At 42.9% G+C, this 115,343-nt stretch carries 95 protein-coding genes, 1 pseudogene, 1 riboswitch and 1 other annotated feature (2 of these 98 cut by a window edge); of the genes and pseudogenes, 23 read left to right on the top strand and 73 right to left on the bottom strand.

The genetic code is table 11. The annotated features are described in order from the left end of the window. A protein-coding gene (gene hsdR / locus PAENI_RS15125; protein ID WP_149645860.1) for a type I restriction-modification system endonuclease crosses the window boundary here: on the bottom strand, positions 1 to 809 show its 5' portion. Its footprint begins 2,443 nt before the window's first position; 809 of the gene's 3,252 nt are visible here — the first part of the coding sequence; the start codon lies at positions 807 to 809; the stop codon falls past the left edge of the window. A gap of 213 nt (positions 810 to 1,022) precedes the next feature. Next, positions 1,023 to 5,207: an AAA domain-containing protein gene (locus PAENI_RS15120; RefSeq protein WP_149645859.1), complete on the bottom strand. Its 4,185-nt coding sequence runs from the start codon at positions 5,205 to 5,207 to the stop codon at positions 1,023 to 1,025. 181 nt (positions 5,208 to 5,388) lie between these two features. Between PAENI_RS15120 and PAENI_RS15115 the strand changes: the two genes are divergently transcribed. Beyond that, a complete protein-coding gene (locus PAENI_RS15115) occupies positions 5,389 to 5,691 on the top strand; it encodes a hypothetical protein (RefSeq protein WP_149645858.1) in 303 nt (100 codons plus the stop codon). Continuing rightward, entirely contained in the window at positions 5,681 to 6,004 is a 324-nt protein-coding gene (locus tag PAENI_RS15110) for a hypothetical protein (protein WP_149645857.1), read from the top strand. The genes PAENI_RS15115 and PAENI_RS15110 overlap by 11 nt, the downstream gene beginning before the upstream one ends. Before the next feature lie 404 nt (positions 6,005 to 6,408). On the opposite strand, the gene PAENI_RS15105 is transcribed toward PAENI_RS15110, so the two are convergent. The 4 genes from PAENI_RS15105 to PAENI_RS31855 form a co-directional block, all read right to left on the bottom strand. Then, positions 6,409 to 9,249 (bottom strand): DUF4116 domain-containing protein, encoded by a 2,841-nt coding sequence (locus tag PAENI_RS15105; RefSeq protein WP_149645856.1) that lies wholly within the window; start codon positions 9,247 to 9,249, stop codon positions 6,409 to 6,411. 173 nt (positions 9,250 to 9,422) lie between these two features. Beyond that, positions 9,423 to 9,728: a restriction endonuclease gene (locus PAENI_RS15100; RefSeq protein ID WP_262495627.1), complete on the bottom strand. Its 306-nt coding sequence runs from the start codon at positions 9,726 to 9,728 to the stop codon at positions 9,423 to 9,425. Positions 9,729 to 9,946: 218 nt separating this feature from the next. Next, positions 9,947 to 11,155: a phospholipase D family protein gene (locus PAENI_RS15095; protein WP_149645854.1), complete on the bottom strand. Its 1,209-nt coding sequence runs from the start codon at positions 11,153 to 11,155 to the stop codon at positions 9,947 to 9,949. Positions 11,156 to 11,455: 300 nt separating this feature from the next. After that, positions 11,456 to 11,602 (bottom strand): hypothetical protein, encoded by a 147-nt coding sequence (locus PAENI_RS31855; RefSeq protein ID WP_188114581.1) that lies wholly within the window; start codon positions 11,600 to 11,602, stop codon positions 11,456 to 11,458. Between the two features lie 190 nt (positions 11,603 to 11,792). On the opposite strand from PAENI_RS31855, the gene PAENI_RS15090 reads away from it, so the two are divergent. From PAENI_RS15090 to PAENI_RS15075, 4 genes are all read left to right on the top strand, one after another. Next, positions 11,793 to 12,548, top strand: coding sequence for a hypothetical protein (locus tag PAENI_RS15090; RefSeq protein ID WP_149645853.1), 756 nt, complete (start codon positions 11,793 to 11,795; stop codon positions 12,546 to 12,548). A gap of 188 nt (positions 12,549 to 12,736) precedes the next feature. Next, a complete protein-coding gene (locus PAENI_RS15085) occupies positions 12,737 to 12,937 on the top strand; it encodes a hypothetical protein (protein WP_149645852.1) in 201 nt (66 codons plus the stop codon). Next, complete coding sequence (locus tag PAENI_RS15080) at positions 12,934 to 14,427, top strand: recombinase family protein (RefSeq protein WP_149645851.1); 1,494 nt, start codon at positions 12,934 to 12,936, stop codon at positions 14,425 to 14,427. Before PAENI_RS15085 ends, PAENI_RS15080 begins: the two co-directional genes overlap by 4 nt. Further along, on the top strand, positions 14,414 to 15,979 hold the full coding sequence (locus PAENI_RS15075; RefSeq protein ID WP_149645850.1) for a recombinase family protein: 1,566 nt from the start codon (positions 14,414 to 14,416) through the stop codon (positions 15,977 to 15,979). The genes PAENI_RS15080 and PAENI_RS15075 overlap by 14 nt, the downstream gene beginning before the upstream one ends. A 534-nt stretch (positions 15,980 to 16,513) precedes the next feature. On the opposite strand, the gene PAENI_RS31850 is transcribed toward PAENI_RS15075, so the two are convergent. Further along, positions 16,514 to 16,669, bottom strand: coding sequence for a hypothetical protein (locus PAENI_RS31850; protein WP_188114580.1), 156 nt, complete (start codon positions 16,667 to 16,669; stop codon positions 16,514 to 16,516). A gap of 44 nt (positions 16,670 to 16,713) precedes the next feature. Between PAENI_RS31850 and PAENI_RS15070 the strand changes: the two genes are divergently transcribed. Then, positions 16,714 to 17,058 (top strand): helix-turn-helix domain-containing protein, encoded by a 345-nt coding sequence (locus tag PAENI_RS15070; RefSeq protein WP_149645849.1) that lies wholly within the window; start codon positions 16,714 to 16,716, stop codon positions 17,056 to 17,058. Positions 17,059 to 17,215: 157 nt separating this feature from the next. On the opposite strand, the gene PAENI_RS15065 is transcribed toward PAENI_RS15070, so the two are convergent. Next, entirely contained in the window at positions 17,216 to 17,458 is a 243-nt protein-coding gene (locus tag PAENI_RS15065; RefSeq protein ID WP_149645848.1) for a hypothetical protein, read from the bottom strand. A 115-nt stretch (positions 17,459 to 17,573) separates the two neighbouring features. Between PAENI_RS15065 and PAENI_RS15060 the strand changes: the two genes are divergently transcribed. After that, on the top strand, positions 17,574 to 19,034 hold the full coding sequence (locus tag PAENI_RS15060) for a recombinase family protein (protein ID WP_149645847.1): 1,461 nt from the start codon (positions 17,574 to 17,576) through the stop codon (positions 19,032 to 19,034). A 392-nt stretch (positions 19,035 to 19,426) separates the two neighbouring features. Here PAENI_RS15060 and PAENI_RS15055 read toward each other — a convergent pair whose 3' ends face one another. Together PAENI_RS15055 and PAENI_RS15050 are read right to left on the bottom strand one after the other, a co-directional pair. Beyond that, on the bottom strand, positions 19,427 to 20,320 hold the full coding sequence (locus tag PAENI_RS15055) for a hypothetical protein (protein WP_149645846.1): 894 nt from the start codon (positions 20,318 to 20,320) through the stop codon (positions 19,427 to 19,429). Beyond that, positions 20,321 to 21,370, bottom strand: a complete 1,050-nt coding sequence (locus tag PAENI_RS15050; protein ID WP_223178955.1) for a hypothetical protein — start codon at positions 21,368 to 21,370, stop codon at positions 20,321 to 20,323. Between the two features lie 203 nt (positions 21,371 to 21,573). On the opposite strand from PAENI_RS15050, the pseudogene PAENI_RS15045 reads away from it, so the two are divergent. Further along, positions 21,574 to 22,158: pseudogene (locus PAENI_RS15045) on the top strand (SpoVR family protein); the annotation flags it as partial. A 101-nt stretch (positions 22,159 to 22,259) separates the two neighbouring features. Here PAENI_RS15045 and PAENI_RS33050 read toward each other — a convergent pair. The 3 genes from PAENI_RS33050 to PAENI_RS15030 form a co-directional block, all read right to left on the bottom strand. Continuing rightward, positions 22,260 to 22,517 carry a GNAT family N-acetyltransferase gene (locus tag PAENI_RS33050; RefSeq protein WP_149645844.1) on the bottom strand — a complete coding sequence of 86 codons (258 nt, stop codon included), beginning with the start codon at positions 22,515 to 22,517 and terminating at the stop codon, positions 22,260 to 22,262. Positions 22,518 to 22,930: 413 nt separating this feature from the next. Next, on the bottom strand, positions 22,931 to 23,857 hold the full coding sequence (locus PAENI_RS15035) for an AraC family transcriptional regulator (protein WP_262495620.1): 927 nt from the start codon (positions 23,855 to 23,857) through the stop codon (positions 22,931 to 22,933). A gap of 443 nt (positions 23,858 to 24,300) precedes the next feature. After that, positions 24,301 to 26,196 (bottom strand): PrkA family serine protein kinase, encoded by a 1,896-nt coding sequence (locus PAENI_RS15030; RefSeq protein WP_042186251.1) that lies wholly within the window; start codon positions 26,194 to 26,196, stop codon positions 24,301 to 24,303. 180 nt (positions 26,197 to 26,376) lie between these two features. On the opposite strand from PAENI_RS15030, the gene PAENI_RS32635 reads away from it, so the two are divergent. After that, positions 26,377 to 27,315 (top strand): DUF2161 family putative PD-(D/E)XK-type phosphodiesterase, encoded by a 939-nt coding sequence (locus PAENI_RS32635; protein WP_262495619.1) that lies wholly within the window; start codon positions 26,377 to 26,379, stop codon positions 27,313 to 27,315. Between the two features lie 549 nt (positions 27,316 to 27,864). On the opposite strand, the gene PAENI_RS31845 is transcribed toward PAENI_RS32635, so the two are convergent. From PAENI_RS31845 to PAENI_RS15015, 3 genes are all read right to left on the bottom strand, one after another. Continuing rightward, the gene (locus PAENI_RS31845; RefSeq protein WP_188114579.1) at positions 27,865 to 28,026 is read right to left on the bottom strand and encodes a hypothetical protein; all 162 of its coding nucleotides are present in this window, start codon (positions 28,024 to 28,026) and stop codon (positions 27,865 to 27,867) included. A 4-nt stretch (positions 28,027 to 28,030) separates the two neighbouring features. After that, positions 28,031 to 29,248 (bottom strand): aminotransferase-like domain-containing protein, encoded by a 1,218-nt coding sequence (locus PAENI_RS15020; RefSeq protein WP_042186247.1) that lies wholly within the window; start codon positions 29,246 to 29,248, stop codon positions 28,031 to 28,033. 139 nt (positions 29,249 to 29,387) lie between these two features. Next, on the bottom strand, positions 29,388 to 30,044 hold the full coding sequence (locus PAENI_RS15015) for a DNA-binding response regulator (RefSeq protein ID WP_042186245.1): 657 nt from the start codon (positions 30,042 to 30,044) through the stop codon (positions 29,388 to 29,390). 283 nt (positions 30,045 to 30,327) lie between these two features. Here PAENI_RS15015 and PAENI_RS15010 point away from each other — a divergent pair, with 283 nt between their 5' ends. Together PAENI_RS15010 and PAENI_RS15005 are read left to right on the top strand one after the other, a co-directional pair. After that, positions 30,328 to 30,735 (top strand): hypothetical protein, encoded by a 408-nt coding sequence (locus PAENI_RS15010; RefSeq protein WP_149645843.1) that lies wholly within the window; start codon positions 30,328 to 30,330, stop codon positions 30,733 to 30,735. Beyond that, a complete protein-coding gene (locus PAENI_RS15005) occupies positions 30,732 to 31,799 on the top strand; it encodes a phosphodiester glycosidase family protein (protein ID WP_143759516.1) in 1,068 nt (355 codons plus the stop codon). The genes PAENI_RS15010 and PAENI_RS15005 overlap by 4 nt, the downstream gene beginning before the upstream one ends. A 366-nt stretch (positions 31,800 to 32,165) precedes the next feature. On the opposite strand, the gene PAENI_RS15000 is transcribed toward PAENI_RS15005, so the two are convergent. The 8 genes from PAENI_RS15000 to PAENI_RS14965 all read right to left on the bottom strand — a co-directional run bounded on the left by PAENI_RS15000 (position 32,166) and on the right by PAENI_RS14965 (position 41,356). Beyond that, entirely contained in the window at positions 32,166 to 32,420 is a 255-nt protein-coding gene (locus PAENI_RS15000; RefSeq protein WP_039871533.1) for an AbrB/MazE/SpoVT family DNA-binding domain-containing protein, read from the bottom strand. Positions 32,421 to 32,544: 124 nt separating this feature from the next. Beyond that, complete coding sequence (trmL, locus tag PAENI_RS14995) at positions 32,545 to 33,009, bottom strand: tRNA (uridine(34)/cytosine(34)/5-carboxymethylaminomethyluridine(34)-2'-O)-methyltransferase TrmL (protein ID WP_042125678.1); 465 nt, start codon at positions 33,007 to 33,009, stop codon at positions 32,545 to 32,547. A gap of 123 nt (positions 33,010 to 33,132) precedes the next feature. Beyond that, complete coding sequence (serC, locus tag PAENI_RS14990) at positions 33,133 to 34,221, bottom strand: 3-phosphoserine/phosphohydroxythreonine transaminase (protein WP_149645842.1); 1,089 nt, start codon at positions 34,219 to 34,221, stop codon at positions 33,133 to 33,135. Between the two features lie 110 nt (positions 34,222 to 34,331). Next, positions 34,332 to 35,219 (bottom strand): hypothetical protein, encoded by an 888-nt coding sequence (locus PAENI_RS14985; protein ID WP_149645841.1) that lies wholly within the window; start codon positions 35,217 to 35,219, stop codon positions 34,332 to 34,334. Between the two features lie 150 nt (positions 35,220 to 35,369). After that, positions 35,370 to 38,108, bottom strand: a complete 2,739-nt coding sequence (locus PAENI_RS14980; protein ID WP_149645840.1) for a GH36-type glycosyl hydrolase domain-containing protein — start codon at positions 38,106 to 38,108, stop codon at positions 35,370 to 35,372. Between the two features lie 29 nt (positions 38,109 to 38,137). Continuing rightward, on the bottom strand, positions 38,138 to 38,974 hold the full coding sequence (locus tag PAENI_RS14975; RefSeq protein WP_042186238.1) for a carbohydrate ABC transporter permease: 837 nt from the start codon (positions 38,972 to 38,974) through the stop codon (positions 38,138 to 38,140). Next, positions 38,974 to 39,867, bottom strand: a complete 894-nt coding sequence (locus PAENI_RS14970) for a carbohydrate ABC transporter permease (RefSeq protein WP_042186236.1) — start codon at positions 39,865 to 39,867, stop codon at positions 38,974 to 38,976. Before PAENI_RS14970 ends, PAENI_RS14975 begins: the two co-directional genes overlap by 1 nt. Before the next feature lie 121 nt (positions 39,868 to 39,988). After that, positions 39,989 to 41,356 (bottom strand): ABC transporter substrate-binding protein, encoded by a 1,368-nt coding sequence (locus PAENI_RS14965; RefSeq protein ID WP_042186235.1) that lies wholly within the window; start codon positions 41,354 to 41,356, stop codon positions 39,989 to 39,991. Positions 41,357 to 41,731: 375 nt separating this feature from the next. Here PAENI_RS14965 and PAENI_RS14960 point away from each other — a divergent pair, with 375 nt between their 5' ends. Continuing rightward, entirely contained in the window at positions 41,732 to 42,766 is a 1,035-nt protein-coding gene (locus PAENI_RS14960) for a LacI family DNA-binding transcriptional regulator (protein ID WP_149645839.1), read from the top strand. 207 nt (positions 42,767 to 42,973) lie between these two features. Here PAENI_RS14960 and glnA read toward each other — a convergent pair whose 3' ends face one another. The 17 genes from glnA to metA form a co-directional block, all read right to left on the bottom strand. Next, entirely contained in the window at positions 42,974 to 44,398 is a 1,425-nt protein-coding gene (glnA, locus tag PAENI_RS14955) for a type I glutamate--ammonia ligase (protein ID WP_042186233.1), read from the bottom strand. Positions 44,399 to 44,681: 283 nt separating this feature from the next. Beyond that, a complete protein-coding gene (aroF, locus tag PAENI_RS14950) occupies positions 44,682 to 45,728 on the bottom strand; it encodes a 3-deoxy-7-phosphoheptulonate synthase (protein WP_042186231.1) in 1,047 nt (348 codons plus the stop codon). Between the two features lie 263 nt (positions 45,729 to 45,991). Then, positions 45,992 to 46,948 (bottom strand): 4-hydroxy-3-methylbut-2-enyl diphosphate reductase, encoded by a 957-nt coding sequence (locus tag PAENI_RS14945; RefSeq protein WP_149645838.1) that lies wholly within the window; start codon positions 46,946 to 46,948, stop codon positions 45,992 to 45,994. Positions 46,949 to 47,008: 60 nt separating this feature from the next. Continuing rightward, complete coding sequence (locus tag PAENI_RS14940) at positions 47,009 to 48,454, bottom strand: sensor histidine kinase (protein WP_149645837.1); 1,446 nt, start codon at positions 48,452 to 48,454, stop codon at positions 47,009 to 47,011. Between the two features lies 1 nt (position 48,455). Then, complete coding sequence (locus tag PAENI_RS14935; protein ID WP_042125657.1) at positions 48,456 to 49,145, bottom strand: response regulator transcription factor; 690 nt, start codon at positions 49,143 to 49,145, stop codon at positions 48,456 to 48,458. Positions 49,146 to 49,252: 107 nt separating this feature from the next. Next, the gene (locus tag PAENI_RS14930; RefSeq protein WP_149645836.1) at positions 49,253 to 50,917 is read right to left on the bottom strand and encodes a S1C family serine protease; all 1,665 of its coding nucleotides are present in this window, start codon (positions 50,915 to 50,917) and stop codon (positions 49,253 to 49,255) included. A 600-nt stretch (positions 50,918 to 51,517) separates the two neighbouring features. After that, positions 51,518 to 52,171, bottom strand: a complete 654-nt coding sequence (locus PAENI_RS14925; RefSeq protein WP_042186223.1) for a response regulator — start codon at positions 52,169 to 52,171, stop codon at positions 51,518 to 51,520. A gap of 3 nt (positions 52,172 to 52,174) precedes the next feature. Next, entirely contained in the window at positions 52,175 to 53,251 is a 1,077-nt protein-coding gene (locus PAENI_RS14920; RefSeq protein ID WP_042186220.1) for a HAMP domain-containing sensor histidine kinase, read from the bottom strand. Beyond that, positions 53,252 to 54,331 carry a cell wall-active antibiotics response protein LiaF gene (liaF, locus tag PAENI_RS14915; RefSeq protein ID WP_149645835.1) on the bottom strand — a complete coding sequence of 360 codons (1,080 nt, stop codon included), beginning with the start codon at positions 54,329 to 54,331 and terminating at the stop codon, positions 53,252 to 53,254. Between the two features lie 246 nt (positions 54,332 to 54,577). Next, positions 54,578 to 54,721, bottom strand: a complete 144-nt coding sequence (locus tag PAENI_RS31840) for a hypothetical protein (RefSeq protein ID WP_156114753.1) — start codon at positions 54,719 to 54,721, stop codon at positions 54,578 to 54,580. Between the two features lie 176 nt (positions 54,722 to 54,897). Next, positions 54,898 to 55,464 carry a 3D domain-containing protein gene (locus PAENI_RS14910; RefSeq protein WP_410477471.1) on the bottom strand — a complete coding sequence of 189 codons (567 nt, stop codon included), beginning with the start codon at positions 55,462 to 55,464 and terminating at the stop codon, positions 54,898 to 54,900. Between the two features lie 415 nt (positions 55,465 to 55,879). Next, entirely contained in the window at positions 55,880 to 57,817 is a 1,938-nt protein-coding gene (thrS, locus tag PAENI_RS14905; RefSeq protein ID WP_149645834.1) for a threonine--tRNA ligase, read from the bottom strand. A gap of 498 nt (positions 57,818 to 58,315) precedes the next feature. Further along, positions 58,316 to 58,483 carry a type II toxin-antitoxin system antitoxin gene (locus PAENI_RS14900; protein ID WP_042186214.1) on the bottom strand — a complete coding sequence of 56 codons (168 nt, stop codon included), beginning with the start codon at positions 58,481 to 58,483 and terminating at the stop codon, positions 58,316 to 58,318. An 11-nt stretch (positions 58,484 to 58,494) separates the two neighbouring features. Beyond that, positions 58,495 to 59,337, bottom strand: a complete 843-nt coding sequence (locus tag PAENI_RS14895) for an SPFH domain-containing protein (RefSeq protein ID WP_042186213.1) — start codon at positions 59,335 to 59,337, stop codon at positions 58,495 to 58,497. 206 nt (positions 59,338 to 59,543) lie between these two features. Next, the gene (mqnC, locus tag PAENI_RS14890) at positions 59,544 to 60,680 is read right to left on the bottom strand and encodes a cyclic dehypoxanthinyl futalosine synthase (RefSeq protein ID WP_042125644.1); all 1,137 of its coding nucleotides are present in this window, start codon (positions 60,678 to 60,680) and stop codon (positions 59,544 to 59,546) included. Between the two features lie 267 nt (positions 60,681 to 60,947). Next, positions 60,948 to 62,120 (bottom strand): aminotransferase class I/II-fold pyridoxal phosphate-dependent enzyme, encoded by a 1,173-nt coding sequence (locus tag PAENI_RS14885; protein WP_076284218.1) that lies wholly within the window; start codon positions 62,118 to 62,120, stop codon positions 60,948 to 60,950. A gap of 36 nt (positions 62,121 to 62,156) precedes the next feature. Continuing rightward, positions 62,157 to 63,077, bottom strand: coding sequence for a homoserine O-acetyltransferase MetA (gene metA / locus PAENI_RS14880; protein WP_076284219.1), 921 nt, complete (start codon positions 63,075 to 63,077; stop codon positions 62,157 to 62,159). Between the two features lie 113 nt (positions 63,078 to 63,190). Beyond that, a riboswitch (SAM riboswitch) is annotated at positions 63,191 to 63,321 on the bottom strand. A 398-nt stretch (positions 63,322 to 63,719) separates the two neighbouring features. On the opposite strand from metA, the gene corA reads away from it, so the two are divergent. After that, positions 63,720 to 64,655: a magnesium/cobalt transporter CorA gene (gene corA / locus PAENI_RS14875; protein WP_042125638.1), complete on the top strand. Its 936-nt coding sequence runs from the start codon at positions 63,720 to 63,722 to the stop codon at positions 64,653 to 64,655. An 82-nt stretch (positions 64,656 to 64,737) separates the two neighbouring features. On the opposite strand, the gene PAENI_RS14870 is transcribed toward corA, so the two are convergent. The 11 genes from PAENI_RS14870 to PAENI_RS14820 all read right to left on the bottom strand — a co-directional run bounded on the left by PAENI_RS14870 (position 64,738) and on the right by PAENI_RS14820 (position 73,728). Then, positions 64,738 to 65,754, bottom strand: coding sequence for an HRDC domain-containing protein (locus PAENI_RS14870; protein WP_149645944.1), 1,017 nt, complete (start codon positions 65,752 to 65,754; stop codon positions 64,738 to 64,740). A gap of 211 nt (positions 65,755 to 65,965) precedes the next feature. Continuing rightward, positions 65,966 to 66,847 carry an ROK family protein gene (locus PAENI_RS14865; RefSeq protein WP_262495617.1) on the bottom strand — a complete coding sequence of 294 codons (882 nt, stop codon included), beginning with the start codon at positions 66,845 to 66,847 and terminating at the stop codon, positions 65,966 to 65,968. 262 nt (positions 66,848 to 67,109) lie between these two features. Then, positions 67,110 to 68,036 (bottom strand): 5'-3' exonuclease, encoded by a 927-nt coding sequence (locus tag PAENI_RS14860; RefSeq protein WP_149645832.1) that lies wholly within the window; start codon positions 68,034 to 68,036, stop codon positions 67,110 to 67,112. A gap of 308 nt (positions 68,037 to 68,344) precedes the next feature. Beyond that, a complete protein-coding gene (locus tag PAENI_RS14855) occupies positions 68,345 to 68,719 on the bottom strand; it encodes an arsenate reductase family protein (protein WP_042186196.1) in 375 nt (124 codons plus the stop codon). A gap of 180 nt (positions 68,720 to 68,899) precedes the next feature. Continuing rightward, on the bottom strand, positions 68,900 to 69,889 hold the full coding sequence (locus tag PAENI_RS14850; protein ID WP_149645831.1) for an RluA family pseudouridine synthase: 990 nt from the start codon (positions 69,887 to 69,889) through the stop codon (positions 68,900 to 68,902). Between the two features lies 1 nt (position 69,890). After that, positions 69,891 to 70,457 (bottom strand): cob(I)yrinic acid a,c-diamide adenosyltransferase, encoded by a 567-nt coding sequence (locus tag PAENI_RS14845; protein WP_042186191.1) that lies wholly within the window; start codon positions 70,455 to 70,457, stop codon positions 69,891 to 69,893. A gap of 183 nt (positions 70,458 to 70,640) precedes the next feature. Then, the gene (locus PAENI_RS14840; RefSeq protein ID WP_262495626.1) at positions 70,641 to 70,829 is read right to left on the bottom strand and encodes an aspartyl-phosphate phosphatase Spo0E family protein; all 189 of its coding nucleotides are present in this window, start codon (positions 70,827 to 70,829) and stop codon (positions 70,641 to 70,643) included. Between the two features lie 250 nt (positions 70,830 to 71,079). Further along, positions 71,080 to 72,300: an aminotransferase class I/II-fold pyridoxal phosphate-dependent enzyme gene (locus PAENI_RS14835; protein WP_042186187.1), complete on the bottom strand. Its 1,221-nt coding sequence runs from the start codon at positions 72,298 to 72,300 to the stop codon at positions 71,080 to 71,082. Positions 72,301 to 72,313: 13 nt separating this feature from the next. Further along, entirely contained in the window at positions 72,314 to 72,814 is a 501-nt protein-coding gene (locus tag PAENI_RS14830; RefSeq protein WP_042125589.1) for an Lrp/AsnC family transcriptional regulator, read from the bottom strand. Positions 72,815 to 73,073: 259 nt separating this feature from the next. Further along, positions 73,074 to 73,463: a spore coat protein gene (locus PAENI_RS14825; protein WP_149645830.1), complete on the bottom strand. Its 390-nt coding sequence runs from the start codon at positions 73,461 to 73,463 to the stop codon at positions 73,074 to 73,076. A gap of 31 nt (positions 73,464 to 73,494) precedes the next feature. Beyond that, positions 73,495 to 73,728, bottom strand: a complete 234-nt coding sequence (locus PAENI_RS14820; protein ID WP_149645829.1) for a hypothetical protein — start codon at positions 73,726 to 73,728, stop codon at positions 73,495 to 73,497. A gap of 177 nt (positions 73,729 to 73,905) precedes the next feature. On the opposite strand from PAENI_RS14820, the gene PAENI_RS14815 reads away from it, so the two are divergent. Then, positions 73,906 to 75,129, top strand: a complete 1,224-nt coding sequence (locus tag PAENI_RS14815; RefSeq protein WP_149645942.1) for an NAD(P)/FAD-dependent oxidoreductase — start codon at positions 73,906 to 73,908, stop codon at positions 75,127 to 75,129. A 93-nt stretch (positions 75,130 to 75,222) separates the two neighbouring features. Here PAENI_RS14815 and PAENI_RS14810 read toward each other — a convergent pair whose 3' ends face one another. From PAENI_RS14810 to PAENI_RS14800, 3 genes are all read right to left on the bottom strand, one after another. Further along, positions 75,223 to 75,765 (bottom strand): hypothetical protein, encoded by a 543-nt coding sequence (locus PAENI_RS14810; RefSeq protein ID WP_052404205.1) that lies wholly within the window; start codon positions 75,763 to 75,765, stop codon positions 75,223 to 75,225. 213 nt (positions 75,766 to 75,978) lie between these two features. Beyond that, the gene (locus PAENI_RS14805; RefSeq protein ID WP_042125581.1) at positions 75,979 to 76,398 is read right to left on the bottom strand and encodes a DUF350 domain-containing protein; all 420 of its coding nucleotides are present in this window, start codon (positions 76,396 to 76,398) and stop codon (positions 75,979 to 75,981) included. 31 nt (positions 76,399 to 76,429) lie between these two features. Beyond that, positions 76,430 to 78,796 carry an endonuclease MutS2 gene (locus PAENI_RS14800; RefSeq protein WP_149645828.1) on the bottom strand — a complete coding sequence of 789 codons (2,367 nt, stop codon included), beginning with the start codon at positions 78,794 to 78,796 and terminating at the stop codon, positions 76,430 to 76,432. Between the two features lie 150 nt (positions 78,797 to 78,946). Between PAENI_RS14800 and PAENI_RS14795 the strand changes: the two genes are divergently transcribed. Next, positions 78,947 to 79,294, top strand: a complete 348-nt coding sequence (locus PAENI_RS14795; RefSeq protein ID WP_042186173.1) for a phage holin family protein — start codon at positions 78,947 to 78,949, stop codon at positions 79,292 to 79,294. Positions 79,295 to 79,369: 75 nt separating this feature from the next. On the opposite strand, the gene PAENI_RS14790 is transcribed toward PAENI_RS14795, so the two are convergent. Continuing rightward, on the bottom strand, positions 79,370 to 80,431 hold the full coding sequence (locus tag PAENI_RS14790; protein WP_076284228.1) for a GGDEF domain-containing protein: 1,062 nt from the start codon (positions 80,429 to 80,431) through the stop codon (positions 79,370 to 79,372). Between the two features lie 319 nt (positions 80,432 to 80,750). Here PAENI_RS14790 and PAENI_RS14785 point away from each other — a divergent pair, with 319 nt between their 5' ends. After that, a complete protein-coding gene (locus tag PAENI_RS14785) occupies positions 80,751 to 81,101 on the top strand; it encodes a cupredoxin domain-containing protein (protein ID WP_262495616.1) in 351 nt (116 codons plus the stop codon). Between the two features lie 181 nt (positions 81,102 to 81,282). On the opposite strand, the gene PAENI_RS14780 is transcribed toward PAENI_RS14785, so the two are convergent. The 3 genes from PAENI_RS14780 to pheS all read right to left on the bottom strand — a co-directional run bounded on the left by PAENI_RS14780 (position 81,283) and on the right by pheS (position 87,362). Continuing rightward, on the bottom strand, positions 81,283 to 83,340 hold the full coding sequence (locus tag PAENI_RS14780) for a hypothetical protein (protein WP_149645826.1): 2,058 nt from the start codon (positions 83,338 to 83,340) through the stop codon (positions 81,283 to 81,285). A gap of 199 nt (positions 83,341 to 83,539) precedes the next feature. Beyond that, on the bottom strand, positions 83,540 to 85,984 hold the full coding sequence (gene pheT, locus PAENI_RS14775; protein ID WP_149645825.1) for a phenylalanine--tRNA ligase subunit beta: 2,445 nt from the start codon (positions 85,982 to 85,984) through the stop codon (positions 83,540 to 83,542). A 343-nt stretch (positions 85,985 to 86,327) separates the two neighbouring features. Continuing rightward, the gene (pheS, locus tag PAENI_RS14770; RefSeq protein WP_042186167.1) at positions 86,328 to 87,362 is read right to left on the bottom strand and encodes a phenylalanine--tRNA ligase subunit alpha; all 1,035 of its coding nucleotides are present in this window, start codon (positions 87,360 to 87,362) and stop codon (positions 86,328 to 86,330) included. Between the two features lie 60 nt (positions 87,363 to 87,422). Continuing rightward, positions 87,423 to 87,708, bottom strand: a binding site (T-box leader). Between the two features lie 269 nt (positions 87,709 to 87,977). Between pheS and PAENI_RS14765 the strand changes: the two genes are divergently transcribed. From PAENI_RS14765 to PAENI_RS14745, 5 genes are all read left to right on the top strand, one after another. Continuing rightward, the gene (locus PAENI_RS14765; RefSeq protein WP_188114578.1) at positions 87,978 to 90,539 is read left to right on the top strand and encodes a hypothetical protein; all 2,562 of its coding nucleotides are present in this window, start codon (positions 87,978 to 87,980) and stop codon (positions 90,537 to 90,539) included. A 58-nt stretch (positions 90,540 to 90,597) separates the two neighbouring features. After that, positions 90,598 to 91,974 carry an efflux RND transporter periplasmic adaptor subunit gene (locus PAENI_RS14760; protein ID WP_149645824.1) on the top strand — a complete coding sequence of 459 codons (1,377 nt, stop codon included), beginning with the start codon at positions 90,598 to 90,600 and terminating at the stop codon, positions 91,972 to 91,974. Further along, positions 91,971 to 92,669, top strand: a complete 699-nt coding sequence (locus PAENI_RS14755) for an ABC transporter ATP-binding protein (protein ID WP_042186162.1) — start codon at positions 91,971 to 91,973, stop codon at positions 92,667 to 92,669. The genes PAENI_RS14760 and PAENI_RS14755 overlap by 4 nt, the downstream gene beginning before the upstream one ends. Further along, complete coding sequence (locus tag PAENI_RS14750) at positions 92,666 to 93,838, top strand: ABC transporter permease (protein WP_143764050.1); 1,173 nt, start codon at positions 92,666 to 92,668, stop codon at positions 93,836 to 93,838. The genes PAENI_RS14755 and PAENI_RS14750 overlap by 4 nt, the downstream gene beginning before the upstream one ends. Before the next feature lie 438 nt (positions 93,839 to 94,276). Further along, positions 94,277 to 95,887, top strand: a complete 1,611-nt coding sequence (locus PAENI_RS14745; RefSeq protein WP_188114577.1) for a diguanylate cyclase domain-containing protein — start codon at positions 94,277 to 94,279, stop codon at positions 95,885 to 95,887. Between the two features lie 60 nt (positions 95,888 to 95,947). Here the strand turns inward: PAENI_RS14745 and pulA are convergent, their stop codons facing one another. The 13 genes from pulA to PAENI_RS14680 all read right to left on the bottom strand — a co-directional run bounded on the left by pulA (position 95,948) and on the right by PAENI_RS14680 (position 114,147). Beyond that, positions 95,948 to 98,287, bottom strand: a complete 2,340-nt coding sequence (pulA, locus tag PAENI_RS14740) for a type I pullulanase (protein WP_149645822.1) — start codon at positions 98,285 to 98,287, stop codon at positions 95,948 to 95,950. Positions 98,288 to 98,701: 414 nt separating this feature from the next. Next, positions 98,702 to 100,414 (bottom strand): phosphoenolpyruvate--protein phosphotransferase, encoded by a 1,713-nt coding sequence (gene ptsP / locus PAENI_RS14735; protein WP_149645821.1) that lies wholly within the window; start codon positions 100,412 to 100,414, stop codon positions 98,702 to 98,704. Next, the gene (locus tag PAENI_RS14730; protein ID WP_042131974.1) at positions 100,407 to 100,682 is read right to left on the bottom strand and encodes an HPr family phosphocarrier protein; all 276 of its coding nucleotides are present in this window, start codon (positions 100,680 to 100,682) and stop codon (positions 100,407 to 100,409) included. The genes ptsP and PAENI_RS14730 overlap by 8 nt, the downstream gene beginning before the upstream one ends. A 100-nt stretch (positions 100,683 to 100,782) precedes the next feature. Then, a complete protein-coding gene (gene ptsG, locus PAENI_RS14725) occupies positions 100,783 to 102,846 on the bottom strand; it encodes a glucose-specific PTS transporter subunit IIBC (protein WP_149645941.1) in 2,064 nt (687 codons plus the stop codon). Between the two features lie 279 nt (positions 102,847 to 103,125). Beyond that, positions 103,126 to 104,001, bottom strand: coding sequence for a glucose PTS transporter transcription antiterminator GlcT (gene glcT / locus PAENI_RS14720; protein ID WP_149645820.1), 876 nt, complete (start codon positions 103,999 to 104,001; stop codon positions 103,126 to 103,128). Positions 104,002 to 104,129: 128 nt separating this feature from the next. Continuing rightward, complete coding sequence (locus tag PAENI_RS14715) at positions 104,130 to 105,752, bottom strand: hypothetical protein (protein WP_223178954.1); 1,623 nt, start codon at positions 105,750 to 105,752, stop codon at positions 104,130 to 104,132. After that, entirely contained in the window at positions 105,736 to 106,443 is a 708-nt protein-coding gene (locus tag PAENI_RS14710; RefSeq protein WP_149645818.1) for an ABC transporter ATP-binding protein, read from the bottom strand. The genes PAENI_RS14715 and PAENI_RS14710 overlap by 17 nt, the downstream gene beginning before the upstream one ends. A 111-nt stretch (positions 106,444 to 106,554) precedes the next feature. Then, positions 106,555 to 108,129: a flotillin lipid rafts scaffold protein FloT gene (gene floT / locus PAENI_RS14705; RefSeq protein WP_316502822.1), complete on the bottom strand. Its 1,575-nt coding sequence runs from the start codon at positions 108,127 to 108,129 to the stop codon at positions 106,555 to 106,557. Continuing rightward, complete coding sequence (locus tag PAENI_RS14700; protein WP_149645817.1) at positions 108,129 to 108,665, bottom strand: NfeD family membrane protein; 537 nt, start codon at positions 108,663 to 108,665, stop codon at positions 108,129 to 108,131. The genes floT and PAENI_RS14700 overlap by 1 nt, the downstream gene beginning before the upstream one ends. Before the next feature lie 290 nt (positions 108,666 to 108,955). Continuing rightward, positions 108,956 to 110,119 carry an iron-containing alcohol dehydrogenase gene (locus tag PAENI_RS14695; protein ID WP_149645816.1) on the bottom strand — a complete coding sequence of 388 codons (1,164 nt, stop codon included), beginning with the start codon at positions 110,117 to 110,119 and terminating at the stop codon, positions 108,956 to 108,958. Between the two features lie 224 nt (positions 110,120 to 110,343). Then, complete coding sequence (locus tag PAENI_RS14690; RefSeq protein ID WP_149645815.1) at positions 110,344 to 111,924, bottom strand: UDP-glucose--hexose-1-phosphate uridylyltransferase; 1,581 nt, start codon at positions 111,922 to 111,924, stop codon at positions 110,344 to 110,346. 56 nt (positions 111,925 to 111,980) lie between these two features. Next, positions 111,981 to 112,967, bottom strand: coding sequence for a UDP-glucose 4-epimerase GalE (gene galE, locus PAENI_RS14685; RefSeq protein ID WP_042186143.1), 987 nt, complete (start codon positions 112,965 to 112,967; stop codon positions 111,981 to 111,983). 4 nt (positions 112,968 to 112,971) lie between these two features. Continuing rightward, complete coding sequence (locus PAENI_RS14680) at positions 112,972 to 114,147, bottom strand: galactokinase (protein ID WP_149645814.1); 1,176 nt, start codon at positions 114,145 to 114,147, stop codon at positions 112,972 to 112,974. A 188-nt stretch (positions 114,148 to 114,335) separates the two neighbouring features. Here PAENI_RS14680 and PAENI_RS14675 point away from each other — a divergent pair, with 188 nt between their 5' ends. Next, entirely contained in the window at positions 114,336 to 115,232 is an 897-nt protein-coding gene (locus tag PAENI_RS14675) for an AraC family transcriptional regulator (RefSeq protein WP_262495615.1), read from the top strand. 86 nt (positions 115,233 to 115,318) lie between these two features. On the opposite strand, the gene PAENI_RS14670 is transcribed toward PAENI_RS14675, so the two are convergent. Further along, positions 115,319 to 115,343 carry the end of an aminoglycoside phosphotransferase family protein gene (locus PAENI_RS14670; RefSeq protein ID WP_149645812.1) on the bottom strand. The gene runs 974 nt beyond the window's last position, so only the last 25 of its 999 coding nucleotides appear in the window; its start codon lies off the right edge, out of view — the gene reads right to left on this strand; its stop codon occupies positions 115,319 to 115,321.

Below are 115,343 nucleotides of genomic sequence, written 5' to 3'. Positions count from 1 at the left end.
CTCTGTCGTTTAGCTTCAACAATACCGATAAATTCCATACCATAAAACAAGGCATAATCGGCAAAACCGTTCTTCAGCGGCCATTCTGCTATAGCAAGGTATCTGCCTTTTTCAGGACGAGTCCCTGCGCTAAAACGCAATTGTAATGTATCTGCTTCCCAGCCAGCTTGACGAAGCTTATCATCTATAATGACTCTGGTCTCTGCCTCAGTAAACTTTAAGGCACTGCCCAGCTGTCTAGCCTTAGAATGACGTTTCTGTTTCTCATCTGGTGTTTTGGCATCCTGCTGCTGAGTAAGCTTCAACAATTCCTGTTCCAACTGCAGTACCTTGGCATCATAGGAAGCGGCGAGCATCTCAAGCTGCTCCTCATTCTGTGAATCCTCCACTTTAGAAGGTTCGACATACTCGGGAGCTACGAAGTCCCACTCCCCATACACCTGCATAAACCAGACGGATAAGCGAAAGGCCATGTTCAGCAAAGCTTTGGCTTCTTCCGTAGTTCCGTAAATTCCTTCTTCATGATTGGCTTTATTCCCTATTTTTCGAATGGCATGAAGAATATCCAGTAGTTCTTCCGTCAGAAGATCTTCTTGCTTCAAGAGCCTGAGCCTATCGTCTTGAGTCGCTCTGTCTAATAATTGTAGTTCTTCAATTGCACATATGTATTTCGTTATTGTCTCTCCAAACATACGGAGTTTTATCAAAGAGGTATTCGGGTCAATATAAACGTTCCGCTCCGCCATTTCTGCAAGATTGGATAGAATGTTCCAATGGTTCGACAAGAAAGTGAAATTACTGTTGTTCATTTCTTCACCTCTGGAGAATTATTCGTAAAGATGTTAGATGATTCATAGGAAAATATTCCTATCTCTATATTAACATGTATAAACTTAAGGGGAATATAAAAAAAATAAGGACTCAAGTTGAGTCCCCTTAATTTGCCATCTAAGCCATGCGGTAACCATCCTTTAGTTATATCTTTCCAACACTAGAAGATGATTTCCCAGTGTATTTTCAGTTCATTTCACTTCCTCTAAAAGTGCCTCAAGCACCTTTTGTATTTTCTCTATTTCCTTGTTTTTTGCTAACCACCAATTCCGACTCCAAATCCGATGTATTTTCCATCCCTTGCTCTCTAAGAATCTTTGTCTGTAAAAATCTCTCTCCCTGGCCACCTTTGAAGAATGGTAAGTTGCCCCGTCGCATTCTATACCTAAGATGTATCTTTCTTTTCCTACAGGATCTACGATTGCCAAATCAATGCGGTAACCAGAAAAACCAACTTGGGTGTGTACATCGTATCCACAAGCTCGTAGTGCATTACATACTTCTTCTTCAAATCCACTGTCAAAAATCAGTTGATTGTTTAGATCCTTCACATTGGTAGCATCGATTAAACCGTTTAAAATTGACTGGGCGAGCGAATAATCTCCGTCTGAGATCGCTTTACCATACTCCAAATATCGTTTTAAATACTTAACCCCCTGCGCGTAAGTCTCTGCTCTTGTCCATTCACTCGGTTCAAAAGAGCAAACTATAATTACTTTTCTCCGCGCACGAGATATAGCAACATTTAAGCGATTTCCGCCACCGTCCCTAGAAAGTGCGCTGAATTGGCTAACCATTTTACCTTCAGAGTTCTTCGCGTAAGCAACCGAGAAAAGAATAACATCTCTCTCATCACCCTGCACATTCTCAATATTTTTAACAAAAAGTCCTATATGTTCATCGCCATTCTTACGAGATCTAGCTTCGTCAATTAGCAATCTGAGTTCAGGGCTTTTTACCATTCTTTCTTCGAATACATCATTAATAAGATCTGCTTGATCTTTATTAAACGTGATAATTCCAAGTGTTGGTTGGGAATCATCATTTTGAAGAATATTAATGACACTGTCCACGATTTTTTCAGCTTCAACTCGGTTTGAGCTATTCTCCCAGTGGCCGTCAACTTTAATAAATTCTATTGGCCTAGAACCAGTGCCTTTCTTTACAGATGGAGCAATTTGTATTCTTTTATCATAAAAAGCGTAATTCGAAAAGTTGATTAACTCTTCATACTCTGAACGGTAATGCCAAGTTAGCCATTTATCAGGGAACTTTGGTTTAGCCCACTCTAATAAACTTTTTGCATGTTTATCTGTTTTGTCTACATAGATTGTATTATCATCTTCATCCTCGTCCTCATCCTCGATAGATGCTTGAAAGAATGAACTAGGTGGAAGTTGTTTTTCGTCTCCTGCTACTATGAGATGCTTAGCTCGATAAATGGACGGAATTGCATTTTCCACTGGACACTGGGAGGCTTCATCAAATATAACAAGATCAAACATATCCTGATGTAATGGGAAAATAGCGCTCACCGCCTCAGGTGTGCATAGCCAACAAGGTACCAATTTTAATAAATCATCGTAAAAATGCCCTACTACTTGGCGTAATGGCATTAACTTTCTTTTTTTATTAGATTCGTGCTTTAATTTTTGCCGTGTGCTCCCCACTACTTGAGTAGCTGAATTAGCAAGTAATGAATCTATAAGTATTGGGACTGCTTTTCGTTTATCATTCAATAACTTTTGAAAACGGTCTAGGTTGGATTTATAAATTTCAGTGGAGACGTCTTTTACATGCGGCTCGGCAGATTCAATCTGTAGAATCCAAGCGTGCAAAAAACTATTTCGAATAAGATTAATCCAGAAATCCACTAAATTCGGAGTGCTTTCGAGTGGTGCCTTTTGAGCGCAACGCTCAAGTAATGTCTTTTTCAAGTCACCCATTTCTTCTTTCATTTGATCTAATCTGCATAAGCTATCAAATTGGTCCAGTGTTCTAAACAATCCTTCATATTCTTGAATACTGTAGACCCCTTCGTTTAACTGTTTAACAAATTCATTAACGGTTTCTCGCTTCAAGTATGGCTCTAAGCTACATATTTGAACATTTAACTCTCTAGTTTGCTCTGCTAATTTTATTAATCCATTTATTTCATTACTGAAAGGCTCATTAAAGAATTCTCCTAAGTGATCATGTGTACTTGGATTGTTAATCCAGTTAGGAAAACAAGTTTGCGTTTCAACAAAAGCTTGAATAAAATCTTTGACATTCTCCTTTAACTTAATCCATACATTCCACTTATCCAGTTGATTTTCTATTGGTGCATCTGAATAGAAGTAAACAAGATTAGCTTCATTTCGGATTTCTTCAAAGAGTATATATGTTTCAACCTTTGCGTGATACTCGTGAAGGGATTGCATGTTAAACGATATTCCATTAGCCTTAAAATGATCTTGAATTTCTCTTTTTAACGAATACCAGCTATGATTAAAAAAACGAGTGAATTTCTTGTTAAGCTCTCCAAAGAGTTTTAGTTTCTCATTCCATTTCACTGCCTCTTCATACCGTAGACCAGTAACAGCCTCTGGACGCTCATTTAATATATTTATTTGTTTTTGAAATGACCCAAACTTTGATTTGATGATTTCAAGATGCTTATCGTTCTCAGTTACCTGGTGAGCATTTTCATCACTAAAAAACCTTAAGATGTGTTTGTGTAAATTTCTATTTTTAATAACAGTCTTCACTTTCTGCATCTCGTAAAGAACATGAATGTTCTCCAGATAATAAACAGGTTCAAATAATAAATGGAGTTCATTCTTAAGATTAGCTACTTGCTTAACATCCTTGACTATTGAACTCAGTATATTGCTCAAATCTAAATGTTGCTTAACTGAAAAGCCCGCGAAACTTTTACGATTATTCCATGGGTGATTTGAAGTATCATATTTCTGCTTCAATTCAATTACGGTCTTTAACTCAATTAAAGTCATTTCCAACTCATCAAAAGTAAGGTTCCCCAATAAATCTTCAACCTCGATAATCAACGTCTGATCCCATTTAGCTTTGCTATATAAATAGAATAAACTTTTACCAAAGGGACGCTCTTGATGTAAAGAGAATGCTGTTTTATTCAACTTCTGAGCCAGTGCAAACTTTTCATTTGAAATACGATCAATGTCCTGTCCCTTTATAGGAAGACTCCGATCAATTACAGAAGCAATTTTTCTATATACATCAATTTTGTTCTTATTAAAGTCATGGACAAGAGCAACATGATTTTGTAAATTGATTTGTCCCAGTCGGTTATACACAACATCCAGCGCCGCTGGTTTTTGACAGACCAACAGGACCTTTTGTCCTTTAGACATACGATCCACAATTAAATTCACGATAACTTGAGACTTACCTGTCCCAGGTGGCCCATGTACAATCAGTCCTTTTCTATTACGAGCAGCTACAACAACTGCTTCTTGGCTAGCATCGGTTTCTAGGACAAAGAAGTTTTCTGAAGGGTGTACTTGATTTAATTCTTCCTCTGAGATCTCCTCAAAATCACCTTCATTTTCTTCAGACCCATTAATTAATGCATCCAAAAAACCATCTTCAGGCAAATCATCTAACAGTAAATTGTAATCATTCAGTAATGTACTTGTTGATTGCTGGAATTTACCCATAACTGCATATGGATATAAAGTAAAGCCCTTTTTTCCTTCTGGTATGTTCTCTTTTTTTATATTTTTAAAAGGAGCAATACTTTGATCAGTCTCCAATGTTAAAGATATATCATGCTTCCGCAGAAGTTCGTAAATAAACGGCAAAATATCTTTTAAGTTCGAAGGTAAACCTGAGGAAATCTCATCCTGAATAGATAAACTTATGTCCCCACCTATGTATTTTTGAATTGCCATAATAAAGGTTTGATTGATGAAAGGGGTAGCCTCTTCTCCCACCCCAAGTACCCAATAAGGTTTGTTATTTACGGTTGCCTTGTTAAGCCTAGCTGGGATGAATAATATTGGACATCTAATAAAAAAATTAGGCACTAAAAACCCTTCCAGAAATCCATAGGCAACGTAAAAAGGATTGTTGCCCGTTTCTTGTTCAATTAGATCAACTTCTCTTTTAAGTTGAATCAGCCTATGGTTAACTAATACAGATTCTTCAACGAGGCTATTCTGTGGAATCAAACTGATTTCGTCTTCTAGAGCACAGACTTTTTCCAATATTGCAACATCAAGTCCTACTTCTATTTTTGAGAAAGAGTGAATATCAAAATGATTTTTATTATAAATTTTCATTAATTTCAAACTTTTATTTTTTGCAGTTAAATCCGTTAAACGATCTCTGTACATTGAAATCAGTTCTTGCATATTTCACACCTCATTATTTTTAAACGACTAGGAAATAATACCTAAAATTATAATACCACTATAATTAGTGTCATCATACAGTTGCAAATAAAACATACATTTTTTTATCATTATGTAAACATATATTAACTTTAGGAAGCTTCAACCCTTATGTTATAATGACGAAAAGGCGGTGAGCAGAATGTCCATTTCAAAAGAACAACTAGAGCAAAGTTTTAAGAATAAACCCTATGTAGAACTTAAAGATCTAGTCCAATTAATCGAAGAAAACTTTGGATTCAACGTTTCGCTACAAAGGAAAGATGAGCAGCTTACACTCACGGATGAGCAAAAGAAGAGAATGACCTCAGTTATTTTTAAAGATGAAGGCGTTCTGTACCAACTTCAACAGGCTCAGAAGGATCGAAAAGATGGAATTTCCACATACAGCGACAGCGAAGAGGAGTTTGCACAATTACTGAATGAGGTCGAAAATGAGAAATAATGGCTATACGGTGCTGTGGACTACTTATGCACGAGTAGCATTGGCTCGTATGAAAAAATTTAAAGTGGACCCGATGAATGTATTCAAGCGCTCAAAAGCTGTTTTAGCTGATGAACCGAAATTCAAAGCTGATGGGGTCTCTGATTTTCCTGGCTTTGAGTTTAATGGCTATTATTGGACTTTGATTGGTAATGTTGTCATCATCTACAGAATTGACGAGGATCTTCGTGAAGTGTATGTGGATGCTTGTTACTTTGCAAATACGGGATTGTCGCATTATATTTTTTGGGGAATAGATCCTGATGAAGAATAGCCCACAATGTAATTACGCATGGGTTAGGCTATCTTTTGTCGTATAGTTCTGCTATCTCAATAAGCCAGATGCGGATTTTCGGTTCGCTAATTTTTCTAATTCCGATAAATTTCCAAAAAAGAGGAAGGTTGTAAGCTTTCAGTTCAGTGAATAATTGAACCTGAATCTGTTTTTGGTGATATAAAGTGAAATCGAAATACCAGAAGATTTCCGCCTCACTCCTTACAAATAAGTAAGTATAGAGGTCGGGTGGCTTTCACTTACTCACAATCTTCTAAAGTAGGCAAGTCAATTCAAAGGTAAGTATGATCTTTTAAATATGACCTATTTTTGATTTTACAGAAAAAGAAGCTGTCCCTATGTAGATAAACTACAATTGAGACAGCACCTTGTTATGAGGAACACTAATTATTATGTTCTGGCAACGCTACATATGGTATGCTGGCTGAACTTTTTTCTAACTCGTGATCACCTTTTTCAAAAAATCCTATCACTTCATCGTTCCAATGCCGTATAACATTAACATCCATTAAATATTGCAGAGACCTCATTATTTTTGATGGTCCATACATTAAAGTCTCTGGCACATACTGCGATATTTCTATGCTTTTAACATTCAGATTCTCCCTCAACTGCAAAGCCGTTTCTGTACCAGCTTTTAGAAGTTTTTCGTATTTTCTATGCAAATCGGGCCGTTTTGCTTTCAATAGAGCTTTAATATTTTTAAATTCGTACTTATCAATCATGGACTCAGCATAATACGGCGTCAATGTTCCGTCTCCAGGGTTTAGATATACATGATTAAAGAAATCAATATCAACAATACAGCCATGTATATTACCTGACCCACCAAATGCCTTAATGCTATTCGATATTGAATTTAGTGCTTTGTAATAATCCGCAAATATTAACTTAACAGCATCAGAGTAATAGGTCATCCTTTCAAAATAATACTCTAAGTCATTATATTCTAATGATTTTGGTGCACCGCCACTCAATAAACTCAATTTTCTCTTCTTGCCATTTTCATATATGAAACAATAAATACCAGATCTTTTGAGCATATGGATATTACCGCTTGTTCTATTAAAGGTCATATTGATCCCTAAAACCCTATTAAAATCTATATATTGCTCCCGTGTAATAGTATGAATCCCATCTGGATAATACAGAAAAACATCGCATTTCCCAGAAAGTGTAAAATGCTTCAATCCAGCCTTTAGACCCTGATATCCAATTTGATTATCTGAATATACTGTACGATCTTCAGAACAACAATACTCATTTCGATGAGTATGACCATTTACATATATCCATTGAGAATTGTAGCCTTCTCTATTCCAGTTATCTTTTGGGGTATGGGTTAGAACAATAATTGGCTTGATACTTATAGCGTTATTTATTATCGTATAGATATTTTCAAAATGTTTGGTTTGCTCAATATCCTCTGCCAAAGATGTAATCGTATTTCTGTAAATTCCTTTCGTTGCATTAAAGCTTGAACTATATCCTGAAAAACCCAATCCACCGAAGATGTTAAGCGAACTTTTCAAACAGATTTCTTTCAGTGTTTCTGCTGGTAATGTTAATAATTCTTCTTCTTTAATGACTACCTGCTGCCCATCTTTCAGTATTAATAACTCGTTATGCAAAAAACAGATATTTAGCGTAGAGAATAGCTCCCGATATTTATTAACAATATCATCTAACCCCTTGCTATAATCATATGGTTTTCCATTTCGGTTAAAGTCCCATAATTCATGATTTCCAAGTATGACTACAATATGACTCGGATTCCATAACTTCGCCAATTCCTCATAAAAAATAACTGAGTTTTCGTAGTTAAAAGAAACATCCCCTGCTATTAACAAGTAATCAGCCGAGGATTTCTGCGTAGCTGTATCAACCATGTGACGAACTAAATCTCGAATAAACCATAGTATTTCCTGCTTTGTTGCACGCTCTGGGAATCTTTTAATAAGCTTGTGATTAATATGTATGTCGCTTACATAGTAAATCTTTCTTTTGTTATCATTAAAGGTAAAATCAATATCAGAATCATGCAGAACGACACAAGCTTCAACAACCTCATTTTCCGCAGATAGCATTAAACCAAAATCTTCACCATACTCTCTAACTGCGGCATGATAAAATGAGTCATCATAAAGCTGTTGAGCTAGCAAGACATCATTGCGAATTAAAGCGCCTTCTATATTAAAGTCGGACAGGTTGACATTCAAAAAATCACAATCACATAAATTCGCATTTTCTAAATCTCCGTCCACATAATCATAGAAATCTGCAAAAGAGTCAAACTCAACAGTTTCACTTTCTTCTCTATAGTGAATTTGTTCCTTTACAATAAATTTCCCACTTTCTTTTTCGTAAAATTTCAGTTTTAATGTTCTTACCCCTAATTGTCGTTCCAATTTAATTATTTGTGGATCGCTGTTAATTTCTTCTGGAAAACGTCTAACAATTGCTCTGATGTACGAACGATCACTAGAAGACATATCTGCACGATCAACAAATTTATGATTAAGGCTATCTAAAAAGAATAAGCACGCTTGTGGCGAATACATACTTTCCTGTATGTACAAATAAGATTGCCAATTACTATACACCGCCAATTCACAAAGCTCTTTTGATTTAAAACGTTCTGGTATAAAATTTAGGGCTAATGCATTGTTATCGACGGCTTGTGCACATAATTTTTTACTTCTACGATTTCCTGGTACAAACTCTAAAGCTAAACCATTCTGCTCAACAGCTTTCTCGCATATTTCTTTTGAAACAAATGTGTGCGGAACATATTTAAGTGCACTGCCATTTTGAAGAATAGCAGTTGTACAATGTTCCTCTGATCTTTCTTTTTCAGGGATGAAGCGAAGAGTTAGTCCGTTTTTCCTTACCGCTTCTAGATATAGTTCACTACTACGAAATTCCTTTGGTACAAAAACTATGGTTATTCCGTCACCGTCATTTTTAACAGCTTCCATACAGATTTCCTTATTCATTAGGTCTTGTGAAACGTATCTAATGGCCCCACCTGTCTGTTTCACAGCCTCTAAACATAGTTCAGGAGTGCGTTCAGTCTTAGGGATTGCCCGTAAGGCAAAGCCTGTCTGCTGAACCGCAAGGATACATCTTTCTGGCGTTTTTTCTACTCTCTCAATATAAAAACCATCTTTTCGAATCTCCGAGAGAATATCTTCTTCATTGTTTCTGACAACCAAATTTGACATTTTGTTTTACACTTCCTTGTTATGTATTATTTTACACTCATTTCAAGCATAATTTATACTATATTCAATGAAGCTTATCACTTATAGGTTAAGAGTTATCTTTCTACATACTGAGTGCTGAATCCTCTATACTCAGAGGAACACTCGTTCACCCCAAAAAGAGGTTCTTGAACTCAATGTTCAAGAACCTCTTTTTCAAATCCAACATATTGCTCGATTAAATTTAGTAGTTGTTCACCGTTAACGGTCTGAATTGATTTATTCTCTGTACATTCTAATGCCTGCTTAGTGAACTGGCCTGTTGTTATATAGAATCCTTCAACTGCATTGCAATCAATCATCGCGCTGTGGAACTTTTGAATATCTGGTCTACCCACTTCTGTCGTTGTGTATCTTTTGCACTCCACTAATCGTACTTCATTATCACTCCTTAAGATTATATCCTTCCCTCCATCACCCGAGCGTTCAAATCTATACAGCCGAATCGTATACCGCGTTTAACGCAACGGCATGGTGAAAAAAGGTCGCTTTCGTTATTAAAACGGGAAACGTTTAGCTCAATAAAATAGCGACAGTCTAGGACTTTATTTTCTTCGTCCTTGGCTATCGCTGTTTCATTTTATATGCTCAGTCTACTGCTTTATTTTCTACTGACATCAATTACTTTATATGTAAAGAGAACGAAACGTCATTTTGTCTAAAGCTCATCATAACCATGAATTTTAAACAATGACTCTAATCGTTCCATGATATAGTCATGTGCTCTTTCCGTAATTTGCAGATGAGATTTTTGTCTATGTGTATAAATAATTTCATTAAAGTTACTTTTCGGATTTGGATATAAAGCTCCCTGTAGTTCACGAGCTAATTCCCTTAGAGATATCCCTTCTTTGATAGGAGCTTTCAAGAAACGTCCCGTACTGAGTTCTACGTAATAAGGATACCTTTTTTTTGCTTGTAAAGGAGATGTATCTTTTATAATGTTATTCTCCTTAAAACCTAAGGTCTTTGTGTAACCCACAATAATTGGTGTCCCTTTATCCTTCTTATCCGTACTTACCATTGCCATAAACAATGTCTGACCATTTTCTATCCCTGAAGGCGACTTTGGAAAAAAAGTGCGATTATGCTCTTTTTTTCTCTCAAAATAGGTTAGATGATTTGGAATACGATTATCGCTAGTCCCCTCAAACTTCAGCCAAATGCCCGTATTTCTATTTCGAATCTGTTCTTCCTTCTCTTCGTTAAGTACTTCTTCCAAAATGTCCTTTTCCTCAGAATTAGTCAATTGATTAGATGTTTGGAAATTAAGTTTCGCTCCCCACTTCACTGTATTAGGAAGTATGGTGACTGGAGATTCGTTTTTTCTTGGTTTATTCTGCGAAGTTGCTCTACCTGTTACTGCATCATCACAATAAGGTTTTTCCTTCTCAATAAGTTGCAAAGTTATTTCCCAGTTTCCTGATTTTGTAATATCATTAAGCAAGCCATCAAAGTAATTATTACATTCAAAAGAAAACTGCGCTTCATTTTCCATAAACACACCAAATTCATGATTTTTATAAAAACCATTTAAGGTAAAGTTTGCGGACCCCATAATCACAGACTCACCATCAAAAATATAAAGTTTAGTATGAAGATCTTGGAGCGCATACATTTTCACTCCAACTTTAATAAGGCGCTCCAGTCCAGCAAGGCTACTGACTCCTTTAATAAAATCTTCTCTGTTGAAACGTGTTATAAATTCACACTCAATGTCTTCCCCTGTTTCCTCAATAAACTTAACCAATGCAACTGCCGTTTTATAACCTATGAAAGGAGAAATAATGCGAATTTGTTTTTTAGTTGAGTCTAATAATGAAAAGAAAGTTATCCCGAAATTCTTGTCTAGAAAGCTAATAGGCAAAATTAGCCCCTCCATTCTCTTATTTATAAACTATTTATTAAGAAATCTCAAAACCTTTGCATCTTCACTTCTGTTCCAAAAAATCAGGATAAAGTTCTACTTCTCCGTCTCCTTGTTCATTACAAATCCCCTCACACTTGGATTTTTTGCACATATTCCAATCATTATATCAAAGTCAATAATATTGGAAAGTATTATTTAAAGCATCCATTTACAAAAGATCCAAGAATAATGACTAAATATAAAAAGAGGCTTTTGAACTCAATGTTCAAGAACCTCTTTTTATAATCTAATATATAGTTATTCACCTTTCGAATTCCCCCTATTATAGCTAATATCAGAATACTTAGAGAGTACTACTCTTATGGTATCGTCCACCAATTCTCCAATAATTTCATCAAGTTTCTTTTCCTTTTCAGTGTACTTGAAGACGATGTTTAACTGCATACACACACCCCCTTAGTAATAAAAATTATTATATTCGCTTCCTATTCACACCTTAACTGTTGAATGTGATAATGCGTTCCACTGCTCCATATAATCGAATAAGGACGGGTCACCAGCTGCTTTAAAAATTAACTTTGTTAACCTGAATCACAAGGTAAACCAACGTTAACCATTATTAGAGGAGGTTAAGATGGCATCAGAAACATTTGGAGTTAAGGTAAACCCAGATATTAAAGAAAAAGTCTTCTCCATGATCTCTGCATCAGGATTATCCAGCAAAGAATGGTTTGAAAGCGTAGTGTCTCTATACGAATTCCAGAAGTACAAGCATCATGAGAGTGCAAAAAAATACTCAAGTGATTTGGAAGCACTACAAGATCATTCCTCACGTATCAATGAAATATTCTCATCCTTGATCAAAAAAGTCATTGATGATAATACCTACAACTCTTCGGAGATTGCAAGAATCGCTTTGGAAAAACAAAACCTTATAGATGATTTAGAACAACAAGTGAACACGCTAAAAGGAGAATTATCAGAAGTAAATCGTGAATTATTGGAGATCCAAAAATCGTGGAAGCAACTGGATGAACTGTCCAGATCTCAGAAAGAAAGGATACTACACGTACAGTCTGAACTCGAAAGACAGAATATTTTAGGCGCGAAGTTTAATCAAGTGGAATTTGAGCATTTATCCATAGAGCTTTTAGGAGTGAAACATACGTTAGAGCTCACAACGTTGCGCCATGAAAAAGAAGTTCAAAAATTAATTGCTCAACACAAACAAGAAATTATCGAGAAGTATATGAACAATCGCAAATCTTCTGTGGAAAGAAAAAAGGATAGCCCCCCAAAGAAGGTCGTTCAGGAGGAGTTCTCCTTCACACCAACTCAGAAAAACTTAAGTGTTGATAGCTCAAAGGATTTATCAAATACCAAAGATTGATGAAAACACAGAAACCAACCTACCACGGTTGGTTTTTGTGTTTTCATGCTGTTTTAACGATACGCCCTCAAAGTCTCGTTCACGTATATAAATTGTTATTCACATATGTGAATAAGGACTGTGATAAAAGACCATATTATGACTTGTGAAATTCTGTAATCACTTCCCACACTTAAAAGGAGTCTTTTATGAAGAGACCTATCATTGACAGTAAACTAAAAATCCGTTCCATAAGTTATGTTCATGATCCTGAAGCAGCTCAGAAATGGTTCGAAATGTACGTAGAAATTCTGACAGATGGGCTTATTCAAAAATCAGCAAAAATGTGTTCAGAAGATCATATAAATGATTATGATGAAAATCTCTTAAATAAGGATGAATCCATATGACCCAAACCGTTGCTTATTATCGCAGTTCAACTGATTTACAAGAAGACTCTGTTTCTACACAAGAGTTCTATGCAATGCAATATTGTTCTGAAAAGATGCTGCTAATTGACAAAGAAATCAGTGACGAATTTGTCTCAGCAAAACTTACGCCTCTTAAAAAGCGCAAATTCAACCAGATACTCGATGGCATAAAAAAAGGTGAATTTAATACTTTAATTATCTATAAACGTGATCGACTTGCTCGTGATGTAATAGAGTATATGGAAATTTTTTCGGTATTGAAAAAATATAACGTTGAGGTTCACTTCACAACCTCTCACGAGGCTCCCATGCGGTACGATGAAACAGGAGAGTTTTATGAACTGATTATGGCGGGTCTTTGTCAGCATGAAGGTGAGCAAATAAAACTTCGAATAAGTGAAGGTAGATCTGCCTCCTTTGAGCAAGGAAAACATAAAGGGATTCTACCGTATGGATATCTAGTGGATAAAGATTCGGGCAAAATCTATGTACATCCTGAAGCTAAGAAAGATATTTTATTTATTTATTCTGAATTGTTAAGTGAAAAGCACGCTACTCTAAACGAATTAAAACTGTACTTAAAAAAACATCATATTCAGCGACTACGTTTAAAAGAAAGCAAAAAATTCAACCCAGAATGGGAGGTGAAGGCAATCGAAGATATGATATCAAATACCATGTATATGGGCATTCGTCAAATGAATTTCAAGGGAAAGCTTCACACCTATACTAGTAAAGATTATGCACTACTATCCGTAGAAAAGTGGCACAGAGCACAAGAAGTTTTAAAAAATATAAATTCAAAAAAATCACGTTCTAAGAGACCGATGGGTTCTTTTTTACTTGAAAACTATATTAGTTGCCATGAATGCAAACAACCACTCACACCAATTATGCGTATGCGAAAAAAGGTTTGGATTGGAGTTTACGAATGTAAAGCACATAAAGTCAAATTGCTAAGTGATGAGGTTGAATCGGAAATTCTCGATAAATGTTGCTGTCATTTTTTCTCTCTTTTATCCGAATATGGTGAGGATTTCTATAATAAATTTTTAACTGGAAACGTAAATAAAATAAAAATGTTAACTAATAGACTCGAACAGATCATTGATCTATTCAATACTCAAATTATTCATAATGTAGCCAGATTAATTGGAACAAATAATGTTCTAGAAAAGACACGTTTAGAAAATAAACTAGTGACCCTAGAGCTTAAACTTAAACATGTTAAGGGTAAAAAGGAACAGTTGTATCTTACAATAGAACAACTTAAGAAGTTGCCTGAACAAATCAGCTCATTCAAAGATAAAACTAAATTTACCGATGCATTAAAGAATTCACCACATAATGAACGTCTAATATTACTAAACAATATCATTATGTCTGCCTATGCTACGCATGAAGGATTAAAACTATTTTTGAAACATCCCATTAAAGGATCGGAGGAAATTTTTATTGAATATTCATAATGTCCTACTGCCAGGAAAAAAAGGAGCATTTTATGGTCGCCATTCAACCGAAGAACAAACGATTGATACCCAACTTCACTGGGCCAATGAATTAGCGAAAGAATTCGGCTGTGAAATTATTAAAGAATTTGTAGATATAGGTGTTTCCGCTGTTAAGAAAAATATGTCAAAACGCAAAGGCCTTACAGCGCTGATGACCTACCTTGAAACTGCTGAAATTGACTTTGTTATAATTTATGATCACACTCGACTAGCAAGAAACGCTATGGAACATCAAAAAATCAGAGGATTCTTCAACAGCAAGAAAATCCCAGTAGTGATGTGTTCTACTAGAGATATGTATAACTCAGGTGATCTTCTTGGTGAACTATTGAAAGACGGTTATAGTAAATATGAAGCCGACGCCATTAGGCAGCGTACCGAAGATAACCACTATAAAAAAATTAAAGAAGGTATTTATCGTGGTGGTAAGCTTCCTTTTGGATATAAATTTTCACCTGATGATTATATCTTTAAGGTCTTACCAGATGAAAAGGAAATTGTAGATGATATATTTCAGAAGTATCAAGAAGGAGAAGGCTTTCACGCGATAGCTTTGTCTTTAAAAAAACAAAGTTTTCATGGTCGAGATTGGACTAAAGATGATGTGAAACTCATTATTACAAACCCATTTTATGCTGGATATCTAACAGCAAAGCGTTTTCATCCTAACAGCCACAGACAACTTACAGACAAAGAAGAGTGGATTATGGGATACTGTGAAAGAATAACACCCTTTATTCGATATGAAGTGTGGGAATATTGTTATGAAACATATCGTTCAAAAAGAAAAGGTAATGTATCTCCGAAAAATTTCAAGACCCCCTTCCTCCTGCGTGACATACTGTTTTGCAAAAATTGCAAAACACCTCTGAAATGCAAAAATCAGAAGAACAAGTACCACGGCAAACCAAATGGAAACTCAATTTACTATTGCGAGAATAAAGCATGCAGCCTTAGACTCGAAAAGAATAAGGTTCATGAAAAATTTATTGAGGAAGAAATGTCCGCAGTGTTAATAAAATACATCTCTACTCAACATAAGGACATACATGAGGAGATACTTATCAACCTAAAGCAAAAAGTTGATAAATTAAGTCAACAAATAATAGAACTTGAAATAATGATAGATGAATTTACGTTGCAGATCCGACGAACGGAAGCAGAATTACATTCTTTAGACCCCAACAAACCACAAGAATTAAAAAATAGTTTCCTAAGATATCGAATCTTACTTAAGGAGAAAATTAATAACACACAACAATTGATCAATGAGAAGAAACTAAAGATTTCTTATATTGAGAACGTTGAATCTGATTTTCTACTTATGAAAGGTCTGCTGGTGGATACAATCTTACTGGAGTATAATGGAGAAATTGACCCGCGCCTTCGAAGACTTCTATTATATTTGTTTGAACGAATTGAAATTGGTCCTGACCTTGTCTATGACGTTACAGCTCGGATTGATTTAGAGAATGACACGCCTGTAGTACTAAGCGGCTTTATAACCTAAAGCCGCTTTTTTGCGCGTGTTTACTGGGTTCTCGGTTTTTGGGACAAGTTTTCTATTTTTCTAGGTTTTAAGGGGAGGAAAGGGATCCCTTTCCTCCCCTTGAAACCTAGAATAAGTCTTCAATAGGCTTGTCTATTGGGGGAACTGAGGGTTGTCCAACTAAGGAAAACCATCATGAAAAGTCTTCTCGGTAATTAGGTTGTTACTTCCTAAAATAAATCAAGTTTCTCGGTAATTAGGAGACATTTGCAATCCTTACATGTTCACCAGCTTATGAGTTCCTAATTTGGAGGTTACTTGTACTCTTCGATCATATTCTTAATTCACCCAACTTCTCATCAATTATGAATTCAGAACCTAATGGTATTCTGACTTATTTCAATCTCGCTACAAAAAATCCCGTTACTTAAATCAAAAAAAGAGCTCGCTAACAGCAGCGAGCTCAATAATCTCCGCATTCATCACTTTAGCGTGCTAATATTTCAAAAACAAGCCCTCTCATCGATAAACTAGTTATATTAATAACCTTTAATGTTATAACTCCTGTCTATACTTATTCATTTCTTCATCAACAATCCGCTGAACTACCTCTAGAAACAAAGCGTGATATTTTTTAGCCGCTGCGGGATCATTAATGTATTTTACAGATTGAATTTGGGCATCCTTAATCTCTTGATACCTTTTTTTCATGGACTCAATTCCTTTCTAGTAATTGATTAATAGGAGGTTGTGTGATGCAGGAAATCGGTCGACAAATTCGTCAGATACGTAATCGGAAAGGCATCAGTCTCAATGCTTATGCTAATGAACTTGGCGTTTCTCCAGGTTACCTTTCTAATCTAGAAACAGGGAAAACCCAAAACATAACCCTTAAGGTTCTAGAGCAACTACAAAGTGATCTTTACCTAATTCCATTTCCGACGGACGATAACGATGAACTGCGGATGCGACTTGATCGGGTTTATGAGCTTCTTTCAGCCTTGCAAAACTGTAAGCCTGATGCCGTTGAATACTTGCTTCGATGTGTGGAAGAAGGGGCAGAAGTTTTTCTTACACATTACTCCACTAAATCTCTGTAGTTGGTAATATGTGCATGTTCATGAAAAAGTATTCATAAAAATGAACAAACATTTACTCCTGTGAATATAGATCAAACAAAAGGGGAGTCTAACCTGCATCAGGTTGGCTCCCCTTTCGCTGCATTAAAGATAAAATGCTTGCTCAGAAAAGGAGAGTCTATCCCACATCGGGTAGACTCTCTTCTTTATGAACAAAGCTTATTTTATATCCACTTGCTTGTTCCGAGCCAACGGTCTCTGTAAGAAGATGTTCGGCAGCGCGTTCTTTTAGCGTCTTCTCCCAAGTAGCGAAGTGTTCCGCTAACTTCTCTAATGTTTCCGAATGAGCGATATCCTTAAGATTTCCAAAGCAAATCTGCTCGTTAGGAGTGTTGACAATAAAACGGATCTTCAGGTCCATCGTGCCTCCCCCCTTAATACAACCTATGTAGAGGAAAGGCGTGGACAACCCTATAATCGTAAATCCAATTTTTGGCGCATAGAATAAAGGACCAGCCCCTCAGGAGGTATAGCCCATGAATGTCGAGAGCACCACAAGCCGTTTTGTAGCGATTTATTGCCGCGTATCGACCGATGAGCAGGCCCGTGAGGGTGTTTCTCTGGATGAGCAACAGGAGCGCCTTAAGGCCTATTGTAAGGCCATGGGATGGTCAGATGAAGTCCTCTTGTTCATTGATGATGGATACTCCGCAAAAAGTACAGACCGCCCTCAGCTCAAACGGTTGATGACATACATAGAGAACGGTGAAGTATCGAAAGTCATGGTCACCAAGTTAGATCGGATGAGCCGCCGACTACTGGACTTACTTACGCTTATTGATATGTTCCAGCAACATGAGGTCGCTTTTATTTCAATCAGTGAATCATTTGATACTAATACCCCTTCTGGTCGCCTGACGCTTCAAGTACTCGGTGCAGTCGCTGAATTTGAACGTGAGCGAATTCGTGAGCGTGTCCTGGACAATATGTTCCATGCAGCTAACCAAGGCAAGTGGTTGACCCAAAGTCCTTATGGATATCGCCTTGAAGACAAAGTACTTACCATCCACGAGCCCGAAGCAAAAACTGTGCTGCAAATATATGATCTATATCTCAAACAGGGTCTGGGATTCTTTGCGATTGCCAGACAACTAAACGTAGAAGGCATTCCTTCCAGGCACAACAAAGAATGGTCGATTCGTTCCGTTAAACTGCTACTTACCAATCCTGTATATAAAGGCACTTTTGTTTGGAATCGTGTGGATTCAAGCAAGAAAAAACGAACCAAAAAGGACGATAAAGATTGGATTGTCATTGACGATTGTCTACCTGCCATTATCGACAAGAACACTTGGGAAAGAGTACAGAACAAAATGAACAGACCAAATATAGCCCCCCGCGCGCAGACCAGCCCCCATCTTCTCGGCGGCATACTGAAATGTGGAAACTGCGGCTCAGGAATGAGCATTGGATGGTCAGGTTCACGAGACAGACGTTACCGCGTCTACCGCTGTTCTGCGAATAAGAACAAAGGAACATGCACAAGCAAGCAGTACAAGGCAGACGAAGTGGAGTCCTGGTTTTTGCAGGGGTTAGCAAGTTTGTCTGATTCATTTAGCCTTGAACTGGTTCCTCATCTCGTTGAGAAAGCCCGCAGCAGTCAAAGCAGCCGTGGGGATCAACAAATTATAGCAGCTAAAAATCGTTACAAAAGAAAGGTGGAAGCCTATACTGCTGGGTTGATTGAATTACAAGATCTTAACGAGGAGAAGCAGCGCATGGAACGGATCATTCAAGAGAATCAGAGTTCGGATGAAAAGCGAGAAAAGATACAGGTGGAAGAGTTGAAGGAAATATTTGAAAGCAAGATTAAGACGGTTCTGGATGCGATAAATGTGATGCCTGTTGAGGAGGCTAAGGCATTGCTTAGGACGTTGGTTTCGAAGGTGACGGTTTTGGGGGAGGGGGTGTTGGATATAGAGTTGGAATTAGGATAATAGTAATAAAAGTCACTTTTTACAACCAGGGACTTTTATTACTAGAAATGAAATTAAATAGCATCTTTACTTCAGTATTAATCTTACTTATTCGTTTTATTATTTTATCAGATTGGTGTTCATGAATTTTTGGAATCAACTCAAAACTAATTTCATGGTCTATTCAGGCTTGTCTCACATAAAATTTGGTAATAATGAAAAAAAAGGGTGGTGTTAAATATGGTCAAATTTTTTGGATTTATTGATGGAAAAGACTTAGAGAATCGAATAAACGAATGGAGCCGATCAGATCTCAGTATACGAATAACTTTAATTAACTATCAAACACAAATAATTGAACGAGAAGTATGGCACTTCGCTCTTGTTAGCTATCAGTATGACAAATATCCTAATCATTGAGAAACTCCATATTTACATATTTCAAAATATAAATATGCGATCCAATTTGCAATTTCTTCATTCACACATTTAAACAACAAGTCGGTATAAATATCTTTTGATTGAAGATTATTTCTCTCAGATCCGAGAAGCAAATGAAAAAAACGATTTCTCAAACGAATAATAAATGTAATAAGATCTTTATTATATATTTGAATCTGAGAACCATTTAAGGTAACATCTAACCCATTAGTTAGACTCATTAATGCATTAGCAATTTTAGTTGATTGATCTCCTGTTGATGCTAGAACATTAATTGAACAACGATCATTTTTCAGCACAGAATCTGCTATAAGTGTTTTTTGAAATTCTTGAAACATTTTTAATTCAGAGGAGTTACTATCATTCGAAAAGAATGATTGCATAGAATTAAAAGTGCCTTTATAGCTATTTGAATGTTTTGCGTACAACAATGGAAAAGCATATGATAAGTGCTCGATGGCTCTGTATAAGTGTACAAAAGCTGACATATATGCTTTTTTTGATTTTTGATAGAAATAATTACTGAATTCTGAGAGCAGATCTTCAAAAAAAGCAGTATTCACCCTATTTCGCATGAAATATGCATTAACTATATCAAAATCTCTCATCGGAACTTGACTATCAAGAACCGCTAAGTGATTTAATCTTGTAACACTTTTACAACCTAAGATTGAATAATTAGTTCTTTGTTTTATTGTTATATTATCGAAGTTATGAGAAACATTAATTGTACCTAATAACAATCTAAATAGTATGGCTTCCTTCGATGGTCTCGTCAAAGTTAATGAGGAAGGTAATCTTAGTACAAGACTATCTGATAATACCTCGTGGTAGGTGAAGACCGTGCCTTGGATACTCATTCTCATTTAAATCTCCCTAACTTGTGATAACTTATCAACAAGTTGATTTTCGTCCATTTCTTTGCATACATTAAAATTCTCTACAAAATATTGCACAGACCTACGTCTTGCCATACCCAGTTTAATTTTAGATACATCTAAAAATGAAAATGCCTCATCTAATTTTTGTATTTGGGATTTAAATCCCTCAATATCTTCATCAAAGATTTCAATATAACTTTTCTGAATACCCGCAGAAAAACCAATCAAATTATTAGGCAACGAAAACCATGAATAGAGTTCTTTATCCTCGCTCATTTTGCTTACAAAGTCAATTACCCCTGTAAATTCAATGGATCGCTCTGGTAAATTAGAGTCAATTATTTGATCAGTAATGAGCTCGTCTAATTTTGACTCGATAATCTTTTGATTATCAATATTTATTGTGTTACTAATAAATGCCAAATATGCTTTTATTATATCACCCTTTTTAAATTCACTCTTAAGTTCTTTCTTCATTTTATCTTTTTTAGTTCTCATCTGTTCTTTTTCAGTCTTTGTGTTTATATTCAAATTCATATCATCAAATTTATATATGTTTTGAGCTAGCATCTCAATTTGATGCCTTGCCGACATTGGTTTCTGTCCATTGTTTAGTGTAATCATCCGATATAACAACTTGTCCATTGAATCGCAGATCAATATATTCAGATACAATGGTCTTTCTAAATCAACATCCTCCCTAATACGGTTTAATGTATTCAGCCTTTGGATCCCGTCCAATACAAAAGCGTTTTCAATGTTCGATTGAACATATTCACCAGTATTATTTTTATAATCATCATCATTGGTGACAATTGCAATTGTTAGAGGAGGCATTATGCAACCTTTTACTATATCCTTCTCTAATTTTCTATAATATTTAGCGGGAAGGGTGTTCCTCTGGTGATCTAGCCTATCAATCAGCGGAACAAGGTTAGTTAGTGCAAAATCATAATTAACCTTTGAAGTTATAAAATAACTATTAATAACTTTATCAATTTGAGTATCAAGAATAAGAAATGACAAATCAATCAACCTTTCAGGTTTAATTTCATAATATTTATTTCATTTTTTTCAAATACAAATATTAGATTGAAGTCTAATACTTTCCAGCCAGTCCACCTTTGTTTATTCTAAGATCACCTAAAATATTACTTTATTCAGCATTGGATGACAATCTTTTGTTTATAGCCGAGACTACAATCCATCTCGTAAAAATTTAAGCACCTTAGCAATACGAAGGCTGGGCTTCGTACTGGCATCAGCGCATCGTCCGTGAACTGGATCTGACCGAAGAAGAAACCGTAGAATACGCTAAACTAAATTCCTCCGTCGTGCAGCCTTCACGGCAAAGCCTGAATCCATACTATCTTGGTCTAAAAATCTTCGAAGACATCGAACGCCGCTGGGACCGCGAGAAAATATTTGAGGTTCGCGAGTTGGAATCCGATACCTCTTTTATCCGCAGCTATCTGTCCAAAGAACTGGTGAACGACCTCGATCTTTATGTTTTTGAGAAAAAAGGTCCAGAATGGAAAATCACCGACAAAGCATGGGAAAATGTACGGGATCAACTGGTGCTCGCTCGAGTCAATGGCGGGTCACCTTACTTGGTCATAGAGGATGCCGACTTCGAGAAGAATGGCGAGTTATTTATCACCCACCGCTATGAAAGTATCGAGCTGGATCTGAAGTACCTGGAACGCACACTCCCGCATATCTACTCATTATGGGGGCGCACCGTTCATCTGCAGACCGTCGTGGAGGACAAAAAGGCGCGGTTCTCGTATGATGGCAAAAAGGTGCAGCGGAAGTTTATTTAAAAGAGGAATAAGTGAATAGTGCGCTATTGCTTGAAAAATAAAGCGGCAGAACTGGACGCGTAGTACGTCCCTGGTCTGCCGCTCTTTATTTGGTCTGTTGATTATTCGGATTCATTTAACATCTTTGAAAAATATTTCGGAGCCTCAGTAAATCCTTGTCGGGCATAAAATCTATGCGCATCAGTTCTTCTAGAGTGGCAATGAACTTGAATTCGGTCACAGTTTCTTTTTCTAGCTAAATCAGTGCAATATTCCTCAAGCATCCGTCCAATTCCCTTGCTCCTAATGGCATTACTTACCACAAGATAGCTTATAATTGCAGTATCCCCTGTGAGCCCTAATTGAGGTATGTAATGCATGGAAATGCAAGCGCTTCTCTAATCATCTGTTTCACTCCCCGAGATTATCAAGTTACACGTCTATTTAATCTATTAGACTACGGGAGGGGATAAACGTCAATCATGTCCTAATCAATTCATTTTAGCTACATTAAATGAGAAAGCCCGCAGCGTGTAACCCGCTGCGGACCTTCTTACGTCGACACCCCGTATCGACTGAATAATTAGAACATGGCAAATGCTGCAGAGGTGAAAGTAACGTAGGGAAGTTTGGAACTGTAGGAGCGTAGCGCTCGCCTTTGTCTTCGGATGTTATCCGCATAAGCGGTAAAAATCAAGAACATCTGGAGACAACAGCGACCGAAAGTCCAAACATTCCCGTAGTTACTGCATCACCGAGGAGCCTTTCCCTTTGCTTTATTATTTCGTTCAAATCATTCAGTCGATTTTTTCACAGGAACATAAATCTCCATCACCGTATCCGGCCGCGAGTGACAGCGTTCATCATAGAATTCGAAATCCAGTTTACTATCATCATAAACATAGCCACTATCCTTAAACCATTCTTCGAAGATGTACTTCCATGTGCTTTTTATAACCTGTGCAAACTGTATTTGCTCTGTATCCGTTGATGTATCCACTGGCGGCGTTGTGAACACAGCATATTCGGCTTCTGGCACATCCATCGTCAACATATCATCTTCCACCTTGGAGTAGTCCTCTACAATAACACCTAGAAGATAAGTCGCATTACCATTATCTGAGGAAGGAATACATAAGCCGACTTCTCCGTGTTTAGGCGGGTTTAGTATTTTATACATTTTGGACTCCAGATTCTCACCCTCATAATGACTCCAAAAAGATGCAATATCCTTGGTGTACATACTTCCAGCAACATTAGTTTGGATCCCATACCCAGCGACCTTAAATGCAGGCTTGCGAACAATAACAGGGTTCATTATAAAACCTCCGATTTCAATTAGTGTTTTTCCTTTAGTAAATCCGTCCATCCGTGCGGCATACTGTGTCGGGCTATAGCCAAAAGCCTTGCGAAAGGCCTTAGTGAAACCACTTTGTGTCTCAAAACCATAGTCCAGCGCGATATCAATGATTCTTCTACCGGCAAACAATTCAATGGACGCTAAAGATAATTTCCGGCTCCGCACATATTCCATCACGGACATTTCCTTGCATAAGCTGAACACTCGGCAAAAATGATACACCGAATATCCAACCTCAGCGGCTATTTCTTCCACTGTTATATTTTCTTTGATATGAGCTTCAATATATTCAACACATTTCTCTATATCTTTACTGTAATTCAAGTGCAGCACCAGCCTTCCCCCGTACGGTGATTTCATTATATCAACTGCAAGTGTGTAGGATTGTTCCTGTTTTGCTGAGCTGTATGATGCTGTATGATCTAACACTTTCTTTAGTTAGCTGTCATAGAAACCTGCAAATGTACAGCTTTTTACATTGATATCGTCCTCATCTAGCTCAAAAGCTGCAAAAATACAGGAATTTTCCCTACTTGGGGTTTGAAAGTGACTTACACCGCAAAAAAACTGCAGATTTGCAGGAATTACTAATTTAAAGAGCTTTGCCATATATAATAATGTACATTTGCAGTTTTTTCCTGTAAGGGCGGCTCCCCCTGCTACTTTTCATGGTTCATGCATTACTTTTCGGACGCGCGACCAAAGCCTAATTCCACACAATCTCACGTATTGATACACGTAAAAAATATCTATCACATAAAAAAAGACCACCAAATGGTGGTCCGCAATTTACTTGTATTCTTTTACCGATTAAGCAGACTGCCCACATACTTCAGCAGCTCATTAGCGCAAATTGGGCAATAGTGATGCCCATCAATAAGTCTAGCGCACACCTCATTGATCCGTTTAAGCTGACTTTCATCCGGCGTTTTGGACGAGGTGGTGATTTTGACGATATCTTTGAGATCTGTGAATAGCTTCTTCTCAATCGCTTCCCGTAGGCGGTCGTGGTTGTTGTACTCGAATTTCTTCCCTTTGCGTGAATACGCGGAAATCCGGATCAGGATCTCTTCCCGGAACGCTTTTTTCGCATTCTCAGAGATACCGATTTGCTCTTCAATCGAACGCATTAACCGCTCATCCGGCTCCATCTCCTCATCCGTCAGCGGATCGCGGATTTTGGACCAATTGCAGAAGGCTTCGATATTATCGAGATAATTCTCAAATAATGTCTTGGCGGACTCCTCAAAGGAGTAGACGAAGGCCTTTTGCACTTCGCTTTTAGCTAAAATGTCATATTCTTTGCGGGCAATGGAGATGAAGTTCAAATAACGCTCCCGCTCCTCTTTTGTAATCGATGGATGCTGATCCAGGCCGTCTTTAATTGCACGCAACACATCCAGTGCGTTCATGCACTGCAGATCACCTTTGATCAAAGCGCTGGAAATCCGGTTGATAACATACCGCGGATCTATTCCGGACATGCCTTCATCCAAATACTCCGTTTGCATCTCCTTGAGATCTGCTTCTTTGTAGCCTTCGACCTCTTCACCATCATACATGCGAAGCTTTTTTATCAGATCCATGCCTTGTTTTTTACTTTCTTTCAGACGGGTCAGGATCGAGAAAATAGCAGCGGCACGCAGCGCATGCGGCGCAATATGCACATGGTTCATATCACTCTGGGCGATCAACTTCGCGTAGATTTTTTCCTCTTCCGATACTCTGAGGTTATACGGAACAGGCATCACAATCATACGGGACTGGAGCGCTTCATTCTTTTTATTAGAAATAAACGACTTATACTCGGTTTCATTGGTGTGAGCTATGATCATTTCATCCGCACTGATTAGCGCGAACCGGCCAGCCTTGAAATTTCCTTCTTGCGTCAGTGACAGCAGATTCCATAGAAACTTTTCGTCGCATTTGAGCATTTCTTGAAATTCCATCAGCCCACGGTTAGCTTTGTTCAGCTCTCCGTCAAAACGGTAAGCGCGTGGATCGGATTCCGAACCAAATTCAGTAATGGTCGAAAAGTCGATACTTCCTGTCAAATCGGCGATATCTTGCGACTTCGGATCGGATGGACTAAAAGTACCAATCCCTACCCGCTCTTCTTCTGACAAAATGACACGAGCCACTTTAACCTGCTCAATATCTCCCGCATAATCATTTCTCAGCCGCATCTGGCAGGATGGGCACAAGTTGCCCTCAATACGCACACCGAGTTCTTTTTCAATCTCTGGACGAAGCTCCAGGGGGATCAAATGTAGTGGATCCTCATGCATCGGGCAGCCCTCAACCGCATATACCGCACCCGCATCCGTCCGCGAGTATTGTTCCAAACCTCTTTTTAACAGCGTGACTAGGGTCGATTTCCCCCCACTGACAGGTCCCATCAATAACAGGATCCGTTTACGAACATCTAGCCGGCGTGCTGCAGAGTGAAAATACTCCTCCACTAACTTTTCGACTGCACGATCAAGTCCAAAAATCTCTTGTTCAAAAAACTTATAACGTTTGCGTCCGTTTATGTCCTCTACGCCATGCGACTTGATCATGTCATAAACGCGGGAGTGAGCGGTTTTTGCGGGAGAGGGGTCTTTTTTCAAAAGTTCTATATATTGCTTGAAGGTCCCGCTCCACGCCAAACGGTCGTTCTCAGCCCGATACGAAGCTATTCGCTCAAAAATATCCATTGCTCGCTGCCTCCTCTTGCGCTCCTACTTGCTCTCCTATAGCGTTAAAAAGTGTATTACATACCTATGCGGCAAGCGCGGAATAGTTGACCTCTTTTTTGCTGTGCTATAATAGAGAATCATAAAATCGCAGTAAAACCTTAATGAGAACCCGAAAAAAAGAGCTACGGGAGTGACACTATGGCGGTACGACATGAAACGGAGCTGTATGCTCCTTTGAAGGTTTTTTTTGAAAAGCAAGGATACAGCATCAAGGGTGAGGTTCGGACTTGTGATTTGGTGGGTATTCGTGAGGATTTAGAGCAGCCTCTAATCGTAGAGATGAAAAAATCGTTCAACCTCGCCTTGCTCCTGCAAGGCGTGGAACGGCTAAAGCTCAGTCCTACGGTCTATCTCGCAGTAGAACGTGTCCGTGATAAAAAAGGAGCGGTAAACCAGCGCTGGGGCGAGCTTAGCGGACTGTGCCGCCGCCTTGGTCTCGGGCTGATCACCGTTGTTTTTTATAAGACCAAGGCCCCGCTGGTCGAGGTGCTCGTCGAGCCGGACGAGACGCCACCTGCGCAGCGCAGCAACAAGCGGCGGCGCGAGCGCCTGCTCTATGAGTTCCGCGAGCGCAGCGGAGACTACAACACCGGCGGCAGCACGCGCGTCAAGCTCGTGACGGCCTACCGTGAGAAAGCGCTGCGTGTCGCGCTTTCTCTGCAGGCAGCGGAGGCAGAGGCCGCCGTCGCTGCCGAGAAGGCCGCTGCGAAGGCTTCGCTTGCAGCGGGCAAACGTGCAGCGGCGAGCACCGCTGCACAGGCTCCGGCGCTGAGCTCAGCGCCGGAGGGGCGTGCTGCCGGGGACACGGCAGCACGGGAGGCAGCGGCGGCTGGCACGCGAAGCGGTGCCCCTAGCGCTGCCTCAAGCGCCCGCTCGGCCGGGATCTCTCCGGCCGAGCTGCGGAAGCGTAGCGGCGTACCGAACACCGCCGCTATGCTGCAGCACAACTACTACGGCTGGTTCCACCGTGTCAGCCGTGGGCGCTATACCCTGACCCCAGCCGGTCAGGCCGCGCTAGTAGAATACGCCGCTATAACTGGCGGCGTACCCCATGACAGCAATCATCACAGTAATTAGCTTGCCTATGCTAAGCAAAAAATTCTTTCAATTTCAAATTTTTGCTGGAGCCTTTATCTTTTTCTCTGCTTTTGATCTTTCACTCTGACTTTTATCATTATCCGATTTTGATCTTTCACTCTGACTTTTATCATTATCCGATTTTGATCTTTCACTTCGATTTTCGTCTTCGAATCAGGTTCTAATCATTTACTCGGACTTTAAACTTATTATTCTAATGCACACGTAACAATGTCTAGGTAACGCCAAAAAGCATCCCATCGACGGGATGCTTTTTGTGTTCCAATCCGTTAAGCCATAGAAACAGAACTTACCTTCGAAGCATTAATCTCAAGCTGACAAGTTGAATTAAGGGGAAATCATCCCTATAATTCCTCAATATACGCGCTAAAAACCGAGATATAGGGATTTCCTCCCTATAAATGCATAGATTGCTCCATAAAAGGGCTTTTTCCGAAATTTATAGGGAGAGATTCCTATAATCTCCATTCCAGAATATAAATCAGCCAGTTATAGGGAGAAATCCCCTATAATGACCTCCCCCGCACTCTACTCCTTGCCTAATGCACCACTCTGTCCTTTATGACTTCCTGGGTGTGTCATACATTGATCTGCCAGTTCATCTGCCCACACATCTACCTGCGCATATAACCGCTCATCAACCTGTGTGTTACTTTTATACGTCCGATCCATCAGATTCCTAATCAGCACTCACCTAACTCCGAGCCGTGAACTCCTTAACCGCCTCGCTCATTAGATTCATACCAAGTAGCAGCTCATCCCGGCCGGGATGGCTGAAGTTAAGACGAATGTGATTTCCGCTTCCATCTACGCTACATAACGGTCCTGGCAAAAATGCCACTCCCTTACCTAGCGCACATTTTAGCAGTGCCATAACATCCATTCCCTCCGGGGGAGATACCCACAGGAACATACCTCCTGACGGCAGGTCGTAGGAGCTTCCTTTCCAAGCTGGACGTTTTAGCAGTTCAACCATTAACTTCAGTCGGGTATTATATTCTCGGTTCAGCTGCGCAATATGCTCACGAAGATCAAAAGCAGTCACATCCAATAAATGATGCAAGAGCCGCTGATTTAATGCGCTCGATTGCCAGTCTGCCATCTGCTTGGCAGCAGCCATCATCCCGATCACTTCCCGGCTACCTGCAGCCCAGCCCGTCCGCAGCGCGGGCGCAACGGTCTTGCTGAACGAACCGATATATAATACGTGTCCGCCATCACTTATATTTTCCAGCGCATACAAGGATGGATATCTTGTGGCCCAATGTTCACCATACTTCTGGAAATGTAGATCACCATAAGAATCATCTTCTACAATCAGGATGTTATACGCGATGCAAAGATCCAACACCTCACGCCGTCTCTCTAAGCTCCATAGGATGCCACTTGGATTCGTAAAGCTTGGTGTTGCGAACAACATCTTAGGCTTATGCAGTTCAATTTGCCTCCGCAAATGATCTGGATGAAGCCCGTCCAAATCACCCTCTACAGGAATAATGATGGCACCCTGCATCCGAAGAGTTTGCAAAAATCCTGGAGATGTCGGATTTTCTACTAATACACGATCTCCCGGATCAATATACACCCGCGACAACAAATCAATCGCTTGCTGGCTCCCCGTTGTTAGCAGAACTCCACCCTCAGTAACAGTTACCCCTTTTTCTCTGAGCCAATCCCCGGCAAGCCACTCCCGAAGTGGACCATACCCTGCAGGATCACCATATTGAAGTGCTCCTGCATCTGCAGATATCACCGTAGAGGCTGCTTCGGCAAGCAGCGATAATGGGAACAGTTCTTCCGCTGGTAATTCTTCAGCAAGCGATATCATGGAGCTTCTCCGTGTTTGGGTGCGAATACTTAGAAGCGGTGACGATAGCAGTGTGTGCGCGCGAGCAGAAAATTGGTAAAGCATGCGAAATCCCCCTTCCCTAGTACCAAGTAGAAATGGCTAAGTTATCCTCTTTCGAGGACGATTATCCATTTAACGTGATATGCTTTCTTCTATTTCAAGAATATTCCGCCTTTCCCGTCATTATGTCGTATAGCTTGGGTTATGCGTAGATTTGCCTGTTTTGTCTTGAAAAGAGAGCAAATTTCTCAATGGCCTGCGCTCGCGTCGAAACATCAAGCTTCACATAAATTTTGCGCAAGTAATTGTCAATCGAACGACGACTTACTGCAATTTCAAGCGCTATTTTATCATAAGTAATCCCCTGAACGATTCGCTCCATAATAAACATCTCTGTCTGCGTCAATTGAAGAACATCATCCAGTCCTTTAGAAGTCGAAATCGGCCAGGATCCTTTTTCTATCCATTCTAGCGGCATTGAAAGAAAACCCACACGTAAACCCAGGATCAGCTGTAAAAGCTGATGAGGAGAAGCTCCTTTCGAGAATATCCCGCTGGCTCCCAGCTCTATGAGGGGCTGTAGCAGATCCCTGCCGTCTTCATCCGTCATCACGACAAAATGTGAGTTTGGTGAGCTTTTTTTCATATTTAACAGCACACTCTCAATATTACCTTCAGGCATATGATAATCTGCCAGCACTAGCTCGGGATTCTTTTCCCTTACGATGGAAGCGCCTTCGTCCCAAGTTGAATACATTCCTAGAACTTTAAGCTCTCCTCCCTCTTCCAAAATCAATTTTGTCCCCAGCATACTTGTAGGATGACACCCCACAATAACCACCTGCCAAACCTTCATCATTAATGCCCAGACCTCCTGCTTTATATAATCATCCAGAAAGGAAAGCGCCGCAGCGTTTCCGGTTTAAACGCAAGCAAGGAAGTATGATGACTTGTTCGTTTATTCTCTCGCTGGTTACCTTGAGTACGTCTATCAGAAATTCCAATCTATAGAAATTGTATCGCAGTAGTTTAATAGGATGCAATTACTTTTTCTAGTTTTCACACTCTCTTACATTTTTGCGAAACTAGTCAAAGTCTGATAGAATGGGGACTTGAAAAAAAGACCAACCCGAGGTGATCAAATGCAACCGCTAGCGGAAACGTCCCCGGTACACTCGCGCCGTGCTGCTGTGAGAAGCGGCCCTTCCGTAAAATGGTTTTTACTGTTCTGGATCGTGATGATTGGAATTGGTGTATATGCTGTATACACCTACACAAACCATTTGAAGCAGCAAGTGCTGAGCGAACTTAGCAATCAGAGCCAGCAGCAGCTAACCGTTCTTAAGACCGACTATGAGTCGAAAATTGCCGTTCTCACTGAAGAAGTGAAGGAATTGCAGAATACAGTGCAAAGTTTTAACGAACTATTAACCTTCACTAAAGATAATGCAAGTGCCAAGACAGACAATAGTAACAAGCTATATACGCAATTGAGCGAAGTTAGCAAACAGTTAGAAGCTTTGAAGAAAGAAATGGATCTGATCAAATGATGACGCCAGTCAAGAGAGTGAACCGTTTCTTTATGCTTCTGACCGCACCTTTTTTAGGTTTACTGATATGTATGTGGTGGTATCGACCACCGCTCGAGCTGGATCTTGATGTAGGACAATTCGCACCTATCTCAGGGCCTCTGAATGAAACAGCTGTCCTAAAAAAGGATTTAACCCTAGCCGAAGGCACTGCATCCTACACCATAGATGCAGTCAGCGCTAGCGCTAAGCTATATAAAGGAACCACTACTGCTATGAATAAGTTAGTCGAGACAGCGAAGACTCAAGCGAGCCGTCCTGAGCTTATCTATAACCGCCGGATATCCGCCAAGCTTGGAATACCTTCGGAGGTCCTTACTAGCGACCGGATTAGAATCGAGCTGTATAAGCTGAATCCAGGTAACTATAAGGCCTATGCTTTGAAGATCAAATTGAAGGATCCAACTGCGATGCAGATGAGTCTTGCGAAGGAAGCTACTGGTGGCGCAGAAACCACTATGCACGCTGTACAAAGTCATGGTGCTATTGCAGGTATTAATGCTGGAGGTTTTGCGGATAAAGCCGGAAAACGCTATCCCTTAAGCACTACTGTCGTTGATGGAAAGTATCTCAATGGTTTCGAGCCGACATTCAAGGATCTCAGCTTCGTAGGTCTGAACAAGTCCGGACAGTTAATCGGCGGGAAATTTTACAGTCGCGCACAGTTAGATCAACTCGAACCCGTATTTGGTGCAACCTTTGTGCCTGTTCTACTTAAGAATAACGTCAAAGTACCGATCCCGGAAAAGTGGAAAACATCCCCCAATCGGGCGCCACGTACAGTAATCGGTAATTATAAGGATGATCAGCTTCTCATCTTTGTAGCGGATGGCTATAATGAGCTTGGCAGTTCTGGTGCTCGGCTAGAGGAAATTCAGAACAAACTATATAACATGGGCGTCATGGATGCTTATAATCTGGATGGTGGAGGATCGTCATCGCTCATCTTCAATGGAAGAGTAGTCAACAAGCCATCAGACGGAAATCTTAGAGCTGTACCAACCAATTTCCTGTTTTTTAAATGATTATAGTAAAATGTCTATGCAACATATCACATTTGCGTTTATTTTTATTGATTTGCAGGGTATAATCTTGATAACGAATACATTTGCTAATGGAGGTGCCAGTATGTCGTTCTCATTAACCTTTTGGATCGTAACTATCGTATTTGTGTTATTTATGGTCGGCATCCTTACCTCATCTTACAACGACGACAAAACAAAAGGTCTATAAGCAAGAAATGTCTCAGCAGCCACTTGGCTCTGAGGCATTTTTTTATAAGCCTGAAACAAAAAAACTGCCACATAAGTAGAGAAATCTACGAATGGGACAGTTTCTTTATTTAGAAAACTATTGGCTGTCAGAATTCTAAATGTGTAAATATGTACTTCCTAGGCGTGTCTTGGCAATTGCGTCATTTCTGAGAGGCATGCAGCGCAAATATAACGATCTTTATATTCACTCACACCTTCCATTGATCCGCAGAAAACACATTTTGGACGGTAACGCTCCAAGATGATATGGTCACCCTGTACCAAAATTTCAACCGGGTCGCCTTCATTCATCTGATACCTTTTACGCAGGGACTTAGGCAGAACAATTCTACCCAGCTGATCCACTTTGCGAACTACACCAGCAGGTTTCATATCTAACGTACACCTCTCCTGTTCAACTAATAATTTGTAGCTACTATATATTTCGGCTCATTCATTATATTTCGTTATTAAAATGTCGAATCCTGCTGAAAAAAACAAAAAAGATGTCTTTTTTCTAAACAAGATTAGGAAAATCCAGCTGTCGAAGGGCTTCATATACAATAATAGCCGCAGAATTCGATAAATTCAGAGATCTCACGGCATCACTCATTGGCATGCGCATTTTTGTTTCTTTACCCGCTTCCAGAATTTCAGCAGAAAGCCCCTTCGTTTCTTTACCAAAGACAAAGAAGTCTCCATCTTGAAAATCAAAATCGCTATATCTCTTCTCCGCTTTTGTCGTTGCGTAAAAGAAACGTCCCTCACTGTACTTCTCAAGTACCTCAGCAAAAGAGTCGTGGTATTCAATGTTAACAGCGTGCCAGTAATCCAATCCTGCTCTTTTCAATGTAGCATCGTCTGTACGGAATCCGAGCGGGCGAACCAGGTGAAGATGAGTGCCTGTTGCTGCGCAGGTACGCGCAATGTTTCCAGTATTGGCCGGTATTTCCGGCTCAACTAATACGATATGGAGTGCCATTATATGGTTCCTTCCTCTCTAAAGGCTTAATAGCCAGATGTTTTACTCTAGTGCATAACCATAGCTTCTCCAAACAAACTGAAAACCTTCCACCCATAGGCGGAAGGTTTACGATAGAGTTCATTAACCTTGAGTTTGCCGGAAATGGTTCATGAAATCAGAAAGTGCTTTAACACTTTCGTAAGGAACTGCATTGTAAATGGAAGCGCGCAAGCCACCCACACTACGATGTCCCTTTAAGCCGACAAAACCTTCCAGTTCAGCAGCTTTAACAAACCGTTTTTCGAGTTCTTCCGATTGCATCCGGAAGGTAACGTTCATAATGGAGCGACTGCTCTTCTCAGCAACACCACTGTAGAAGCCGTCACTTCCATCGATGTGATCATATAATAGACCCGCTTTTTCAAGGTTCTTGGAATGGATACCAGCAAGACCACCTTGCTCCTCAATCCATTTTAATACTTCGTTAACCATATATACAGAGAAAGATGGAGGTGTATTGTAAAGAGAGTTATTTTTGTAATGAGTGCTGTAACGCATGATAGTTGGAATGTTAGAAGGTGATTCTGCGAGTAATTCCTCTTTAGCAATAACTACAGTCACACCGGAAGGACCAAGGTTCTTTTGTGCTCCAGCATAGATCATTCCGAATTGGTTGACATCGATTGGCCGGCAAAGGATATCACTGGACATATCTGCGATGAGCGGAATCGAGCCAGCATCCGGATATTCTGCATATTGCGTTCCTTCAATGGTCTCATTGGAAGTAACGTGAAGGTAGGCAGCATTTTCCGCAGCTTTAATCGAATTCAATTCAGGTATAGCTAAGAATTTCTTGTCTTCGGAAGAAGCAGCAACATGAGCGCCCCCTACCAATTTAGCTTCTTTATAAGCCTTATCTGCCCAGCTACCTGTCATCACATAGCTACCTACTTGGCCTTCGGAAATCAGGTTCATAGGGATCATAGCAAACTGTGTGCTTGCTCCACCTTGTACGAACAATACCTTATAGCCCTTCGGATTGCCGAGGAGCGAAAGCAGACGTTCCTGCGCTTCATTATGCACGGATTCGTAGATTGCTCCACGGTGCGACATCTCCATGATAGACATTCCACTTTCTCGGAAATCAACAAACTCCGCTTGTGCGCGTTCCAGTACCGTAAGCGGCAATGCTGCCGGTCCGGCATTAAAATTGTATGCTCTCTTATTCAAAACTACTCCCCACCCTTTCTCTCCTATCAATATGGATATCGCTTATGATAGCAATAATCTCACACACCAGCAAGTATAATTATTCACATAAAAGCTTTGATTACTGCTTATCATGATGTGAAAAAATGATAAGTTCGGCTCCAGGACTTGCTTTCATGCGGTAAAAGACTAATGTTCACAAAAACTTCAGGTGAGACCACATGGCGTTCTCCCCATAGCGCCATTCGTGCTACTGGGAAATCTCCGCTCTCGCGTACTCCTGTTCCACTAGGCTTATGAACCAACTCCCAATTGAACTCAGCCTCTGGACCTCCCCAGCCACTCAGCTTGCAGTAAAATGACCGGTCTGGTTCTTCTGACCAAGTAAGGGTATTACCAGATACCTCTAGCAAATTATTCGTGTATTGAGATTCTGGCTCTTCTACTTTGAGCCCATTCGAGAGGCGCAACTCAAAATCCGAACCTATATTCAAACCATCAATTCCTACGAAATTGTGGATGTACTCCTCGGTTTGGATTGGCTTATCCCCTTTGTTATGCAATTCATATGCAATTTTCAATTGGTCGTCCTTAATAGAGATCGTTTTGGTCAAAAGCATCGCGTATCCATTACTTTCCATCGGCTGGACAGTATATGTAATCGAATCATCGCTAACCTCCATATCAACAGCAAAGGGGGTTAGTGGATATTTATTATGAAAGCTATAGCTCTGCGAATCCAGCTTTTGTAACAATCCGATTCCGGGCTTTGGAAACCAGCCTCCGATCGGCGCTTCATCATACCCAATTGCCCGGGAAATGCCAAACTCGTTGCATAGTCCACTTCCGCCAGTACCTTCGCCTTCCTTCAAGCTCTCTGGCACACAAAACGTATGGTTACCCTTTTCTAACGTAACTTGTGTGATAAACCCCGTCCAGTCAAAACGAGTCCCTTTATAATCTTCTCCAATATCAGCGATATCCACAGATAATACGCCATTTGACAGCCTGTAACCCATCCTTCACAAACCCCTTTCAATCATTCAACAAATAAGTAAATTAGCCCCATTATATCATTTATGAAGAACCTTAGTTTTTATAATTTTCAAAAAAACGTCTGCAGCCGCTATTCATAACGGTGCAGACGTTTATAAAAAATCTAGTTAAGATTACGCCAGAGTCACTTCAATCACGTGAAGCTTCTCTGTCTGCAGAGCAAGTAGCTCCTCACGTGGAATAATCGCACTTCCTGAGCCGCGCTGCAGCGTGACCTCGCTGCCGTTCAACGTAACGGAGTGTATTTGGTACTCTCCGTAGTTAAAGCTTCCAGTGGCTTTATAGACCACTTCAAACTCACGATCTGCAAAGATCGTCTTAATTGATGCTTTACCCTCGGAATCAAATTGTTCTTTTACTAATTTAGGTTCTAGCAATAGATCGCCCAGCTTGCCCTTCACACCAAATACTTCAGTGACCATGGTTAGCAAGAGCCAGCTTGCGGAGCCTGTTAGATACGTGTACATCCCTCTGCCTTGCTCGTTAATATATTCAGGAATACCTGGGTAGATACGGGCTTTTTCGAAATCCGTACTCAAGCTGTAAAGAGATTCAAGGACCTTATGACCTTCTTTTACATAACCACGTTTGTACAATGCATTTCCATACATGATGGTCATGTGACTGAACATGGCCCCATTTTCTTTATGGCCAAAAGCAAAACCAAAAGCACGACCCAGATTTTGTTGAATTCCACCGAAACGGGAATTAAGCCTGTAACCTATCTTGTCATCAAACAGATTACGATCTACAGCTGCTATAATGTGTGAAATTTGCTCCGGAGCCGCTGCATGACCCATAAGCGGGAACACTTGACCCGTAAGCGTCATACGAACGCCTTCAGAAAATTCACCCTCTACCTGTTCACCATCGTTATTATAATAACCATTAAACCAGCCATCGCCATTCTCGCTCTGTACCCACTCGTTGCTACGCAAATGGTTAAATAACCATTCCGCTTTTTGCTCCAGATCGTCAGCTACTTTATCAATATCGAGAGATACACGAACTCCACTCACCTTATTTGGTGCGGCAGCATAATATCGATCCAATCTCTCATGCTTACCTGATACAGAACCATAATCCACAGACTCGTTAAGGGTATCCAGCAGTAGCTGCATTTCTTCGGCTAATTCAACAGTTTCCTGACCTTTAGAAGTCTTAAGGTTACGCAGCACCCGGGAAATATCCAATAGATTGCTAGCATAGAAAGATGTAAATGCTACACTCTCTCCGCTATCCGCCCCCATATCGAGGCCATCATTCCAGTCCGCGCCTTCGAGCAGGATATTATTATGTTCTCCTACATTAAAGAACGGAACTAGATTTTGCAGCAAAATATGTTCCAGAATTGTACCTTTGTAGATTTCCCCAGAAACTGTTCTAAGATCACTGCCTACAGAGGTATTCCATGAAGAATCACGTTCCTTACAACGACTCATAAACGTATCCCGGAAATAAGTCTGTTCTTGCAACAAGAAATCAAGATCACCACTCTGATCCAGATAGAGCATCGTTGTTAAAAATGGCCATGCCCCATGATCCATCCATACACGAGGGATATTGTTACGGTCAGCGATAAATTCACCTGGCTGTTGACCGATAATGGTTGCGTTACTGCCATCAATTCTCACACCAGCGTAATTGTTGAAGAGTAGGCTACGAACTTCGGCAGGCTCCATAATGAGCAGTGCCAGACAGTCTTGCCAAAGATCTCGCCAGCCACGTCCGCCTCTTCCATAATCATGATACGGTAAGAAGGAGTTACCATACAGTCTTCTAAGGACTGGTTGGATGGTTACCCATTTCATCCATTGATCTGCATCCGAGTCGCCGGTATGAAATTCAACCATATTCACTTTGTCTGCCCAGAACGTTTTAGTTTCCTCTAGCAGATGATCAAAAGCTTCAGATGTACCATATTTACTCATCAACGCTTCAACGTTAATTCTATCACTTTCAATTGCCATAACTACGACATAAGAATGGCTTGCACCAGAAGACAAGGTAATTGAAGCAAAACGAAGACCACCAACGGCTTCATAACCCTCTCTATCCACGCCGCCACCTTTACCAATCTCTGGCGTAGCATTCAGAATAACAGCTTCTGGCCAGTCAAGACTTCCACCTTCACCGATAAATTCTTCTTGAATCGGGAAGAAACCATCAGGCTGACTACCATCACCTTCTGCGCCAAATACACCGTAAGAAGTGTGATTGATGCGATGACCACGCTCATCGAAAGATAGTGCAGGTTGAACCTCAACACCATAAGCTGAAGTGTAAATCCGGTTCAGCAGGGAAGTTACATGTCTGTGATCGCGCAGATCATCTGCGGAACGGGCATACAAGGGGACTACAGCCGTTGGTGTAAGAGTAAGCTCCTCTGTTCCCGTATTCGTCAACGTAACTTTCATAAGTTCTACCTTATCATTACCGCTAGGTACGAAGCTGGTAATCTCAGCTTTGACACCCATCTCAGAGTTGCTGCGAGTCACACGATGCCATAGGAATCCAGCCTCAAGTACTGCATCATCAGCAGATGGGGTGTAGAACGTTGCATTTTGCTTAGCAGAGTTTCCAGCTGCAGACCAAGCACCCTTGCCTTCGACGTAAACCCAGAAATTACGTGAGGCGCGTGAATTATGCAAATCTTCAACAGATAATGGCGGTGTTAAAAATGTATTATGACCTGTCGTCGCCTGACCATGAAGCTTCGGGGTTACAGTCGACATCATCCCCCCCTCATTTACTAGAGGGAAGTATAAGAAACTACTATGATCCGGTTGCTGAAGCTTGAACTCCCCGTCCTTTCCGGTGAATTCAAAGCCTTGAATTTTTTTGCGGTCCATTGTCCCCATCCTCTCATTTACACATCTACTTAAGCTTTAACCGCACCTGCCAATGCTCCGTCAACAATATACTTTTGAATGAAGGTGTACAGGACGATAAGTGGTGCGGATACGATCATGATACCGCACGCCAACATAGGCCAGTTGTTTCCGTATTGACCGCGGAATTCTTTAAGCCCGAAGGTAATTGGATAATGTTCCGGACTTGGCAAATACATGATTGGACCTACAAAGTCATTCCAAATGGTAATCGCCGTCAGGATAACACCTGTTGCGATAACAGGTTTCATCAGTGGCATAATGATCTGGAATAAATACCGCATATACCCAGCACCATCCATACCTGCAGCTTCATCCATCTCACGGCTGATCCCTTTAATATAACCTACGAACATCATGAAGACGATCCCTGTTCCTCCTGTTTTTAGGAGAATATAACCCAGCTTCGTATCATAGCCCACAAATCCAAGCTCTTGTTTCAAGGTAAGCATCAATTTGAACTGTGCAACCATAGGGTTAGGCAAGAACTGTGACATCAAGAAGAACAAATAAATAAACCCGCTCCACTTCACATAATTTCTCGCCACCGGGAAAGCTCCGAATAACGACACGATTAGTGTTAGCACTGTTGCTACAACTGTGTACAGCAAACTGTTAATGAAATAATTAGAGAAATTACCTTTTAACCAAGCTTCCTTGTAATTATCCCATTGAATACTTTTCACAAGTCCGATCGGGTCTAGCAAATAGTCCGAAAAAGACTTGAATGAAATGTTTATTACAAACAATAGTGGCATGATATACAAAACAAGCAATACTGCAATCAGAATATAGGAGAGAGTTTTGGCGGTTTTGGAATCTTTCATTAATACTCCACCTCTCTCTTACGCATTTGTTTAACTGCAAATACAACGAAGACCAGAATCATAAGGAACTGCACCACAGAAAGCGCGGATGGAAGTCCCATCTGTAGAGAACCACGGAACGTCTCTTTATACACGTCATAAGCCATCGTTCTTGTGTTAAAGCGACCGTCCGTAGTTGCGAGAATAATATCAAAGGTCGACATCGCACCGATAATGGACAAAATAATATTAATGGTGAACGATGGAGCAATAAGTGGGAACGTAATGTTCTTAAAAGATTGCCACTTCGTGGTTCCATCAATATATCCAGCTTCATACAGATCTTTCGGAACGGATTGAAGACCTGCAAGGAAAATCAGCATGGAGTAACCCATGTACATCCAAATTTGCGTGAATATAATATAACCAAACGCATGGGTGAAGCTTCCAAAGAACATATCTTTATAACCGAACAATGAATCATACAGTTGATTTACGGGACCACTTAGCGGATCGAACATCAAGCCCCATACCAGTGCAACTACCGATACACCGAGCACAACCGGCAAAAAGAAAACTGCGCGATAAAAATAATCGCCTTTCAGCTTCTGATTAATCACTACGGCCATAAGGAGACCGACACCGTTTTGTACGATTGTAACAATGACCATGAAATAAACTGTTCGTATAATGGAATCCCATCGTTCGCCTGAATTTCCGGAGTTAAAAACACTGTAATAATTGTCAAGGCCTACGAAATTCAATTTGCTTCCTGGAACGTTAGTAATATCTGTAAATGAATAAATGACCGTCATCATAGAGGGTCCAAAATAAAAAATAACGTACAACGATAATGGAATCATAAGCAGCAGAAGCGGTAAATATCTTTTTATACCTTTTCCGAACGGATACATTTCTCTCACCTACCCAATCCTAATTCAATAAAATGATCGGGGTCTGTACGAACAGACCCCGATGTTGTAGTACATGATGGTGCACAGTATGTTGTAGATGTCTGTTTATTAGGATAACAGCTTATTTAGGAGCTGCTGCTTCCCATTCTTTTTGTTGTACATCCGCAAGTTCTTTAGCGGTTTTGAATTCGCCGCCTGGTGCCAGGTATTCAGTGTGAACGCCTTCAGCAGCAATGTGCTCGCCTACATTGTCGCGGTTAATCATTATGATTTCATAAGCAAGTTCAAAGTCTTCTGCCATGTATTGGGCAAGTTCGTTGTCAATGAAGTCACTGCCAGTTGCGATGTTATCTTGTGTTGGTACGAATCCGGCAGCCTTAACATATTCCGTGTAATTTTCTGGTTCAGAGAAGAATTCCAACCATTTCAAAGCGCCTTCTTTGTTCGGACCTTTTTCTGCTGCATACCAAGTTACATCGTATTTGCCGACAAGAGAAGCGTTCTTAGCAGCATCTTCAGTAGCTGGGATTGGGAAGTATCCGAATTTCACATCAGGATTTGCCGCAGCGATTGTAGGTGCATCCCAAGTTCCGTCAGCAATCATAGCTGCTTTACCTGTTGCAAAGTACGAAGGTGCTGTTGCATAGTCAATACCCAAGAAACCATCGATGATGTAGTTATCTTGAAGGGTCTTCATTTTATCCAATACTTCTACAGCCTCAGCATCGTTGAACGCCGAAGTGCCTTTCCAAACGCCTTCAATCCATTTTTGTTGGTCGCCGCCACCTAGAATCTTAGCTTGCAAACCGAACACTGGCAGTTTCAAAGGCCATACGTCTTTACCAGCCACTACGATTGGTACAATGCTCTTGGATTTCAAAGTATCTAGAACACTGATGAACTCTGTCCATGTTGTTGGAACAGTCAAACCGTTTTGTTCAAAAATTTCTTTATTATAGAAGAAACCTGACATTGCTACTTTACCGGTTGGGATCGCATACACTTTATCGTTGTAAGTACCCGCTTTGGCAATATCATTCGCATTGTAGTTTTTAACGAAAGCTTCGTTGCTCAGATCAGCAATCAAACCGGAATCAATCCATTGTTGCCAGTCTGGCACTTTCGCACCTGGTGTCCAATCTTTAGGAGACAATCTCATACCGGACAAATCGGCAAGGACGTCTACGTCACCAGCTGTAATTCTTGCTCTTTGTGCTTGTTTAAATTCATCGTCCGGACCTGTCGTCGTGTACTCAATCTTGTATTCTGGATATTTCTCTTCAAACTTCTTATTAATGTCTGTAATGACCTTGTTAATGTTTTCTTGTTTCCAGTGCAAGATTTTAATAACCTTTTTCTCACCATTTGCGGGCTTGCTTGTTCCGTTGCCCGAAGTAGCCTCACCATTTGTGTTGTTGCCGCTTCCACATGCTGCTAATGAGAGCACTAGCGCTGAGCTCAACAATACCGCAGAAAGCTTCTTTACCATTTTTGTTACCCCCCAGATGATTTGTATGATCTCTTAACGAAACACCATCTTAATTCCTGAAATTACGAAACTTTAGCGATTATAATACAGAAAGCGGTTTCGTTGTTTTTATTATTACATCGTTATTTATCTTTGTAAAGTCTTTTTTTATTCTCTATCTTTGAACTATTCTTGAACTAGAATCCTCCAAAACCCTTTAAAATGAAGGATATATCTGTTTGAACGCCAAAGATCCCATTGACTATCTACCTATATAATTATAAAATCATTTACGAAAACGTTTCGTAATTCATATTTGAAATCCATAAAAAGTTTAACTCAACTATACTTTTATCATAGATTACCGAGTATTTCGCATTATAAGGAGGACTAAAGTTGGCCTATAACATTAAAGACATAGCGAAAATAGCTGGAGTTTCTGTTTCGACAGTATCTAAAATCATAAATAACTACAGCGATATTTCGGAAGACACCAAGACTAGGGTTCAACAAATCATAAAGGAAACTGGATACACTCCCTCCAATTCAGCAAAAACATTAGCTACAAAATCATCGAATCTAATTGGTGTTATATTTGCAGGAATGCTGAACGTTGACTTTACCCACCCTTTTTTCATCGAAGTTCTAAATTCCTTCAAAAAACAAATGGGACTGTTAGGTTATGACCTGATCTTTTTCTCTAACGAAAAATTTCAAAGTGGCGATACTAATGATTATCTTGCCCGTTGTCTGCACTTTAATGTAGATGGCTGCCTACTTATTACCGGACAAGAGCTAGAAACCTCCATCAGCGAATTGGATAATAGTTCTATCCCATGCATCGGCGTAGATTTAAAGCTGTCAGGCGACAATTCGGGTTATATCATGTCTGATAATTTTAAATTGTCTACCAAGGTAGTCGAACACTTTTACTTATTAGGCTATCGAGAACTTGGTTATATCGGCAGCTCTTCTGAGTCAGAAATCTCCAATATTCGTGAAAGTGGTTTCCGCAAAGCACTTGAAGATTTAGGACTACCGATCAACGAAAACTGGTTCTTAAACGGCAGCAACTTCTTTGAAGCCAGCGGTTATGAGACCATGCGTAGAATGATTTCGAATGGAAACTTGCCCAGAGCGATCTTCGCGGCTTCTGATCAGCTAGCTATTGGAGCTATGCGTGCCCTAAAGGAATCTGCTATTGCTGTTCCTGGAACCGTCGCGATTATTGGCTGTGACGATATCGAAGCCTGCAATTACACAACACCACTCTTGACTACGATTAAGCAAAATAAAGATAAGATCGGTCGTCTAGCCGCGTTAATGCTGTATGATCTAATAAACAATCAATCAGGCACGAGCTCTTTCAGCGTCGAGCCAGAGCTCATCATAAGAGAATCCTGTGGAGCTCCTGAGCGGGGTATAGTATAGATCCCTAGTGATACCTCTACTTAATTAAAGCGGAACTACAGGGCAGAATATTAAACCATAAAAGCAAAAATGAGGATATCCTTAGCCATATCAATGGCCAAAGATATCCTCATTTTTGTTAGGATCAATACAAAAGGGTGTTCCTAAATCATTTCCATGACTTAGGAACACCTTTATTTGTTAAAGCTTTATATGATTTGAGTAATCTTACAGGTCGAAGTACAAAGAATATTCATGTGGATGAACACGAATCGCAACCTCTTGAGCCTCGGAACGTTTCAGAGCAATATAGTTATCAATGAAGTCCTTAGTAAATACGTCGCCTTCTGTAAGGAACTCGTAATCAGCTTCCAAAGAATCAAGCGCTTCGCTCAGGCTACCTGGAACGCTGCGGATCTTTTCTTTGTCTGCATCGGACAATTCGTAGATGTTCTTATCCAGAGGACCGTAACCCAGTTCTTGTGGGTTGATCTTGTTCTTAATTCCGTCCAGACCTGCCATCAGCATTGCGGAGAATGCCAGGTAAGGGTTAGCGGTGGAGTCCGGTGTACGGAACTCGATACGACAGCCCTTCGGTGTCACAGCCGCTACTGGAATACGAACTGCTGCAGAACGATTTCCTTTGGAGTATACCAAGTTAACCGGTGCTTCGTAACCAGGAACCAAACGTTTAAAGGAGTTGGTGCTTGGGTTAGTCAAAGCGATCAAGGCTGGTGCATGGTACAAAATACCGCCGATGTAGTGAAGCGCCATTTCGCTCAAGTTAGCATAAGCGCCTTTTTCGTAAAACAAAGGAGTGTCTCCGTCAAAGATCGATTGGTGTACGTGCATTCCGCTGCCATTATCGCCAAACAGTGGTTTTGGCATGAAGGTTGCTACTTTGCCGTACTGACGTGCAGTGTTTTGTACAATATATTTATAAGTCATGAGATTATCAGCAGTTTTCTTCAAGGTATCAAAACGGAAGTTAATTTCCGCTTGGCCTGCAGTTGCTACTTCGTGGTGATGACGCTCAATGCGCAGTCCCACTTCAGCAAGCAGACGACACATTTCACTACGGATATCCTGTTGGGAATCCACAGGTGCTACAGGTACATATCCACCTTTAACGCCAACTTTAAATGCAAGATTGCCGCCCTCTTCTTTACGACCCGTATTCCAAGCCGCTTCTTCAGAGTCTACGAAGAATGAGGAGCTGTTCATACCGCTCTCGTAACGAACATCATCAAAGATAAAGAATTCAGACTCAGGTGCGAAGAATGCTGATGTTCCAACTCCGCTCTTCTGAAGGAATTCTTCTGCTTTCACAGCAATACCGCGAGGATCGCGCTCATAGCGTTCACCATCAGGAGTGAAAATGTCGCACATAACGTTCAGCGTTGGATGAGCTGTAAACGGATCAATGAACACACTGTTCGGATCAGGCATCATAACCATGTCTGATTCTTCAATACCACGGAATCCTTTGATGGAAGAACCGTCGAATGCTACCCCATTTACAAAAGTTTCATCTTCCACTTCAGAAGCAGGCAGAGAAATGTGGTGAGCACGGCCACCTAAATCTACGAATCGAAAATCTACCCACTCGATATTGTTTTCTTTAATTGTTTGCAACACTTTTTCAACCGACATGAATTTTTCCTCCCCCAAGTTCCGAACATTAAGCCCCTCACAGTATGCAAATGTTCTTGTTTCATTTTTATTTGCTGTCGTCATTATAAATCTCATACCTAACATCGTCAATGCTTATGTCAGGTATTTCTTTCAGCAATGTAAGATATTCTAACGCTTTCGTGAAATCCATTATTTTCGCTAATATTCATAACATTTCTAACTTATCCAATAGCAAAGAAGCCCTACTATCCCGATGTACCGCGGGTTTAGAGGACTTCCAAGGTTGTTATATTCTTAAAAATTATAGCGCCGAAACGGTTTCTGGCGAAGTTGAAAACTTACGTCCAACAATCGGAGCAAGCTTTTCTAGATCCTTAAGCAGATTATCGAACTGCTCAGGGAATAACGATTGAACACCGTCACCTGTCATAGAATTGTCCGGATCTGTGTGCATTTCGATGATTAGACCATTTGCACCAGCTGCAACCGAAGCTTTAGCCATAGGTTCAACTAACTCACGACGTCCAGTGCCGTGACTTGGGTCAGAGATTACCGGAAGGTGGCTTAAGCTTTGTAGAACCGGAATAGCCGATAGATCCAGCGTATTGCGTGTGTAAGTCTCAAATGTACGAATACCACGCTCACAGAGCATTACATCCTTATTTCCGCCTGCCAAAATGTACTCCGCTGCATTGAGCAATTCATCATAGGTTGCACTGAAGCCGCGTTTCAGAAGGACAGGTCTTCCACAAGTACCCAGCTTGCGCAATAAATCAAAGTTCTGCATGTTCCGTGTACCGACCTGGAGGATGTCAGCATGCTCTGCACAAATATCCACATACTCTGGTGTCATAACCTCTGTAATGGTTAATAGGCCATGACGCTTTCCTGCTTCAGCCATCATAGTCAAACCTTCTACACCTACGCCTTGGAAGCTGTATGGACCTGTACGGGGCTTAAACGCGCCTCCACGCAGTACCTGAGCACCTGAAGCTTTAACCAGACGGGCAATCTCATCAATCTGCTCTGGAGACTCAACGGCGCATGGTCCGCCCATAATCACCAGATTCTCTCCACCAATCTTCACACCCTTGATATCGATAATGGTATCCTCTGGATGGAAATCACGGCTAGCTAGCTTATAAGACTTGGAGATCTTTACGACGTTCTCCACACCCTTCATTTGCCGCAAATGCTCTGCAAGCTTTGGAGTGACACTTCCTACTAAACCGATAACAGTGTGATCTGCACCTTTAGAGAGATGTACTTGGAGGCCCTCTTTTTCGATAACTGCAATAATATCTTTAACCTGCTCTTCTGGCGTTTGATTGGATGTAATGACGATCATTTTAATAACTTCCTCTCTACACTTAAAATTTATAATAATTTCGCTCAACACACTCGCACTACGACGCGTGTTAGCTTTTAAGCTTTTATGCTTTTATGCTTTTAACCGATAAAGCGATTTTACTCTAAAAATCCTTTACCGTCAATCCTATTTCCTGATTTATAAGATGAAACCGCTTTTTCTAAATAGAAAAGCGCGTAACCTCGATAGACGAGGTTACGCGCTTTTGTCCTAAAACAAATATATAAGTTCGCTTACAGCGCTTAAGTAGTACTTGCGCTCTTATTCTTAACCGGAGGAAGTAATTTCGCCATATTCACTGTACGTTTGATCTCCCATGTCTCGGGATTCTCGGAATCATACTGCTCCAAATAATTAATAACTTCTTTGGTAATTGGTGTAGGTGTAGACGCGCCAGAGGTAACCCCCACAATATTTACACCCTTCAGCCAGTCGGTGTTTAGTTCTGAGATATCAGAAATCCGATGAGCAGGAACACCTGCGATCTCTTCCGACACCTGTGCCAGACGATTAGAGTTGTTGCTTCGTGGATCGCCAACGACAATCACTAGATCGCATTGACCCGCCTGTTCCGCTACAGCCTCTTGACGCACCTGCGTAGCCATACATATCTCATTATGCACTTCAGCACCTGGGAAGGTCTCTAGTAGCTTTTTCATAATATTTTTAATGTCCCACTGGCTCATAGTGGTCTGATTCGTAATTACAATCCGTGAAGAAGGAATGGATAGAGTTGCAATCTCATCTTCTTTTTCAATTAAATGCACATGCTCTGGCGCAATGCCGACAGCACCTTCCGGTTCCGGATGGCCTTTCTTGCCGATATAAATAACCTCATAACCGTCATCGACTTTCTCCTGAATGAGATCATGCGTCTTTGTCACATCAGGACAGGTAGCATCGACCGTAGTCAATCCTTTATCCCTAGCCATCTTGCGTACCTCAGGTGAAACTCCGTGAGCAGTGAATATAACGGTTCCACTGTCTACTTTATCGAGAATATCCAGACGGTTATGACCGTCCAAGGTAATAATTCCATCGTCCTCAAACGAATTCGTAACATGACTATTATGAACAATCATGCCCAGTATATAAATCGGCCGGGGAAGATCGAGATTTTGCGCAGCCTGCCGTGCCATTACCATAGCATCGACTACTCCGTAACAATATCCCCGTGGAGAAATTTTAATGACTTCCATGACTTCACCAACTTTCTGCTTTCGTTGACTTCTGTAATAGGACACACTTTAAATTATACCCTATTCCAGCGGCGGAGCAAAGAGAAGCGGCAACCAGATCACAAAAGTAGTTCCTTCGCCTTGGCGTGTAACAACTTCCACAGACCCACCATGCTCGTCAATAATCCATTTAGCAATGGATAAACCAAGCCCAATTCCTTCTGTAATTCCACGTGATTCATCTGCACGATAGAAACGGTCGAAAATATATGGAACCTCATCTTTATCCATACCTATCCCCGTATCGGTGATCCGAATACCAACCTGATTCTGATAGAAAATCGTATCTAAACTTACCTCACCAGAAGGCGTGTATTTAAAAGCATTATCAATAAAAATAAATAACATTTGTTGTAAATAATCTTTATTACCCACAACATATTTTCCATTTAAGACGGACATATCCCCTGTAACCCACTCCGCTTGACGAGGCAGGAAGGATGCCCTACGCGCGATCTCAGTCATCATTGGTTCCAGTGCCACCGGCTCTATCTCGAAGGTTCGCCCTGTATCAGCACGAGCGAGCGAGAGCATATCTGCTACAAGTCGGCTCATTCGCTTAGACTCGTCCGCGATATCCTTCACCGATTCCATCGAGAGCTGGCGAATTTCAGCCTCGCTCATCTTCCCTTCGCCCGGCTCCAGCTCCCATACTTTTTGCAGCAGATCGATATTCCCACGAATGGTTGTGAGTGGTGTCCGAAGCTCATGTGAAGCATCCGATACGAAACGACGCTGAGCCGCATACGAATCCTCAAGCTCTGTGTAGAATCCTTCCATACGCCCAAGCATACTGTTAACGGTCTCAATAAGTCTTCCTATTTCGTCTGGAGGTCCATCATATTCAATACGGGAGCTTAGGTCATTCCCCGTCTGAATCCCATTTGCAGCTTCAATCACTTTTCCAATAGGACTCATCGCTTTACGTGCCAGGAATAAACCAAAGGTAAATGCCGCGATCAAGGTAGCAAAAGAACCGACAAGCAATATATTTTTCAAACGCTCCAAGAGCTTATTCTGCTCATTCACATAGGCAGCGACTTGTAATACAGCCACTGGATTATTATTATAATGCTCTATTTCGATAGGCATCTCGTAGATCAAAAACTGATTGCCGTCCACAACAACATTACGAAATCCTTTTGCAATTTTATCTTTAGCAGGATAATCAAATCGTAGGCCAAAGTTAATCATATTTGTCGATTGTGACAAGCTTTTGCTGCCATAAGTATAAATCTGCGTATATAAATTGGAGTTTTCAGGACCGACTCCGCCAAGTTTCAGCTCACCATTGTAGCGATCAACGCTAAATAAAAGTTTCGTTTGCTCAGATTGCACTTTCAGACGATCCTTCAAGTCCCCATACGTATTAAAATAGACAAAACCGTAAATTGCGGCTGATAAGGCCAGCAGCATAACGGCCAAAATCCCTGAATACCAAGCAGTCAGCCGCAATCTTATAGACATGTTAGTTGTCACCTCTTAGAATGTAACCGGCACCCCGGATCGTTTGAATGAGGCGTTTACCGCCATGCTCCTCCGTCTTTTGGCGTAGCATAGCTATGTATACCTCAAGTACATTAGATTCACCGCTGTAATCATAACCCCATATTTTATCCATGATCAGATCCCGCGAAAGCACCCGTTTCGGATTCTGCATAAAGAGATGTAGCAGCTCAAATTCCTTCGCTGTCAGCTCTAGTCTCTTGCCGGCGCGTGTCACTTCACGTGAATCCACATCCAAGGTAATATCCTCGTAAGTAACCGCTTGCTCACTGCCGCCACTTTGCTCACTCTTACGCCGAAGCAATGCTCGCACACGTGCAAGTAATTCTTCCAGCGCAAAAGGTTTAACTAGATAATCATCCGCACCTAGATCAAGCCCTTTCACACGATGCTCAATTTCATCCTTGGCCGTAAGCATTAGAACAGGCACATTACTGCCCCCTTCACGCAAACGACGACAGACTTCAAATCCGTCTACCTGAGGCATCATAACATCCAAAATCACCACATCCGGATCGCTGCTTAGGATTGCTCGTAAACCATCCGCTCCATTCACCGCTGTCTTTACATCGTAGCCTTCAAAAGCTAACCCCCGGCGCAGCATGGAGATAATTTTTTCATCATCATCAATAATAAGAATATTCGGTCGCATCAAGCAGCCCCCATTGTTCATTTCTATTTATTTATATTGTAGCAGTCACACCATGTTTAGACAAAAAACGGAAGGGTTGCCCCTTCCGCGTTATTCACCGTCCGGTGTTATTGCTGCTGACTTTGCCCAGTAGTCGTATCAAAATCATTTTTGTTGCCGATTGTTACGGAAAGATCCATGTTTTTACCATCGCGCACCACATTCAGCGTTACTTTGTCACCGACTTTTAACGTTTGAATGAAAGCGATCAGATCTTGATTTGTTGCATATTTTGTACCATTTGCACCTGTAATAATATCGTAAGGGCGCAAGTCAGCGGCATACGCTGGCGATTTAAAGATAATGTCTGCAACTACAGAACCTTCTTTAATATCCGTGCCCATTTGCTTAGCTACTTCATCTGTAATCGTCATAAGCGTTGCACCAATGAATGGTACGGGTTCTTTTGGAATCGCTTGGTTCGCTTCGAGTTTATCTACGACTTCTTTAATCGTATTCACAGCGATAGCGAAACCTATACCTTGGGAATCTGTGCTAACAGCTACGTTCATACCAATTACCTGTCCATTCATATTGAGCAACGGACCACCGGAGTTACCAGGGTTGATAGAAGCATCCGTTTGCAGCAGGTTTTTGTAGTTGCGTGTTCCACTACCGTCTTCTTCGTTGATATCGATGCTGCGTCCTTTTGCACTAAGAACACCAGAGGTTACTGTATGGTCGAAGCCTTGCGGGTTACCGATAGCAACCACTTCTGAGCCTACTTTCAAGCTATCCGAATCTCCCAGAGCAACTGTAGGGAAATCAGTATCTCCTTCAATCTTCAGTACTGCCAAATCCAGATCTTTGCTAGAACCTAGCAATTTTGCTTCGTAAGGTTTGGTCACGCCATCCACTGTAACTTGGATGACATCGGCATTTTCAATGACGTGCTGATTGGTCAAAATATATCCGGATTTCTCATAAATGAAGCCTGTTCCAATTCCATAAGGGATGAGCTGCGATGAAGAATTTGAACCTGACTTCGAGTCCTGCTCATTTTGTGAAGAACCACTTCCACCGTATTGATCCCCGAAGAAAAATTGAGAGAACGGATCACTCAAATTCGGACTGGATGAACTTCCATTACGTGAACCGGATTTCACTAGCGTCTCAATCTTGACGACTGCTGGTCCAACCGCATCAACTACGCCAGTCACATCACGAGACCCTTTCACCAATGATGTAGTGGTAGTATTAGGTGTAGTACTAGCACTCTCATTCGTCGTCTTCGCCGTTCCATTCGATCCTGAGCTTGCAATGGTTGTTGCATCCCCTGTGAACCAGTTGCCTCGATCTGCCATGAACATAGAACCTGAGAGAACGACCATACCCGCTAAGAAGGAAACAAATATAGTTTTCACTGAGCTTTTTGGCTTTTTATTAAACTGCCAGCCACCGCCACCTTCAGAACCACCTCCGCCGTTTCCTCCACGTCCACCGCCATTACCATCGAAGCCTGTACTGCGATATGAACTGTTATATGGGAGTTGTTTTACAGGCTGTGGAGGTGTAATCTCGACCCGCTCCGGCTCCATCCGGTTGTAATGCTGAGCACTTCCGTCTACGTTACTTTCATCTTTGTTCAATGATTTAAATGGTCCATAAGAATAGTAGTATGACGATCCGGATTCGGATGACTGATTATTATTGCTATTATGGTTATTATTGTCCCAATCCCGATCTGGTGCTGGTCCATTGTCTCGATTAAAGTTGTTTTTGTTATCGTCCATGTTTATTTACCTCCTGCATCCTGTCGCCTGACAAGGATTAATTTGTTTTCTTGTTTCTTATTTTGTACTTTAAACCTTAAGGTCACATTAAAAACAATTTAAGCGGAGATAAAAGATATAGGCAAATAGACGTTATTTGGTTCAAAAGGCGCACGCTGTTGGTCGGGACTGGTTTTCAGGCTACACCGCTGTTGAAATCATGTTCCTATGAATTGACCCTCCGGGTGGAACATAATTTCAAAGGCGGACGTAAACTTTTCGCTCTGATACCCAATCCCTAGGCAGGGAAGTAAAAAAGAAGCTCGGGCGCGGAAAACAACGCGGCCCGAACTTCCAACATACAACCTAGAACAAAATCCTAGAACGTCGTCCATGAACGAAGTCCAAGAACAAGGAACAAACAACGATCAATAATTATAGGGAAAAACTCCCTATAATTAACCAAAAACCACAAGAAATCAAGATTTAAAGGGAATACCTCCCTATAATTCTCAGCAACATAGCTATTTATGAGAAAAACAAGGAATTTATACGGAGGATTTCCCTATAACTTACTTTTAAGCACCCATAAACTACCCCAAATCATCTTGAACAACTAACCTAACCCTGAGCCCAACCCTTCCGATGAGCATAAATAGCCAACTGGGTTCGATCATCCAGCTCGCATTTCATCAGCAGGTTACTGACATGAGTCTTCACTGTCTTGATGCTGATATGTAGTTCCTCGCCGATATCCTTATTGGTCTTGCCCTCAGCAATAAGTAGTAGGACCTCCTTCTCACGCTCCGTCAAGCCGGAGGAATCACCTTGCACGGTACGCTGGCGAATGCCGCGTGTCAGCGCTTGCGATACATCACCAGTCATAACTGGCATACCGCGAAATGCGCCTTGCAGTGCGTAGATCAGTTCCTCTGCCGATACGGTTTTGAGCACATAGCTGACTGCTCCAGCTTCTATAGCGTCCACGACGAGGTCATCCTCTAAGAAGCTGGTCAAGATAACGATTTTGAGACCAGGAAATTCCGATAGCACTGCACGAGTAGTCTCCACACCATTCATCACAGGCATCATCAGATCCATTAGCACGAGATCGGGTAAACCTTCATGTCCGCCAGCACGCAGCATCTCCAGCGCTTCCTGTCCATTTGCTGCTTCTCCTATAACCTCAAACGTCGGCTCCAGCATCAGATATGTTTTAAGACCCATCCGCACCATATCATGATCATCCACGAGCAACACTCTTATGACGCTCATGCTCTATTCCTCCTCGTCCTCTGTATCTGTTCCTAATGCTCTTTTTTCCTCTAACTCAGAGTTCCCTTGCACAAACTTAGGGATATGTACGCGTATGGTCGTTCCCGCACCCTTACGGCTAATAATCTCCACTTGTCCACCCAGTTTCTCCGCACGTTCGCGCATGGTGGTAAGACCATACGAACCCTGTTTTTGCTGTATATGTTCAAAACCTTGACCATCGTCGCTAATACTCAGCACAACCTGTCTTGACCCTTCACGCAGTGATAAACTGACCAGTCTAGCTTCAGCATGCTTCACAATATTCGCCATAGCCTCCTGGATAATCAAGAATAGCTGATGTTCAATAGCCTCAGATAATTCTCCTTGCAGCTCAAGCTCCTTCATTCCTTTTAAGCCGTTCTGGCGGCAATAATCTGGGAACCATTTTTCCAGTGCTTCGAAAAGATTCCTGCCTTCCAGCTCCACCGGTCGTAACTGTGCAATAAGTGCTCTCATCTGCTTTTGTGCCATCTGTGACATTGCAATTAACTGATCCATTACCAATTGACCTTGAGCTTCATTAACCTTCAGCACTTTAGGCAGCGAAGAAGCCGACATATGGATGGCAAAAAGCTGTTGGCTCACCGTATCATGCAAATCCCGGGCCATACGCCTTCTTTCCTCCAACACCGCACTCTCCGCTGCCTGTTCCTTCTCAATAACCTCTTGTTCACCCAATCGCTGCAGAAGCTGCATCTTGTTCTCAACCGTATCCATCATGACATTAAATTCATGGTACACTCTCGCAAAAGACTGGTCATCACTCTCTGGCATACGTACGGACAGATTCCCTTTTGCCACCTGCAGCATATTTAGATCCAGATGATCAATCCGGCGCTGAATGCGCTGACCTGCCATATAGCCGATTACAACAGTGAACAACACGATCCCAAGACATAAGTACAGCCACATGCGATAATCCATTACTTCGATATACCCAAGGCAAGTGCCTGCATACATCAACCCCGCGCTTACGGCTCCAGTGAGCAAAAAGTAAAACAACAACAACCATTTGGTATTACTAAAGATTGTTCCCATCTAACCCACCGTTTTAACTTTAATGTCACCTATAAAAGCACTTACGTTAATGCGGACTTTTTTGCCCGCTTCTTTATAATAAGGCGTCTTGCATTGAACACTGCTCATAAATCCACTCCGAGACTGATCCAGAACTTCCATATCGCCGATAAATGAACTACTGTTCACTGAGATCCCAAGATCCATATCATTCGGAATGTACACCTTGATGTCGCCTATAAAAGCGGAGATATTAATTTTCGTTTCTCCATAAGCAATTTGCGCGTTCGTCAGATCCAGTACAGTATCACCTATAAACTGCGAGACATTTGTGTTCTTCAGTTGGAAATGCTCGCGACCCATGTGGACATCCCCAATAAAAGCAGAGCGATTGGTTGACTCCTTGTTGTTACTCTCTGTCTCATGGAACTCCTCATGCCATTCCCCATGTCTTCTAGCATGACGCTCATGACGTTCCTGACGTCTGCGCTCATGACGCTCCTGTTTCTCCTGCCAACGTGATTCAGCGGTGGACTTAAAAGCTCCAGTTCCGTCCTCATCTTCTTCTTCATCTTTTTGCAGATTAATATTCCAGTCTTGCCCACCAGAAGGTTTGCCGAATTTCTGCTCGAATTGTTCATCTAGCGTGGAATCCAGCGGCTTTGGCGGTTCTACATCCAGCGAGCTTTTTCCTGGAGGAAAGTAATCAGGTGGTGATGGTGGTGATGGTGGCACTGGTGGTACAGAACCTCGTGGTTTAAAAATCACATAAAGACCGCCGCCAATCAGCATGATTGGAATGAACATTTTGAAAAAATCCCCGGCTGAAATATCGAACCAGTCCAAATTTCGTCCAAGGAAAAACACTCCGATCGCCAGAAAGAAAAAACCGCCGATAGGTGAAGATCCGCCTTTTTGATGTTCGTCTCCCGTACCCAGGAGTCGCTTCATCCCCATGAGGATCAAGATAACAGGCCAATAATTTGAGATTAAATAACCTAAGCTGAAATCGGTGTAACCCAACTGTCTAAGTAGAAACATGGCTCCAATCCCTATCAGGATCAAGCCGCCAAAAATCTGACTTGTGAACCTTCTTTTCATATTCCATTTCCCCTTTAAATTAGTGGAACGCTCTCTTCTTCAATCTTATAGCCTTAGTCTACAGGAAGGAAGCGCTCATAAACAGCGGCGAGAGAAGGAACTTCCACTCAGTCTCTAGACGGAGACGAATGGGGTAATATTCCATTTACTTCATTATATATGAAATATAAAAAAAAGACCGCCCCTCAGTTATAAACTGATTTGGGACAGTCTCTTTATTCAGCAGTCTTCAGCTTCAGTAGCGCATTATTGTTGCGGTTTCTGAGCTGGTTTAGAAGTATTTCCACTTTGCTTAGTTGTGCCGTCATTCTCAACAGCAAACTCAGCATTGTATTTTTCATTCGGTGTTTTGTAGTTTTCTTGAACTTTAGATTTTTTATTATTAGCCACGGAATTCACCTCCCTTATCCCTTATGCAGCATAGATAATGCTTACTAAGAGAAAATCTCGGATGAGGCTAATGCTCTGCCCCAGTCCGTATTATGGCAAGGTGATGTCACTATTATGCATGACCAAGTGAAATTAAGTTCAATCCACCAAATTCATTGAAGTATAACCGCTATATCTTAAATGGATTCTTCCAGCAGGGATTGCGGTACAGCATTGTAAGTCTCAATCGCCTGAGTAAGCTTCTTCAGCATCACTTCTGTACATGTACCGTTTCCTCGCTTAATGAGCTGAACTACAACTGATTTTTTGCCCCATTCCTTATACACCTGTTTCGTAGTAGCAAAATACAAATCAATCTTCCGCCCTTTAATGGCAGATCCTGTATCAGCGACGATGCCGTATCCATAACCAGGTATATAAAGTATACTCCCTAACGGGATTACCTTAGGGTCAGCAGCAATAGTCGAGACTGTGTTCTTATCTCTACGTACTTTAACACCTGAATAGGTGACTCCGTATTCGGGATGTTTAGATGTTTTACCTGTTGATTCATAACCCGCAGTATAACCCGTCGCCATCACTTTCATTGAAGTAATAATCTGGTCAGGAGCTGGCGCAGCTACAGGAACCGAATTCGGCAATTTTGAAGAGCCTGTACCCCCACTCCCTTTGGTAGTTGGAGCTTTAGTGCTCTGTGGTGACTTTGTAGCTACTGGTTTATTTTTTGTTGTCGCAGGAACGATCGGTACGCTGGAATATGGCTCGTTTGATAACAAGGTAGCACGTCCAGTGGTGAGAATAGCTTGTTGATCTTTGGTTCTCATTGAACCTGAGATAGCCTGAGTATGTTGCAATTCGTTCGAAAGCGTTTTGCTAATATCTGTGTGCTGTAATGTGTCTCCTGTCCCATTGGCCACAACTGCTTGATGCTTGGATTCAGGAATGATACCTGCAGCAGTCAACAGTAGGACTAGTGTGACGAAAAGACACCAAAACCTCTGAAATATGCCCATTTTGTTCATGTGATAAACCTCCCCCTTATTAGCGAAGGTTTCCCGATTCACAAAATTTTATACATAAAGATCAATTTTCGATCCTTACGGGCATATGACAGAGGTCGTTATTAGACGTACTTTTGGTGTTGATTATTACAAGTAATTAGGAGATTACACGATCTGCAATTTCCTGAGCCAGCAGCTCAATAACTTCTTGAAGCGGCTTAGCTCCCATATCGCCTTCTCCACGCTTACGGATGGAAACTGTCTCGGCATTCATCTCATTCTCGCCAACTACGAACATGTATGGTAGCTTCTCCAGCTGAGCTTCACGGATCTTATAGCCAAGCTTCTCATTACGCAAATCTGCCTCTGCAGAGATACCACGGCGACGCAGCTTGTCTGTAACTTCCTTAGCATAATCGTCGAAGGCAGTCGAAACAGGAATAACTTTAACCTGCTGTGGAGATAGCCAAAGCGGCAGTGATCCTGCAAAGTTCTCTAACAAGAAAGCAACAAAGCGCTCCATAGTACCTAAAATACCGCGGTGTAGAACGACTGGACGGTGTTTCTGACCATCGTCACCGATATATTCCAATTCAAAGCGTTCAGGCAGCAAGAAGTCGATCTGTACAGTGGAGAGAGTTTCTTCTTTGCCTAGTACAGTCTTGATCTGCACATCCAGCTTAGGACCGTAGAAGGCAGCTTCGCCTTCTGCTTCGTAGAATGGCAGACCAGCTTCTTCTACAACTTCACGCAACATACGCTGTGCAGTTTCCCACATTTCGTCATTAGCGTAATATTTCTCAGTATCCTTAGGATCACGATAAGACAACCGGAAACGGTAGTCATTAATACCAAAGTCACTGTATACCTGTTTAATCAACTCGATTACACGAATGAACTCGCCTTTAATTTGATCCAGACGGCAGAAAATATGGGAGTCATTAAGAGTCATCGAACGCACACGGTGCAAGCCAGTCAATGCTCCTGACATTTCATAACGGTGCTGGATACCCAGTTCAGCAATACGGATCGGCAGATCACGATAGCTGTGCATGGAGCTCTTATAAATCATCATGTGATGCGGGCAGTTCATTGGGCGGAGAACAAACTCTTCATTATCAATAGTCATTTTAGGGAACATGTCCTCTTGATAGTGCTCCCAGTGTCCAGATGTTTTATATAGTTCAACATTACCAAGAACCGGAGTATATACATGCTGGTATCCTAGACTTGCTTCCAGATCCACAATGTAACGTTCCAGAATACTGCGCAGTTTAGCACCCTTAGGCAGCCAGATCGGCAAGCCTTGGCCTACCAATTGATTAAATGTGAAGATTTCAAGCTCTTTACCCAGCTTACGGTGGTCGCGTTTCTTCGCTTCTTCAAGCAGACGAAGATGCTCATCGAGCTGCGCTTTTTTAATCCAAGCTGTACCGTATACGCGTTGAAGCATTTTATTCTTGCTATCGCCGCGCCAGTAAGCACCAGCTACATTCATCAATTTAAAGACTTTGATCTTAGAAGTCGACGGTAAGTGTGGTCCCCGGCACAAGTCGAAGAATTCGCCTTGTTCATAGATCGAAATCACACTATCTTCAGGCAATGCTTCAATTAGTTCAAGTTTGTAAGGATCGCCTAGCTCACCGAATATTTCCAACGCTTCCTTACGGCTAACTTCCTTACGTACGATTGGAAGGTTCTCAGAGACAATGCGATCCATTTCCTTTTCAATCTTTAGCAGATCCTCAGGATTAAGCGGATGTTCCAAATCCATATCGTAGTAGAAGCCATCTTCGATAACAGGACCTACACCAAGCTTAACTTCCTTTGTTCCATATAAACGTCTTACAGCTTGCGCCATCAAGTGGGCAGTACTGTGACGCATAACTTCCAAGCCTTCAGGTGAATCCAAAGTTACGATTTCTATCAATGCGCCTTCCTCTAGCGGAGTGGACAGATCCACGACAATACCATTCAATTTCCCTGCCACCGCGTTCTTGCGAAGTCCACTACTAATAGAAGCCGCTACATCTTCAATATTGCTACCTTCTGCGTATTCCCGAACGGAGCCGTCCGGAAGTTTAATACTTACCATTTTAATTTCCTCCTTCATTTCCTTAAGCCAAACAATAATTTTAATTTTTTCGAAACGGAAATATCCACGCATACAAAAAACGCCCGTCCCGCAAAGGGACGAGCGATTACACCCGTGGTTCCACCCAAATTCGATTCTCTCAATCTGCTCTTAAAGCAGAGTCGAGTCAGAATCCTTCGTAAGCATGGAATAACGACCATGAACCGGCGGTTCTTACTATCCCATTTCAGGGAATTCATAACCGCAGCTACAAAGGGGTAAATCGATAGTAGGATACCGGAGGAAATTACAGCCTATGTTCCCTCTCTCTGATACGGTCCAGAACAATCCATTCATATCTTTGTCAAAGCTGTTAACGTGAATTATGGAGTAATTATAAATCTGTCCTCTCTGACAGTCAAGTCTGTAGAGGGGGCAAAATTTTGTAAACCGCGGAAACAGTCACCTACACGGACAGGTCTGCAGTCAGGAAATAGCGCTAGAACTGTCCTTAACAGGTTACTCTTCTCGGCGTTTCCCAGGTAAGCGGCCTGCACGTTTCAAAGACTCACGCAGCAAGTATTCGATATGTCCGTTTACACTGCGAAATTCCTCTCCCGCCCAACGTTCCAACGCCTCATGCAGATCCGGATCGATCCGCAATGGAAAGCTTTTCTTGGCCGCCATGATGCACCGCCTTAATACAACGAGCCGGCGTTAATGACCGGACTCGCTCCGCGCTCCGACACGATCGCCACCATCAGATTATTAATCATGGCCGCTTTACGTTCTTCGTCAAGCTCCACTACACCGCTCTCTTTAAGCTGTTTAATCGCCATATCGACCATGCCAACTGCACCTTCAACAATGATTTGACGAGCAGACAGAATGGCAGAAGCTTGCTGCCGCTGCAACATGGTGCTGGCGATTTCTGTTGAATAAGCCAAATGTGTAAGCCGGGCTTCAATGACTTCTACACCAGATAAGGACAATCGCTCTTGAAGCTCAGTCGCTAACTCTTTAGCAATTTCATCTGCATTAGCACGCAGGGACATCCCAGATTCATTGAAGTTATCATAAGGGTATTTGCTGGCCACATGACGCAGCGCCGTTTCACTCTGAATCTCTACGAAAGCCATATATTTATCTACATCAAAGAGGGCTTTAGCGGAGTTAATCACCTTAAAGACGATAACTGCAGCAATTTCAATCGGATTACCTTCAACATCATTGACCTTGAGCTTCACACTGTTAAAGTTACGAACGCGTAGGGAAACCGTCTTACGTACGCTGAACGGAATAACTGCGAACAGTCCACTCGTTGCAATAGTCCCTACATATTTGCCGAAAAAGGTGACTACAACCGACTTATTAGGTTGTACAACCGTAATACTCGTACATAGTATTGCTGATACAACGAACAGAATGACTGGTACTGCAATATACTCCTGAACAGCACCATAGATTCCACCAGCCAAACAAACTGCAATTAATGCGATAACCCAAAATCCGCTGACAGGACGAAGCGTCTTCTCCTTCATAAAAAAGCACCCCCATAAGATATTTTTTTGATATGATTATGATATCACTTTTGGATAATAATGTGTATACAGAAATGTAATAAAATAATGAATTTATGTTCACAGGTAAAATAAACCTTCGAAATCTTAACCATACAAAAAACGCTTGCTGCTCAATCATCCACTAAACGGATTAACGAGCAACAAGCGTTGATTTAATTTATATATTAGTTCTGCATAATGAAATCATTATCAATCTTAGCATTAGCATCATCGAACACGCGCAGAATATCGTAGCGTGTATTCCGCTGTGCCGGGATTTTGCCTGCTTCGCGGATCAACTGAGTAATCGATTCGATATTGACCTTGTAGGTCGCGCCCGCAGAAGATACTACGTTTTCTTCAATCATCGTACTGCCGAAATCGTTGCAGCCATATTGAAGGGAAAGCTTGCCGACCTCTGGTCCCATTGTTACCCAAGAGGACTGGAAGTTCTTAATGTTGTCTAGAACAAGGCGACTTATGGCTACCGTCTTCAGATATTCTTCAGGCGTTTGTCTATCCAGCTTCAGGTTAGTATTGTCCGGTTGGAAGGTCCAAGAGATAAAGGCCAAGAAACCCTCTGAATCGTATTTGTTGGCAATACACTCGTCCTGAGCCTCACGCACACGAAGTAAGTGCAATGCCCGTTCTTCCATACTTTCACCAAGTCCAATGACCATCGTTGCTGTCGTATTCATACCGATCTTATGCGCTGTCTGCATTACGTCCATCCACTCGCGCCATGAGCCTTTAAGTCGGCTGATCTTGCGGCGTGTGCGATCATCGAGAATTTCCGCTCCCCCACCTGGTAATGAATCCAGGCCAGCAGCATGGATTTCACGTACAACTTCCTCGAGCGATAATCCAGACACTTCTTTCATCTTCATAATCTCAGCAGGAGAGAAGGAATGCATTGTAATCTCAGGAAAACGTTGCTTAATTCCGCGAAGTATATCGGTATAATAGCTGAAAGGAAGATTTGGGTTCGTACCGCCTTGCATCAGTATTTCTGTACCATTTACAGCGATAGTCTCAGCGATTTTTTGGTAAATCGTCTCATCCGGCAATACATAACCCTCATCAGAGCCCGGTCTGCGATAAAATGCGCAGAAACGGCAGTAGACATCACATACATTCGTATAGTTAATATTACGACCAATTACAAACGTGGCCATCGGGTCTGGATGCCAGCGTTCCATTATGGTGTTTGCAGCTGCACCCATTTTCTCAATTTCGTTGCTCTCGAACAGTCGGATGGTATCTTCCAATTGGAGACGTTCACCCCGTAGGGCTTTGTCCAAAATAAGATCTATCGCACTCATCGTTCGCATCCTCCTTCTAAACCCTTAGGGGTATGGTAGAATCACAAAATTACAGGAAGAAAAAACGTTGTCTCTTTTTCAAGGTGACAACCCTTTCTCATACAATTGAACAGTTCATTTCCTCATCGTATCACAATCTGAACAGCTTGAAAAATGCTTTTACATTCTTCGCAAATTCCTATCCAGAAGAAAAGCAGCATCGCACTAAGCGATACTGCTAGTTATACTCTATTTCTCCACTAACACTCGATTGAACATTTCTTCCTGTTACTTGGACTCAATTTCTGCCCTAGCGGCTTCTAGTGCTTGGCCAAGATCAGCAATCAAATCCTCTGCATGTTCAATACCGACGGAGAAGCGCAGCAAACGATCATCTACACCCACAGCATTTCGAATCTCCACAGGAATATCAGCATGTGTTTGTACAGCCGGATAAGTCATAAGTGACTCTACGCCGCCCAAGCTTTCTGCGAATGCAATAAGACGAATATGACGAAGAAGTGGCTCTACGTATCTGGCATCTTTTAATTTGAAAGAAAAAATACCGGTATTGCCTGAAGATTGGCGATTCTGGATTTCATGTCCTGGATGATCAGGCAATCCTGGATGGAACACTTCCGCAATCGCTGGATGCTCTAATAAGTAGTGAGCGATCGCTAGTGCATTGCTTTCGTGACGCTCCATACGCAGCGCCAATGTCTTCAAGCCTCTCATCAACTGATAACTGTCTGTTGGTCCGAGCACGGCGCCAATAGAGTTATGTAGAATAGCTAGTTCAGCTGATAATTCTACACCCTTGGATACAATCAGGCCTGCCAGTACATCATTATGACCACCCAAATACTTAGTAGCGCTATGAACTACAATATCCGCACCTAATTCTATAGGCCGTTGGAAGAATGGTGTCAGCAGCGTATTATCTACAATGCTAAGTAATCCATGGTGACGTGCCCAAGTACACACGGCTTCAATATCCGTGATCATCATAAGTGGGTTCGTTGGCGTTTCAATAAATACAGCTTTCGTATTTGGACGACGCGAAGCTTCCAGTGCATCCAAATCATTCGTGTCTACATAAGAAGCAGTGATTCCAAACTTGGACATAATCCGTTCCAACAAACGATAGGTACCGCCGTAAAGATCCAGCGAAACGATCAGATGATCGCCTTGAGCGAACAAGGTGAGCACCGTTTGTATCGCTGCCATCCCTGAGCTACAAGCAAATCCTGCATCTCCAGATTCCAGTTCCGCAGCTGCATTCTCAAGCACTGAACGGGTCGGACTCTTGGTGCGGCTATAATCAAACCCTGTGCTCTGACCGAGTTTTGGATGACGAAATGCCGTTGCATTATAAATCGGAAAATTAATTGCTCCTGTGGCAGGATCTTCTTGAGAACCTATTTGAGCCAGTCTACTTTCAATCCTAAGTTTGTCATCCATGATTAATGCCTCCTAATTTATATTGTAGCGCTATTATTAATAAACAATCGGGTCGATATCATAAGGCGTTTCTTGATATACATAGTAATTGAGCCAGTTAGAGAATAATAAATTGGCATGCGCACGCCACACTGCTGGAGGTGTACGTTCTGGATCATCTTTAGGGAAGTAATGTTTCGGCAAAGCCATCTCCATCCCTCTAGACACATCACGGTCATATTCCCATTTCAAGGATAGGGGATCGTATTCGGAATGTCCGGTCACAAATATTTGTTTACCGTCGTTTGTAGCCACTAGATACATACCAGCTTCTTCGGATTCCGCCAGAATCTGCAGATCTGGGTTATTCTCAATATCTTCACGGGAGACATCGGTATGACGAGAGTGTGGTACATGGAATACCTCGTCAAAGCCGCGCAACAGTTTAATGTTATTTTGATTAATCGTATGAGCGAAGACGCCAAAACATTTCTCAGGCAATGCCACTTTACGAACACCAAAATGATGATATAAGCCTGCCTGTGCCGCCCAACAAATATGCATGGTTGAAGTCACATTGTCCTTGCTCCATTCAAAAATCTCTTTCAGTTCTTCCCAATACGATACTTCCTCGAACTCCATTTGTTCTACAGGAGCACCTGTAACGATTAAACCATCCAAACGGCGGTGGCTGATCTCGTCAAAGGTTTTGTAAAAGCTCTTCAAATGTTCAGCAGAAGTATTCTTGGAAATATGGGAACGCGGATGCAATAAAGTAACATCAACTTGTAGTGGCGAATTTCCAATTAAACGCAGCAATTGAGTCTCTGTCGTCTCTTTAGTCGGCATGAGGTTCAGAATAGCAATCCGTAGTGGACGGATATCCTGATGGAAAGCCTGACTTTCGTCCATCACAAAAATATTTTCTCCGGATAGTACTTCTTTCGCCGGTAAACTGTCGGGAATTTTAATTGGCATTGTCTTTCCACTCCTTAGCTGAATTTAGTTGTTTTGCCGCACTGCGGCTTGCTGAACATAAAAAGACCTTCCTCGGAAATCGAGAAAGGTCATATCTACAGTCATATGCGCCTCTCTCATCTGCCAGAATGTTCCTGAAAACGATTAGACGTCTGCAGAAATTCCGCAAGAATTAGCACCGTGCGTTTACACGCCGGTTGCCGGGTTTCATAGGGCTAGTCCCTCCACCTGCTCTTGATAAGATTTAGCTGTATTCAATTAAATTACTTTAAAATTCACTTTAAATCATGAACCTCCTTTTCGTCAAGTCCATACAATGCTGAAGAAGCCTCAAAATCACAATAAATTTGCTTGAAAGAGGCATACTCCGTTGTTATACTAGACAAGTATTTCATACCTGAACGAAAAGAAGAGGTGAGAAGAAGGATGGAAGGCGACCCGAGCTCGCAAATATGTGTACAGAATGAGCAACCACACAGGATAATCATCAGCTTGCCGGCGGCGGGAGCAGTTCTTCTTCATGCCCTCGAAACGTCATTTGGCCCTATGTATTGATTGTACCGCCGGCCAAGCTGATTTTTTTCTCTGTGCTTAATTTAGCAGTCCCTAGTGAAGACCTGGGGATAGGAGGAGTGAAATCAGATGAAAATCCGGCTGGTAAATGCAGGGGTTTTTACACCTATTGATGAAATTGATGAAACACTAACACCCCCAACGGAAGGGTTCTATTGGATTGACGCCGATGTTGAGGATTTGGAGCTGCTTCAGCCCTTGTTCAACCTACATGATCTTGCTGTTGAGGATTGCCTTAGCGAAGAGGATCAGCGTCCAAAGATCGAAATATACGAAAGTCACTACTTTATAGTTGTAAATAGCATCCGCTTTGACGATGAAGAAATTTTCCTACGGGCACTCAATGTATTCCTTGGAAGACATTACATCATCACTGTCACGAAACAAAAGATCAATGAACTACGAATCCTGAAGCCTATGCTCTGGGAGCAAGAAGTAAGTGAACCGGATATGTTCCTTTACTTGCTAATTGACCTTGTCGTTGATAACTATTTCTCCGTCGGCGACCGAATTGAAGCTCGGATTGAGAAGCTGGAAGAAGATATCCTCATGCATACCAAAAAGTCACATCTTAGTGAAATTATCGGTCTGCGAAGTGAAATTCTATGGTTGAAGAAAATGCTGGGGCCACAAAAAGAAGTGATTAATACCCTAAATAAAAAAGACCTCCGTCTGATTGATGATCAGCTTCAGAAATATTTTAGCGACATTTATGAAAATGCGGTTAAAATATCTGAAACCTTTGAGACGTATCGCGATCTCATGGGCAACTTACGAGAGGCATACCAATCCAGTATCGCCAACCGCGCGAATGAAATTATGAGAGTATTTACTGCGATCACAACAATATTCATGCCCCTGACCGTAATTACCGGAATCTACGGTATGAACTTTGATCATATGCCCGAGCTTCATACGAAATATGGCTATTATGGCGTTATAGGCGTTATGTTGACGTTAGGCTGTGGGATGCTGTATGTTTTCCGCAAGAAGGAATGGCTATGAAACGAACCGGACGAATAAGCAAGACGAAGGCCCTGTAACCGTAAGGTATAAGGAAGCCTTCGTCTTTTTGGTATGCGCAAATTTAAAAGCTGGTCGCCATGCCCACTTTATGCGTTTGCTCTCGACGGAAACGGATGCGTATCAATCGCAGACGCTCATAATAAATATCCAATCCTTCAGCAGCAGAAAAATCGTCACCATACACCTTATGTAACACCGGTTTTAGGAAAAGATCCCCGAGCTCCACATAGGCATTCCATATCGCATCCTGCTCATTCTGCGGCATATTGCCAAGCTCTACATGGATCAGCTTCTCGACAGAATAACCTTCTCTTTCTAGCTCCTCTACCGCTTCAATCAGTTCACGCCGGTTCACTCCACTATTCACCTTAAGCTGTTCCAAGCCCAACCCATTCTCGATCCCCTGTAGCAAAATCCTCCGCAAGCGCAGTCGTTCTAGCTGCTTCTTATATTTGACTTCTTTCTGTTTATAAAGCCAAGATACGAAAGACTCCTCTTCAATTACTTCATTCACCCAATTTAGAGGGAAGGCATGTTCCCTTGCCACCGCAGTAGTTATAGCCAGCCAATCAGCCCCAAACTGTGCTATCTTGCCTTCTCCCACACCCGGAATTTGCATCAGTTCCTCTGGCGTATGCGGTAGAAATGTACTTAACAAGCGCAACAGACGATTACTGGCGAGAATATAGGGCGCCTTCCGTTCACTCGAAGCCTTACCACGGCGCCAAGCACATAACTCTTCATAAATGGCTTCATTCCCATAATGTTCGCTGTAATATTGAAGCTTCAGCTGCTCCTGATTACGTCCAGTAAGACTATCCTCCTCGTGGAATATCCCATCGATTAAGGGTCGATAGCCATCTCCCATCTTCACTGCTAGCTCATGCCTGTATACACAGAGCATCTCATTCCATGAACCACCTTCATACCACAAATTCTCAATGTAATTCTCCCCACCTGAAAAATCACGCCAGCCCAAACTCCAGATCCCCTCTTCCTCTCCAATCCACAACTGGGCGTACACCTCTTGATCCACTCCAGATATTCTGGATAAACGGTTCATAAACACAATTTGCATATTCATCCCTACCTTTCTCAACATTACAGCAAGCACAATAACCTTCCGGGAAGAGCCTCCTTCGGAGCGAACAAATCCTTTCTCAATCAGACCCCGAACGCAAAAAAGCACCTCTCTCACGATAAACGCGAAAGAGGTGCTCCCTCATTAAATGCTATACTGTTAGATCCTAGAATACCATATATTACCGAACAGTCAATGTCTTTTTATACTAGTTTCTAGCTAGAGCTAATGTAGCCAATCCAATCGCTCCAGCAAGCCCTGCATTGTCTCCAAGACCTGGTGAGACAACATAATTATCGATGTCGACATTAAGCGATGAATGTTGAACATATCCGCTCAATAACTCTTGCAGCTTAGTGCGAATCAACGGGAATAGGTGGCTTTGCTTCATAACACCACCGCCCATTACGATTTTTTGAGGAGACAGAATCAGCACATAGTTCATGAGTGCATGTGCAAGATAGTGAGCTTCCATTTCCCATGCCGGATGGTCCACTGGTAGCTCTCCTGCCGGTTGTCCCCAGCGTTTGCCGATCCCCGGACCTGCGGCTAATCCTTCAAGACAATCGCCATGATAAGGACAGTAACCCTCAAACGTATCCTCTGGATGTCTACGAACTAGAATATGTCCCATCTCAGGATGTGACAATCCATGGACCATCTGGCCGCCAACAACCGCTCCTGCTCCAATGCCTGTCCCAACCGTAATATAAAGACAGCTGTCTAGACCTTTAGCTGCTCCCCATTTACTCTCCGCAAGCGCTGCACCATTCACATCCGTGTCAAAGCCGATCGGAACGTTAAATTGCTCAACCATTGTGCCTACCAGATTATATTGTCCCCAGTGAGGTTTTGGTGTCGTTGTTATGTAACCATAAGTAGGGCTGTCCAGTACGGGATCAATTGGTCCAAAAGATCCGATTCCGAATGCTTCTACATTTTTCTCTTTAAAATAGTCTATTACTAGTCCCATCGTTTCTTCCGGTGTTGTTGTCGGAAAGCTAACTCGGTCAACAATGGTACCGTCCTCATAACCAATCCCACATACAAATTTTGTTCCGCCTGCTTCAATCGCTCCCAATAGCTTCACAGCAATTATCTCCCTTTCTCTAGTTAGAAGTTGAAACGCTACCCATACACAAATAAATAATATCATTAAAAAAAGCAATCACCAGCCCTAATTATACGTCGAATGAAGCGCTATCACAACATGTATAAATGCCTTTGGCGTCCTTTTAAGGACGGTAGCGTTTAAGAGAGAAAGATAAGGATAATGTATAGTGTGAAACTTATACGTTCTTATAGTTTAACAAAACACCCTCCATGCATCTTTGCATGAAGGGTGTCTGATCTTAACCCAAATCGCCTAACTCAATCTGTACAATTCCCCGTTCGTCCTGCACCTCAGCAATCAAATGCATCAAGCTGCCGAACTCTAGCTCCTGAAATTTGCGCGCAGCTGTTTCCCGCTGTAGTTGCCACAAGGCTTCCGTCAGCTCACAGACCACTGGTACATCGCAACGGATTTCCGCTAACTCTCGCGATAAATGCAGCATATCCAGATCTGCTTCGATTTTGGTACGCACACCTTTAGGGAGCAGATGCAGATTCTCAATTACACCTTCAACTGTTCTGTATTCGGTCAGCAGTTTCAGCGCAGTCTTCTCACCAATCCCTTTTACGCCGGGATAATTATCACTGGTATCGCCCATAAAGCCTTTCAGGTCAATCACTTGTCTAGGGGTTAGACCCTTTTCCTCCAGCAATTCTGCAAGGTCATACACTTTATAGTTAGAGCGTCCCTTTTTCATAATGACGACCTTAACATTCTCATCAATGAGCTGAAGCATATCATGGTCACCCGTCAAAATATATACCTCAGAGTTTTCACTGTAACAAGAAGCCAGCGTACCAATGCAATCATCCGCTTCATAGCCTGCAAGTCCAATGTTCGGCACCCCAAGCTCAGCTACTACATCTTTTACTAGATCGAACTGTGGAATCAGCTCTAACGGGGCTTCAATCCGATTCGATTTGTATCCATCGTATTTCTCGGTGCGGAACGTTCCTTTGCCCATATCCCAGCAGCATACGACGTGAGAAGGCTCAAATGTGCTTACTGCATCGAAAAAATACTGCAAAAAACCATACACCGCATTCGTCGGCAATCCAGCTTTTGTCTTGCGAATATATCCTCCATAAGAGGTCGCATAAAAGGCCCGGAACAGCAGAGCCATTCCATCTACAAGCATTACACGGCCCGTTGTTTCTGCTCTCATGTATAAACCTCTCCCTTAATCGTTCATTGTATTGTTATTAAGCGCTTGTCCATGTTATTGCACAAAGAGTATTCTATCAGAAAATACTTGATCTGATAAGGGATCATATAGTTACACATATGGGAGCTTATTCTTATCCTTTGAAATTAACAAGTAAAAACACCATCGGTGCCCTTGCAAGGGCGGTAAGCTTAAGCGAGAAATATAAGTATATTATAGAATCTTGGTCTTTTGTGATTTTCCTAGATATCCAAAAAGGGATGCCACAACAGCCATGAAATGACTGTTGGGACATCCCCTTTACGGATTTATACTTTGGAAGTATTGGTCCAAGCTTCAGCATATTGATCTTCTTTAAAGCCTACCGTAACTTTAACACCATCAGTGACAATCGGACGTTTATTTAGCATACCATGGCTCGCGAGCAGCTCAAGCTTCTCCTGCTCACTAAGCTGTGCCATTTTGTCCTTAAGACCCAATGCTTTATAGACTTCACCACTTGTATTAAAAAACTTTTTCAGTTCAAGTCCGCTATTGGCCAGCAATTCACGCAGCTCCTCAACGGTAGGTGGCTGTTCTGCGATGTTTTGAAGCTCTAGCTCATGACCTTGAGCTTGTAGCCATTTTACTGCACTGCGGCAGGTGCTGCATTTTGGATATTGATATACTTTTAGTTTGCTCATGTTGTTCTCCTTTAATGGTAGTGATGAGTGCGCTACGCTGGCAAATTATTCTTCCGATCGCTGTTATCCTCGGATTTCTTGATTTAGTCCGCTTGTTGCGGATGAAATCCGAGGATAAAGGCGAACACTCCGTTTCTCCAGAACCAATTCGCCCTCTGGCTAACATCACTAAGATAATTTTTACCTCAAATTCGCTTTCGGGCCTTGCTCCAATACGTTCTCCAAGGCCGCCATATCAGGCGGCAAAGGAGCTTCAAAGATCATTTCCTGCAGCAACACCGGATGCTTGAACGTCAGACGCACCGCGTGCAGTGCTTGACGCGGTATGGAGGCATCTAGTGCTGTAACGGACTCCAACTGTTCACTTTGAGTTAAAGTCAATTCCGGTAGATTATACAGCTCATGACGATACATGCTGTCACCAATCAAAGGACAGCCGATAGAGGTCATGTGGACCCGAATCTGATGAGTACGACCACTCTCCAGCTTCAGTTCAACTTTTGAACCTTGTGCGTATACGGTTTTAACCTCATACCGAGTCAGAGAAGGATAACCATCCGGTGTCACGATACGCCGATGCGGCTCCTCAGGATCACGGTCAATAGGTCCGTCGATATCGCCGAAAGGCTCCACAGGAGCCCCATGAACAAATGCAGCATAACGTTTGTCCACTGTACCCGCAATCATCTGCTCAGAAATATGCTGATGGCTATACGAATTCTTGGCGATGACTAACACACCGGAGGTTTCCTGGTCCAGACGATGGACGGGTCGAAAGCGGAAACGTTCATTTTTTTGCGCCCAATAATGAACTACTCCGTTAGCCAGCGTGTCAGTGTAATGTCCGTGTGTGGGATGCACGATGATCCCTGCTGCCTTGTTTACTACGAGCAGATGCTCATCTTCAAATAGAATTTCAAAGGGAATCGGCTGCGGTAAAATATCATCCGAAGTCTCTGTTTCCATGCGAATCTGTACAATATCGCCTGCCTTAACATGTACGCTGATATAAACACGCTCTCCATTTAATGTAATCCCTTGTTCTGTTTGCTTAAGGCGTGACAACAATTTACGTGAGACATCCATCCGTTTATGCAGGATCGTCTTCAGCAACCAGTCATCCTCTTCTGGCGGTATAATGTAAGTAATTGGTGAATAATAGCTAGTCATATTAGTCTCGGAACACCTTTTTACTGCGAATGTATTCTACATCAGTAATCCCTGCCCGTGTATTAGCCGTCCTAGCCAGCGCAAAGAAATAATCGGATAACCGGTTCAAATAAATAACCGCTTCCGGGTTAATGTCTGCATTTCTTCCAAGTGTAACTGCCCGGCGTTCCGCCCGGCGGCAAACCGTACGGCACACATGTAGAACCGAAGCCAACGGACTGCCCCCAGGGAGGATGAATTTTTCTAGTGGTGGATTCTCTGCTTGAAGCTCATCAATCCAGCCCTCCAACCGTTTAGCCATCTCACTTGTTACCATATATTGACCACCATCACCTAGCTTAATAAAAGCCAGATCGGTTCCGCAATCGAATAGCTCATGCTGAATTTCCAGCAGCTGCTCGCGTACATCATCAAACTGATCGTCCTCCATCAGGCTCCTTGCCTGACCTACAAAGCAATTCAGTTCATCGATCGTTCCGTAAGCTTCAACTCGGACATCGTCCTTACCAACCCGGCCGCCAATCACTGAAGTTTGACCCGCATCACCCGTGCGTGTATAGATCACCATGGCTTACTCCTCCTATCCATTCTTCAAATCACATAATGCTAGTTTAAGCTTTCTTATATAAAAATGGCAAATGAAGAGTATAGGCATATTCTCTCCAAGTGTGACTGCAATGTTGCGATATGTGAGCTTAAAGGAACAACAAAAAGAGGACCCTAGGGTCCTCTTCAACAGCATGTAGCGACGTTATTTTCCAACTGGACGCCCCTTCATGTATTCATTTATCTTGAGATCCAGTAAACTGCTAATTTCAATCACATTATCTGAAGTGAATGATTTTTCCTGCAAAAAAAGCTGCTCCATTTTGCTACGGAGTATTCTAATTTCATCTTCCAGAGAGAGCATGCGAGCAGAAGCATCACCCTTGGGGGACAGTTTCCCACTTCCAGAAAAACACTGCCCTCCATAGGAAGGTAAGTAATAATCGGCACTAAGCACAATCATCCCTCCTAAAAGTATTATTGAGCGCGTGCCACAAAATGTCATTAAAGTAATAAAAGCAACTTCAAAGCAACGCTTAATTCCAGAGTAAAATACGTCCTTGTTAGTTCTATTATAGGGGTTAATTACTCTCAAAGTAAAATAATACCATAGGATTATAGGATAGGCTATAGTCCAATTTTCTCTATTCCATTCTCTCTCGTTCCAGTTGTGTGACAAAAGCACCAATGCGTTCTATAGCTTCATTCAGTTGAGCTACTGATGTAGCATAGGAGCAGCGTAAGTAACCTTCACCACCTAAACCAAAGACACTTCCAGGTACAGCTGCCACCTTATATTCAAGTAATAATCGTTGTGCAAACTGATCAGAAGTCAGTCCCGTTTTGCGCACGCTTGGAAAAGCATAAAATGCACCTTGTGGTTCATGGCACTCCAGTCCCGCATCACGCAAACCCTTAACAATCAGCCTCCGCCGTTGGTTATAAGAATCGACCATTCGATCCTTCTCTTCCATCCCATTGGTCAGTGCCTCAAGTGCAGCCACCTGGCCCATAGAAGGAGCGCACATCACAGTGTACTGGTGAATCTTAAGCATAGCGGAGATCAAATCAGGGTGACCACAAGCATAACCCATTCTCCATCCAGTCATGGCAAAAGCCTTGGAGAAACCGCTGACCAAAATCGTACGGTCCATCATACCTGGCAATGAGGCAAAGCTGACATGATTAATTCCATACGTTAATTCCGCATAGATCTCATCTGAAATTACAATAAGATCATGCTTCTCTACAACCTTGGCGATCGGCTCCCAATCCTCTCGGGTCATAACACTTCCCGTTGGGTTGCTCGGGTAGCACAGAATTAGAACTTTGGAGCGTGGAGTAATCTTCGCTTCCAAACTCTCTGCAGTAAGTTTAAAGTCATTCTCTCCGATGGTTTCGATACCTACAGGAATACCTCCACCAATAGCCGTTATCGGCGAATAAGAAATATAGCAAGGTTCTGGTATGAGGATCTCATCGCCCGGCGTGATCAAAGCGCGCAGAGCCAGATCGATAGCCTCACTTCCGCCGACCGTTGCTATAATTTGATTGGCAGGATCATACTCCACTGCAAAACGGGTGTGCAAATAGTTCGCAATACCCTCCCTTAGCTCAGGCATACCTGCGTTGGATGTATAGCCTGTAAATCCTCTTTCCAGCGAATAGACACAAGCTTCTCTGACATGCCACGGGGTCTTGAAATCAGGTTCCCCGACTCCGAGTGATATGATATCCTTGCTGCCTGCTGCCAGATCAAAAAACTTACGAATACCCGAAGGCTGAATTTGCTGTACCAGCGGGGCCAAATAAGAATTCATTGATTTGCTGTCTTCTCCAGTTAGCTGCGTTTTGTTCGTGATCATATGATTACTTCCTTTATGGAGAGATCATCAGACGGTTGTCTTCCTCATGCTCCTCGAAGATGATCCCATCCTGTTTGTATTTTTTAAGGGTAAAATTCGTTTTAGTTGAGAGTACTGAATCAATTGGAGACAGCTTCTCGGATACAAAATTGGCCACTTCACGTAAGTTTCGGCCTTCCACTTCTACCAGAAGATCGTAAGCACCTGACATCAGATAAACGGATTTCACTTGTGGATACAGGTAGATTCTCTCGGCAATGCCTTCAAATCCGCGACCCCGTTCGGGTGTAATCTGTACCTCAATCAGCGCTGTCACTTTCTCGTCATCGACTTTATCCCAGTTTACAACGGCTGCATACTTAACAATTACATGGTCCTTCTCTAATTGCCCAATCGCCGTCTTTACGTCTTCTTCTTCCTCGCCAAGCAGCGTAGCTAAGAGTGCAGTAGATCTTCTCGCGTCCTCTTTAAGCAGTTCCAGCACTTTCCTCTTTAGTTCGTTCATTTCCTTCATGCCTTCCCTCCGGATAGTTCGCAAATGACGTTGCGCTATTCATGCGTCGCCCCGCGAAAAGAGTTTAATACTAATATGACATGAATTGAGCATCTCTGCAAACAAAATAACCCCATATGATATCCGCATAGAAGACTAGGTTTACTCAGCTAAATGGATTTTTATACAAAAAACGCCCGTTTATACCGGAGCTCTCGGTATAAACGGGCGTCAGCCTTAAGGTTATGTGGCAGGATGCTTCATCCGCTAACCATCTTGGTTACATTAAATGAGACGGTTGATGTTGTCCATTCGAATGAAGGTGGCTGTTCGCATTGTGAGCAATAGATCCAGCTTGTCCGGTTTTTTGCTGAACAAATTGTCCGGCTTTTTGCTGCAATTGCTGTGCAGTTTGGAGTTGCTTGTCCACATCTTGGCGCAATGCTTTTGCAGGTGCAGGATACATATTCAGTTGGGACATCTGCGTATAATGCTCGCCCTGAAGTCGAAGCGTGTTCATGGTCATGTCGTTAAACACCCGACGAACCGCTGGACATGCCGATTCTGTAGCAGCAGTCGCATATTCACGGACCGTCCGCTTCAAATCACACAAAATGGTGTTCATCAAATCCTCATCTGGCATAAATGCTGCTGAATTTTGTGCGTTCATAAAATAACCTCCTTAAAGTTTAATAATACATTTATTGTGGGCTTGTAGGCGCATATTGCTGATGTTGCTGGATTAACTGAGTAAGTGTAGTCATGTGCTGTGTATGGTTCTGCATGTGCTCCATACAAATTCGACGAACTTGCTCATTCTGTGTTGTCGCAGCTGTGGCCACGCATTGCTTGAGGAGCAAATCCTCGTTGGAAATGGAGTCGGCAATATATTCCAATTCTTTTCCGCTTAATGCCTGCATTTGATTTGATTGCATGTGTTGTAGTCCCTCCTTGTAGTTGATCCAAACAGGCTTTAGTATACCTCCAATGCACATCATTTATTTGCCCGAAAGCATTAGAGAGTTATGACAAAAATAAGAACATGCTGCGAATGAGGCGGTAATATGCCGCCCATACTTAATTATGGAACGAATGAAGGAGCGATCAATTTCATGAGACTAAACAGCGGCAACCCCCCTTGGAGAAACACTTTACAAGACCCTCCAACTTATCCATCGCTAGAGGATACCGTTCACTGTGATTGCCTGGTTGTAGGCGCTGGAATGGGTGGAGCAATGGCGTCCTATCGCCTGTCGTTAAGCGGAGCTGAGGCTGTTCTGATCGAAAAAAGACGCGTCGGAAGCGGAAGCTCACATGCCAATACTGGTTTACTTCAGATATCTAACGACAAATCGTTAACCTCATGCATGAACACTTTTGGAGAAAAGAGCGGCTTACTCTTTTATCAGCTATGCCAAGCAGGGGTTAGAAATATTTTAGATCTGCCTGCCAAGCTCGATATCGATCCCCAGATCATTCCTCGCAGCAGTCTTCTATATGCCAGTACACCAGAGGATGTACCTGCTCTGCGAGAAGAATATGAGAATCTCGTTGCTCACGGATTCGATTCTGATTTCTGGGAAGAGGATAAAATTGCTTCGGTGTATTCTTTTTCTAAACCTGCTGCACTTTATTCACGCAGTGATGCAGAAGCGAACCCTTTCCGGACAGTTCACAGCCTGATTGCCAATGCAGCAATGAATGGTGTACACGTTTATGAGCAGACCGAGGCTAAACACTATGAGTTTACTGAAGATGGAGTAATTTGCCACACAGAGAAAGGACGTATTATTGCGAAGAAGGTTATTTTTGCAATGGGTTATGAAACGCAGGAGTTTAAAAAAGACCGAGGCGCTGAGCTGATCAATACGTATGCAGTGATGACCAAACCTCTGAAGGAATTCCCCAAGTGGCATGAGCGGAGCCTCCTCTGGGAAACCGCCCGTCCGTATTTGTATTTTCGGACAACACCGGAGGGACGTATTATTGCAGGAGGAAAAGATGAACCGTTGACGGATCCAGAGCGCCGTGATATCAGAGTGATTTCACAAAGTCAAAGGTTATTGGAAGAGCTGGAAGCTTTATTTCCTGAGATCAAAGGCATTGAGATAGAATACTCCTGGGGTGCTGTATTCGGCTCTACACGTGATGGGCTTCCTTATATCGGCCCTCATCCCAAGTACCCTCATTGTTACTTCATCGAGGGTTATGGGGGCAATGGGACGGTGTACAGCATGATTGCTGCAGAGTTATTAACAGATACGATTGCGGGTAAACATCGGCCGGAGCTTGATCTATTCTCATTGACACGATCAGCCAAACCTTCTCCTTCTTAGAAAACGGACGTGAATAAGCAATATTGAGGTTTTTTTAAAAAAAGCTTAGTCCCCTTATGTTCATTAAGAGGACTAAGCTTTTTATGAGGATGCTTATGCTTTATCGGTACTCAGATTACGTACGAGCTGAATACGGTCTTCCTGCGCTAGACTGTGCTGTACATGGAAACAAGACGGGCACACATACACATTAAGGGAGAATGGAGATGTTAGTACAGGTCCACCTAGTGTAGCCGGTGCAGACGGCTCGAAGCTGCTAACAAGCTGTTTACCAGCAAGGATAGTTAACTCATGGCATTGTGTACATTCCGGAGCTTCTTCCTGAATCGCTAAGATGCCCGATACACGCTCTTCATACTTATTCAAATCATAATCGTCACCGAATTGGTTGAGCGTGTTGTAAATAGGAACTACACTGTCTTTGTCGACGTCTCCCCAAAGATCATCATCATTAATAACCTCTTGTTTAGGTTCTTCTACAACTTCTTCTTCCTCTTCTTCAATGCCGTCTATCCCTACAGTAACTGTACGATATCCGTTAAGTTCATTGTTGCAGTGAGGGCAATTTTCCTCGGGTCCGAATTCCTCGTCCCATACGATTTCGGTATGACACCAAGGGCATACAGTTGTTTCCATCTTAATAATCTCCTTCATACTCCACGTTTAAATTTAGTTCATCATTAAATAAATAATACCGGCTGCTATAAAAGCAATAGCTGACACAAACAGAACTCGGGTAAGAATCTTCATGATATCCTCCTAATACTCCACAAAGTGGAGCTGCTCATTTCAAAGCTTGTCCAGCTTCATCTGGAATCCTTTGTAGGGAGGTGCAAAACTTTCTATTTTTTAAAATATAGCTGCACCGATCACATAAGACAACGAAACCGAGATCAGCATCGCTATTAGCCCAACAGCACGGTTATCTGCAGCGATCTCCTCATCAATAGAGAACACTGGGGTTAGGAATTCAAATAAAAAATAGGCAAGCAGCAGCAGCAAAAAACCGACGACCGACCACTTCATCGTCTCATAAATCGAAACACCTGATTCAATGCTGAAACGCAGTACGTTGCAAATTCCGAAGATTTTGCCACCAGTAGCCATGGCTACTGCCAAGTTCCCCTTGCGAATTTCTTCCCAGCAATTATATTTCGTTACCATTTCAAAAATAGACAGAAATACAACAAGCCCAAGAATTGCTACTGCAAAGTAACCAAGCAAGGCACCTAGCGGATGACCCAGCAAAAGATCAATATCTCCTTGCACACTTTTCCCTTCTTTCTGCCGGGCAATCCCGCTATTGCAGCTCAGCCACGGTTACGCCTGCGCCGCCTTCATTATAATTTCCAAGCCTATAGCTCTTAACATGTCTGTGCTTACGCAAATATTCTTGAATTCCTGTGCGGAGCACACCTGTGCCTTTACCATGAATAATAGAAATTTGGCCCAGATTTCCTAAGAAGGCTTCGTCAATAAAACGATCCGTCTCCATAATCGCTTCTTCCAAATTCGTACCTCGCAAATCCAGTTCTCTACGAATGTTCTCATCACGGGAGCGTTTAACGGTTGTCGCCTGCCGAAGGGGCGTTGGTACAGAGGCTGCTTTCGAAGAGAGCAGTTCCAAATCATCCAGGCTTACCTTCATCTTCATGATCCCAAACTGTACTAAAGCCTCTTTAGAGCCGCTTAATTCCACTACAAAACCTTTTTGGTTTAAGCTATCTACTTTCACTTCGTCACCAGGACCAATCGTCCGCGGAGTCTTAGCAGGCTTACGAGTAGCGGCTTTCTTACGCGGTGAAGGTTCGGCTTCGTCTAGACGTCTCCGTGCTTCAATTAGCTTATGCTCTTTGACTGAAGCGCCTTCTTCCATAGCTAAGCGTCGTAAATCACTGATAATTTCCTCAGCTTCTTTACGCGCTTTCTCCAAGATTGCGCTGGCATCTTTCTCCGCTTTCTCCAGTCGTTTATCTCGCTGACTTTCCAGCTTCTCCAGCTCTTGCTGCTGTCTGCTGCGTAATTCCTCTACTTCGCGGCGGATACTCTCTGCTCGCTCATGTTCCTGTTCCGCTCCAAGACGATTCTCTTCGAGAGAGGCAATCATATGCTCTACACGTAGATCCTCTTCCTTCACTTCGCCGCGTGCATGCTCCAGAATTGCACCTGGCAGACCTAACCGCTCTGCAATTGCAAAGGCGTTGCTTCGTCCAGGAACACCAATCAGCAAACGATAGGTAGGACTGAGACTTTGGACATCGAATTCCATGCTGGCATTGATGACCCCTTTACGCTCATAAGCGTAAGCTTTCAATTCGCTATAATGCGTGGTAGCGACCATACGGCATTCAGTCCGGTGAATATGTTCCAGAATGGCAATCGCCAGCGCGGACCCTTCTGCCGGATCCGTTCCTGCACCCACTTCATCAAGCAGAATAAGACTCTTGGGAGTCATTCTCCGCAGAATGGAAATAATATTCGTCATATGGCTAGAGAATGTACTCAGACTCTGCTCAATGCTTTGTTCATCCCCAATATCTGCATAAATGCCATCAAACACACACATTTGACTGCCTTCTTCTGCAGGGATGAATAACCCAGACATCGACATGAGACTCAACAGTCCAATGGTCTTGAGTGTAACGGTTTTACCACCCGTATTCGGTCCGGTTACAATAATGGAGCTATATTGGTTGCCGAGCTCCACATCCAGAGGAACCACATGCTCCGCGGGAATAAGTGGATGGCGTCCTTTGCGCAGCTTCAAATACCCGCGATCGTTCATACGAGGCTGTGTAGCCTTCATATCTCGGGCAAGACGCGCCTTGGAGAAGATAAAGTCAAGCTCGCCAAGAATATCGATATCATAAGTCATTTCTTCGGCTATATCAGCTACAAGCGCTGTCAACCTATGCAATATGATCTCAATCTCCCGTTCTTCACGCAGCCGTGTTTCACGCAGCTTATTATTCATGGCCACAATGGACTCAGGCTCGATAAATAAAGTGGCTCCTGATCCGGACTGATCATGTACAATGCCACCGAAATGCGCACGATACTCCGCTTTTACAGGAATAACAAACCGATCTCCACGAATGGTTACCAGCTGATCCTGCAGCATTTTAGCAACGGAAGAAGAACGAATCATGGAATCCAGCTTCTCACGAATTCGGGTCTCTCCTCCGCGCAATTCACGGCGAATCGTAGCTAATTCAGAGCTAGCTGTGTCAAGTACATCTGCGTTCTCGTCTATACATAAACGGATAGCATCTTCTACATGTTTTTGCTCCGATAAAACATCGCTGAGTGAAAATAGGAATTCAATTTTTTCCTCCTCATGCATAGCTGCCAGGAATCGTTTGACTCTTCGTGCGCCGCCAATGGTAGTTCCCACTGCCAACAGTTCAGTTGTTCCCAACATTCCACCTATAGAGGCACGTTTTAGTGCTGCTCGAATATCGCTTATCCCGCCGAATGAAGGAATACCCTTCAGACGATCTACATTAGCCGCTTCGTCCGTGGCTTGAAGTAGCTTCTTCACACCTTCAAAATCACCGGACGGTCTTAGTTGCTCCGCAGTCATTCGCCCCATTGAGGTTTGCGTATATTGCATTAATTTATTTAAAATCTTGCGATATTCAAGCGTATGCAAAATTTTGTCGTCCAATTACAGTCACAGCTCCCTTCATAGATGTTTCCATTATACAGAATTCAAGCCAATTTCGCTATTTGGTATCGGTTAAAGCATAAAAACAAGTATTAAGGTCACAATAAGAACTGCACATATCCTTAGCTTGGGCCAAAGGAGGTTAGTACAGTGAATTTCTTGAGTCATGTGGGTCGTTTTATTGTAGCAGCGCTTGTTCTGATGGTCGTTAGTTGGATTGTTCCACAGTTCTCGGTTGGTGGCTTCTGGAGCGCTCTAATCCTTGCACTGGTGATTGCGTTACTCGGCTGGGTTGTCGAAGGAATCTTCGGCAAAAAAGCAACGCCCTTCGGGCGTGGTATCGTCGGTTTCATCGTTAGTGCATTAGTCATCTGGGTCGCTCAATTCGTAGTGAGTGGGGTCAGCGTTTCCATTCTAGGAGCTATCCTGGCGGCGTTGGTCATCGGTATTGTCGATTTATTTTTGCCGGTATCCACGCCGTTTGAGGCAGCAAAGTAACGAAAGCTATTCACAACACAGAACCCCTATTTCCGGTTCTTTTCCGGTAATAAGGGTTCTGTGTTGTTTTTATCCTTATGACACAATCTCCGCTTCATGACTCTCAGCACAATTGACCACTCTGTTCTTACCTTGCTTTTTAGCGGTATAGAGCGCTTTGTCCGTTTTACGAAAAAGAAGCTCTTTCCCATCCCCAAGCTGATAATCACAAATTCCAATGCTGACAGTGATCGGCTTATTTCCAGCCTGCAAATGCTCGATTTGAGCAATATTGATCCGTAATTTTTCTACAGCCTCATAAGACTCTGAAAAACTTTTGTCTGTAAAAATCACAGCGAATTCTTCACCGCCATACCTAGCCGCAAAATCATTTAACTCAATCATACCGCCCACCTTGTCCGCAATTACCTTAAGAACAAGGTCCCCAACCCTATGTCCGTAGGTATCATTAACTTGCTTGAAATTATCTATATCGAAGAGCGCGAGCTGTAGTTGAAGGTTGTTGCTTTCACATTGCTCCAATAATGAATCCAAATATTCATGAAAGGTTTTATGATTATATAGTCCAGTGAGTGCATCTATCTTCAGCAGCTTATCCGAAATAGCCCTCTCCACCATTAGATCTTGGCCTTCCTTCGTTAATCTCTCCAGATTTACACGCGCTTCCCGCGCACGAATAATTACAGCAAGAGCCATCCCTACAAATATTATAAACACACACTCTACTATTAAGAATTCAAGCAGCGGTTTATGTAGGAATGGCCGTTCCAACCCGAAATATACTCCCGCATAAAACACAATACTAAATAGTCCCATTAGATACAGGAGCTTACGATCAAAATAAATAAGAGCGACCATAATCGGCATCATGAGCGTCATCTGAGCACCATCGACAAAAGGCTCTAATACAAAATACATAAGGTAGGACACTAAAAACCCACAACTAACCACCCCATATTTAGGGGATTGTTTACTATAACGAAGCCACAGCTCCGCAGTAATCATAAGGACCACAATTAGTAAATTACAAGCAATAAATAAGTGCCATAGATTCGTGTCCATGGTTGTTTTTATTTGAAGTCGGTCAATATTCGACAAAAACAGCAACTGTGAGAACAATAAAAGAATAACTACCATCCAATAACCTTTTAAGATTCTACGGTGCCAAACCTCCGTATTTAGCGTATCGTTAGTGCTTGAAATATGTATCCCCTACTTTTGTACGTTAATGTAATAGCTTTCATTATAATAAATTTTAGTTATATTTTCATCATTTATTTGCAATTTACGACAAAGTTTGAACAGTCTCCCTTGTTCACGGATTTTTCACATTTAATCAAAGCGCTTACTTAAATTTTAAGTTATGATGTCTACATAATTGTCACATTTTCACTATGCTTGGACTTCTTAGGAGGAGGTTTGGATCATTAAAAAATTTGCAATTCTACTTTCAATTGTGTTCGTTATAGCACTTACAGCCTGTGGAAACAGCAATGATAGTGCTGCTGGCAATGCTAACACATCGGAGCCGGAGATCGAGGCAGAAACAGAACTTATAATTACAGCTACCAATTACAGCTTTGATCAGGAAGAATATCATCTAAAAAAAGGTGTACCCGTCAAAATTATTTTTAAAAATGATAGCGGCAATCACGGTATCCTTATCCCTGAATTCGAACTCCAGCTTAATAGCAAAAAGTCCTCGAAAGTAATTGTTCCAGAGGAAGCCGGCACATTCGAAATGACCTGTTCGATTATGTGTGGATCTGGACATAGCGGCATGAACGCAAAAATCATTGTGGAATAGATGAATCATTAAAAAGCCGATCGTAGGGAATTGCCCTGACGATCGGCTTTTTATTTAAGTGAGAAATATAAGACATGGTGTGAAACTTATTCTTTCGAATAAATTAAACTAAACAAAGAGGGCTGACCTGAAATAGATCTCTCTACACATCAGGTACAGCCCTCTTTCTTGCATCCGACATTCAACTGTCCTGTTCGATCAGTTGAATCCATTCATTATATTCATTCTGAAGCTTGGCATATTCCTCTTGAAGATTATGATGCTCATCCGTCATCTTCTGTAGCTCATTCTGATGCATCTCAAACTGGACCTGTAGCAGACGAAGTTGTCCTTGGGCCAATTCATAGTTCTCGCCGACTTCACCAAGCTGCTGAAGCACCTCACTGCGTTCACGTTCAATAGATTTTTGCTTAGCCTCAGCCTCACCGGCCTCCTGCTGCCAAATATCTATCTCTTCACGCAGCTTCGCTTCCAAATCACTCCACTGCTGCTGTCGCTCGAATAATTCCTCGTACTTTTGCTTCCATGAAGCGCCGTACGCCTCTGCTTCCCTCAGAACATCCTGCTGCTCTGCAACCGTAGCAGCGGCCTCAAGGCTAGCTTCAGACAATTCCTCTAAGCGTCGAGCTGTCTCTTCGCCTTCTTCTTGCAGCAGTTGATATCTTTCCTGTAGACGTTCTCCATCTTGCAGCACTTCATCATATTGAGAGATCAGTTCCTCATAGCGTTCACGAAGTGCAGACAGTTCCTTCTGAACCTGTCCACCTTGTTCACGGAGTGCTGCAGTTTCGTGTTCTGCATCTGTACGAAGCTGAGCTTCCCGATCTAACTGTTGTACTAAACCATCCGCTTGACCACGAAGGATCTCAATCTCCTTTTGAAGCGCCAAAGATTTCTCTTCGGTCTCCAGTAGGTTCATTTCAAGCTCACTAATATCTTCCATCCGTTTATCCGAGAGCTCCTGCCAATTTGCTGCCTCCGCCATAGATCCAGCGAGTTCTTCCTGAACACGGTGCAGATTGTCATTCGTTTCCTGTAGTGACTTCCGCAGCTCTGATGCTTCATTCTGAGACTGCTGATAACGCTGGCGCAATTCTTCCAGATCTTCATTCAACAGCGTGCCTAGCTCAGTAGCAGTACGCAGCTCCTCACTGAGCTGTTCTTCACGTTTAACCACCGCTTCATATTGTCCGAGCAGCGTCTGACGAGCATCTCGTTCACTCTTAAGACTGGCTTCAGCCGAACGGAGTCTAGACTGAAGTTGTCCTGTTCCACCACGAAGCTCAGCCAGCTGTTTCTCGAGCTCTTGAATGTTTTGCTTATGTCTATGTTCCTGAGTACCTTGTGACTGACGAAGTTCCTTATTCTTAGCAAGCTCCCGTTGTAAAGCTTCCCGTTCTTCAGCCAATTCCTTGCTTAGCTTCGTTGTCGTGCTCTCAAGCTCCTTACCCAGTGTCAACTTCGTCTTCTCGAGTTCCTTACCTAATGTTGATTTGGTTTCCTCAAGCTGTTTCTCTAAGGTTGACCTGGTCTCGGTTAACTCAAGCTCCAGGGCAGACAAGGAGTCTGAATTCTCCTTAGTCAGCGTCTCCCGGATGTTCTCCAGCTCTTGCAAATGCGCTGCCTCCTGCTCTTCCAACTGCTGTAGACGGATGGCTTCTGCACTCGCTAGTTCCTCTCGATGATTCTCACGCATAGCAGACTGTTCAGCCTCATAACTTGCCCGCAGTTCCTGCAACTCCAGCTCACGCGCAAGCAGCTCCTCTTCCAGCTTCTCTCGTGCGGCTTCAGCCGCTTGGGTTGCCTCTTGCAGCTGGTTAGCATGTACTTTACGCTCATTCTCCTGAATTTCCAGATGACGCTTGCGCTCTTCTTCAACCGCAGCAATCAGTCGTGTAGCTTCTTCTTTTGCCGCCGCTTCAAGGCGTTCATATTCTTCTTGTCGCTCCCGCTGAACCTCCAGCAGGCGAGATACTTCCAATCGCAGTTCACTGCGTTCACCTGTCATCATGTTGAGTTCATTTTTAAAATCCTGAACCTGAATAGCCTGCTCCGCCATATGTACTGCTGCAAGCACCGCTATGCGCGGCGTATCCAGTCTGTTGTGTGATTTAGAAATCGTGCGCATATGTTCGTCAACATAACGGGCCACTTGTTTCATATATTCAGTGCTGCTTCCGACGAGTTTATAGGAAGTTCCGTATATCTCCACGGCGACACGTGTCCGGTCCATAGCCACAGTTGTGCCCTCCTTTGTATGTGTGCGGATTCTAAGTTAGTCTTACTGTTTCTATTGTAGCTTTTTTCTTAAGCATTTGGCAAAATCCCTTGTAATCAATAGATTCTCGCTGATATCCTCCGCATTTCACTCTACCCAGAAAAAGCCGCAGCGAATCTCAGTTTCTAAATGGATTCGCTGCGGCTTTACACAATTCCTGCTATTTTCTTAATTCTGCACCAAAAGTTTGTTGAAGGACTGATAATAGCTTATCATGCACCTCTCCAACCTCTTCATCTGTCAATGTATGTTCACCGTGACGATACAGCAGTGAGATCGCAATACTCTTCTTTCCACTCTCTAACTTGCCACCAGTGTACACGTCGAATACCTGTACGGATTGCAGCAAAGTTCCTCCATTTGCACGGATGGAAGCTAGCAGATCACCTGCTGGTACAGTTGAATCTACAACCACTGCAATATCCCGTTCCATACCTGGGAAACGTGGAAGCTCATTATATTGCAGACGGCTTTGCGTGTTATCATACAGCGGCTGCAATAGAATCTCAGCTACATAAGTATCCACTAGATCAAGCTCTCTTTGCAGTTCCGGATGAAGCTGGCCCATAGTTCCAATCTTCACACGACCCTCGTCTCCGACTAAATATACCGACGCGGAACGTCCAGGATGATACCCTTCTGGACTATCTCCCTCGTAGATAATTCTGTCTGTAAGACCCAAATAAGCAAATACTGATTCCAGCGCACCTTTCAAATCAAAGAAATCTACAGGCTGTGCAGAAACGTTCCATTGCTTCACGGTTAGGCTACCGCTAAGTAACAACCCCAGCACCGGCAGTTCACGCGGCTGACGAGTCAACTGTTCCTCATCTGTGAAGAAGACATTGCCGATTTCAAACAACGCTAGGTCGCTTTGACGACGGTTGGTATTATAGCTAGCAATATCCAATAGTTGTGGCAGAAGGCTAGTACGCAGTACACTGCGTTCTTCACTCATTGGCATAGCCAATTTAACCGCTTGTGAGCCTTCTGATAACTCAGGGAACATTTTGCTTTGTTTCGGCTGGATGAAGGAGTAACCCATCACTTCCTGATAACCGCCATGCGACAACAGGCGACGCAGTTCACGGCGGAGTGATTGCTTATGCGTCAATGCGCCTGGCGTTGTAACACCTTCAATCAGAGTCGTTGGAATATTGTCATACCCGTACAGACGAGCAATTTCTTCGATAAGGTCAACATCATAGCTGATATCGCCACGTCTAGTTGGCACCTGAACTTCGATCAATCCTTGTGCGGTATCCCCGCATTTGAAATGTAGACGACCAAACAATGTCTTCACTTCTAGCAAGGACAGATCTGTTCCGAGATAACGGTTCAGCTTCTCCAAGGACAAAGTAAGTACCTTCTCTTCTCCTGCGACTGTTCCTGCTTGCACAATTCCTTCATGCACAGATCCGCCAGCATAACGTGCAATAAGTACTGCAGCGCGATTCAATGCAGGGATCACTGCATTTGGATCCACTTCTTTCTCGAAACGAAGCGATGCTTCCGAGCGAAGTCCCAGTTGACGCGAGGTTTTACGAACGGTTCCTCCGTCAAACTTAGCGGATTCCAGAACGAGATTTACCGTCTCAGCAGTAACTTCCGTATCCTGACCTCCCATTACTCCAGCCAGAGCTACAGCCTTAGCTCCATCAGCGATAACGAGCATATGTGGCTCAAGCTTCCGTTCTTGGCCATCAAGTGTAGTCAGGACTTCACCTTCATGAGCAAGACGAACGCCGAGTTCTCCGCCTTCTATTTTATCTGCATCAAAAGCATGAAGCGGCTGTCCGTATTCGAGCATCACATAGTTAGTGATGTCAACGATGTTGTTAATTGGACGAATCCCTGCCGCCATCAGACGATTCTGAATCCACAGCGGGGATGCTGCAGGTTTAACACCTGAGATATAACGAACTGCGTAATGACTGCAATGTTTTTCATTCTCAATCTTAACGGAAATAGATTGAGCAGCTGCTCCGCTGATCTCAATCATTTCACTCGCAGGATCAGGTAATTTGATGTCACGTCCAAGAATCGCGCTCACTTCATAAGCAGCACCAATCATACTTAGACAGTCTGAACGGTTCGGAGTCAGATCGAATTCCAGAATTTCATCATCTAGACCCAGCAACTTTGAAATATCTTGACCGATCTCTGTACCTTCAGGAAGTACAAGAATTCCTTCTTGCTGCTCTTTAGGAAGCAATTTATCATTGAGTCCCAATTCTTTAGCCGAGCAGATCATCCCTTGTGATAATACCCCGCGCAGCTTCGCTTTTTTGATATCCAGCCCTGGCAGCTTAGCGCCAACAAGAGCTACAGGAACGGTTTGTCCCGCAGCTACATTCTTTGCGCCACAGACGATTTGCAGATCTTCACCTTGACCTGCATCCACGATACATACGTTCAGTTTATCCGCATCAGGATGCTTTTCTTTCGATTTCACATAGCCGGTTACGATGCCTGAAATCCCTTTATTGCGGCGCTCTACTCCGTCAATTTCAATGCCGGCAGCGGTAATCTTCTCCGCTAGCTTTTCGGCGGTTACTCCTTCAATCGATGTATAATCAGCCAACCATCCGGTTGATACTTTCATGTCCGCTCACTTCCTTTATGTTTCAGATGTATTTATCTACTTGCCGTTCGATCTGCTTCCTGTGGGAGTAGTACAATTTAGGATTACTCGATCAAAGCTTCATAACCGTCCTATTTAGAGCAGTCACTACGAAAAATATTGGACTCCCGATCGCTGTTATCCTCAGATTTCCTGATTAAAACCGCTTCTCGCGGTAGAAATCCGAGGATAAAGGCGAACGCTGGCGCTTCTACAGTTCCAAAATTTCTCTCCGTTCCTTCTATTAATAGTCTTTTATTAAGCAAGATCAGTAACCCAATTGCTACTTACTCCTAACCCGTCAGCCAGCTCGCCCACCAAAAATCTAAACGCCCTTGAACTGCTTTACAAAACTCATATCGTTGTTATAGAAATGACGGATGTCATCGATGCCGTATTTAAGCATAGCAATCCGCTCAACACCCATACCAAATGCGAAGCCGCTATACTTAGCAGGATCATAGCCACCCATTTTCAGAACATTTGGATGCACCATACCCGCACCAAGGATTTCTAACCATCCGCTTTGCTTGCACAGTCTGCAGCCATCGCCGCCACATTTGAAGCAGCTTACATCCACTTCAACGCTTGGCTCGGTGAATGGGAAGAAGCTCGGACGAAGACGAATGTCTGTATTCGGGCCGAACATCTCTTGTACAAATTGCTGCAAGGTGCCTTTCAGATCACTCATCCGAATGTTGCTTCCAATAACCAAACCTTCTATTTGATGGAACTGGAAGGAATGCGTTGCATCGTCATCATCGCGGCGGAATACTTTACCCGGGCAAATGATTTTAACTGGAACTTCACCGTTCATAGCCTGCATAGTACGAATCTGTACCGGAGACGTTTGAGTACGCATAAGCAGGTCATCCGTTAAATAAAAGGAATCCTGCATATCGCGTGCCGGGTGATTTTTAGGCAGATTTAGGGCTTCAAAGTTATAATAATCGGTCTCCACTTCCGGACCTTCAGCCACACGGTAGCCCATACCAATGAAAATATCCTCAATTTCCTGAACCACTCTGCTAAGCGGGTGAACGCCCCCTTGCTGCATGCGGCGACCCGGCAGGGTTACGTCTACTTTTTCAGCCTGCAGACGTTGCTGAGTCTCTTGCTGTTGAAAAGCCTCTTGCTTCGCTCCAATAATCTCCTCAATGGCACTACGCACCTGATTCGCTACTTGCCCGATAACCGGACGCTCCTCAGCACTAAGTCCTCCCATACCACGTAGAACTTCTGTAAGCTCGCCTTTTTTACCGAGATATTTCACTCTTAGGTCATTCAAAACCTGTGGATCCATAACCTCCTGCAACTTAGCCAGCGCCTCAACCTTCAATGCTTCCAACTTCTCTTTCATGGCCGTGTACAGCCCCCTTCAATCATTGTCTAGTTCAACAAAAAAAGGCCTTTCCTCCCGGTAAGGGACGAAAAGACCGTGGTACCACCCTTGTTAGATAAGCTGATCTGCTCCCTTAAGAGCTTCATTCCCTCTTTTGGCTGGACAGATACCTATCTCACTTTATACAGAAATAACGGTCTGTGACCGGTTTCCCCTACGCTTCCTTACAAGGCAATCTTAAGGAATTCAAGGAACTGCTCCGGAGTGAACTTCGACAGCTCTGTATCCTAGAAACGCTCTCAATCACCGGCGTCTCCTCCCTGTAAGTCAGGCACTGTGTACTCTTCTCCATCACTGCATTTCACAATTCAATCTAATTGTCAGGTATCTCTTTTATGCAAGAGATATGTCTGTTTATTATATGCAAAATCTGTCGTTTTGACAAGTTCAAGCATAATTAGGGCAATTTTTATCTGGCTTTAAGCTGGCTTTAAGGTTCAGAGCCATTTTGGGGACTTTTTTTCAGCTAACGTTCAGCGGAACTTGATAATTTCCATTATTAAGAAGGCATGGTTGTACTCAATCATAAATCACCTTCATAATACAAGGACTTTCATACCGGGAGGGAATTACATGCATGCACGAAGAACAAAAGTAGCTGTGATCATACTTAGCGCAGCAGTTCTGAGTCAAGCTTCAGCGTATGGAGCATACGCGGCATCAACGACTACTTCATCCACCAAAACAGCAACTGCCACTACTGTATCCACTCTGGATAAACTCGGCTCGATAGCTTTAAAGAGTAACTTTAGTGTGAAGCTGACCGATGTTGGCTTTTTGACTCAGGATGGCGGCAATATTCTTACATACACCCTCAGCTATAACAACGGGAGCGGAAGCAGCATCAATCTTGTGGACTATTTCTCTAAAGTAACTACTGCCGGAGGAACCGTTATCCAAGGAAGCCCAGTAACCAGCAGTGCAACCATCAAATCTATCCCCTCCAAAAGCAGTCAATCCATAACCTATTACGCAAACGTCGGTAAATCCACATCTTTAAATGGAGTGAAGATTTCAGTATTCGGTTGGGATTTCAGCAGTACCGATTATAAAAAAAAGCTGGGGACCTTCACCTTGCCTGTGGCTTTTTCACAAGCGGTCGCTAGAGGCCAAAGTAAAAAGATAGCCTTGAATAATCAGCCCGTAACAACCAAAACGGAAAGTCTGCAAATTTACAAATATAACGGTAAGGTATACGCCAAAGTAGGTGTGAGCTTAACCAATCAAGGAACCAAAGTGCTAAGTGATCCTGGACTTAAGGGATACCTCGCATCTGCAGGAGGATCTGTATTTGAATTAACGCTTGATGATGCGAGCAGTAACTACAAAGTACAGCCACAGGAAAAAAAGACGATCTACTACATGACGGAAATTCCCTCTTATATGAAGACAGACAATATGACTCTGCAGTTTACTGGAGAAGATACCTCATTAAAAATAGCTTTGCCCATCGTCACCTATAACCTTCCCGCTGCTACCACACCAGATCTTGTCGTAGCCAGCAATGTCATCAAGAAGCTTACGATCAACAATAATACTGTCGAGACGCAGTTAAAAAGCGCCAATGTTTATGCCGACAACGGCACCGCGAAGTGGACGCTGCAATTCCGAGTAAAATATAGCGGCAACAAGGCGATTACTTTGCCTGCTTATGAGTTTACCGTTAAAGCCGCTGAAGGATATAGCTTTCCGGTGGACACGAAGGCTTTCGCTAACCTTACACTCAAACCCCTTGAAGAAAAAATAATTGAGCTCAGTGCAGAAGTTCCGCTAACAATAGCTCAAGGAACGCTACAGCTGCAAATGACTGAACCCGCTGTAGAGGGTAAGATCATTTTTCCTACAGCCTATTATCAGATTCCTTACACACTCAAAACTAACAATTGGCAGGATACAGAATACGCGGTGGAGAACAGTCACGGCACATTTGCTGTCAAGCTTGAGAACATCCAGCGGCTACCTTGGGCAGACAAAGATCAGCTTGTAGCTAAAATCAATATTCGCAACACGAAATCGACCTCTGTGCAGCTTCCTGCATTTACAAGTGTCATTAAAGCTGGTGAGAGTGATATTAGCAGCACTTCCCAAGTTGTCACAGAAAGCACGCAAACCATACTCGGGCCAAATGAATCCGCAGACGTTTATGTCGTGGCCAATGTTCCTTACACCTACCAATTCAATCAATTAAAAATAACGCTGCAAGAAACCTCCGGCGAAAGCAAAAATAATTTTCTTTCTTTAAATACAAATCAGTTGGACAGCCGTGTTCAGGAAGTTGTAGCACTAAGTTCCTTCCAAATTGACCTTGAAAGTAAAAAAGCAGAAGTGTTAGAGCGCCGGACAACGGTTTATCAGGGTGCGAGCTCCAATATCATGTACACAGAACTGGAAATGAACAGTGAGGAAACACGTAAATCGGAGCAGGCTCAACTCGTAGCTTATTACAAAACGCCTGACAATCAATATTACGAAGCCGAGGTCAACCAGTCTACCACTTCCACGAGCCCTAACGGAAAAAATCTGGTTACCGTCTGGACTAAGCTTCCACTTGGAGTAGATCCTTCTCAGCTTGTTCTTTATGTCGGTGAAGGGGTATCCGAAGGAAAACTTACGGCTCCTGGCGGGAAATCAACGGGTTATATCAATACGGTGTCACTGGGTCTAAATAATGTTGCGGTGGAGTCAAAAAGTAATCTTTTGGATGTAGAATTGTTCCCTTATACCCTATCCGTTACAAATGCAGTCGCCACCGTCACTGGTGGAAAAGATACGCTAAGCGCTGTCCTAACCTACAACCTGTCGAGCAGCACGCTTTACGAATCGGGTACCTATGAGCACAAGCTTGTACTAGAGCTGATCGACCCCTTCGGACAAACGATGGAGAAGACATTAACACTGGGCACAGATCTACCATTAGGGAACTTCAAGTCATACACCACAACATTCACAAGCAATCTTTACAAAACTGTAGGTGGCGGCGCGATCCGATTGAATGTATACGACGAATTCCAAGGTCATCGAAATTTGCTGGGAACTGGGACCTATGTTGTCACTTATCAGGCAGCGTCAACGACTTCAAACAACAATTCCACTTCAAACACCGATTCTAGTGCTAACAATCCATCCGACACTTAGTAAGAGTACGAGGGGTGGCCTAAGTTAAAAGAAATTTGATGATCTATGGAGGAAAGAAATGAAGAAGAAAAAAGTGTTGCTCTGGACCATCGGAGTAGTAGCTGTAGTAACAGCCGGATTGTTGGTGTATACATTTTTACCTGATAAGAGCAGTCAGGCTGCTGAAGTGCCCGTTAATACAGCCACGGTTACGAAGGGCGATATCGTAGTAAATGTATCTGGAGCAGGCTCCGTCACGGCCACTGAAACAGGAAAAGTGAAAACGAAGGACGCTGGAACCGTAGCTGAGGTGCTTGTCAAAGAAGGCGACAATGTGAAAAAAGGTCAGATATTAATTACCTTCGAAGGCGATGATTTGAGCGACAATCTCAAGCAGGAACAAACCTCTCTTACCTCCCTTGAAGAGGATCTTCAGGACAAACAGGAGCAGTATAAGAAGCTTGCCGTGGCAGGTGCCTCCGAGGATGAATTAGCCAGTGCCAAACGTTCGATTGAAAAAGCGAAAACGGATATCGCTTCTCAAATCGAAAAAATTGCAGCTGTACAAGAGGATATGATCCCTCCAGATCCCCTAACCGCCCCTATTGACGGAACTGTTACAGCAGTTAACATAGCCAGCGGTGAAAAAGCGATGGATGGCTCTGAACTCATCGATATCACCGATTATGCTAATTTAAGCGTCATAGTGCAGGTGGATGAGCTTGATATTCCTACAGTGAAAATAGGGATGCCTGCTACCATTTCATTGGATGCCCTGCCCGACACTGAATTCAAGGGGAGTGTTACTAAGATTGCCAAGGAAGGCACCGTCTCGAACGGAGTCTCCCTCTTCGATGTTACCGTTGGCTTAACCACCTCCGAAGGTGCCCTTGTAGGGATGTCGGCAGAAGTTTCAGTTACAACAGCTGAGAAAAAAGATGTATTAACCGTACCTATTGAAGCTGTTCAAGAAAGAAATGGCAAGTACACAGTTTCTCTCCCTTTAACAGCGGGTTCAGCGGGTTCAACCGATTCCTCAAAAGCCTCTAGCGAGGGCCAAGCACCGATGCCTAGCGGGGCTCCTGATGCTCGCGATGGCGCTATGCCTAGTGGAGCGCCTGATGCTCGCGGCGGTACTATGCCTAACGGAGCAGCTGGCACAAGAAACCGTGGAAATAGTAATCAGCGAACAGTTTCCGTCGAAGTGGGCATCCATGATGAGAGCAGTATTGAAATTGTCAGTGGGCTTAATGAAGGAGACAAAGTGATCATCCCTACTGTCATCTCTACCAAAACAGGTACAACTAGTACTGAGATGCAAATGCAAGGTGGCATGGGCGGTATGGGTGGCGCCGGTTTCGGCGGCGGCGGCTTTAGTGGCGGTGGTGGCTTCAGTGGAGGTGGTACTGGTGGCACGGGCGGAGCACCTGGTGGTGGCGGAGGTGGCAGTAGATGAGTGCTTTAACACCACTGATCCAAGTCCAGAATATGACCCATGGCTATACTATGGCCGGAGAAACTATGACGGTTCTAAAAAATCTTTCCTTTACAATCGACTTCGGAGAGTTCGTAGCGATTATAGGTCCTTCCGGTTCTGGTAAATCAACACTAATGAACATGCTCGGGTGCCTGGATGTATCGGATGAGGGAAGCTATCTTCTAGACGGACAAGAGGTTCGCAAGTTATCCGACAACAAGCTGGCAGTTATCCGGAATGAGAAGATCGGCTTTATCTTTCAAAACTTCAATCTCCTCCCCAAGTTATCTGCTGTCGAGAATGTGGAGCTTCCGCTAATATACCGCGGCCTCTCACATCGAGAACGCAGAGAAACAGCGCAGCAAGCACTCCTTAAAGTTGGTTTGGAGGAGAGAATGCATCACCGACCTTCTGAGCTTTCAGGAGGACAGCAACAGCGTGTAGCGATTGCGCGAGCCATGGCTGGATCTCCCCCGATTCTACTTGCAGATGAACCTACCGGGGCGCTTGATACGCGAACTGGACAAGAGGTCATGCAGATGATACGAGAATTAAATGAGCAGGGTCATACAATCATCCTAATCACACATGACCTCGAAATTGCAAAGCAAGCAAAGCGGATCATTCGTATTCAGGATGGCAACCTCGTAGAAGATCGGAGGAATGCGAGGTGAAATTATTTCAAAGTATGCGGATGGCTCTAAAAAGTATTTACAGCAGTAAAGTAAGAGCTTTTTTAACGATGCTGGGTATTATTATTGGTGTATCATCCGTTATCATCCTCGTTTCTGTGGGGCAGGGAACTACTTCTCAGATTACGGAGCAGCTTAATGGACTCGGAACAAATCAACTGACGGTAAACATCACTGGCCGTGGGGCTACCACCTCCCTCACCTATGAAGAAGCTTTGGCACTTGGAGATATTGAGGGGATAGAAAATGTAGCTCCTGTGATCAGTGGCAACGTTACAGCCAAGCATAATACTGAGAATGTTAGCGTTACTGTTGAGGGCATTACACCTTCTTATGAGGACGTTAAGGATTTTCATGTACAGTCAGGACGTTTCCTGCTTGATATTGATACGGAGTACCGGCAGAAGGTAGCGCTAATCGGCACAGGTACGGCTGAGGATTTATTCGGCACAGATGATCCAGTAGGCCAAAAGGTACAGCTAAACGGGATCAGCTATAAAATCGTCGGTCTTTTGGAAGCGAAAGGCTCTAGTCTAAGTGGCTCCAACGATGATATCTTATTGATCCCTATAGCTACTGCAGAACGTCAGTTAAAAAGCAAAGGCGTACGTTCCATCACAATTGCGACGACTTCAGCAGACACTGTAGCTACCGTAAAAGATAAACTAGAGAGTACACTGGATGCTAAATTTAATTATGCGGATAATGCTTTTAGTGTATTTGACTCTCAAGAGATGCTGGAAACTGTAAATTCTACGACAGCTACGCTTTCAATGGCACTTGCGGGAATTGCCGGCATTTCTCTGTTTGTCGGGGGGATCGGCATTATGAATATTATGATCGTATCCGTCAATGAAAGAACAAGAGAAATTGGTATCCGCAAAGCAATCGGCGCCAAAAAACTCGATATTCTCGCTCAATTCATGATCGAATCCATTGTGCTTAGCGGATTGGGTGGGGTGATCGGTGTTGGCATTGGAGTCGCAGGTAGTTGGTTACTAGGAAAGTACACTTCACTTACAGTATCCATTGCTTGGGATATGGTACTGATATCTTTTGTTTTCTCCTTGCTTATCGGCGTGATTTTCGGAATGATGCCTGCGAACAAAGCCGCACGGCTTCGCCCCATTCATGCACTACGTAACGAATAGTAACTTCAAGTCAGCTGCCACAGTCATTATTATGACTAGGCAGCTTTTTTAACATAACAGAACTCATATTTTTGGGGCTGAGCTGGGTATCATTTACGAAGGCGTTGGGTAATAGGATTTATGGATTTGAATATAGATAAGGCAATAGGCCCATACCATAATCATTTAAATTTTTTATTATTGATATTTATTTGAGGAAGCGATTGCTCTATAAGTAGGACGTCCTATATACTTGTTGTACTACAAACTGCGATCCACACACAATTTATCTTTCCCATGCCTCATTTCCCACTATGTTACAACACCTCTTTTTTTACATAATCACTCTCAACATCTTTGCCTGAAAATAAAACACGCCTGCCACAAATGGAAGTTCCGCAGGTTATAGGTTAGCAGCAATAAGATTTGTTAAACATCTTATGCGGGGAGAAGATGACCGTGGCTGGATTTTTCGATATCAAAGTAACACGCAAACTAATCTTTATTTTCGCTGCGATCTCCATTCTACTGGTTGGAATTAGTGTAGCTTCTTTACTCTATCTAAATCACACCATTAACAGAATGTCAGATTCTTTATATGAAGATGTATTTGAGAACTCCGAGCTCATACTGAGCGCTGATCGTGATCTGCATCAAGCCGCAATCGCTCTCCACTCCTCCATGAGCTCGAACCTCACTGACGCTGAACGTGATCAGTTCATTCAGGAATTTAAGGACAATAATCAACAAGCACAAGAACGGGTAGGCCTAGCAAGTACAGACATCAAATCTATCAACAAACCCTACAGTGATTTGAAACAGGCAAATATACTTACTGAATTAGAGAACGAGCTCCATGCCTTCGAAACATCCCTAGTCCTATGGAAGAGTACAGGGAGTAAATTGATAGCTGAACGGATGCAAATCGGATGGGACCCTGCTTCATATCATGCTGTAAGTCTGAACATGCAGTTAAATGAAGTCAGAACTCATCTAGATCAATCAGAAGACCTGATAGACACCTACGCTTTACAAGTAACAGATGGGTTCCAAGATAAAAAGAGTGCACTCTTTGCGCTATACTCATTGGTCTTCTTTATTCTGCTTCTAGTTATTATTTATCTGGGTCGCAAAATCATTTGGCTCAAAAATGAAATGCTGGAGGAACAAACACTCTATCAGCTAATCGGTGAAACCATGTCTGACTTTATTATTTTGACTGATCCTAACGGGTTGATACTATATAGCTCCCCTTCACATTCAAGTATTCTCGGCTATGTTCCTAAAAAGGGTGACCCACTCTCCAACTACATTCGTGAACCGGAAATTGCTTGGGCTAAACTAAAGAGTGTCGTTCAAGGAACCCCTCGTATCTCAGAGCTACGAATGCGTGGAGCTGAAGGGCAATGGGTATGGCTGGAAACGAAGGTGTCGCCTGTTCGGGGAAGCAATAATTTCCCAGCACAATTTATGTTAGTTTCCCGTGAAATTACACAACGGAAGCAATACGAAGAACGATTACATAAGCTAGCCTTCTATGATCATTTAACCGCGATTCCCAACCGTGCTCATTTCAAAATGTACATGGAGAATCTCATCAACCAACCCGAGGAACGAAGAAAGAATATTGCACTCGCATTGCTGGATTGTGACAGATTCAAGCAGTTAAACGATACCTTAGGACATCTGGCTGGAGACGAATTTCTCCAACTGCTCTCTCGAGAGCTTTTGCAAACGGTTAAAGGTGTAGGCCAGGCGTTCCGGATTGGCGGTGATGAATTCGCGGTGGTACTGCACCGATTTACCTCTCCAGAAATGTTAGATGAAATGCTACAACGGTTGCTTAAGTTATTCAACAAATCTTGGTCTATTGACAATGGATCTAGCTTCCACACCTCCGCAAGTATTGGTGTAGCCCTATTTCCTGAGCATGGAGGCAGTATTAATGAACTTCTGCGTGCCGCAGATCTAGCGATGTACCTTTCCAAAGACCATGGAGGGAATGAAGCTAATCTCTACTACGAGCTTTTAGATGTAGGTTTATCCAACCAGATCATCGGAAAACCATAAGATCAACAAAAAGAGCTGTTCCGGGGTACAACTAACCCTGAAGCAGCTCTTTTTTATTTTTTAACTGGTTAACTGCAAATGATCATCTGAGATCCCATCATTCTCTTGATCACGATCTATAACCATGACCTTGATCAGCTCGTCATCCTTGGAACAATCAATGAAGCGATCGCCATCCCCATCTTTCTCTTCCCAGTCATTAAGTCGTAATATATACCCGATAGAATCGGTATCTGGCAACACCTCAATTCGTGCAACTGCACGCCCATCCTCCATATACCGAAAGTCGCATTGTCCATCCTGAATTCCTGTATCCCAAACCCAAAGATTCCAGCCTTGATATTTCCCATCTGGCCGTTCATAGTGTACTTCGATAATTTTGGACCGCGGTGCTGGCTCACCACATTCATCATAGAGCACCATCATCGACAAGCCTTCAATTTCCACCTCGCTACCTGCAACCTTTCGGAATGCTTCTGTCCCCGCTCGGGTATGATCCACTACCACGTTCCAACCGTTATTAGCTTCAGGAAGAGATAGCTTTACTCGATCATTATTGGCATTAAAGATGACTGTTATATTGTTCCAGAGGTCGCCTCCTGCATGATTTCTAAGCAGGTACGACACGATCCCCCCATCACAGCGCAGAAATTCCAGCGAACGCTCAATTTCTTGCCGACCATGTAGACGAAATGCCGGATGTGTACGCCGCAGTTCGATCAACCCTTTATAATATTGAAATACAGGCTTAAACATACTCTTCATGTTCCAGCGGATCGCGTTAATCGTATCACCGCTACGATAGCTATTATGATCTCCAAATTTACTGCGCAGGAGCTCATCACCGGCATGCAGGAATGGAATCCCTTGCGAGGTCAGGATGATTCCATTTGCAAGTAGGGATCGGCGCACGGTCTCATTGCTGAGAATATTCTCCAGATCTACATTCACGTAAGGATTAGCCCGTGAAACGGCATCCTGAAATCCCCCTTGAACGGTAAGCACCTTATCCCATAAATTCAAATTGTCATGGGCCGTTACATAGTTCACCGATTCCACTGGGGAGTCTGTAAATTCGTGGATGGCTCCTTTGGTTCCGGCTGCAATAGCCCCTTCTTTGCCGTATTCCCCTGTAATGAAGCCCCGTCCCCATCCATCACTATCACCTTTGATCGCGGAACGAAAGTTATCATTGAAGACAGCATATCCTTTCCCCCGCTGCACACCTTTTAGAGTCTTTGTTGCCAGTGGAGAATCTCCACCTGTCCAAGGTTCGCCATATAACAGCAGATTAGGATTCACCTCAAGTCGAAGCTCTTCCGTTATTTCACGCATGGTCACACTATCCATCAGACCCATAAGATCAAATCTGAAGCCATCAATATGATACTCCGTAGCCCAGTAGGACAACGAATCCTTAATATATTTGCGTACCATCGGACGCTCTGTAGCCAGCTCGTTACCTACTCCCGAGCCATTAGATAAACGTCCCAAGTAGTCACGGCGATAGAAGTAATCTGGTACAAGCGGCTCGAAGGGGCCCTTCTCCACAGCGTACGTATGGTTGTAAACCACATCCATAATCACTGAAATCCCACGACTATGCAAAGCCTGAACCATTTCTTTAAATTCCCGGATTCGTAGACCTGGATCGGTAGGATCAGTGCTATATGATCCTTCCGGTACATTATAATGTTGAGGATCATATCCCCAATTGTAGTCGGTATGTTCAATGGACGAACCACGCTTTATTACACTTAACTCATCTACGGTCTGGAAATCAAACACGGGCATCAGATGTACATGGGTGATACCCAATTCAACAAGATGATCAATACCTATTGCATTTCCTTCTGGATCTCTTAAGCCAAATTCGGTAAATGCTTTGAATTTGCCCTTATAGTACATGCCAGAGCTCTCATGTGAGGAGAAGTCACGCACATGCAGCTCATAAATAACCGCGTCTGCAGGATGCTGCAATGGAGGAGCAACGTCCTTCTCCCAATGCTCAGGATGGGTCCTGCGCAAATCAACGATTGCTGTTCTTAAACCATTTGCCGATACGGCTGTTGCATAAGGATCTACTGCTTCCGTCACATTTCCATCAGCAAATACAGCACGGTACATATAATATTTCCCTTTTAAATCACCTGATAACTTAGTCTGCCAGACTCCGCCGTTCTGACGCTGCATATATATAATACGCCCACTATCTGTAGAGCTCGGATCAAATCCAATGTTACGTTGATTTCCATCTGTTTCGTACATAACTAGAGATACAGCAAAAGCAGTAGGTGCCCAAACTTTAAATACACTGTACTCCACCGAGTACGTCAAGCCCAGGTCTTTACCTTCATAGACCTCTAACATTAATTCTGTATTTATAACATTTTTACTCATGAGTTAACACCATCCTATGGCTCCCTGGCTAACTTATAGGGATGCTTATAAGTCCAAATATTTCCAATTTAGATCATATTAATACTTGCACAGCTCTGCAAGTCGGTAAAGGAGTATAAACTTTCTATGGATTCATACTATTATTATATGTAAGACATATTTACAGGTTTGGGTTCCTTACCGACTTTATACTCATCACTATTACTATCGGCATAGACATCTGTGCAATAAAGCAAATAAAAAGTGAATTTAATTATTCTAAATTGAGTATAATGCTCACGTATGAACTTAAGCCAACGTAAGAAATAAAATTATCGATATACACACAAAAAAACCGACCTCCAAACATCGGAAGTCGGTAATAGTAGTTGGAACGTTATAAAACGTTTAACGGAGTAATGCATATGGAAATAGTTAGTTAGTGATGCTTTGAACAAGTGCAGCTACTTCTTCAGCAGTGCCAAGTTGCAATGCTTTTGCAGCCAGTTCCTTCATGTCGGCAGCCGACAATTTAGAAATTTGACTACGTGCTGGCAGAATTGACGTTGCACTCATACTGAATTCATCAAGGCCAAGACCTAGTAAGAGTGGAATCGCTGTTGCGTCCCCAGCCATCTCACCGCACATTCCTGTCCATTTACCTTCTGCATGCGCTGCATCAATTACATTCTTGACCAGACGCAGGATGGCCGGATTGTATGGCTGATACAGGTAAGACACCCGTTCATTCATACGGTCAGCAGCCATTGTATATTGAATAAGGTCATTCGTACCAATACTGAAGAAATCAACTTCCTTTGCGAACTGGTCAGCCAGTACAGCAGTGGAAGGAATCTCAACCATAATGCCGAGCTGAATGTTGTCAGATACTTCCTTGCCTTCTTCACGAAGCTTAGCTTTCTCTTCAAGCAGAAGATCACGGGCTGCACGGAATTCACCAAGTGTTGCGATCATAGGGAACATAATGCGAAGATCCCCATGAACACTTGCTCTCAGTAAAGCACGCAGTTGCGTACGGAAAATATCCTGACGATCCAGACAAAGACGAATCGCACGGAATCCTAAGAAAGGATTCATTTCCTTTGGAAGATCCAGATACGGAAGTTCTTTGTCGCCACCGATATCAAGTGTACGTACGACTACCGGTTTGCCTTTCATATTCTCAAGCACAGTACGATAGGCGTTATATTGAATTTCCTCAGAAGGCAGCTTATCGCGGCCCATGTATAGAAACTCAGTACGATACAAGCCTACACCTTCGCCACCATTCTCAATTACACCATTGACATCGTTTGGTGTACCGATATTAGCCGCCAGCTCCACGTGCTTACCGTCTGCAGAAATCGTTGGTTTATCACGAAGTTTCTTCCACTCTGCAATTTGCAAGTCGTAAGCTTCCTGCTTGCGAACGTACTCTGCCACTTCTGCTTCACTAGGATTAATAAGAACGTCACCGTTCAGACCATCGACAATCACTAGATCCCCAGAATTCACTTCTGTCATGACATTCTTAGTTCCAACTACCGCTGGAATTTCCAAAGAACGTGCCATAATCGCGGAGTGGGACGTACGTCCACCAATGTTTGTTGTGAAGCCTTTAACATACTTGCGATTTAGCTGTGCTGTGTCAGAAGGTGTTAAATCCTCAGCGATAACAATAACCTCTTCATTGATTTCTGCAGGACTAACATAATGAATACCCAGCAAGTGGTTCAGCAGGCGTTTGGTCACATCACGCATGTCAGCTGCACGTTCTTGTAAGTAAGCACTCTTCATGTTTTCGAACATTTCAATGAATTGTGTAGCTACTTCGTTTAGTGCATAGTCCGCGTTAACCGATTCCTGACGAATTTTATCAATTACGGGATTAATCAGCTCAGGGTCCTCAAGAATCAGCAGATGGGATGCAAAAATCTCTGCTTTCTTCTCTCCTAGTTCTGCTAAAGTACGCTCTTTAATAGTCTGCAGTTCAGCACTTGATTTAGCAAGTGCGTCATTCAACTTGGCTACTTCTGCTTCAGGATCACTGATACTAGTTTTTGTAATTGTATAATCCGGATGTTTCAGGATAAAAGCACGGGCTACTGCAATCCCTGCTGAAGCCGCGATTCCTGAAATTTTATTCATGGATTTCCCCTAGCCCTTCTTTAATCATTACATCAGAAAGTGCGCTCAGAGCTTCAGCTTCTTCGCTACCTTCAGTAATCAGAGACAAAGTGTCTCCAGCTTCTAGACCCAATGACAATACGCCAAGGATAGATTTCAATGTAACTTTTTTGCCTTTTGCTTCTGCATAAGCTTCTGTACCTTTGAATTTCGTAGCTGTATTTACCAAGGCAGTTGCCGGACGTGCGTGAATTCCATCTTCATCGATAATTCTGAATGTTGTTTGCATAATATTATCCAACTCGCTTTCTTTTAATAGAATATTTTTAAATTTATAGTGAAGGCTTCGCTCCCTTTAATGTTTAAAGGAAGCGTCCACCCTTGCACTTTTACTGAATGGTAATAATATCCTTATCACCAATAGATACCTTACCTGGCTTCTTCAAGGTTACGGAAGAGCCTTCTGGTAAATTGGAGAAAATAACAGGTGACATTACTGATGGTGCATGTGCTTTTACATATTCTAAATCCACTTCCATGATCGGCTGTCCAGCAGCTACAAGGTCGCCCTCTTCGACTAGAACTGTAAAGCCTTGACCTTTAAGCTTAACTGTATTAACCCCTATATGAACGAGCACTTCCTTACCTCCATCGGACATAATGCCGATCGCATGCTTGCTCGGGAACACATTAAACACTTTACCGTAGACCGGTGAAGCAATCTTTCCATCATCGGATAAGAAAGCAAAACCATCACCCGTCATTTTTTGGGAGAATACTGCATCAGGAACCTCAGTGATATCCACTAGTTCACCATTTACCGGAGAGACGATATCTTCTTTGATAATCGCTTCACCAGCTTCACCTGCCTGCTGTTCTTCTTCAGGCTGTGGCGTAGCCGCTACCGGCGTTGGTGCAGGTGTCTTCCCGCTAATTACATCTTGAATCTGAGATTTAATGGTATCGGAACGTGTGCCGAAGATCGCTTGAATGTTATTACCCACCTCAAGCACACCTGATGCACCTAACTTCTTCAGACGAGTCTTATCCACACCTGATTTATCTTTAACCTCCACACGAAGGCGGGTAATACAAGCATCCAGATGAGCGATGTTCTCTTTACCACCCAACGCAGACAAGATGTTTCGTGGTAAATCATCACCCGTTTTAGAAACGGCTTCTGTGTTAGTATCTTCATCCTCACCCGTATCCTCTTCACGACCCGGTGTCATCAGATTGAACTTCCGAATAACAAAGCGGAATCCGAAGTAGTAAATTACGGCAAGGGCAAGACCTACTGGAATTACGAGCCACCAAGCCGTACGGTTCGGGATAATACCAAAGAGCACGTAATCAATAAAACCTCCAGAGAAGGTCATACCAATCTTGACATTAAGAATATGCATGGTCATAAAGGACAAACCTGCAAAAACAGCATGTACTGCGAACAGCAATGGAGCTACGAACAAGAATGAGAATTCAAGCGGCTCAGTAATCCCTGTCAGGAATGAAGTCAATGCTGCGGAAAGCATCAAACCTCCGACAAGTTTTTTATTATGAGGTTTAGCTTCATGATAAATGGCCAAAGCAGCTGCTGGAAGACCGAACATCATGAAAGGATACTTACCTGTTGTAAATGTTCCTGCTGTGAATTCTACGCCATCACGAAGCTGCTGCATGAAGATCCGTTGGTCACCACGAACCAATTCCCCAGCTTTATCTACGTAGGTACCAAATTCATACCAGAACGGAGAATAGAAGATGTGATGCAGGCCAAAAGGAATGAGCGAACGTTCGATTGTTCCGAAGATAAACGCTGCGAGCGTTTTATTCGTATCAATCATACTTTGTGATACATAGTTCAGACCGTGTTGAATTGGCGGCCAAACTAAGGTCAATGCCAGACCAAGAATCAAAGACGTTACCGCAGTCATGATCGGAACGAAACGTTTACCTGCGAAGAAACCCAGGTAGGATGGAAGTTCGATTTTGAAGAATCGTTTGTACATGGACGATGCCAATATACCGACGAGTATACCTCCAAATACCCCCGTTTGCAGTGTTGGAATTCCTAAGACGCTAGCATAGGAAAAGTCGCCTTGGCTCAGGACATAATCATTGACGCCAATTACAGTACCCATCGTAACATTCATTACGAGGAAACCAATAATAGCGGCTAGACCAGCAACACCCTCACCACCGGATAAACCGATGGCAACACCCACGGCAAATAGTAAGGATAGATTATCAAATACAATTTGCCCTGAGTTCATCAATACGTTCGCAATTGCCTGAACTACATCGTTCTCAAGTGCCGGAACGTATTGTAGAAAATCGGGGTTTACCAGCATGTTTCCTATTCCAAGGAGCAGACCGGCTGCTGGCAGTATGGCTACCGGAAGCATCAGCGCTTTACCGACTCTTTGTAAAACGCCGAAAAGCTTTTTGAACATCATGGTCACTTCCTTTCATTATTCACATTTTCAGTAAAACAGATGCCAAAAAAGGCATGAGCAACACAGTATAAAGGTTGTTATCTAACGCTAAGGTTAGATTACCCCAAGATGGGGACTAGCAACCAAAATACTGTAAATCACTCATGCCTGATCGAATCAGTTACACGCTTGGTATTCTGTTTTAATTAGGACACCGATATTGTAGCACCGTTTTTTTGTAGTGACAAGCTTTTTTTTAAATATAAGAAAGTATAAGTTTCACTTTATACATTATCCTTATATTTCTCGCTTCGTCTCCATATCCACTTCATCCTCTTTCTTCTGGGCAAGACGTTGCAAATGAACCGTCAAATAACTGACCTCTGCTGGATACACAGGAATTCGCACTCGGTTCTCTATCACCTTAGTTAATTGCCAAGCCAAGGTATACATTTCGGGATACTCTCGTTTCATAAGACCATCCAGCGTAGAAGTCTCCCGTACTGATTCTCCACGGCGCAGTCTTTCTAGAACAAATCGTAGATGAGTCACCAACCGCGAATAATCAAGTGAATCACGTGGAATTCGATATTCGAGATTATTCTCTACAATTCCGATCAAATCACCAATCAAAAGAGAATGCTGTCTAACCTCGGAAATTTGTCTATTACTCAGCGCGCTAACGATATGAAGTGCAACAAAACCCACCTCATCTACAGGCAATTCCACGCCCATGCCTTCATTAATCCGCTCAATCGCATACTCTGCCATCTTATACTCTTCAGGATAAATTTCCTTAGTCTCATACAAAAACGGATTATGAATTGGGATATCTTGTTCATAACGCCGGATAGCAAATGAAATATGATCAGTGAGTGCAATATGAACATGCTCATTAAGTGGTTGACTACTGCTATGCATAATATATAACAAAATTTCATGTACAATCTCAATCAACTTCTCATCCACTTGGGGAAGAAGCTGTTTATATTGTTCCTGCTCTTCCTGGCTGCGAAGAATAAACATCTTCTCCACGGAGGATAGATCAATCCGATCATGCAATTTTCGGTTAAACCCTATTCCTTTGCCAATCACTACAACCTCGGAATATTGGGGATGGTCCGCAATGATAACGTTGTTATTTAACACCTTTGCTACAGTTATGCTACTCATTTTTGACACCTCTTTTATTTCTAAACACCTGACTTCCAAGCAGCAAACGCAACATGAAACGGTACGATTAAAAAACTCTCGCTACCATCATATCATCAACATTCCGATATTAGAAGAACACTCGCGTTCTATTTTACCCGGAAGGTTCGGCTGGAGAACTTGTATACCAACGTCACGGCAATAACCATATAAGCAATCGTTCCCGCAAGAACAACTAGCGTAAATAGTGACGATGCTTTTGGAAATCCGATACAAGCGACGCTTAGTCCCAATACAATGCTGTTGACGATAAAAAAGAACGGATTTTTCATATTTAGCTCCGTGCTGTACGGTTGAAAGATATAATACATGAACAAATGGTGCACTGAGAAGAACAAGGAAAGACAAAGAATCGTTACCCAAAAGATCACTGCATCCATCAAACCCCAATCTGCACCAGAAAGCAGAAACAGCAGAGTACATGCTAAACATATGGCGACAGCAGGAATAAGATTAAGGCCACTCAATTTAATAAGACGAATCTTAAAATTGTCCAGAATCGCAGCTTGCTCACGATAGAATCCATAGCGCAACAAGCTTAAATCACAATTGTAAAACATCGCTTTGCATACGCGCTCACCTATAGAGGTATAGTTCATTATAAATACAAAAAAGGGAAGTCCACCGAGCAGATATGCTGTAAACTTGGACGAAGTCTCCGGCGAAATAAGCATCATTAGGACAGCCACTATAAAGAGCACGCCAATGATCGTTAAACGCCTCTGGATGGGTTGAATCAACAAGCGTTTATGCCTGGAGAAAAAAATAGCATTCAGGTAGGCGTAACCTGTCTTTCCTTGAAAAGCTTTCCCCATAAGTTCTTCCGAAGAAAAGTCCTTCTCCTTGGTCTGAACATCTGCCACCCTCGCTTCTTTCATCATCCGGTTCATATCCAGCAATGGATCATCTATCTTGGTAACGACATCTACAGCACTGCGATAGTTAGGATATTTCCCAATATACACAGCTGCAATTCCTCCAAGTACAACAATCACAAGACTCACTGGGACACTAAATCCTGTCGCATCATTTACAAAAGCATACCCTAGATAAAGGGGCACATAGGCAAGTAGGCCACCTAGTCCAATCACCGACCATACCCAACTCATCTTTTTAACTAACACAATTTCTTTTTTGTCAAAAAACCAAAGATTCAACGCCTCGGTGACTATTCTCCAGGCCGTTAACAGTAGTGTAAGCCATACGCCATGCCACAGCGGTGCCCCAAAAATCCCCGCAAACACGGTTAATGCCGGAATAAAATATATAAAGAACGTTAGCCCTTTAAGCAAAAGCGTAGCATGCATATACTGTTTCGCCGGAATTCTCATCAGCTTCACACATATATATTTATCCCGTTTGGGCTCTAATATAAATACATTCGAAACCGCAGCCACTATAAAGCTCAGAACTATAAAAATATGTAAGAACACTGCATATTGTTCGGCGAGCGGCAATTCCTTGTGTGTAAGGACGATTGGCAAATAGATCACAATTCCCAAATAGGCGAACTTGCCTAAAAACCCCCACACTACCTTCAATGCAAGTACTATCCCAGCGAAGACTTGTTTTAGTGCAATGTTAGAGTAAATATCCCCTTTTAAAAGTTTGCCAAGAACAGGCAGCTTTTTGAAATAGTAAATCAGCCGATTGGCTCCGGACGAACCTCTAATCCTCTGAATGCTGCGAAGTGTGCTAATCATTGTTGCCATCCTGAAGTAAAGCTATAATTTGCTCCTCAAATTCTGGACTTTGCAGAGTCTCACGCGGAATTTCTTGAAGGGTTCCATGATTTAGAATAACCAACTCGTCACATAAATCGGCGGCTAATTGCAAAATATGCGTAGAAAAAATAATGATGTGATCCTGCTTCATCTCACGCAGCAATTTCTTGATCTCAAGAGCCACAACCACGTCAAAAGAAGTTAAAGGCTCATCTAATAAAATCAAAGGCGGACGAGTAATGATAAAGCAGAGCATTTGAATTTTATTCTTCATCCCGTGGGAATAACCCTTAATCAGTCGGTGCCGATCTTCTTCCTCAAACTTAATAATTGAAAAATAATCTTCAATGCTTTTATTCGGATCGATCTTCTCACGGTTGATGTCCATATAAAACTTTACGAACTCATAACCTGTCAGAAACTCAGGCAAAATGGGTAGGGAAAATACATATCCGATGTCCTCGTCACGAAGCGGACGGGCACTATCCTTCTCACCAATAAAGGCAGCTCCGCTATCCATTTGGATCTCACCACTCAAACAATTGAAAAGTGTGGTTTTACCTGCTCCATTCCGTCCAAGCAGCCCGTAGATCTTTCCTCTTTCAAAGGTGAAGTCTGCATCTTTAATCACCTGTTTACCATCGAAGCTTTTATGGATATGATCTAAAATTAGTTGCACGCTCGCGCACCTCTCCTATTCTATAGCTAAGACCCAAAACATAGAGTAAGCCCGGTAGCAATCACCGAGCTTACCTTAAGTTAAATCATTCTATAGTAGTTATTGCTTTAACTAGTCTTCAGGTTGCTCAGCCACAGAAGTTGAAGCTTTGCTCGCTCCCCCCGATGCTGCTGGAGGTTGTATGGAGGTCACGGGTGTGACCGGAACAGCCTTGCTTCCAGTTGACCCTGAGGATCTAGTCGTCAGCCCTTTGATCAGGGCCTCTACGTCAATGCCAGAGACGCTCTTCAGCATCTCAGGAGCCGTAGACATCAACTGGGTTACATAGTTGCTGACACGTGCCGCACCTTCACCATTACCGGTATCTACAACCGTAAGCTTATCAATGGATGCCAGCGGCTTCGCGATTTGGCCAGCCAAATCAGGCAGCATTTTGACGATAATATCGAGCACGGCTGCTTCGCCGAATTTCTGGAAGGCTTCCGCCAGCTTTTCTTTGGCTTCTGCTTCCGCTAGACCGCGCAACCGGATAACCTCAGCATCCGCTGTACCTTTAGCCAGCTCTGCATCCGCCATCGCTTGACCTTCAAGACGCTTCTGCTCAGCTGTCGCTTTAGCTTGCGTTTCAATACTATATTGCAAGGCATCTGCCTCACGCATTCTCTTCGCCTTATCAGCTTCCGCCGCTTGCTCTACTGCGTAACGATCCGCTTCCGCTTTTTTCTTCACTTCTGCGTCGTACTGCTTCTCGCGAACTTGAATTTCTTTGGCTTGCAAATCGATTTCACGTTCCTTACGTACCAGCTCAACCTTCATCTGTTCTTCAACAACGGTCTGCTTTGCACGTGCCTCTTGAATATGATAAGCCTGGTCGGCTTCCGCTTTCGCTGTATCCTGATCCCGTTTAAACGCAGCCACCTTAAGCTGGTTTTCCTTGGAGGCTTCGGCGATATTCGTATCCCGCAGCAGTTCTGCTTTTTGCCCTTGCTCTTCAGCGTTTGCCTTTTGAATCCTCGCATCCCGCACTGCTTCTGCTTCAGCGATCTCTGCATCCCGCTTCACTGCAGCTATCCGCGGTTTACCCAGTGCCTCTAGATATCCATGTTTGTCTCGCACATCCTTGATGGTAAAGGAAACAATTTGCAGACCCATTTTCTTAAGATCACGCGCCGCCACGCCTTGAACCTCTTGCGCAAAGCGGTCACGGTTACGATATACTTCTTCAACGGTCATCGAACCGAGAATGGCCCGCAGATGACCTTCAAGAACTTCTTGTGCTTCGCTCTTCAGTGCTTCAATCGGTTTGCCCATAAATTGCTCAGCAGCTGTCGCCACATCTTCCGTTGAGCTACCCACTTTAATGATCGCCACACCGTCGGCAATAACCGGAACCCCTTGTTCGGTGTATACCTCCGGGGTCGTCACATCGAGTTTATGAGAAAGAAGCGACATAAATTCAGCCTTCTGAAAGACAGGGAGTATAAAGGCCCCGCCCCCGCGTACAATCTTTATTTTACGACCAGAACCATCGTCTGAAATATGGTTTTTACCCAAGAACGACCCCGTTACGATCATCCCTTCATCGGGTCCAACCGTTTTGTAACGTGCCCAGAATGCGATACCTAGCACAAACAAAACAGCAACGACAACAGCAGGAACTAACAAATACTCAGGAATACCGAACATTAAAGATCCACTCCTCTTCTCTTTTCGAATTCTGACACTAATGCAACGCCTTCTCTAACCTCCACTACAACAACTTTAATCCCTGCCGGAAGCAGCTCATGATCAAAGCTTGCTGCCGTATGCAGGCTATTGCCGGCGCCAAACTTTACCATAATCTCACCATAACCCTTTGCGGGAATAGGAATTGTGATTTCCCCGATCTTGCCAGGCAGATCACTCATAGAGAAACCATTGGACATTTCGCTTTTTTCCATGGGCTTAACCACCCCTAGATACATAAGTACTCCCAAAAAAGCGGCGGCTAACAAAGACAAAGCAATGATCGCCCCAGCTTCCAGAGCGCTGTACCGGGTTAGAAGAATGCCCGCTCCGCCGAACACGGTTATTCCTCCTGCCAGTACGGTGGGATTCAGAAAATCTACGGATACGAAATCAAAGACCCCATGCAAGGCATCTCCGATCACATCGCCCACCAGGACGCTGACTATGGCAAATATGACGCCTAGCGCCAAGCAGCCTAAATACAGCGTTTGCATTTTTATTTCCTCCTGTCTTCAATCAGGACTGTCATATTACATTAAACGTACAAAGTAGGTCCTTGGTTTCACAATCTTTGGATATTCACCCATAAAAGTTCCATTCTGAGGATAAACGTACTAAAAATGCAGTCAGCAGCAGCGGAGATCGGGGATCATGTCGAGGAGAAATCCACAGTAGAGTATAAACGCAAAGAAGCGATTCATCCATTACGGAAGAATCACTTCTTTGACGTTCTATAACATCTTCTAGACTAAAGACGAAGGGTCTCTTTCGTAGACGAATCTACTTACAGAGCCATTTTGTAAATTTCAACTACATCCTCACGGTCAAGCTTGCGGAAATTACCAAACGGTCCGAAACGGACCGCTTTATCAGCCATACTGCCGATCTCGCTGTCATCAATATCATAATCAGCGAGTGTCTTCGGTGCGCCAATGGAATCCCAGAAGCTACGCAGCGCTGCAATTCCTTCCAGCCCTATTTCCTTATCGTTCTTACCCGCAGGATCAACTCCAAACACGTTTACAGCAAGCTTGCGGAAACGGGCAGGATCAGTATCGATATTATATTTCATCCATTGTGGGAACAGAATGGCTAGTCCTCCACCGTGTGGAATGTCGTATACAGCTGATACTGCGTGCTCGATGTTGTGAGTCGCCCAATCTCCTGCAAAGCCCATGCTAACCATACCGTTAAGCGCCATTGTACCGCAGTACATGATCGTCTCACGCAGTTCGTAATTATTCAAATCTTCAATAAGCTTTGGTGCGGTTTCGATCACCGTACGTAGCAAAGTCTCACAGAAGCCGTCTTGTACCGGTGTGTTGCCATCAGTATGGAAATAGTGCTCCAGAACATGAGACATGATATCCACCATGCCGTAGACCGTCTGATCACGTGGCAGAGTGAAGGTGTTCTCTGGGTCAAGAATCGAAAATGCAGGGAATGCATGAATACTGCCCCAGCCCATTTTTTCCTTGGTCACTTCGTTAGTGATTACAGAGCCGCTATTCATTTCTGATCCTGTAGCTGCCATCGTCAGCACTGTACCGAGTGGGAGAGCATCTTGAGCAGCTGCCTTACGTTCAACAAAGTCCCACATGTCACCTTCATATTTCGCCCCAACAGCAACTGCTTTAGCGCAGTCCAACACGCTACCGCCGCCTACAGCGAGGATGAGGTCGATATTATGCTCGTGACACAGCTCTACACCTTTATGTACGGTGGAAAGGCGTGGATTCGGCTCTACGCCTGAGAGTTCAGTAACCACAGCATCTATTGCGCTCAGCTCAGCCATGACCTTATCGAACAGACCACTACGCTTGATACTACCGCCACCGTACATCAACAATACATTCTTGCCGTACTTAGGAACCTCAGTCTTCAACGCTTCCAGCGTACCCTGTCCAAAAATCAACTTGGTAGGATTATAAAAATCAAAATTACGCATATGTGTAAACCTCCATTAGTTATTTCAGAATGTTTTGCTCACTCGTATTATAAACCTCTGAATTGCCGCATTCAAATGGATTAGCTTCAAGCCACATAAATATCCCCACAAAGTGGTGCTTTGCTTCGATGCAAACTCAGGTACTTTGCGGGGACCCCAAATATATAACCTAAAAAAAAGATGTCCTTAAGCCTACAGGCTTAAGAACATCCCCTTTCCAAACTTTAGATCGCGCCGAAGCTCTTCACGAAACGACGGAAAGCAGCTTGCCCTTCCGGAGTCCGTTTATAGACACCCGCGTGTTCAAGAATATGTGTAAACTTGATGCCAACTTCGTTCTGCACAATCTTGACGGCTTCTTCATGCTGTAATGCCGTTCCGAAACGCTCTACAAGCTCCTGAACCCAAGCAGCGTGCTGCGCAAGTGGATGACTAGGATCATTCTTCACCGCTTCTAATAGTGCTTGATCTCCTGTAAGGATGCTCGCAATAGAATCGAGCTCTTCCTTCAGACGACCTGGCAGAATTGCGAGTCCCATAACCTCAATCAAGCCGATATTTTCCTTCTTGATATGGTGCATCTCCCGATGGGGATGGAAAATCCCTTCAGGATATTGCTCGTTAGTCCGGTTGTTACGCAGCACGAGATCCATCTCGAAGCTGCCATCTTCCGCCCGACGAACGATTGGAGTAACGGTATTATGAGGCTGCACTTCACCATCAACTTCGCTGAACGCCAACACTTCTGCTTCAGGATCACTATACGCCTTCCAAGCTTCATAAAGTGCATTGCCACACTCCAGCAATACCGCTGGATCTTCACCATTCAAACGTAATACGGACATAGGCCATTTTACGATATTAATGCTGACACCCGGATAAGATGCATGCGTGAACGTATCTTCCTTAGGCGCTTTCTGAATAGGGAAGGTGTGACGTCCACCTTGAAAGTGGTCATGCGTCAGAATCGATCCGCCAACAATCGGCAAGTCTGCATTCGAGCCAATAAAATAGTGCGGGAAAGATTCCACGAAGCTAAGTAGCCGCTTCAAGGTATCCTTGGTAAGCTTCATTGGCACATGATCATGATGGAATACAATACAGTGCTCGTTGTAGTAAACATATGGCGAATACTGAAAGAGCCATTTCTCATTATTCAGCTGAAGTGGAATGACACGCAGGTTCTGGCGCGGCGGATGATTAACCCGACCAGCATACCCAACATTCTCGCGGCACAGCAGACATTTTGGATAGACCGGCGGCGGGAGCAAACGCGCCATAGCAATTTCCTTCGGACTCTTCTCAGGCTTGGACAAATTGATTGTCATCTCGATGTCACCGTAAGGCGAATCTTGCAGCCAGTAGACATTCTTGGAAATCCGGTCCATCCGGATATAGTTGGAATCTATGCTTAATTTATAAAAGCGATCTGTAGCCGCGGAGATACCTTTTTCAGCAGCTAAACGGTTGAACTCCGCATTTACGTCTGATGGACGGGCCATTAGGAGTCCCATAATCTTGGCATCCAGCAAGTCACGGTAAGTGTCGCTATTCTCTGGAATCAATCCGATTTCAAAACCATAATCAATCAGTGCATCCAGTGGAACCTGTGGACCTGTAAGTGGACTTTGATCGACCTCGCCAACGAACGGCTCGCTAAATCCGAACTGATCTAGCAGCACATTACGGCTATAGTCTTCATCTGATGGAGCAATGAGCTGCTCACGTAGTGCGAACAGAACTAGCTGCTCAATCGCATGTAAGGCTTTCTGGCCAGCAGGCGTAACCTTATTCTCGTTGTGCATTTTCAATTCTCCTTAAGTAGGGTCTCATGCTCTAGTTAAGCTATGCTAAAGGCCCCTTATTCTCCGTACCCCTGCGGATTGGCAGAATGCCAGTTCCAGGCGCTTTGAATGATATTCTCTAAGTCAGCATGCTGAGGGTTCCATCCAAGGATAGAGCGCGCTTTATCGGAGGAAGCTACCAGTACTGCCGGATCTCCAGCACGGCGTTCTTGAATAACTACAGGGATTTCTAGTCCTGTAACTTTCTTCGCAGTTTCAATAACCTGTTTTACCGAGAAGCCAAGTCCATTTCCCAAGTTAAAAATATTACTGCTGCTTCCGCTACGCAGATAAGTTACTGCGCGAACATGGGCGTCAGCCAGATCGCTAACATGAATGTAGTCGCGCACACAAGTACCGTCTTCTGTAGGATAGTCGTCTCCGAATACGGCGATGCTCTCCCGTTGCTTCAAAGCGGTTTGCAATACCAGCGGAACCAAATGACTTTCCGGACGATGGTCTTCACCGATTTTGCCACTAGCATGTGCACCTGCAGCATTAAAGTAACGAAGCGCTACATATTTGATACCCAGTACTTTATCAAACCAAGCCATCATGCGTTCCATAGTCAGCTTAGTTTCGCCATATACATTTGCTGGCTCGGTACGGTCTGTTTCTTCAATCGGCACCTTTTCCGGTTCGCCGTAGGTTGCAGCTGTAGACGAGAATACGATTTTGTTCACGCCAGCTTTTTGCATAGCTTCCAAAAGGCATTGTGTGCCGTATACGTTGTTGTCATAATATTTCACAGGGTCCTTCATGCTTTCACCAACCAAAGAGCTTGCTGCAAAATGGATAACCGCATCAATCTCATTCTCGGCGAACAGCTTGCCAAGCAGCTCCTTATCACGCAGATCGCCTTCGTACAGCTTGCCACCCAGTAGCGCCTCACGATGCCCTGTTAGCAGATTGTCGATAACGACCACTTCTTCGCCGCGATCCAACAGCTCTGCTACAGTATGAGATCCAATATACCCTGCTCCACCTGTTACTAAAATTGCCATTTGATTACACTCCCTTCAATTCTTGGACACCATTACCGATGCCGCAAACGTAGAACTCACCAACCAAACCAGATCTTGTGGTATATGCCTCGCCTACTTCACGAATAAAACGTTCTACATCATCTTCATGTACCAAGGATACAGTACAGCCACCGAAACCTGCACCAGTCATACGGGAACCCAGTGTACCGGGAATACGCTGTGCTTCTTCAACCATAATATCTAGCTCTTCACAGCTAACTTCATACAAATCACGCAAGGAAGTATGTGAGTCATTCATGAACTGTCCAAACTGCTTCAGATCATTGTTCTTTAAGACCTCAACGGATTCTAGTACACGTTGATTCTCTTCCACAACATGGCGAGCGCGGCGTCTAACAATTTCATCTGTGATTTTATCTTGATGTGCTTCGAATTGTTCACGATTGAGCTGTGCCAGATAAGCTAGTGAAGGAACTTCTTTTTGCAAAATAGACAAGGCCTCATCACACTGCTGACGACGCTCATTGTACTTGGAATCTACAAGTCCTCTGCGTTTGTTCGTGTTGCCGATAACCAGTTTGTAAGCACCTGTGATGAAAGGTACCAGATTATATTCAAGCGTATCGCACATTAACAGGATTGCATGATCTCGTTTGCCATTAGCAACTGCGAACTGATCCATAATTCCGGAGTTTACACCTACGTACTGGTTCTCAGCACGCTGAGACAAGAGTGCAATCTCAACGGTATCCGTGTCGCCGCCTTCGAGAGTTAGGAAAGCGTAAGCAGTCACGACTTCAAGAGAAGCCGATGAGGACAAGCCTGCGCCATTCGGAATATCACCATGGAACAGCAGATCGTAACCTTTAGATACTGGAGTGTTTTTCTTCTCCAATTCAACCATTACTCCAACCGGATAGTCGATCCATTCTCCAGTTTTGGCCTTGCCAATTTCACTATAATCAATTGATGCTTCATAAGGAAAATTAGTAGATGCAAAATTCACTTTGCTGTCACTGCGTGGACGCACAATCAAAGTTGTTCCGAATTCCAAAGCTGCCGGCAGCACGTATCCACCGTTATAATCCAAGTGCTCTCCAATGAGATTAACACGGCCTGGTGCATAAAATACTTGAGCTTCTTGCTCGCTTACCCCGTACTTTTCGATGAATTTCTTTTTAAGATCCTGTGTGCTCATTAATGCCACTCCATCCTTTCGCTGCTTCAGCCAGTGGGAATTAGTAAAGTGTTCTTTATGTATTCATTATAATAGAATCAGTCATCCTCTGATAATGCAATCATGTGTGTAATGTATGGATAAATGTGACTTCCCATAATATAATAATTACACAAATAATTGATACACTCTAAACTATAAGCCATAAAATGACAATAACACAAGAAAGGCTGTCTCAAATGGAGCATACTTATTCCGTAGGATCTAATCCCGTATATTATGATAAACAAAATCTCCATGTACTGTTTGCTGGTCAGAGTCAGACGATTCCTATGCATCAAGCTGGCCCTAAGATTTACGATTATTATTTACTTCACTTTATAGAGTCTGGCTCAGGTGTTTTCCGTACTGAACATCATCAATATGCACTGGGAAAAGGTGACTGCTTCCTTATTCATCCAGGACAGCTGGTCAGTTATGTTTCGGATAATGATCAGCCCTGGTGCTATCGCTGGGCAGCTTTTACTGGGAGTGAGGCTGATAGCCTCGTGCTGCAGACAGGCTTTACACCTCAAAAACCTGTGGTGACTACAACGGGTGATAGCGTCATCCCAGGTGCCCTTTCCAGTATCATGCAAGCCTTCAAAGCAAACAAAGAAAGTGCACACCTAACTTCACTAGGGTATCTTTATCTCATTGTAGGTGAAGCCGCAGATTTACTCTCTTCCTTCTCCCGTCTTCCTGGAGCTGAATCGCAGGTTAAGCGTACTGTGAAGCAAATGATCCACTACATGGCCTCCCAATATGCTCATCCAGTATCCATTGAACAAATGTGTGATACTCTTGGCTATAACCGGGCCTATCTATCCCGTGTATTTAAGCAAGAGACCGGATTATCTCCGGTGACCTACTTGCTGAAGCTGCGCATTGAAAAGTCCAGACAGCTGCTGCGTGAACGACCCGAATTGTCCGTGGAACAGGTAGCAGCATCCGTGGGGCTCACCGATGCTTTATACTTCTCACGCCAATTCAAACGGTTTTGTGCTCAGTCACCCACCGCTTACCGTCTCACAACGACTAGACATGTAAAAAAGACAAATCAGTAAGGGAAGCCTTTGAAAAAGGGATTCACATATTAGGCAAGTCCAATATGTGAATCCCTTTATTAAGCTGATCTTTCAGTTAGCTTCGGTTATTTTGCATATAGACTCAGATAT

It is taken from the genome of Paenibacillus sp. B2(2019) (genome assembly GCF_008370385.1).
Classification (GTDB): Bacteria; Bacillota; Bacilli; order Paenibacillales; family Paenibacillaceae; genus Paenibacillus_AQ.
The sequence above is the reverse complement of the archived record's forward strand: the minus strand, read 5'-3'. Positions and strand labels throughout refer to the sequence as shown.

Excerpts from the sequence above, each read along its gene's own strand:
- PAENI_RS15120 (WP_149645859.1), bottom strand. The coding sequence starts at position 5,207 with ATGCAAGAACTGATTTCAATGTACAGAGATCGTTTAACGGATTTAACT.
- PAENI_RS15115 (WP_149645858.1), top strand. The coding sequence starts at position 5,389 with ATGTCCATTTCAAAAGAACAACTAGAGCAAAGTTTTAAGAATAAACCC.
- PAENI_RS15110 (WP_149645857.1), top strand. The coding sequence starts at position 5,681 with ATGAGAAATAATGGCTATACGGTGCTGTGGACTACTTATGCACGAGTA.
- PAENI_RS15105 (WP_149645856.1), bottom strand. The coding sequence starts at position 9,249 with ATGTCAAATTTGGTTGTCAGAAACAATGAAGAAGATATTCTCTCGGAG.
- PAENI_RS31855 (WP_188114581.1), bottom strand. The coding sequence starts at position 11,602 with ATGCAGTTAAACATCGTCTTCAAGTACACTGAAAAGGAAAAGAAACTT.
- PAENI_RS15090 (WP_149645853.1), top strand. The coding sequence starts at position 11,793 with ATGGCATCAGAAACATTTGGAGTTAAGGTAAACCCAGATATTAAAGAA.
- PAENI_RS15085 (WP_149645852.1), top strand. The coding sequence starts at position 12,737 with ATGAAGAGACCTATCATTGACAGTAAACTAAAAATCCGTTCCATAAGT.
- PAENI_RS15080 (WP_149645851.1), top strand. The coding sequence starts at position 12,934 with ATGACCCAAACCGTTGCTTATTATCGCAGTTCAACTGATTTACAAGAA.
- PAENI_RS31850 (WP_188114580.1), bottom strand. The coding sequence starts at position 16,669 with ATGAAAAAAAGGTATCAAGAGATTAAGGATGCCCAAATTCAATCTGTA.
- PAENI_RS15070 (WP_149645849.1), top strand. The coding sequence starts at position 16,714 with ATGCAGGAAATCGGTCGACAAATTCGTCAGATACGTAATCGGAAAGGC.
- PAENI_RS15065 (WP_149645848.1), bottom strand. The coding sequence starts at position 17,458 with ATGGACCTGAAGATCCGTTTTATTGTCAACACTCCTAACGAGCAGATT.
- PAENI_RS15060 (WP_149645847.1), top strand. The coding sequence starts at position 17,574 with ATGAATGTCGAGAGCACCACAAGCCGTTTTGTAGCGATTTATTGCCGC.
- PAENI_RS15055 (WP_149645846.1), bottom strand. The coding sequence starts at position 20,320 with ATGAGAATGAGTATCCAAGGCACGGTCTTCACCTACCACGAGGTATTA.
- PAENI_RS33050 (WP_149645844.1), bottom strand. The coding sequence starts at position 22,517 with ATGCATTACATACCTCAATTAGGGCTCACAGGGGATACTGCAATTATA.
- PAENI_RS15035 (WP_262495620.1), bottom strand. The coding sequence starts at position 23,857 with ATGAAATCACCGTACGGGGGAAGGCTGGTGCTGCACTTGAATTACAGT.
- PAENI_RS15030 (WP_042186251.1), bottom strand. The coding sequence starts at position 26,196 with ATGGATATTTTTGAGCGAATAGCTTCGTATCGGGCTGAGAACGACCGT.
- PAENI_RS32635 (WP_262495619.1), top strand. The coding sequence starts at position 26,377 with ATGGCGGTACGACATGAAACGGAGCTGTATGCTCCTTTGAAGGTTTTT.
- PAENI_RS15020 (WP_042186247.1), bottom strand. The coding sequence starts at position 29,248 with ATGCTTTACCAATTTTCTGCTCGCGCGCACACACTGCTATCGTCACCG.
- PAENI_RS15015 (WP_042186245.1), bottom strand. The coding sequence starts at position 30,044 with ATGATGAAGGTTTGGCAGGTGGTTATTGTGGGGTGTCATCCTACAAGT.
- PAENI_RS15010 (WP_149645843.1), top strand. The coding sequence starts at position 30,328 with ATGCAACCGCTAGCGGAAACGTCCCCGGTACACTCGCGCCGTGCTGCT.
- PAENI_RS15005 (WP_143759516.1), top strand. The coding sequence starts at position 30,732 with ATGATGACGCCAGTCAAGAGAGTGAACCGTTTCTTTATGCTTCTGACC.
- PAENI_RS15000 (WP_039871533.1), bottom strand. The coding sequence starts at position 32,420 with ATGAAACCTGCTGGTGTAGTTCGCAAAGTGGATCAGCTGGGTAGAATT.
- trmL (WP_042125678.1), bottom strand. The coding sequence starts at position 33,009 with ATGGCACTCCATATCGTATTAGTTGAGCCGGAAATACCGGCCAATACT.
- PAENI_RS14985 (WP_149645841.1), bottom strand. The coding sequence starts at position 35,219 with ATGGGTTACAGGCTGTCAAATGGCGTATTATCTGTGGATATCGCTGAT.
- PAENI_RS14980 (WP_149645840.1), bottom strand. The coding sequence starts at position 38,108 with ATGGACCGCAAAAAAATTCAAGGCTTTGAATTCACCGGAAAGGACGGG.
- PAENI_RS14975 (WP_042186238.1), bottom strand. The coding sequence starts at position 38,974 with ATGAAAGATTCCAAAACCGCCAAAACTCTCTCCTATATTCTGATTGCA.
- PAENI_RS14970 (WP_042186236.1), bottom strand. The coding sequence starts at position 39,867 with ATGTATCCGTTCGGAAAAGGTATAAAAAGATATTTACCGCTTCTGCTG.
- PAENI_RS14965 (WP_042186235.1), bottom strand. The coding sequence starts at position 41,356 with ATGGTAAAGAAGCTTTCTGCGGTATTGTTGAGCTCAGCGCTAGTGCTC.
- glnA (WP_042186233.1), bottom strand. The coding sequence starts at position 44,398 with ATGTCGGTTGAAAAAGTGTTGCAAACAATTAAAGAAAACAATATCGAG.
- aroF (WP_042186231.1), bottom strand. The coding sequence starts at position 45,728 with ATGATCGTCATTACATCCAATCAAACGCCAGAAGAGCAGGTTAAAGAT.
- PAENI_RS14945 (WP_149645838.1), bottom strand. The coding sequence starts at position 46,948 with ATGGAAGTCATTAAAATTTCTCCACGGGGATATTGTTACGGAGTAGTC.
- PAENI_RS14940 (WP_149645837.1), bottom strand. The coding sequence starts at position 48,454 with ATGTCTATAAGATTGCGGCTGACTGCTTGGTATTCAGGGATTTTGGCC.
- PAENI_RS14935 (WP_042125657.1), bottom strand. The coding sequence starts at position 49,145 with ATGCGACCGAATATTCTTATTATTGATGATGATGAAAAAATTATCTCC.
- PAENI_RS14930 (WP_149645836.1), bottom strand. The coding sequence starts at position 50,917 with ATGGACGATAACAAAAACAACTTTAATCGAGACAATGGACCAGCACCA.
- PAENI_RS14925 (WP_042186223.1), bottom strand. The coding sequence starts at position 52,171 with ATGAGCGTCATAAGAGTGTTGCTCGTGGATGATCATGATATGGTGCGG.
- PAENI_RS14920 (WP_042186220.1), bottom strand. The coding sequence starts at position 53,251 with ATGGGAACAATCTTTAGTAATACCAAATGGTTGTTGTTGTTTTACTTT.
- liaF (WP_149645835.1), bottom strand. The coding sequence starts at position 54,331 with ATGAAAAGAAGGTTCACAAGTCAGATTTTTGGCGGCTTGATCCTGATA.
- thrS (WP_149645834.1), bottom strand. The coding sequence starts at position 57,817 with ATGGTAAGTATTAAACTTCCGGACGGCTCCGTTCGGGAATACGCAGAA.
- PAENI_RS14900 (WP_042186214.1), bottom strand. The coding sequence starts at position 58,483 with ATGGCGGCCAAGAAAAGCTTTCCATTGCGGATCGATCCGGATCTGCAT.
- PAENI_RS14895 (WP_042186213.1), bottom strand. The coding sequence starts at position 59,337 with ATGAAGGAGAAGACGCTTCGTCCTGTCAGCGGATTTTGGGTTATCGCA.
- mqnC (WP_042125644.1), bottom strand. The coding sequence starts at position 60,680 with ATGAGTGCGATAGATCTTATTTTGGACAAAGCCCTACGGGGTGAACGT.
- PAENI_RS14885 (WP_076284218.1), bottom strand. The coding sequence starts at position 62,120 with ATGGATGACAAACTTAGGATTGAAAGTAGACTGGCTCAAATAGGTTCT.
- metA (WP_076284219.1), bottom strand. The coding sequence starts at position 63,077 with ATGCCAATTAAAATTCCCGACAGTTTACCGGCGAAAGAAGTACTATCC.
- corA (WP_042125638.1), top strand. The coding sequence starts at position 63,720 with ATGAAAATCCGGCTGGTAAATGCAGGGGTTTTTACACCTATTGATGAA.
- PAENI_RS14870 (WP_149645944.1), bottom strand. The coding sequence starts at position 65,754 with ATGCAAATTGTGTTTATGAACCGTTTATCCAGAATATCTGGAGTGGAT.
- PAENI_RS14860 (WP_149645832.1), bottom strand. The coding sequence starts at position 68,036 with ATGAGAGCAGAAACAACGGGCCGTGTAATGCTTGTAGATGGAATGGCT.
- PAENI_RS14855 (WP_042186196.1), bottom strand. The coding sequence starts at position 68,719 with ATGAGCAAACTAAAAGTATATCAATATCCAAAATGCAGCACCTGCCGC.
- PAENI_RS14850 (WP_149645831.1), bottom strand. The coding sequence starts at position 69,889 with ATGACTAGCTATTATTCACCAATTACTTACATTATACCGCCAGAAGAG.
- PAENI_RS14845 (WP_042186191.1), bottom strand. The coding sequence starts at position 70,457 with ATGGTGATCTATACACGCACGGGTGATGCGGGTCAAACTTCAGTGATT.
- PAENI_RS14835 (WP_042186187.1), bottom strand. The coding sequence starts at position 72,300 with ATGATCACGAACAAAACGCAGCTAACTGGAGAAGACAGCAAATCAATG.
- PAENI_RS14830 (WP_042125589.1), bottom strand. The coding sequence starts at position 72,814 with ATGAAGGAAATGAACGAACTAAAGAGGAAAGTGCTGGAACTGCTTAAA.
- PAENI_RS14825 (WP_149645830.1), bottom strand. The coding sequence starts at position 73,463 with ATGAACGCACAAAATTCAGCAGCATTTATGCCAGATGAGGATTTGATG.
- PAENI_RS14820 (WP_149645829.1), bottom strand. The coding sequence starts at position 73,728 with ATGCAATCAAATCAAATGCAGGCATTAAGCGGAAAAGAATTGGAATAT.
- PAENI_RS14815 (WP_149645942.1), top strand. The coding sequence starts at position 73,906 with ATGAGACTAAACAGCGGCAACCCCCCTTGGAGAAACACTTTACAAGAC.
- PAENI_RS14810 (WP_052404205.1), bottom strand. The coding sequence starts at position 75,765 with ATGGAAACAACTGTATGCCCTTGGTGTCATACCGAAATCGTATGGGAC.
- PAENI_RS14790 (WP_076284228.1), bottom strand. The coding sequence starts at position 80,431 with ATGGTAGTTATTCTTTTATTGTTCTCACAGTTGCTGTTTTTGTCGAAT.
- pheT (WP_149645825.1), bottom strand. The coding sequence starts at position 85,984 with ATGAAAGTATCAACCGGATGGTTGGCTGATTATACATCGATTGAAGGA.
- pheS (WP_042186167.1), bottom strand. The coding sequence starts at position 87,362 with ATGAAAGAGAAGTTGGAAGCATTGAAGGTTGAGGCGCTGGCTAAGTTG.
- PAENI_RS14765 (WP_188114578.1), top strand. The coding sequence starts at position 87,978 with ATGCATGCACGAAGAACAAAAGTAGCTGTGATCATACTTAGCGCAGCA.
- PAENI_RS14760 (WP_149645824.1), top strand. The coding sequence starts at position 90,598 with ATGAAGAAGAAAAAAGTGTTGCTCTGGACCATCGGAGTAGTAGCTGTA.
- PAENI_RS14755 (WP_042186162.1), top strand. The coding sequence starts at position 91,971 with ATGAGTGCTTTAACACCACTGATCCAAGTCCAGAATATGACCCATGGC.
- pulA (WP_149645822.1), bottom strand. The coding sequence starts at position 98,287 with ATGAGTAAAAATGTTATAAATACAGAATTAATGTTAGAGGTCTATGAA.
- ptsP (WP_149645821.1), bottom strand. The coding sequence starts at position 100,414 with ATGAATAAAATTTCAGGAATCGCGGCTTCAGCAGGGATTGCAGTAGCC.
- PAENI_RS14730 (WP_042131974.1), bottom strand. The coding sequence starts at position 100,682 with ATGCAAACAACATTCAGAATTATCGATGAAGATGGAATTCACGCACGT.
- ptsG (WP_149645941.1), bottom strand. The coding sequence starts at position 102,846 with ATGTTCAAAAAGCTTTTCGGCGTTTTACAAAGAGTCGGTAAAGCGCTG.
- glcT (WP_149645820.1), bottom strand. The coding sequence starts at position 104,001 with ATGAGTAGCATAACTGTAGCAAAGGTGTTAAATAACAACGTTATCATT.
- PAENI_RS14715 (WP_223178954.1), bottom strand. The coding sequence starts at position 105,752 with ATGGCAACAATGATTAGCACACTTCGCAGCATTCAGAGGATTAGAGGT.
- floT (WP_316502822.1), bottom strand. The coding sequence starts at position 108,129 with ATGTTCGGTATTCCTGAGTATTTGTTAGTTCCTGCTGTTGTCGTTGCT.
- PAENI_RS14700 (WP_149645817.1), bottom strand. The coding sequence starts at position 108,665 with ATGCAAACGCTGTATTTAGGCTGCTTGGCGCTAGGCGTCATATTTGCC.
- PAENI_RS14695 (WP_149645816.1), bottom strand. The coding sequence starts at position 110,119 with ATGCGTAATTTTGATTTTTATAATCCTACCAAGTTGATTTTTGGACAG.
- PAENI_RS14690 (WP_149645815.1), bottom strand. The coding sequence starts at position 111,924 with ATGCACAACGAGAATAAGGTTACGCCTGCTGGCCAGAAAGCCTTACAT.
- galE (WP_042186143.1), bottom strand. The coding sequence starts at position 112,967 with ATGGCAATTTTAGTAACAGGTGGAGCAGGGTATATTGGATCTCATACT.
- PAENI_RS14680 (WP_149645814.1), bottom strand. The coding sequence starts at position 114,147 with ATGAGCACACAGGATCTTAAAAAGAAATTCATCGAAAAGTACGGGGTA.
- PAENI_RS14675 (WP_262495615.1), top strand. The coding sequence starts at position 114,336 with ATGACAATAACACAAGAAAGGCTGTCTCAAATGGAGCATACTTATTCC.